Annotated in this window: 101 protein-coding genes, 3 tRNA genes and 1 pseudogene (2 of these 105 cut by a window edge); 62 read left to right on the forward strand and 43 right to left on the reverse strand. The window is 60.2% G+C overall.

Annotated features, from left to right (window positions below):
* Positions 1-392: the 5' portion of an RNA polymerase-binding protein DksA gene (gene dksA, locus KI617_RS08240; protein ID WP_226451520.1), read on the reverse strand. 34 nt of this gene lie to the left of the window's left edge; only the first 392 of its 426 coding nucleotides appear in the window; the start codon lies at positions 390-392; its stop codon lies off the left edge, out of view.
* A gap of 139 nt (positions 393-531) precedes the next feature.
* Here dksA and KI617_RS08245 point away from each other — a divergent pair.
* Together KI617_RS08245 and KI617_RS08250 are read left to right on the forward strand one after the other, a co-directional pair.
* A tRNA-Pro gene (locus KI617_RS08245) sits at positions 532-608 on the forward strand.
* Positions 609-631: 23 nt separating this feature from the next.
* Positions 632-708, forward strand: a tRNA-Arg gene (locus KI617_RS08250).
* A gap of 259 nt (positions 709-967) precedes the next feature.
* Here the strand turns inward: KI617_RS08250 and KI617_RS08255 are convergent.
* From KI617_RS08255 to KI617_RS08270, 4 genes are all read right to left on the reverse strand, one after another.
* Positions 968-2515, reverse strand: a complete 1548-nt coding sequence (locus KI617_RS08255; protein WP_226451521.1) for an efflux transporter outer membrane subunit — start codon at positions 2513-2515, stop codon at positions 968-970.
* Positions 2516-2533: 18 nt separating this feature from the next.
* On the reverse strand, positions 2534-5722 hold the full coding sequence (locus tag KI617_RS08260) for an efflux RND transporter permease subunit (RefSeq protein ID WP_226451522.1): 3189 nt from the start codon (positions 5720-5722) through the stop codon (positions 2534-2536).
* 12 nt (positions 5723-5734) lie between these two features.
* The gene (locus KI617_RS08265) at positions 5735-6898 is read right to left on the reverse strand and encodes an efflux RND transporter periplasmic adaptor subunit (protein WP_226451523.1); all 1164 of its coding nucleotides are present in this window, start codon (positions 6896-6898) and stop codon (positions 5735-5737) included.
* A 110-nt stretch (positions 6899-7008) separates the two neighbouring features.
* The gene (locus tag KI617_RS08270) at positions 7009-7836 is read right to left on the reverse strand and encodes an alpha/beta hydrolase (RefSeq protein WP_404826803.1); all 828 of its coding nucleotides are present in this window, start codon (positions 7834-7836) and stop codon (positions 7009-7011) included.
* A 137-nt stretch (positions 7837-7973) separates the two neighbouring features.
* On the opposite strand from KI617_RS08270, the gene KI617_RS08275 reads away from it, so the two are divergent.
* Positions 7974-8981 (forward strand): LysR family transcriptional regulator, encoded by a 1008-nt coding sequence (locus tag KI617_RS08275; protein WP_226451524.1) that lies wholly within the window; start codon positions 7974-7976, stop codon positions 8979-8981.
* Positions 8982-9067: 86 nt separating this feature from the next.
* Here KI617_RS08275 and KI617_RS08280 read toward each other — a convergent pair.
* The 4 genes and pseudogenes from KI617_RS08280 to KI617_RS08295 form a co-directional block, all read right to left on the reverse strand.
* Positions 9068-9916: pseudogene (locus tag KI617_RS08280) on the reverse strand (IS3 family transposase); the annotation flags it as partial.
* 173 nt (positions 9917-10089) lie between these two features.
* The gene (locus KI617_RS08285) at positions 10090-13662 is read right to left on the reverse strand and encodes an AAA family ATPase (RefSeq protein ID WP_226451525.1); all 3573 of its coding nucleotides are present in this window, start codon (positions 13660-13662) and stop codon (positions 10090-10092) included.
* Positions 13663-13774: 112 nt separating this feature from the next.
* Positions 13775-15019, reverse strand: coding sequence for an exonuclease subunit SbcD (gene sbcD / locus KI617_RS08290; RefSeq protein ID WP_226451526.1), 1245 nt, complete (start codon positions 15017-15019; stop codon positions 13775-13777).
* Between the two features lie 92 nt (positions 15020-15111).
* Complete coding sequence (locus KI617_RS08295) at positions 15112-15975, reverse strand: hypothetical protein (RefSeq protein WP_226451527.1); 864 nt, start codon at positions 15973-15975, stop codon at positions 15112-15114.
* Positions 15976-16527: 552 nt separating this feature from the next.
* Here KI617_RS08295 and KI617_RS08300 point away from each other — a divergent pair.
* Complete coding sequence (locus KI617_RS08300) at positions 16528-17160, forward strand: glutathione S-transferase family protein (RefSeq protein ID WP_226451528.1); 633 nt, start codon at positions 16528-16530, stop codon at positions 17158-17160.
* 78 nt (positions 17161-17238) lie between these two features.
* Positions 17239-17838, forward strand: a complete 600-nt coding sequence (locus KI617_RS08305) for a DUF4202 domain-containing protein (RefSeq protein WP_226451529.1) — start codon at positions 17239-17241, stop codon at positions 17836-17838.
* Positions 17839-17908: 70 nt separating this feature from the next.
* Here KI617_RS08305 and KI617_RS08310 read toward each other — a convergent pair whose 3' ends face one another.
* From KI617_RS08310 to glpK, 4 genes are all read right to left on the reverse strand, one after another.
* Positions 17909-18070 carry a hypothetical protein gene (locus KI617_RS08310; protein WP_226451530.1) on the reverse strand — a complete coding sequence of 54 codons (162 nt, stop codon included), beginning with the start codon at positions 18068-18070 and terminating at the stop codon, positions 17909-17911.
* A gap of 67 nt (positions 18071-18137) precedes the next feature.
* A complete protein-coding gene (locus tag KI617_RS08315) occupies positions 18138-18458 on the reverse strand; it encodes a cupin domain-containing protein (protein ID WP_226451531.1) in 321 nt (106 codons plus the stop codon).
* Between the two features lie 237 nt (positions 18459-18695).
* Positions 18696-20258 carry a glycerol-3-phosphate dehydrogenase/oxidase gene (locus tag KI617_RS08320; RefSeq protein WP_226451532.1) on the reverse strand — a complete coding sequence of 521 codons (1563 nt, stop codon included), beginning with the start codon at positions 20256-20258 and terminating at the stop codon, positions 18696-18698.
* A complete protein-coding gene (gene glpK, locus KI617_RS08325; RefSeq protein ID WP_226451533.1) occupies positions 20255-21763 on the reverse strand; it encodes a glycerol kinase GlpK in 1509 nt (502 codons plus the stop codon). The genes KI617_RS08320 and glpK overlap by 4 nt, the downstream gene beginning before the upstream one ends.
* 158 nt (positions 21764-21921) lie before the next feature.
* Here glpK and KI617_RS08330 point away from each other — a divergent pair, with 158 nt between their 5' ends.
* The 3 genes from KI617_RS08330 (at position 21922) to KI617_RS08340 (ending at position 26994) form a co-directional block, all read left to right on the forward strand.
* On the forward strand, positions 21922-22197 hold the full coding sequence (locus tag KI617_RS08330) for a DUF2164 domain-containing protein (protein WP_226451534.1): 276 nt from the start codon (positions 21922-21924) through the stop codon (positions 22195-22197).
* A gap of 102 nt (positions 22198-22299) precedes the next feature.
* Entirely contained in the window at positions 22300-26229 is a 3930-nt protein-coding gene (gene purL, locus KI617_RS08335; protein ID WP_226451535.1) for a phosphoribosylformylglycinamidine synthase, read from the forward strand.
* A gap of 141 nt (positions 26230-26370) precedes the next feature.
* A complete protein-coding gene (locus KI617_RS08340; protein WP_226451536.1) occupies positions 26371-26994 on the forward strand; it encodes a Clp protease ClpP in 624 nt (207 codons plus the stop codon).
* A 154-nt stretch (positions 26995-27148) separates the two neighbouring features.
* Here KI617_RS08340 and KI617_RS08345 read toward each other — a convergent pair whose 3' ends face one another.
* The gene (locus KI617_RS08345) at positions 27149-27490 is read right to left on the reverse strand and encodes a CZB domain-containing protein (RefSeq protein ID WP_226451537.1); all 342 of its coding nucleotides are present in this window, start codon (positions 27488-27490) and stop codon (positions 27149-27151) included.
* A 105-nt stretch (positions 27491-27595) separates the two neighbouring features.
* Positions 27596-28156, reverse strand: a complete 561-nt coding sequence (locus KI617_RS08350) for an O-acetyl-ADP-ribose deacetylase (RefSeq protein WP_226451538.1) — start codon at positions 28154-28156, stop codon at positions 27596-27598.
* A 107-nt stretch (positions 28157-28263) separates the two neighbouring features.
* Here KI617_RS08350 and KI617_RS08355 point away from each other — a divergent pair, with 107 nt between their 5' ends.
* Positions 28264-28446, forward strand: a complete 183-nt coding sequence (locus KI617_RS08355) for a hypothetical protein (RefSeq protein WP_226451539.1) — start codon at positions 28264-28266, stop codon at positions 28444-28446.
* A gap of 45 nt (positions 28447-28491) precedes the next feature.
* On the opposite strand, the gene KI617_RS08360 is transcribed toward KI617_RS08355, so the two are convergent.
* A complete protein-coding gene (locus KI617_RS08360; RefSeq protein WP_226451540.1) occupies positions 28492-28656 on the reverse strand; it encodes a hypothetical protein in 165 nt (54 codons plus the stop codon).
* A 158-nt stretch (positions 28657-28814) separates the two neighbouring features.
* Between KI617_RS08360 and KI617_RS08365 the strand changes: the two genes are divergently transcribed.
* Positions 28815-29027: a hypothetical protein gene (locus tag KI617_RS08365; protein ID WP_226451541.1), complete on the forward strand. Its 213-nt coding sequence runs from the start codon at positions 28815-28817 to the stop codon at positions 29025-29027.
* A gap of 47 nt (positions 29028-29074) precedes the next feature.
* Here the strand turns inward: KI617_RS08365 and KI617_RS08370 are convergent, their stop codons facing one another.
* Entirely contained in the window at positions 29075-29395 is a 321-nt protein-coding gene (locus KI617_RS08370) for a DUF2917 domain-containing protein (protein WP_226451542.1), read from the reverse strand.
* Between the two features lie 144 nt (positions 29396-29539).
* On the opposite strand from KI617_RS08370, the gene KI617_RS08375 reads away from it, so the two are divergent.
* The 3 genes from KI617_RS08375 to KI617_RS08385 all read left to right on the forward strand — a co-directional run bounded on the left by KI617_RS08375 (position 29540) and on the right by KI617_RS08385 (position 36173).
* Positions 29540-30970, forward strand: coding sequence for an aminotransferase-like domain-containing protein (locus KI617_RS08375; RefSeq protein ID WP_226451543.1), 1431 nt, complete (start codon positions 29540-29542; stop codon positions 30968-30970).
* 84 nt (positions 30971-31054) lie between these two features.
* A complete protein-coding gene (locus tag KI617_RS08380) occupies positions 31055-32941 on the forward strand; it encodes a SurA N-terminal domain-containing protein (RefSeq protein ID WP_226451544.1) in 1887 nt (628 codons plus the stop codon).
* Between the two features lie 193 nt (positions 32942-33134).
* Entirely contained in the window at positions 33135-36173 is a 3039-nt protein-coding gene (locus KI617_RS08385) for a PAS domain S-box protein (RefSeq protein ID WP_226451545.1), read from the forward strand.
* 67 nt (positions 36174-36240) lie between these two features.
* Here the strand turns inward: KI617_RS08385 and fabI are convergent, their stop codons facing one another.
* Both fabI and KI617_RS08395 read right to left on the reverse strand, forming a co-directional pair.
* The gene (gene fabI / locus KI617_RS08390; protein WP_226451546.1) at positions 36241-37038 is read right to left on the reverse strand and encodes an enoyl-ACP reductase FabI; all 798 of its coding nucleotides are present in this window, start codon (positions 37036-37038) and stop codon (positions 36241-36243) included.
* Positions 37039-37126: 88 nt separating this feature from the next.
* The gene (locus KI617_RS08395; RefSeq protein ID WP_226451547.1) at positions 37127-38773 is read right to left on the reverse strand and encodes an electron transfer flavoprotein-ubiquinone oxidoreductase; all 1647 of its coding nucleotides are present in this window, start codon (positions 38771-38773) and stop codon (positions 37127-37129) included.
* An 88-nt stretch (positions 38774-38861) separates the two neighbouring features.
* Between KI617_RS08395 and KI617_RS08400 the strand changes: the two genes are divergently transcribed.
* From KI617_RS08400 to xdp1, 8 genes are all read left to right on the forward strand, one after another.
* Positions 38862-39272: an acyl-CoA thioesterase gene (locus KI617_RS08400; protein ID WP_226451548.1), complete on the forward strand. Its 411-nt coding sequence runs from the start codon at positions 38862-38864 to the stop codon at positions 39270-39272.
* Positions 39273-39307: 35 nt separating this feature from the next.
* On the forward strand, positions 39308-40654 hold the full coding sequence (locus KI617_RS08405; protein ID WP_226451549.1) for a deoxyguanosinetriphosphate triphosphohydrolase: 1347 nt from the start codon (positions 39308-39310) through the stop codon (positions 40652-40654).
* Between the two features lie 67 nt (positions 40655-40721).
* Entirely contained in the window at positions 40722-41327 is a 606-nt protein-coding gene (gene lexA / locus KI617_RS08410) for a transcriptional repressor LexA (protein ID WP_226451550.1), read from the forward strand.
* Positions 41324-42049 (forward strand): translesion DNA synthesis-associated protein ImuA, encoded by a 726-nt coding sequence (gene imuA / locus KI617_RS08415; protein ID WP_226451551.1) that lies wholly within the window; start codon positions 41324-41326, stop codon positions 42047-42049. Before lexA ends, imuA begins: the two co-directional genes overlap by 4 nt.
* Positions 41982-43421: a Y-family DNA polymerase gene (locus KI617_RS08420; RefSeq protein WP_226451552.1), complete on the forward strand. Its 1440-nt coding sequence runs from the start codon at positions 41982-41984 to the stop codon at positions 43419-43421. The genes imuA and KI617_RS08420 overlap by 68 nt, the downstream gene beginning before the upstream one ends.
* Positions 43422-43433: 12 nt before the next feature.
* On the forward strand, positions 43434-46517 hold the full coding sequence (locus tag KI617_RS08425; protein WP_226451553.1) for an error-prone DNA polymerase: 3084 nt from the start codon (positions 43434-43436) through the stop codon (positions 46515-46517).
* Positions 46518-46691: 174 nt separating this feature from the next.
* Positions 46692-49550, forward strand: a complete 2859-nt coding sequence (gene prsT, locus KI617_RS08430) for an XrtA/PEP-CTERM system TPR-repeat protein PrsT (RefSeq protein WP_226451554.1) — start codon at positions 46692-46694, stop codon at positions 49548-49550.
* Positions 49551-49639: 89 nt separating this feature from the next.
* Complete coding sequence (xdp1, locus tag KI617_RS08435; RefSeq protein WP_226451555.1) at positions 49640-50542, forward strand: exosortase-dependent surface protein XDP1; 903 nt, start codon at positions 49640-49642, stop codon at positions 50540-50542.
* A 101-nt stretch (positions 50543-50643) separates the two neighbouring features.
* On the opposite strand, the gene KI617_RS08440 is transcribed toward xdp1, so the two are convergent.
* Together KI617_RS08440 and KI617_RS08445 are read right to left on the reverse strand one after the other, a co-directional pair.
* Positions 50644-50898: a phosphopantetheine-binding protein gene (locus tag KI617_RS08440; protein WP_264180067.1), complete on the reverse strand. Its 255-nt coding sequence runs from the start codon at positions 50896-50898 to the stop codon at positions 50644-50646.
* Positions 50899-50900: 2 nt separating this feature from the next.
* Positions 50901-52667 (reverse strand): serine hydrolase domain-containing protein, encoded by a 1767-nt coding sequence (locus tag KI617_RS08445; RefSeq protein ID WP_226451556.1) that lies wholly within the window; start codon positions 52665-52667, stop codon positions 50901-50903.
* A gap of 130 nt (positions 52668-52797) precedes the next feature.
* Between KI617_RS08445 and cysE the strand changes: the two genes are divergently transcribed.
* The 17 genes from cysE (at position 52798) to KI617_RS08530 (ending at position 64134) form a co-directional block, all read left to right on the forward strand.
* Positions 52798-53547 (forward strand): serine O-acetyltransferase, encoded by a 750-nt coding sequence (gene cysE, locus KI617_RS08450; protein WP_226451557.1) that lies wholly within the window; start codon positions 52798-52800, stop codon positions 53545-53547.
* Positions 53548-53602: 55 nt separating this feature from the next.
* The gene (iscR, locus tag KI617_RS08455; RefSeq protein WP_226451558.1) at positions 53603-54106 is read left to right on the forward strand and encodes a Fe-S cluster assembly transcriptional regulator IscR; all 504 of its coding nucleotides are present in this window, start codon (positions 53603-53605) and stop codon (positions 54104-54106) included.
* Positions 54107-54114: 8 nt separating this feature from the next.
* Positions 54115-55272, forward strand: a complete 1158-nt coding sequence (locus KI617_RS08460) for a cysteine desulfurase family protein (protein WP_226451559.1) — start codon at positions 54115-54117, stop codon at positions 55270-55272.
* A 25-nt stretch (positions 55273-55297) separates the two neighbouring features.
* Entirely contained in the window at positions 55298-56509 is a 1212-nt protein-coding gene (locus KI617_RS08465; protein WP_226451560.1) for an IscS subfamily cysteine desulfurase, read from the forward strand.
* An 87-nt stretch (positions 56510-56596) separates the two neighbouring features.
* Positions 56597-56980, forward strand: coding sequence for a Fe-S cluster assembly scaffold IscU (gene iscU, locus KI617_RS08470; protein ID WP_153149973.1), 384 nt, complete (start codon positions 56597-56599; stop codon positions 56978-56980).
* Positions 56981-56982: 2 nt separating this feature from the next.
* Positions 56983-57306 (forward strand): iron-sulfur cluster assembly protein IscA, encoded by a 324-nt coding sequence (gene iscA / locus KI617_RS08475; protein ID WP_226451561.1) that lies wholly within the window; start codon positions 56983-56985, stop codon positions 57304-57306.
* Entirely contained in the window at positions 57306-57833 is a 528-nt protein-coding gene (hscB, locus tag KI617_RS08480; RefSeq protein ID WP_226451562.1) for a Fe-S protein assembly co-chaperone HscB, read from the forward strand. Before iscA ends, hscB begins: the two co-directional genes overlap by 1 nt.
* A 3-nt stretch (positions 57834-57836) precedes the next feature.
* Entirely contained in the window at positions 57837-59726 is a 1890-nt protein-coding gene (hscA, locus tag KI617_RS08485; RefSeq protein WP_226451563.1) for a Fe-S protein assembly chaperone HscA, read from the forward strand.
* Positions 59723-60067, forward strand: a complete 345-nt coding sequence (gene fdx, locus KI617_RS08490) for an ISC system 2Fe-2S type ferredoxin (RefSeq protein ID WP_226451564.1) — start codon at positions 59723-59725, stop codon at positions 60065-60067. The genes hscA and fdx overlap by 4 nt, the downstream gene beginning before the upstream one ends.
* Positions 60064-60258 (forward strand): Fe-S cluster assembly protein IscX, encoded by a 195-nt coding sequence (gene iscX, locus KI617_RS08495; protein WP_226451565.1) that lies wholly within the window; start codon positions 60064-60066, stop codon positions 60256-60258. Before fdx ends, iscX begins: the two co-directional genes overlap by 4 nt.
* Positions 60259-60265: 7 nt before the next feature.
* Positions 60266-60661 carry a DUF2237 family protein gene (locus KI617_RS08500; RefSeq protein WP_226451566.1) on the forward strand — a complete coding sequence of 132 codons (396 nt, stop codon included), beginning with the start codon at positions 60266-60268 and terminating at the stop codon, positions 60659-60661.
* A 97-nt stretch (positions 60662-60758) separates the two neighbouring features.
* A complete protein-coding gene (locus KI617_RS08505; RefSeq protein WP_404826804.1) occupies positions 60759-60971 on the forward strand; it encodes a YkgJ family cysteine cluster protein in 213 nt (70 codons plus the stop codon).
* A 30-nt stretch (positions 60972-61001) separates the two neighbouring features.
* A complete protein-coding gene (locus KI617_RS08510; protein WP_226451568.1) occupies positions 61002-61229 on the forward strand; it encodes a VF530 family protein in 228 nt (75 codons plus the stop codon).
* Positions 61226-61423 (forward strand): hypothetical protein, encoded by a 198-nt coding sequence (locus KI617_RS08515; protein ID WP_226451569.1) that lies wholly within the window; start codon positions 61226-61228, stop codon positions 61421-61423. Before KI617_RS08510 ends, KI617_RS08515 begins: the two co-directional genes overlap by 4 nt.
* A 4-nt stretch (positions 61424-61427) precedes the next feature.
* Positions 61428-61682, forward strand: coding sequence for a hypothetical protein (locus KI617_RS08520; RefSeq protein ID WP_226451570.1), 255 nt, complete (start codon positions 61428-61430; stop codon positions 61680-61682).
* A gap of 146 nt (positions 61683-61828) precedes the next feature.
* Entirely contained in the window at positions 61829-63127 is a 1299-nt protein-coding gene (locus tag KI617_RS08525; RefSeq protein WP_226451571.1) for a DUF898 family protein, read from the forward strand.
* Complete coding sequence (locus KI617_RS08530; protein WP_226451572.1) at positions 63124-64134, forward strand: M48 family metallopeptidase; 1011 nt, start codon at positions 63124-63126, stop codon at positions 64132-64134. Before KI617_RS08525 ends, KI617_RS08530 begins: the two co-directional genes overlap by 4 nt.
* 6 nt (positions 64135-64140) lie before the next feature.
* Here KI617_RS08530 and serB read toward each other — a convergent pair whose 3' ends face one another.
* The 4 genes from serB to KI617_RS08550 form a co-directional block, all read right to left on the reverse strand.
* Positions 64141-64980: a phosphoserine phosphatase SerB gene (gene serB, locus KI617_RS08535; protein ID WP_226451573.1), complete on the reverse strand. Its 840-nt coding sequence runs from the start codon at positions 64978-64980 to the stop codon at positions 64141-64143.
* Positions 64981-64990: 10 nt separating this feature from the next.
* On the reverse strand, positions 64991-66064 hold the full coding sequence (locus KI617_RS08540; RefSeq protein WP_226451574.1) for a 3-deoxy-7-phosphoheptulonate synthase: 1074 nt from the start codon (positions 66062-66064) through the stop codon (positions 64991-64993).
* A 1-nt stretch (position 66065) separates the two neighbouring features.
* Positions 66066-69509, reverse strand: coding sequence for a transcription-repair coupling factor (gene mfd, locus KI617_RS08545; protein WP_226451575.1), 3444 nt, complete (start codon positions 69507-69509; stop codon positions 66066-66068).
* Positions 69510-69647: 138 nt separating this feature from the next.
* On the reverse strand, positions 69648-70223 hold the full coding sequence (locus KI617_RS08550; protein ID WP_226451576.1) for a hypothetical protein: 576 nt from the start codon (positions 70221-70223) through the stop codon (positions 69648-69650).
* A 291-nt stretch (positions 70224-70514) separates the two neighbouring features.
* Between KI617_RS08550 and KI617_RS08555 the strand changes: the two genes are divergently transcribed.
* Positions 70515-72116, forward strand: coding sequence for a nucleotide sugar dehydrogenase (locus tag KI617_RS08555; protein WP_226451577.1), 1602 nt, complete (start codon positions 70515-70517; stop codon positions 72114-72116).
* 245 nt (positions 72117-72361) lie between these two features.
* Positions 72362-72559: a hypothetical protein gene (locus KI617_RS08560; RefSeq protein WP_226451578.1), complete on the forward strand. Its 198-nt coding sequence runs from the start codon at positions 72362-72364 to the stop codon at positions 72557-72559.
* Positions 72560-72576: 17 nt separating this feature from the next.
* Here the strand turns inward: KI617_RS08560 and KI617_RS08565 are convergent, their stop codons facing one another.
* The 6 genes from KI617_RS08565 to KI617_RS08590 all read right to left on the reverse strand — a co-directional run bounded on the left by KI617_RS08565 (position 72577) and on the right by KI617_RS08590 (position 77137).
* Complete coding sequence (locus tag KI617_RS08565; protein ID WP_226451579.1) at positions 72577-72783, reverse strand: hypothetical protein; 207 nt, start codon at positions 72781-72783, stop codon at positions 72577-72579.
* A gap of 67 nt (positions 72784-72850) precedes the next feature.
* A complete protein-coding gene (locus KI617_RS08570; protein ID WP_226451580.1) occupies positions 72851-73438 on the reverse strand; it encodes a dienelactone hydrolase family protein in 588 nt (195 codons plus the stop codon).
* Positions 73435-74529, reverse strand: a complete 1095-nt coding sequence (amrS, locus tag KI617_RS08575; protein WP_226451581.1) for an AmmeMemoRadiSam system radical SAM enzyme — start codon at positions 74527-74529, stop codon at positions 73435-73437. The genes KI617_RS08570 and amrS overlap by 4 nt, the downstream gene beginning before the upstream one ends.
* Complete coding sequence (amrA, locus tag KI617_RS08580) at positions 74526-75074, reverse strand: AmmeMemoRadiSam system protein A (RefSeq protein ID WP_226451582.1); 549 nt, start codon at positions 75072-75074, stop codon at positions 74526-74528. Before amrA ends, amrS begins: the two co-directional genes overlap by 4 nt.
* Positions 75067-75870: an AmmeMemoRadiSam system protein B gene (amrB, locus tag KI617_RS08585; RefSeq protein ID WP_226451583.1), complete on the reverse strand. Its 804-nt coding sequence runs from the start codon at positions 75868-75870 to the stop codon at positions 75067-75069. The genes amrA and amrB overlap by 8 nt, the downstream gene beginning before the upstream one ends.
* Before the next feature lie 10 nt (positions 75871-75880).
* Positions 75881-77137: an MgtC/SapB family protein gene (locus tag KI617_RS08590; RefSeq protein WP_226451584.1), complete on the reverse strand. Its 1257-nt coding sequence runs from the start codon at positions 77135-77137 to the stop codon at positions 75881-75883.
* A gap of 42 nt (positions 77138-77179) precedes the next feature.
* Between KI617_RS08590 and ispD the strand changes: the two genes are divergently transcribed.
* The 6 genes from ispD (at position 77180) to KI617_RS08620 (ending at position 83170) form a co-directional block, all read left to right on the forward strand.
* Positions 77180-77866, forward strand: coding sequence for a 2-C-methyl-D-erythritol 4-phosphate cytidylyltransferase (ispD, locus tag KI617_RS08595; RefSeq protein WP_226451585.1), 687 nt, complete (start codon positions 77180-77182; stop codon positions 77864-77866).
* The gene (ispF, locus tag KI617_RS08600) at positions 77863-78345 is read left to right on the forward strand and encodes a 2-C-methyl-D-erythritol 2,4-cyclodiphosphate synthase (RefSeq protein WP_226451586.1); all 483 of its coding nucleotides are present in this window, start codon (positions 77863-77865) and stop codon (positions 78343-78345) included. Before ispD ends, ispF begins: the two co-directional genes overlap by 4 nt.
* Positions 78346-78414: 69 nt before the next feature.
* Positions 78415-78915 (forward strand): RNA 2',3'-cyclic phosphodiesterase, encoded by a 501-nt coding sequence (thpR, locus tag KI617_RS08605; RefSeq protein WP_226451587.1) that lies wholly within the window; start codon positions 78415-78417, stop codon positions 78913-78915.
* A 201-nt stretch (positions 78916-79116) separates the two neighbouring features.
* Positions 79117-82014 (forward strand): EAL domain-containing protein, encoded by a 2898-nt coding sequence (locus tag KI617_RS08610; RefSeq protein WP_226451588.1) that lies wholly within the window; start codon positions 79117-79119, stop codon positions 82012-82014.
* On the forward strand, positions 82011-82331 hold the full coding sequence (locus tag KI617_RS08615) for a hypothetical protein (protein ID WP_226451589.1): 321 nt from the start codon (positions 82011-82013) through the stop codon (positions 82329-82331). The genes KI617_RS08610 and KI617_RS08615 overlap by 4 nt, the downstream gene beginning before the upstream one ends.
* Positions 82328-83170: an HDOD domain-containing protein gene (locus KI617_RS08620; RefSeq protein ID WP_226451590.1), complete on the forward strand. Its 843-nt coding sequence runs from the start codon at positions 82328-82330 to the stop codon at positions 83168-83170. Before KI617_RS08615 ends, KI617_RS08620 begins: the two co-directional genes overlap by 4 nt.
* Here KI617_RS08620 and KI617_RS08625 read toward each other — a convergent pair.
* Positions 83160-84467: an ATP-binding protein gene (locus tag KI617_RS08625; protein WP_226451591.1), complete on the reverse strand. Its 1308-nt coding sequence runs from the start codon at positions 84465-84467 to the stop codon at positions 83160-83162. The genes KI617_RS08620 and KI617_RS08625 overlap by 11 nt on opposite strands.
* A complete protein-coding gene (gene ompR, locus KI617_RS08630; RefSeq protein ID WP_226451592.1) occupies positions 84467-85198 on the reverse strand; it encodes an osmolarity response regulator transcription factor OmpR in 732 nt (243 codons plus the stop codon). The genes KI617_RS08625 and ompR overlap by 1 nt, the downstream gene beginning before the upstream one ends.
* A gap of 158 nt (positions 85199-85356) precedes the next feature.
* Between ompR and KI617_RS08635 the strand changes: the two genes are divergently transcribed.
* The 4 genes from KI617_RS08635 to KI617_RS08650 are packed head-to-tail and all read left to right on the forward strand — an operon-like array spanning position 85357 to position 87624.
* Positions 85357-85656: a hypothetical protein gene (locus tag KI617_RS08635; RefSeq protein WP_226451593.1), complete on the forward strand. Its 300-nt coding sequence runs from the start codon at positions 85357-85359 to the stop codon at positions 85654-85656.
* A 38-nt stretch (positions 85657-85694) separates the two neighbouring features.
* On the forward strand, positions 85695-86384 hold the full coding sequence (gene tsaB / locus KI617_RS08640; protein WP_226451594.1) for a tRNA (adenosine(37)-N6)-threonylcarbamoyltransferase complex dimerization subunit type 1 TsaB: 690 nt from the start codon (positions 85695-85697) through the stop codon (positions 86382-86384).
* Complete coding sequence (gene rimI / locus KI617_RS08645) at positions 86381-86842, forward strand: ribosomal protein S18-alanine N-acetyltransferase (protein WP_226451595.1); 462 nt, start codon at positions 86381-86383, stop codon at positions 86840-86842. The genes tsaB and rimI overlap by 4 nt, the downstream gene beginning before the upstream one ends.
* A complete protein-coding gene (locus tag KI617_RS08650) occupies positions 86839-87624 on the forward strand; it encodes a uracil-DNA glycosylase (RefSeq protein WP_226451596.1) in 786 nt (261 codons plus the stop codon). The genes rimI and KI617_RS08650 overlap by 4 nt, the downstream gene beginning before the upstream one ends.
* Here the strand turns inward: KI617_RS08650 and lplT are convergent.
* The gene (gene lplT, locus KI617_RS08655) at positions 87621-88886 is read right to left on the reverse strand and encodes a lysophospholipid transporter LplT (protein WP_226451597.1); all 1266 of its coding nucleotides are present in this window, start codon (positions 88884-88886) and stop codon (positions 87621-87623) included. The genes KI617_RS08650 and lplT overlap by 4 nt on opposite strands.
* A gap of 46 nt (positions 88887-88932) precedes the next feature.
* A complete protein-coding gene (locus KI617_RS08660) occupies positions 88933-89178 on the reverse strand; it encodes a hypothetical protein (RefSeq protein WP_226451598.1) in 246 nt (81 codons plus the stop codon).
* On the opposite strand from KI617_RS08660, the gene KI617_RS08665 reads away from it, so the two are divergent.
* The 5 genes from KI617_RS08665 to KI617_RS08685 are packed head-to-tail and all read left to right on the forward strand — an operon-like array spanning position 89149 to position 97122.
* On the forward strand, positions 89149-90051 hold the full coding sequence (locus KI617_RS08665) for a LysR family transcriptional regulator (protein WP_226451599.1): 903 nt from the start codon (positions 89149-89151) through the stop codon (positions 90049-90051). The genes KI617_RS08660 and KI617_RS08665 overlap by 30 nt on opposite strands.
* Positions 90048-91160 (forward strand): alanine racemase, encoded by a 1113-nt coding sequence (gene alr / locus KI617_RS08670; protein WP_226451600.1) that lies wholly within the window; start codon positions 90048-90050, stop codon positions 91158-91160. Before KI617_RS08665 ends, alr begins: the two co-directional genes overlap by 4 nt.
* Positions 91160-92521 carry a DNA repair protein RadA gene (gene radA, locus KI617_RS08675; protein ID WP_226451601.1) on the forward strand — a complete coding sequence of 454 codons (1362 nt, stop codon included), beginning with the start codon at positions 91160-91162 and terminating at the stop codon, positions 92519-92521. Before alr ends, radA begins: the two co-directional genes overlap by 1 nt.
* A gap of 27 nt (positions 92522-92548) precedes the next feature.
* Positions 92549-94636 (forward strand): putative bifunctional diguanylate cyclase/phosphodiesterase, encoded by a 2088-nt coding sequence (locus KI617_RS08680; protein ID WP_226451602.1) that lies wholly within the window; start codon positions 92549-92551, stop codon positions 94634-94636.
* On the forward strand, positions 94633-97122 hold the full coding sequence (locus KI617_RS08685) for an ABC transporter permease (protein WP_226451603.1): 2490 nt from the start codon (positions 94633-94635) through the stop codon (positions 97120-97122). The genes KI617_RS08680 and KI617_RS08685 overlap by 4 nt, the downstream gene beginning before the upstream one ends.
* Here KI617_RS08685 and KI617_RS08690 read toward each other — a convergent pair.
* Entirely contained in the window at positions 97119-97517 is a 399-nt protein-coding gene (locus KI617_RS08690) for an ATP-binding protein (RefSeq protein WP_226451604.1), read from the reverse strand. The genes KI617_RS08685 and KI617_RS08690 overlap by 4 nt on opposite strands.
* A 21-nt stretch (positions 97518-97538) precedes the next feature.
* On the opposite strand from KI617_RS08690, the gene KI617_RS08695 reads away from it, so the two are divergent.
* Together KI617_RS08695 and KI617_RS08700 are read left to right on the forward strand one after the other, a co-directional pair.
* Positions 97539-98000, forward strand: coding sequence for a FecR family protein (locus KI617_RS08695; RefSeq protein WP_226451605.1), 462 nt, complete (start codon positions 97539-97541; stop codon positions 97998-98000).
* Positions 97993-98580 carry an OmpA family protein gene (locus tag KI617_RS08700; RefSeq protein ID WP_226451606.1) on the forward strand — a complete coding sequence of 196 codons (588 nt, stop codon included), beginning with the start codon at positions 97993-97995 and terminating at the stop codon, positions 98578-98580. Before KI617_RS08695 ends, KI617_RS08700 begins: the two co-directional genes overlap by 8 nt.
* Here the strand turns inward: KI617_RS08700 and KI617_RS08705 are convergent.
* From KI617_RS08705 to KI617_RS08715, 3 genes are read right to left on the reverse strand one after another with little or no spacing between them, the layout of a single operon-like run.
* A complete protein-coding gene (locus KI617_RS08705; RefSeq protein ID WP_226451607.1) occupies positions 98567-100705 on the reverse strand; it encodes a CHASE2 domain-containing protein in 2139 nt (712 codons plus the stop codon). The two genes, KI617_RS08700 and KI617_RS08705, sit on opposite strands and share 14 nt — an antisense overlap.
* Positions 100702-101664, reverse strand: coding sequence for an MBL fold metallo-hydrolase (locus KI617_RS08710; RefSeq protein WP_226451608.1), 963 nt, complete (start codon positions 101662-101664; stop codon positions 100702-100704). Before KI617_RS08710 ends, KI617_RS08705 begins: the two co-directional genes overlap by 4 nt.
* A complete protein-coding gene (locus KI617_RS08715) occupies positions 101661-102008 on the reverse strand; it encodes an STAS domain-containing protein (RefSeq protein WP_226451609.1) in 348 nt (115 codons plus the stop codon). The genes KI617_RS08710 and KI617_RS08715 overlap by 4 nt, the downstream gene beginning before the upstream one ends.
* 163 nt (positions 102009-102171) lie before the next feature.
* On the opposite strand from KI617_RS08715, the gene KI617_RS08720 reads away from it, so the two are divergent.
* From KI617_RS08720 to typA, 4 genes are all read left to right on the forward strand, one after another.
* Positions 102172-104307 (forward strand): YgiQ family radical SAM protein, encoded by a 2136-nt coding sequence (locus KI617_RS08720; protein ID WP_226451862.1) that lies wholly within the window; start codon positions 102172-102174, stop codon positions 104305-104307.
* A gap of 21 nt (positions 104308-104328) precedes the next feature.
* Positions 104329-104718 carry a group II truncated hemoglobin gene (locus KI617_RS08725; RefSeq protein WP_226451610.1) on the forward strand — a complete coding sequence of 130 codons (390 nt, stop codon included), beginning with the start codon at positions 104329-104331 and terminating at the stop codon, positions 104716-104718.
* A 21-nt stretch (positions 104719-104739) separates the two neighbouring features.
* Positions 104740-105804 (forward strand): hypothetical protein, encoded by a 1065-nt coding sequence (locus KI617_RS08730; protein ID WP_226451611.1) that lies wholly within the window; start codon positions 104740-104742, stop codon positions 105802-105804.
* 136 nt (positions 105805-105940) lie between these two features.
* A complete protein-coding gene (typA, locus tag KI617_RS08735) occupies positions 105941-107782 on the forward strand; it encodes a translational GTPase TypA (RefSeq protein ID WP_226451612.1) in 1842 nt (613 codons plus the stop codon).
* Positions 107783-107938: 156 nt separating this feature from the next.
* On the opposite strand, the gene KI617_RS08740 is transcribed toward typA, so the two are convergent.
* The 4 genes from KI617_RS08740 to KI617_RS08755 form a co-directional block, all read right to left on the reverse strand.
* Positions 107939-109843, reverse strand: coding sequence for a putative bifunctional diguanylate cyclase/phosphodiesterase (locus KI617_RS08740; RefSeq protein ID WP_226451613.1), 1905 nt, complete (start codon positions 109841-109843; stop codon positions 107939-107941).
* Between the two features lie 6 nt (positions 109844-109849).
* On the reverse strand, positions 109850-110842 hold the full coding sequence (moaA, locus tag KI617_RS08745) for a GTP 3',8-cyclase MoaA (protein ID WP_226451863.1): 993 nt from the start codon (positions 110840-110842) through the stop codon (positions 109850-109852).
* A gap of 278 nt (positions 110843-111120) precedes the next feature.
* Entirely contained in the window at positions 111121-111435 is a 315-nt protein-coding gene (locus KI617_RS08750) for a hypothetical protein (protein ID WP_226451614.1), read from the reverse strand.
* 248 nt (positions 111436-111683) lie between these two features.
* Positions 111684-111759 (reverse strand) — tRNA-Asn (locus KI617_RS08755).
* Between the two features lie 76 nt (positions 111760-111835).
* Here KI617_RS08755 and KI617_RS08760 point away from each other — a divergent pair.
* Positions 111836-113175: the 5' portion of an AsmA family protein gene (locus KI617_RS08760; protein WP_226451615.1), read on the forward strand. It continues 355 nt past the right edge of the window; the window shows 1340 of its 1695 coding nt (coding positions 1-1340); it begins with the start codon at positions 111836-111838; the stop codon falls past the right edge of the window.

The raw sequence follows: 113175 nt of genomic DNA on the forward strand, positions 1-113175 counted from the left end.
AGCGTCTTGCAATCGATGCACAGGGTCGCAGTCGGCCGGGCTTCCAGTCGCTTGATACCGATCTCGACGCCGCATTTGTCGCAGAACCCGTAGTCGCCGCTTTCGATACGTCCCAGGGTTTCATCGATCTTCTTGATCAGCTTGCGCTCACGGTCACGGTTGCGCAGTTCGATCGCCATGTCGGTTTCCTGGCTGGCTCGATCGTTCGGGTCGGCAAACACCGTTGCTTCGTCCTGCATGGTGTGAACCGTGCGGTCGATATCTTCACTCAACTCCTTCTTGAGTGTTTCAAGAATTTTGCGAAAATGCGTTAGTTGCTTGGAGCTCATGTAGTCCTCACCAGCCTTTGGCTGGTAGGGAGCGAAATGTTTGTGGAGCAGTTCTTCTGCCATTTTTTTGTGCGTCCTGGTGACGAGAAAAGCGATTAAATATCATGAAGACGGCCGGCAGGCAAGGAATCTTTCTTTCGTAAAGATAGTGTCTTGATCTGGTGCGGTTTTTCCGGCGGTGATAGAATGCGGGCTCTCGTGTCGGGGCGTAGCGCAGTCTGGTAGCGCATCTGCTTTGGGAGCAGAGGGTCGTGAGTTCGAATCCCACCGCCCCGACCAATCCCTCCTAGTTTCACCCTCAAGTGCCCGTAGCTCAACTGGATAGAGCAGCTGCCTTCTAAGCAGCAGGTCGGGGGTTCGAGTCCCTCCGGGCACACCAATAAATTTCATTAAATTCATATAGTTAAGTTTGATTTCCGACTGAGTTGGTCGGTTTTTTTACGCCTATTACGCGATTTGGTGTCCCGGAATTGTCCCGGATTGTCCCGAGTGGTCCCGAGTGGTCCCGCTGCGAGTGTCTCTGTTTTGTCCCATTCCGTGCAATGCTGGTTGGCTACTAAGTATCGGCAAACAAGGATTACAGCAGAAGGGCATAAAAAGCGTGGCAAGAACCTCATTCAGACTATGTGCCCTTGGTTTCAGAAAATACCCTCTCCGTGCCTCCCGGGCGACAAATTTACCGCTGGCGAATTCCAGCCTCCGCCGATTGCCCGGATCAGATTTACCGTCGCCCGTGCCCGCTCGGCGTCAAGTTGCACGGCCACCCGTTGGTGCTGCAGCACGCTGCGGTCGGCGTCGATCACGTTGAGGTGACTGACCGATCCCTCGCGATACTGGATCTGCGACAGCTTGGCGGCACGCCGGGCCGAACTGACCGCGTCGTCCTGGGCCTGGGTCTGGTCGCCGAGCAGGCGCAGGTGTGCCAGGTTGTCCTCGACTTCCTTGAAGGCTTTTAGCACGGTCTGCTGGTAGTTGGCGGCCTCTTCGGCGTAGGCAGCATGGGCCTGGTTGACCCCGGCCTGGCGGGCGCCGCCGTCGAACACAGGCAGCGACAGCAGCGTGCCGACCAGCGGCCCCATGACTAAGGCGCGGCTGCTCCACTTGAACAGGTCACCCAGTTCGGCCGACTCGTAACCCAGCGCCCCGGTCAGGCTGAGGCGCGGGAAGAAGGCGGCACGCGCCGTGCCGATCCGTGCATTGGCGGCGGCCATCGCCCGTTCGGCGGCGGCGATGTCGGGGCGCCGTTCGAGCAGGGCCGAGGGCAGGCCGGCCGGCACTCGCAGCCTTACCCGGTCGAGCGGGTAAGGCGCCAGCGCAAATGAGGCCGGCGCCTGGCCGAGCAGGATGGCCAGGCTGTGTTCGGCGACGGCGCGCTGGCGGGCGACGCCGAGTGCTTCGGAGCGGGCCGAGGCAAGTTCGGTGCGCGAGGTGGCCAGTTCCAGTTCGCTGATGTCGCCCTCGTCGAAACGGCGCTGGAACAGTTTTGTGCTTTGCTCGCGCAGGGTCACCGTTTCGGCATACATCGCGGCCAGCGCATCGAATTCGCGCAGCGAGAAATAGGCCTGCGCAACATCGGCCTGGATGGCCAGTTGCAGGGAGCGGAACAGGGCTTCGCGCTGCTCGGTCGTGGCCTTGGCGGCATCGACGCCGCTGCTGACACGGCCGAAGAGGTCGGCCTCGTAGGCGACGGTGCCTTGCGCCCGCCACAGCGTCGATATGCTTGTATCGGCATCGGCGGCGAGGCCTTGTGATGCCGGCGACGGCCGTTGCCGGGTCGGCCCGGCGCCGATGCCGATCTGCGGGAAGAGCGCCGAGCGGGCGTTCTGCTGCAGCGCCCGGGCCTGGGCCAGGCGGGCGGCGCCGGCCTTGAGGTCCTGGTTGGCGGCGGCAGCCCGCGTTTCGAGGTCGTCCAGCGTCGGATCGGCGAAGGCCTTCCACCATTCGCCGCGCGGGATGTTCTCGGCCGGCTCGGCGGTCTTCCACGGGCCGGTGGCGGTTGCCTCCTTGAAGGCGGCCGGGGCGTCGACCACTGGTGGCTGGTAGCTCGGGGCCAGCGAGCAGCCGGCCAGCGTCAGCAGTACCGCGAGCAGCGGGAATAGCTGGACGGCGCCGGCCCGACGAGCAGAGCGTGTGGGGGCTTCCGCAGCGTCGGGATGGCGCGGCGTCTTGAGGAGCAGCTTATTCATGGTCATTTCTCCTGTGCATCAGGCCGCGGTGTGGGCGGGGGCAATGGGTGCCTCGTGCGGGGCGGCGGTGTGCAGCTTGTGGCGTTTGTCGAGCGTGCGCAGCAGCACGTAGAAAACCGGCGTCAGGAACAGCCCGAAGAAGGTCACGCCGAGCATCCCGAAGAAAACGGCGATACCCATCGCGTGGCGCATTTCGGCACCGGCACCGGTCGAGGTGACGAGCGGGATGACCCCCATGATGAAGGCGATCGAGGTCATCAGGATCGGGCGCAGGCGCAGCCGGCTGGCGTCGATTGCAGCCTGGATCGGCGTCGCGCCCTGCAGCTCCAGTTCGCGGGCGAACTCGACGATCAGGATGGCGTTCTTGCAAGCCAGCCCGACCAGCACCATCAGCCCGATCTGGGTGAAGATGTTGTTGTCGCCGCCGGTCAGCCAGACGCCAGTCAGGGCCGCTAGGATGCTCATCGGCACGATCATGATCACCGCCAGCGGCAGGGTCAGGCTTTCGTACTGCGCTGCAAGGACCAGGAAAACGAGCAGCAGGCTGATCGGGAAGACCCAGATGCCGGCATTACCGGCCAGGATCTTCTGGTAGGTCAGGTCGGTCCATTCGAAGCGCACGCCGCGTGGCAGGGTTGCCGCCGCGATGCGTTCGGCTGCCGCCTCGGCCTGGGCCGAGGAATAGCCGGGAGCCGGACCGCCGTTGATGTCGGCGGCGGTGTAGCCGTTGTAGCGGACGACCATTTCCGGGCCGAAGGTGGTGCGTACCTTGACCAGCGAGGAAAGCGGCACCATTTCGCCCTGGTTGTTGCGCGTCTTCAGTTGCAGGATGTCCTCGGGATGGGCGCGGAACGGCGCATCGGCCTGGGCGCGGACCTGGTAGGTGCGGCCGAAGCGGTTGAAGTCATTGACGTAGAGCGAGCCAAGGTAGATCTGCATGGTGTCGAAGACGTCGGTCACCGAAACCCCCTGCTGCTTAGCCTTGACGCGGTCGAGATCAACGTCGAGCTGGGGCACATTGATCTGATAGCTGGAAAACATCGGCCCCAGTTCCGGCGTCCTGGCAGCGGCCTCCATGAAAGCGGCGGCAGCGGCGTTGAGTTCGGCATAGCCGACGGCGCCTCTATCCTCGATCTGCATCTTGAAACCGCCCACCGTACCCAGGCCCATGACCGGCGGCGGCGGGAAGACGGCGATGAAGGCTTCCTGAATGGCCGAATATTTCTGGTTCAGCGCCCCGGCGATGGCACCGGCCGAAAGTTCCGGGCTGCGCCGTTCGTCGAAGGGCTTCAGCGTGGCGAAGACGATACCGGCGCTGGAGCTGTTGGTGAAGCCGTTGATCGACAGGCCGGGGAAAGCGACGGCGCTTTCGACGCCGGGCTGGGCGAGGGCGATCTCGCCCATCTTGCGGATCACTGCCTCGGTACGGTCGAGCGAGGCACCATTCGGCAACTGCGTGAAGCCGATCAGGTACTGCTTGTCCTGAGCCGGCACGAAGCCGCCGGGCACCAAGTAGGAGATGCCGACGGTCAGCCCGAGCAGCACGGCATAGACGCCCATCGCCGACGCCTTGCGGCCGATGACGCCGGTGACACCGCGGCCGTAGTTCTCGGAGGCACGGCCGAAGAAGCGGTTGAAGGCGGCGAAGAAGCGGCCGAAGAAGCGGTTCATCTGCCGGGTCAGCCAGTCCGGCTTTTCGCCGTGGCCCTTGAGCAGCATGGCGGCGAGGGCCGGCGACAGGGTCAGTGAGTTGAAGGCCGAGATCACCGTCGAAATGGCAATGGTCATCGCGAACTGCTTGTAGAACTGGCCAGTCAGGCCGGTCATGAAGGCGAGCGGGACGAAGACGGCGACCAGCGTGAGGGCGATGGCGATGATCGGCCCACTGACTTCGCGCATTGCCCGGTAGGTCGCCTCGCGCGGCGTCAGCCCGGCCTCGATGTTGCGCTCGACGTTTTCGACGACGACGATGGCGTCATCGACCACGATGCCGATCGCCAGCACCATGCCGAACAGCGACAGGGCGTTGATCGAATAGCCGAAACCGAGCATCAGCGAAAAGGTGCCAACGATGGACACCGGCACGGCGAGCAGCGGGATGATCGAGGCGCGCCAGGTCTGCAGGAAGACGATGACGACCAGCACGACCAGCGCGATGGCTTCGAGCAGCGTCAGCACCACTGCCTTGATGCTGGCCCGGACAAACTGGGTCGGGTCATAGACGATGCGGTATTCGACCGAGGCCGGGAAATCCTTGGACAATTCGGCCATCGCCTCGCGGACTTGCGACGAGACGTTGAGCGCGTTGGCGCCCGGTGCCTGGAAGATGGGAATGGCCACTGCTGGCTTGTTGTCGAGCAGCGAGCGCAGGCCGTACTCGGAAGCGGCCAGTTCGATGCGGGCGACATCGGCGAGGCGGGTGACGGCGCCATCCGGCGAGCTCTTGAGTACGATCTCGCCGAACTCGGCCTCGCTTTGCAGGCGGCCCTGGGCATTGACGTTGAGCTGTAGCGGGACGTCCGGGCCGCTCGGCGAGGCGCCGATGACGCCAGCCGCCACCTGCACGTTCTGCTCGCGGATGGCGCGCACCACTTCGGCGGCGGTCAGACCGCGCTGGGCGACCTTCTGCGGATCGAGCCAGACGCGCATGGCGTAGTTGCCGGAACCGAACAAGCCGACCTCGCCGACGCCCTGAATACGGGCCAGCCGGTCCTTGACGTTGAGCACCGCGTAGTTGCGCAGGTAGGTCATGTCGTAGCGGTCGTCCGGCGAGATCAGGTGCACCACCATGGTCAGCGTCGGCGAACTCTTGATGGTCGTCACACCCAGGCGCTGGACATCCTCGGGTAGCCGGGGCAGGGCCTGGGCAACGCGGTTCTGGACCAGTTGCTGCGCCTTGTCGGGATCGACGCCAAGCTTGAAGTTCACCGTCACCGTCAGGTTGCCGTCGCTGTTGGCCTGCGACTGCATGTAGAGCATGTTCTCGACGCCGTTGATCGACTCTTCCAGCGGCGAAGCCACCGTCTCGGCGATTACCTTGGGGTTGGCGCCGGGGTACTGGGCGCGCACCACCACCGAGGGCGGCACGACTTCCGGGTACTCCGAGATCGGCAGCTGGAACAGCGCCAGCACACCAGCGAGCAGCAGCAGGATGGAGAGCACGCCGGCGAAGATCGGCCGGTCGATGAAGAATTTGGAAATGTTCATGGCAGCGCGTCCTTAGCTCTGGGCCGCGGTCGGCGCGGCGCCGCCCATCGGGACCAGGTTGGGTGTGACCGGGTCGCCCGGGCGGACCCGCTGCAGGCCGTTGACCACGATGCGTTCGCCGGCCTTGAGGCCGCTTTCGACGACGCGCAGGCCTTCCTGCACGCTGCCCAACTGGACTTCGCGGTAGGCGGTCTGGTTGCCCTCGCCGACGACCAGCACGAAGCGCTTGGCCTGGTCGGTGCCGACCGCTTTTTCGTCGATCAGCAGGGCCTGGCGCTGGTTGGCGCCGCCGAGCCGGATGCGGGCGTAGAGGCCGGGGACGAGGCGGCCGTCCGGATTGTCGACCAGGGCGCGCAGTCGGATGGTGCCGGAAGTGCTGTCGAGCCGGTTGTCCACCGAACTCAAACGGCCTTCCAGCGAATAGCCCTCGTCGTCGGCCAGTCCGAGATGGATGGGCAGGGATTTGCCCTGGCTGCCGCTGACCACCTTCAGGTAGCTCTGCTCGTCGACATCGAAGGCGGCGTAGATGCGGTCGGCCGAGACCAGCGAGGTAAGAGCCGGGCCATTGCCGGGAGCGACCAGGTTGCCGACGGTAATTTCGGCGCGCGAAACGCGGCCGGCGATCGGCGCCGTGATGCGGGTGTATTCGAGGTTGAGCTGGGCGACCTTGAGCGCTGCCCTGGCCGCCTGCAGGTTGGCCTTGGCTTCACGGGCGGCATTCTGTTTCTCGTCGAAATCGCGGCGGGCGATGGCGTTCTCGGCCAGCAGCCGTTCGCCGCGCGCCAGGTCGCTGGCGGTGTAGGCAACACGGGCGTCCATCGCAGCGAGCTGGGCTTCGGCCCGGGCGACCTCGGCGGCGAAAGGGCGTGGGTCGATGGTGAACAGCAGCTCGCCCTTTTTGACCAGGCTGCCATCCTTGAAATGCACGGCGGTCAGGATGCCGGAGACCTGCGGATGGATCTCTACCCGCTCGACCGCTTCGAGGCGGCCGGAGTATTGCTGCCATTCGGTGACGGCGCGGCTGGCGACTGCTGCGACATCGACCGTGGCGGCGGCCGGTGCGCTAGCAGCCGGGGCGGCGCCGGCATGGCCGTGATAGAAGGCGAAACCGCCGCCCAGGCTGAACAGGCCGGCCAGGGCGGCGGCGAGGACGAGGCGTTTTTGGCGTTGGGGCATGATGGGTTCCTCTGAAGGTTTTGAATGACGGATTCTGTTTTTGTGGGGGATAGCGTAGGCGGAGCGGCGCTTGAGGCGGCAGCCTGTTCGTCGCGAATGCTTGCCTGATCCTACAAATTGAGCGGATGGGCCGGTGCCTCTGCATCCCACAAGCGCCGGCGCAGGAAGTGGGCGATCTCGGCGAGCGCCGGCCGGTGGTGGGCCAGTGTGGCGTGATTGATGCCGGCGAAGCGCACGACCTGGGTCGGCACGCCGGCGGCGATCAGGGCGGCGGCGTATTTCTCGGCCTCGTTGTGCAGGACGTCGCATTCGGCAGTAACGATCAGCGCGGGCGGCAGGCCGGCCTGCCGCACCGAGGCCAGCGGCGAGGCGTAGGGGTGCAGGCGCAGGCGCGACTGTGGCAGGTACTGGCGGTAGCAGTCGGCACAGGTCGCGGCGCTGAGGTCGGAGTTCAGGCGGGCACCGTCGCCGAGCCGGGTCATGCTCGGGTCGAGCATCGGCCCGACCAGGGCCTGGGCAGCAATGGCCGGGCCGTTGCGGTCGCGGGCGATCAGCGTCAGGGCGGCGGCCAGATTGCCGCCGGCATCGTCGCCGGCCACGGCCAGCCGCTCCGGGTCGCAGCCCAGATCGGCGGCGTGTACGGCGGCCCACAGCGCCGCGGCATGGGCATCTTCGGGCGCGGCCGGGAAGGGGCGGGCCGGAGCCAGGGCGTAATCGACGGCGACGACCAGGGCCGGCGTCTGTTCGGCGATGAAAGCGGCCGGCGTATCGGCGTCATCGAGGCTGCCACCGACGAAGCCGCCGCCGTGGAAATAGAGGACGACGGGCAGCACGACCCGCGCCCTGCTGGGCCGGTAGAGGCGCAGGGCGAGCCGGCCGGCCGGGCCGGCAATGCTCAGGTCGTGCTGCAGGTGGGTCGTCGAGGTGCTGGTTTGCATTGCATCCGGGGCAGGTGTCCCTGCCGTTAATTGGGATGGAGCTATTCTCTGTATTGTTTGTGGCTGGATAAATACGTTAATTTAGACAATACTATTCAGCAGAAACAAACAATCGTAGTGCCTCAGGAGGATGAGCGATGGACCGTTTTCAAGCCATGCAAGTGTTCACCCGGGTGGTGGATGCCAACAGCTTTACCCGTGCTGCCGACATGCTCGGCTTGCCGCGTGCAACGGTGACGACCATCATCCAGAACCTTGAAGCCCTCTTGCAGGTGCGCCTGCTCAACCGGACAACGCGGCGCATCAGCCTGACCCCGGACGGTGCTGCCTACTACGAGCATTGCGCCCGCATCCTCGGCGAAGTGGAAGAAACCGAGTCTTCATTTCGCGACGTGGCGGCTGGGCCGAAGGGACGGCTGCGCATCGACGTTCCATCTCCGATTGGTCGTCTGGTGCTGATTCCCCGGCTGTGCGAGTTCCGGGCGCGCTATCCGGAGGTCGAATTGGTCATCGGCATGGGCGACCGCATGGTCGACCTGGTGCGCGAAGCCGTCGATTGCGTCATCCGGGCCGGCGATCTGCAGGATTCGACGCTGGTTGCGCGGCGGATTGGGGCCATCAAGCTGATTACCTGCGCGACGCCGGACTATCTCGAACGTTACGGTGTGCCGCGTAGCATCGACGACCTGCAGCAGCATGTCGCGGTGCACTATTTCTCGCATCGCACTGGGCGTAATTTCGACTGGGATTTCATTGTCGATAGTCAATCGGTGCCCTACAAGATGCAGGGCACCGTTTCGGTCAACGACATGGATGCTTACATTGCCTGCGCCTTGCAGGGCATGGGCATGATTCAGCCGGCGCGCTTCTCGGTACTGCCATATCTCGAATCGGGCGCCCTGGTTGAGGTGCTGCCCGAACTGGCACCGTCACCAATGCCGATTTCAGTGGCCTACATGCAGAACCGCCACCTGTCCCCCAAGGTGCGCGCTTTCGTTGATTGGGTGGCTGAATTATTCGGCGCCTGTCCGCTGCTTGGCGGGGGCGACAACGGCAATGGCGAGTGCGGCTACACCCCGAAAGCTGGCTACAACACACTGCGCGAAGAGATCGCCTTCCAGAACGTTCTGGAGCAGACAGGATAGGGAGAGGGATGCCGGCAGGCCATTTATCTGAGATCGGTCAAAGCCGCCGTCCAGCCACCTTGTGCGATTGAATCGCCCCGGCTTTTCTAGACACTCTGTAGCCGGATGAAATACTGACTTTCAAACTCTACCGGAGAAACGTCGTTTGCATAGCCGTGACGACGTTTCGGGTTGTAGAACATCTCGATGTAATCGAAGATTTCACGTCGGCCCTCTTCCTGGTCAAGATAGGTTTTACGGCGAACTCGTTCCCGCTTGAGTAGCTGGAAGAAGCTCTCGGTCACCGCGTTGTCGTAGCAGTTTCCGCGTCGGCTCATGCTGGGAACCAAGCCATGGGCTTTCAGGAAGGCTTGCCAGTCATGGCTGCTGTATTGACATCCTTGGTCGGAATGGACGATGACGGGAGTCGATGGATTGCGCCGCCACACTGCCATCAGCAAGGCATTGATCGCCAACTCGCTATCGATGCGCGACCGCATTGACCAACCGATCACCTGGCGGGAGAACAGATCCAGCACCACGGCCAGATACAGCCAGCCTTCGTGGGTCCGGATATAGGTGATATCCGTCACCCAAACCTGATTCGGCGCTTCAACGTCGAAATTCTGCGCCAACCGATTCTCGGCCACGACCGCCGGCTTGCCGTAGTGGCCTGCTCGACGACGATAGCCCACCTGGGCTCGTAGTCCTTCCTGTTTCATCAGGCGATAGACCCGATGCTTGCCGCACCGCTCGCCAAGATCACGCAGGTCATGGGCAATCTTGCGATAGCCATAGACCCCTCCGCTTTCCAGCCAGGATTGCTTGATCAGGCCGCGCAACCGCTGATCATCCTTCTGACGAGGCGATGTGGGGTCGGCTTTCCAGGCGTAATAGCCGCTCGGATGAACCATCATCATGTGGCATAGCCGACGAACTGGGTATTGTGCTTCGTGCGCCCATTGGGCTAATTGCAATTAATTAACCCAGCCAACGGCACCTCTTTAGGGAGCGAATTCTTCCAATTGATAAGCGCTTCTTCAATAGCGTTCATTGATAACTGCTCTTTTTGGCATTGCCTAAAAACGTTCGCTGAAACATGGTGGCGGATCGCTGTAGCCCAACTACACTAAATCCTCAGCCGCGAATAGCCAACCCCACCGCCTTTTTCTACCCGAATCTGCGCCGGAATCCGCTCTTTCATGCCTTCGACGTGGCTGATGACACCGATCATCTTGCCGCTGGCGTTGAGTGTCTCGAGGGCGTTGAGGGCGATCTCCAGGGTGTCGGCGTCGAGGGTGCCGAAGCCTTCGTCGAGGAAGAGCGAATCGATGCTGGTCTTGTGGCTGACCAGGTCGGAGAGGGCGAGGGCAAGGGCCAGGCTGACCAGGAAGCTTTCGCCGCCGGAGAGGGTGCGGGTGTCGCGGGCGACTTCGCCTTGCCAGCTGTCGACGATATCGAGTTCGAGTTCGCCGGTGGTTTTGCGGCGCAGCAGGTAGCGTCCGTGCAGGCGGGCGAGGTGGCTGTTGGCGAGGTGGAGCAGGTGGTCGAGGGTCAGGCCCTGGGCGAACTTGCGGAATTTGTCGCCTTTGGCCGAGCCGATCAGGCTGTCGAGGCGTTGCCAGAGGTCGGATTCGGTTGTCTGCGCGGCGATATCCTTGAACAGCGCTTGCTGGCTTTGCCGGGCTTGTTCGTCGCGGGTGAGCAGGGCGCGCTGGGCGCCGAGTTGCTCGCTGAGTTCGCGGCGGCTGGTTTCCAGTTGGGCGAGGAGGTCGTCGAGTTCTGGGAGAGGGGGGATTGACCCATCCCCACCCCGGCCCTCCCCTTGAAGGGGAGGGGGCAAGGCTGGCGATAGAGCGAAGGGGTTTTCTCCTCCCCTTTCAAGGGGGAGGCCGGGTGGGGGATGGGGCGAATCCGGCGGGCTGCTTTGCAGACGGGCCAGCTTTTCGCTGGTGGCTTTAAGTACCGCCTCGGCTTGTTGTTTGGCGAGTTGCCGGGCTTCCTTCAATTGCAGCAGGCGCTGGCGTTCTTCGGGGGGCAGCATTGCCGCAGCGTAGGCGGCAAGATCAGCGAAGGGGCTGGCGGCGAGGGCGGTCTGCCAGGTGGTCGAAGCTTCGGCCACAGCCTTCTTCTGTTGTGCGAGGTTGGTTTCGAGTTGTGTTTGGCGGCCTTGCCGGGTGGCGAGCTGCTGCGTCAGGTCGGCAATGGTTTCGGTGCAGCGGGTGAGGGCAGCTGCCGGGTCGTCGGTGGCCTCGTCCTGTATTGGCTCTTGCCCTGTGGCCGGGCGTTCTGCGGCCAGTGTTTTCCAGCGTTCCAGCCACTGCGCTGCCTGCGTCTGTGCGGCATCAAAGCGATCCTGCTGTTTGATCAGGATTTCGGACAGTTCGTGGCGGCGTTTCTGGGTTTGCTGCCAGTTCAGCCATTCGCTATCGCGCTCCTGCAGCCAGATGGCGGGTTCGGCCGGGATCTCGTAACCAACTTCGGTCAGCGTGGCCGCCAGCCGGCTGTCGAGTTCGGCCTGTTCCTGAACCAGTGTTTGCGCCGCTTTGGCCATTTCTGCCTGGCGAAGCTGGGCGGCTTGCGCCGTCTGTTGCAACAGCTTTTGCTGGTTGCCGGCGTTGAGCAGGGCTTGGGCGGCTTCGGTGGCAGTCTTGCGGGCGGCACTCAACGCCTGCTCGCCCTGGTCGGCGGCTTTCATCCGCTCGGTGAGTTTGGCGAGTGCCTGTTCGGCAGTGTTGCGCGCAGTGGCCAGGGTTTGGGCTTCCTGCCAGGCGTCGACTGCGAGCGGCGCTTCGCCGCTCAGGCTGGCGAGGAGTTCAGTCCATTCGGCCTGGGCGCGGGCGATGTCCTGTGTTGTCCGGGTTTGCTGGGCCAGCCATTCCTTTTGCGTGGCCTGAGTTGCCGCCTGTTCGGCTTTGGCTTGCTGGCCTTTCTGGACCAGCGCTTCGAGCGCGGCCTGTTTTTCCTTGAGCGCCGTTTCAGTGGCGGAAACGTCGAGCACGGCGTAGTCGGCAATCGCCGGGTGTTCGTGCGCGCCGCACAGCGGGCAGGCCTCGCCCGGCTGCAGTTGGCGGCGATGCGTTTCCAGGCTCTGGATGCGGCGTTCCTGCTCGAGCAGCTTCTGCTTGTCGGCGACCTGGGCGGCGAGTTCCTTGTGCTGGTCGCGCAGGGCGCCCAGCGCCTTTTCCTGGGCCTCGATCTTCTGTTCGCCTTGCTGCACTTGCATGGCCTGCGTTGTTTGCTGCACGGCCAGTTCGCGGCGGCGTTGGGCGAGGGATTCGAGTTGCTGCCAGCGGTTGAGGCCGGCCTGCTCGCGCTGCCAGTGCTGGCGCAGCTCGGCCAGCGTCTGTCCGGCCAGGCGTTGGTTCTGCTCGGCCTGGGTTTTTTCCAGTGCGGCGTCGGCAGTTGTTTTGGCCTTTTCGGCGCTGGCAACTGCGCTGGCTTGTGCGGCGCTCTGGCGGGCGGTTTCGGCGATTTCCTGTTCGAGCTTCTGCTGGGCTTGGTGCTGGGCGGCGAGGTCGCGGTTCAGCTTGGCCCGCTGTTCGAACTGCTGGCGCCAGACGCCGAGGCGTTCGCCGAGCTGGGCGCGTTGCGGCTGGGCGGCGCAGAAGTCGTCGAGTTGTTTGGCTTCGCGCTGGCTTTGTTGCTGGGCTTGCCGGGCCTGTGCGGCGACTTGGGCGCTGAGTCGGCTGGTGGAGTGGTGCTGGGCGAGTTGTTCGGTCTGCAGTTTTTCGCGGTCGGCGTGCAGGGCCTTGAGTTCGTTTTCGGTTTGTTGGCAGGCGGTGCTTGCCTGTTGCCATTGCAGGTGCAGCGGTTTCAGGGTTTCGGCCGGTTCACTGTCGGCCAATTTCTTCAATTCCGGTGCCGCCGCAGTCAGTGCCGCATCGGCTTCCTGTTGCTTGCTTTCGGCGGTTTTGACTTCCTGTTCGCCTTGCGCCAGATCGAGACGCCACTGGCGCTGGGTCTGGGTTTGCTGGTGGCGGCGCTGGATGTCGGTGAGTTGGGTGTCGAGACGGCCGGCTTCTAGTTGCATGGCAGTGCGTTGCTCGTCGCTCAGCAGTTCCATGCCGTCGGCGCGGGCTTTCAACTGGTCGAGCTGGCTCTTGGCATCGCGGGCCTGTTCGAAAACCTTGCGCGAAATTTCGCCATAGATTTCGGTGCCGGTCAGTTCTTCGAGCAATTCGGCCCGTTCGTTGGCGCTGGCGTTCAGAAAGGCCGCGAAGCCGCCCTGGGCAAGCAGCATGGACTTGGTGAAGCGTGGGAAGTCGAGGCCGGTGATTTCGGCGATTCGCTTCAGCTTGTCGTTGGTCTGCGTGCTGAGGATGGTGCCGTCGCCATTGGCGGCAACTGAGGCCAGTTCAACCTTGGGCGCCTGCAGCGCACCGTCGATCTTGTCGCGAGCCCGGCGCTGGCTCCAGAAGGCGCGATAGACGGCGCCCTTCACTTCAAATTCGACCTCGGCCAGGCAATCGGCGGTGTGCCGCGTCATGATGTCGTTGTCGGTGGCCGAGATGGTCTTCAGGCGCGGCGTCTGGTGGTAGAGGGCGAGACAGATGCCGTCGAGCAGCGTCGATTTGCCGGCGCCAGTCGGGCCGGTGATGGCGAACAGGCAGTTGTCGGTGAAGGGCGGCTTGGTGAAGTCGATGGTCCATTCGCCCTTCAGCGAATTGAGGTTCTTCAGGCGCAGGGTGAGGATTTTCATACGGCTGCCCCGGCTGTTTTTTTCACCGTCATTCCCGCGTAGTCGGGAATCCAGGTGCTTTCTGGATTCCCGACGGCGCGGGAATGACGCTGTGTGGAGGTCTGGCGGGCTCTCATGCTGCGTCCTCGGTCAAGCTGGCAACGACGGCGCGGTAGCGTTGGTTCAAGGCGTGCTGCAGTTCGTCGCTGAGTGCTTCCTGTTGCAGCCGGCGGGCGAAGACATCGTGCGGGCTGAGTTCGTCCAGCATTTCTCTGGCCTCGGCCGTCAGGCTGGCGACCGCGTTGCCGCGCTGGCGACGGATGCGCAGCACCTCGACCGGCCAGCCTTCAGTCAGCGCTTCGATGCGGGCCGGCAGGTCGGCCAGGTAATCGTCTTCGGCGACGGTGACTTCCAGCCAGGCCGGGCGTTCGCGGGTACCTTCGGCGGCCGCGGCACCGATGGCGCCGGCCAGGGTGTCGAGATTGCCGCTGACGGCGACCAGGCTTTGAAAGCGCGGCACTGGCAGGACGGTGACGGCTTTGAGGCCATCAAAATCGAGATCGACGAGCAGCATTTCCTTGGTTTGCTTGGCTTCGTCGAAACCAAGCGGGATGGGCGAGCCGCAGTAGCGGATGTGTTCCAGGCCGCCGACTTTCTGCGGCCGGTGGATATGGCCGAGGGCAATGTAGGCGGCTGGCGGGAAGGCGGCGGTCGGGAAGGCTTCGAGCGCACCGACGTAGATTTCACGCACCGATTCGCTGGTACTGGCACCGACGGTGGTCAGGTGGCCGGTGGCGATGATGGGTAGTTGGCGGCCGAAATTCGAGCCGAGTTCGGCGGCGAGGGTGGTCTGGCGTTCGACGGCGGCCGCGAAAACGGCGCTGTAATGTTCCTGGATGGCTGTTTGCAGCGACAGCTGTTTGTCTTCGGCGCTTTGGCCGGCCAGGCTTTGCAGGACGTCGCGCGGACGAACGAAGGGAATGGCGCAGACGATGCAGCCGGGGTCGCCCTTGCGTTGCGGCAGGACGATGACTTGCGTCGCAGGGTCGGCGTGCGTTGCGGCGATCACCGTGGTGCCCAGATGGGCGAGGAGTTCACGGCTTTCGCCCAGCGTGGCCGGCGAATCGTGGTTGCCGCCGAGCACCAGTAGCGGCACGCCGGCCTTGTAAAGTTGGCCGACCAGCTGGTTGTACAACTCGCGGGCGTAGCTGGGCGGCGTGCCGGTGTCGAAGATGTCGCCGGCGATCAGCACGGCATCCACCGCCTGCGTTTCCACTTGTTCGAGCAGCCAGACGATCAGCGCCTGATGCTCGGCCTGCCGGCTCTTGCCCATGAAGTGCTGGCCGAGGTGCCAGTCGGAGGTGTGGAGGAGGCGCATGCTGTGAGGCTGAATGGGAAAGGGCGAAGTTTAAACGGCAATGCCCCCGTGCTGCAGCCGGCGTTGTCCGCCTTCTCCCGGCCGGCACCGTCTCAAGTACTCGTTGTTGTGCCCGAACTGGCGACGTAGCGCTCGCTGACGAATTTCTCGATTTCCTGCAGGAAGCTGTCGCCCTTGTAGCTGCCGGCCAGCTCGCGCGCCTTGCCGAGGAATTCGTCTTCGCCGATCCCGGCTGCCTTGGCCAGGCCGAGCCAGATGGATTGCGGGAAGGTCGTGGTGGCGGATTCCGGCATGCTCAGGCCGGCTTCCTGCCAGCGCTGTTTCAATTTGTCGGGGACTTCCCCGGCCAGTTCCTTTTCGAATTGCGCCATGGCGGCCTGGTCCTTTTGCAGTTGTTGGGCTTCGCTGAGCGGTGCTTCGCTCGCGGCCGGCGTCAGCTTGGCCATGGCCTGCGCGATGTCGACTTCGCGCTGCGCGTCTTCCATGCTCATCGGCGTTTTCCAGCCTTCGCTCTGGACAGCCTGGATCAGGCGGACGTAGGGCGTCAGATTGGTCATGCCTTCCTTGTTGGCGGCGCGTGCAGCGTGCATTTCGCTCTTGATCTGCGCGAGGAGCGCCGCGTTTTCCGGCAGTAGGGGCAGGTTGCCGAGGCCGGGCGTGGCGCTGCTGCTGCCGCTGATGCCCTGGTTGGCCTCGAGCCGGGCCTTGGCTTCGTCGAGGATGTCCTGTGGGAAAACCCGGTTCAGCTCGGCTAGGGCGTCCTGGCGGATGGATTCGGGGACGGCGATTCGGTTTTCTCCGGCAGCCGCCAGGCGGGCCTCGTTCGAGATGCTCACCGTCGTGCTTTCGCTGCTCGTCGTGCCGGCCGTACTTGCCGTGCCCTGGCTGCTTGCCGCGCTGCGCACGGCGCTGGTGGCGCCGGCGGCGTAAAAAGATGTGATGGCCGTGATGCTCATTGTTGTCCTCCCGCGAAATGTTCGGTTCCTGGCGGATGGCAGTTGCAATATCGATGCCATGCCGCAAATAAAATCCGGATTTCGGCGCCGGGCCTGCGCCGGCAAGGATTTTCAGGCGCCGTGCCGGGTTGGTCCGGAGGCGGAAAATGCGGCAATTTTTGCGGTCGACCGGAAAAAAGTCCGGGTTTTCGCGGTGAGGGCGCCTGTCGTTCCGTTGCAACGGCCGCCGGAAAAAAGCGCACGCCGAACGGCACGGCCTGGTCATCGTCTCGGTGGCGGCGCTGGCCGATTACACGCGGCGGGTCGAGGTGTAGGAAGCTGCCTACGATTTGTCGCTTGTCATGCAAACCCCTCCCAATCTTCCCTGAGAAGGGGGGGAGGGGTTTCTTCGAAGATTGTCGCGAAGGCGACAAGGTGGCGTTCAGTGGTGCCGGCAATCACGGGTAAATCGGGGTCTTCCGCGATTCCTGCGGGTGGCATCGCTTTTGCGTCCAGGTTGTCATTGTCTTTTCTGCAGTCTGTTGGCCGGCATCTCTATCGAGGAAAAACCGAATGACCATGAAGTTCTACATGACCCCGGGTTCGTGCTCGACCGGAATCCACATCCTGCTCGAAGAATGCGGCCTGGTTTTCGAGGCCTACGTCGTCAATCTGCTGGCTGGCGACCAGTACAAGAAGGAGTACGCCGCGATCAATCCCAAGGGCACCATCCCGGCGCTGGTGCTGGATGACGGCACGGCGCTCACCGAGTTTTCCGCCATCGCCTGGTGGCTGGCCCGCAGCTATCCGAAGCGCAAGCTGCTACCGGAAAGCCTGAAGGACGAGGTGCAGGTGCTGAGCGTCATGAATCACGCCGTGCATACGCTGCACACTCAGGGCTTCGCCCGCATCTTCACCACCGAACGCTTTGCGCCGAGCAGCTCGGACCACGAATCGGTCAAGGCGCAGGGGCGGCAGATCATCGACAAGGCCTTTGCCTTCGTGAATCGTGAGCTGGCCGGGCGGCAATATGTCGTCGATCACTTCACGATCGCCGATGCCGCGCTGTTCTATGTCGAGTTCTGGGCCGACCGCATCGGCATTCCATTGCCGGAAAACTGCGAGGCCCACTACCGCCGCATGCTGACCCGCCCGGCCGTGCGCCAGGTGCTGGCGGAAGAGGGCTACGCTTCGGTGTTGCGCTGAGCGCCGCGCCGGAAATGGAAAGCCCTGTTACATTTGCAGGCCTTTCCGATCTGCACTGACACGCTGCCAAGAGATTCAATGACCGCCACTCCGGAACACTTCATTCAGGCCATCGCCCTGTTCGACGCCGCCAACGCACAGGATCCCAATCAGGACGAAGGCCAGCCAAAAGAGCTGCTGTACGCCCGGCGCATGACCGAGATGATCGGTCGATTTGCGCCGGAGGCCAGCGAAGTCGCCCAGCTTGCCGTGCGTGCCCAGCATATAAAGCGGTGGACTGTGCCGCGCAGCAATTACCCGCTCGGCAAGCCCGGCTACTTTGCGTGGCGTACCGGGCTCTATCGCTTTCATGCCGAAACGGCCGGCGAGTTGATGCGCCAGGCGGGTTACGACGAAGCGATGATCGACCAAGTTAAGCTGGTAGTCAGCAAGCAAGGCATCAAGACCAACGCCGATACCCAGATGCTGGAGGACGTCAGTTGTCTGGTTTTTATCGAGCACTACATGCTTGGCTTTGCCGGCCAGCAGGCTGATTACACCGAAGACAAGTGGCTCGGCATCATCCGCAAGACGTGGTCGAAAATGTCGGGCGCCGCCCAGACCTTCGCCACGACGGGCGGCATCAAGCTGCCTGAGGCGCTGGTGCCGCTGATCCTGAAAGCGGTTGCCGGGGGCTGATTGGTCGGATCAACCCGGGAAAGCGGCCAGAATTGAAATTGCCGGTATCCGCTGCAGTGGCAGCGGGGCCCTAGGCCCGGCGATCTTCGCCCGGTCGTGGCTGGCTGCGGCGTTCCGGCCGAGAAGGGTCGCGCACGCCACGCCCGCGCAAAATCAGCGCCGGGACTGCGAACAGAAAAACCAGGATAAGGGCTGCGAGCAGGAAGTGATTGTCGAAAATTTCTTGTAGCACCGAACGCTCCTGAGCGTGGCTGGCCAAGCCGGCCTCTGTTCATTCTAGGCTATTGCCACCGTCTTTTTTAGCCGGCAGTAGGTCCGAACATCGCCAGGAGCGTCAGGTCTTCCGTGATGTCGAAAAATGAATGTTGCGTCGTCGCCTGGATGAAAAGGAGGGTTCCCGGACCGACATCCTGCTCCTGGGTATCGACGCGCACCCTGGCTTTGCCTTCCAGCACCATATAGAGCTCATCTTCGAGGTGAGGCGCCTGCATGTCCCGGGAGCCAGCGGGAAGTCTGTAAACGGCACACGACATTTGTGAAGCTCTCAAAAATTCGAAGAAGCTGGGCTCGGAACCGGCCACTTTTGCCTTCAGCTCATTGATGTCGAATACCTTCCACATGGCAAAACTCTCCCGGATATTGATGTTGGACCAAGCTATGTTGCCACACGCCAACCCGCGCCAAGCGGGAATTCAGAAAAGTCCAAGCCTTGGGCGAGCTGGATGTGTGAAAAATGAGGGCCAAGCCCCCAATTCTGCTCAGCTAACCGTCATTCCCGCGAAGGCGGGAATCCAGGGCTTACGCATTTACTGGGTTCCCGCTTTCGCGGGAACGACAAATTTTAAAAACTGTCCGCCTTAAGCACTCAGCCTGAAGCGTCTGGCGCTGTCGTGCGCCGCTTCGATCATCGCCGTCAGCCGTTCGGGCGACGGCTGCAGTTCTTCAGCGAATAGCCCGGCAATGCGTTCGATCGTCACTTCGGCAGCGGCAGCATCGTGGAAGAGGGCACGCGTCCGGCGCGCCAGGATGTCTTCGATCGTCCGTGCCGCTTCATGGCGGATGGCAAAGCGGACCATGGCTTCGGTATAGGGCAGCGCCGGGTGCAACGGTTGCTCATGGCCGGGCAGTGTGGCGAGTTGATGTGCGTCGGTGCCGTAGACATCGTTGCCTGGCTGGGCCGGGCTGGCGTGCAGTTTCAGCGATTGGGTTGGGCACGGCACGGCTTTCAACCGGCCGACTTCAATGGCACGGTCGATGACCTGCTCAGCCATCAGCCGGTAGGTCGTCCATTTGCCGCCGGTAATCGTGATCAGGCCGCTGTCGCTGACCAGCACCGCGTGTTCGCGCGACAGGGCAGCGGTGCTCTTGCCATCCTTGTTGTCCGGATGGATCAGCGGGCGCAGGCCGGCGTAGGCACTGCGAATGTCGGCCCGGGCGGGTGACCGGGTGAGCACGCTGGCGGCGGTACGCAGCAGGAAGTCGATCTCATCGGCCAGCGGCTGCGGGTCGTTCAGTTGGGTGAGTTCGGGGCGCGGTGTATCGGTGGTGCCAAGCAGCACCTTGCCCTGCCAGGGAATGGCGAACATGACGCGGCCGTCTTCGGTTTCCGGGACCAGAATCGCCTGCTGGCCGGGCAGGAAATCGGCATCGACGACAAGGTGGATGCCTTGGCTGGGGGTGAGCAGCGGGGCGGCATTGCTGTCATCGAGATGTCGCACGCTGTCGGCATGCACGCCGGTCGCGTTGATCACCACCCGGGCCTGGATTTCAAATTCCTCGCCAGTTTCGGCGTCGCGCAGGATGGCGCCGGTGACCCGGCCACCCGCCTTGATCAGCCGGGTGGCTGGCAGGTAATTGAGGCAGGTGGCCGCGAGGTCGGTGGCCGTGCGCATCAGCGTGATGGCCAGCCGCGCGTCGTCGAACTGGCCATCCCAGTAGCGGATGCCGCCGCACAAACCCGTGCGGCGCAGGCCGGGCAGGGCGTCGATCACTTCCTGACGGTTGAGGCTGCGCGAGCGTGCCATGTTTTGACTGCCGGCCAGCAGGTCGTACATCGTCAGGCCGGCGCCGTAGAGCAGGCGGTCGAAGTGTCGCCAGGCAGGGATAATGAAGGTCAGCGGATGCACCAGATGTGGTGCGTTATGGAGCAGACGGGCGCGTTCGAGCAAGGCGTGGCGCACCATCGCAATGTCGCCCTGGCGCAGGTAGCGCACCCCACCGTGGATCAGTTTGGTGCTGCACGACGAGGTTCCCGACACGAAGTCGCGGGCTTCAACGAGCAGGGTGCGGTAACCGCGTGCTGCCGCGTCGACAGCTGCCCCCAGACCGCTGGCGCCACCGCCGATGATCAGGATGTCCCAGGGGTGAGGCTCGCGCAGCCTGGCCAGGCTGTCTTCGCGGCTGAATGAGGCGTTGCTCATTCGGCTTTCGCCCAATGCAGGCTGCGTTCTACGGCGCGGTGCCAGTCGGCGAACAGTTCGGTACGCCGGCTTTCGGCCATGGCTGGTTCAAAGCAGTGTTCGGCCTGCCACATTGCCGTCAGTTCGGCTTCGTCACGCCAGAAACCAACGGCCAGCCCGGCCAGATATGCCGCCCCGAGTGCCGTGGTCTCGGTGATTTTCGGCCGTACCACCGGTACGCCGAGCAGATCGGCCTGAAACTGCATCAGCAGGTCATTTTTCGCGGCGCCACCATCGACCCGCAGTTCGCTCAGGCGCTGGCCGGCATCGTTTTCCATCGCCTGCAGCACTTCGGCGCTTTGAAACGCGATGGCTTCCAGCGCGGCACGGGCAATGTGGGCCCGAGTGGTGCCGCGCGTCAGGCCGAATAGGGCGCCACGGGCAAACGGATCCCAGTACGGCGCGCCGAGGCCGGTGTGGGCGGGCACCAGATAGACGCCGCCGTTATCCGGCACGCTGGCGGCCAGTGCCTCGATCTGGTCGGCGCTGGAAATCAGCCCCAGGCCGTCGCGCAACCACTGCACGGTGGCGCCGCCCATGAAGACGCTGCCTTCAAGCAGATAGGTGGTGTGGCCCTGGCGTTGCCAGCCAACGGTGGTCAGCAGCCGGTGGCTGGAGGCCATGGGTGCCTGGCCGGTGTTCATCAACAGGAAGCAGCCGGTGCCGTAGGTGCTCTTGGCCATGCCATGTTCGAGACAGGCTTGCCCGAAAGTGGCGGCCTGCTGGTCGCCGGCCATGCCGCTGAGCGGAATCTCGGCGCCCAGCCATTCGGCGGCGATGGTGGCTATCTCGCCGCTGCTGTCGACGATGCGTGGCAGCAGCGCTGGCGGAATGTCGAGCAAGGCCAGCAACTCGTCGTCCCAGCAGCGGCGGTGGATGTCGAAGAGCAGGGTACGCGAGGCATTCGACGGATCGGTCACATGGGCTTGCCCGCCCGAGAGCTTCCAGGCCAGCCAACTGTCGATGGTGCCGAAGGCCAGTTCGCCCCGTTCGGCCCGGGCGCGGGCGTCGGGAATGTGGTCGAGCAGCCACTTCAGTTTGGTGCCGGAAAAATAGGCATCGACCACCAGGCCGGTGCGTTCGCGGAACAGTTCGGCATGGCCGGCCGCTGTCAGTTCGTCGCAAATGCCGGCGGTGCGGCGATCCTGCCAGACGATGGCGCGGTGCAGCGGTTCGCCGGTGCTTCGATCCCAAAGCACCGTGGTTTCGCGCTGGTTGGTGATGCCGGCAGCGACGATCTGCGTTGCCGAAACGCCGTTGTCGCGCAACACGGCGCGCGCCACGGCCAACTGCACCTGCCAGATTTCATCGGTGTCATGCTCGACCCAGCCGGGCTGGGGGTAGTGCTGGGTGATTTCCTGCTGGGCGATGCCGTGAATATTGCCATGCCGCCCAAACAAAATGGCGCGGGCGCTGGTCGTGCCCTGGTCGAGTGCGAGAACAAACTGGTCGGAACGGGCTTCCATGTTGAACTCCGGCGAGCGTTGTCTGGCCAGTATAACCGGCTATGTCCGGGGCGATCGGTGTCTTGAAAGACGCACCCATGTGTTGGCTCGGGATGGATGAGTCTGCCTCCGTTTCTGGCTTTACACTCAAAGCTTTCAGTAACCCCGCGCTCAACACAATGACCATCGAAATCTCCTCTGATGCAAGCAAGGCGGCCATCGCCTCGATTCAGCGTTACTTTTCCGAAAATATGGACGAGGAAATCGGCAACCTCGCTGCCGGCGCGCTGCTTGGGTTTTTCCTGAAAGAGATCGCCCCCATCGCATACAACCAGGGCGTGGCGGATGCCCAGGCGCGGTTGCAGGCAAGGGTGGCGGAGCTCGATGTCGAGGTGTACGAAGACGAGTTTCAGTACTGGTTGAAGCAGGGGCGGCCAGGCAAACGCCGTGGATGAATTGAGCGCCCTGTCCGGCCTTGGCCCACACCCCAAACTCCGGCTCCGTGGCCACCTCAGGTATAATGCCGGCCTCTCCGCCTAACCTGAAATCAACCTCCAATGGCCGACATTCTTTGCATCAAGGGCGACGCCGCCTTCTCCGCCTTCCGTCTGCAACGCCTGCAAGCCCGCTTGGTCGCGGCCGTTTCGGATATCGAATCCGTGGTGGCCGATTACTGGCATGTCGTGGCGCAAAAGCGCGTCCTGAATGTCGATGAGCGCGCCAAGCTGGCGACGCTGCTGGAAGAGAAAGCGGCCGGCGCTGAAGCTGGCGAACTGTTCCTCGTCGCGCCGCGCATCGGCACCATTTCGCCGTGGTCCTCGAAGGCCACCGACATCGCCTGGAACTGTGATCTGGATGCCATCGAGCGCATCGAGCGGGTCATCGCCTTCCACGTTGTCGTTAAAAACAATCGCGCCCTGACTGCCGAAGAAAAGAAGACCGTCGCCGGCCTGCTGCACGACCGGATGACCGATTCCGTGCTGCCCGGTTTTGACGCCGCCGGTGAGCTGTTCCGTCACTTCGAGCCTAAGCCGCTGAATACCATCGATGTGCTGGCCGGTGGCAAGGCCGCCCTGGTCGACGCCAACGGTTCGCTCGGTCTGGCGCTGTCAGACGATGAAATCGATTACCTGCTCGACGTCTTCACCAAGGCCGGCCGCAACCCGACCGACGTCGAACTCATGATGTTCGCCCAGGCCAATTCCGAGCACTGCCGCCACAAGATCTTCAATGCATCGTGGGTCATCGACGGCCAGGCCAAGGACAAGACCCTGTTCGGCATGATCCGCGAAACGCATGCCGCCGCGCCGCAAGGCACGATCATGGCCTACGCCGACAACGCCTCGATCATCGAAGGCGCCACCATCCAGCGTTTCTACCCGGATGCCGACCGCGGCTACAGCTACAAGGAAGAGCTGACCCACATCCTGACCAAGGTCGAGACGCACAATCACCCGACGGCCATTTCGCCGTTCCCCGGTGCGTCGACTGGTTCCGGCGGCGAAATCCGCGACGAAGGCGCCACCGGCAAGGGTTCCAAGCCGAAGGCCGGCCTCTGCGGCTTCTCGGTCTCCAACCTCAACCTGCCGGACGCCCCGCAGCCGTGGGAACACGCCTACGGCCGTCCGTCGCGCATCGCCTCGGCCCTCGACATCATGCTCGAAGGCCCGATTGGCGCGGCAGCATTCAACAACGAATTCGGCCGTCCGAACCTGACCGGCTACTTCCGCACCTACGAGCAGGACGTCGCCGGTACGGTGCGTGGCTACCACAAGCCGATCATGATCGCCGGCGGCCTGGGCAGCATCCAGGCCGAGCAATCGTTCAAGGACGAAACCTTCCCGGTCGGTACCAAGTTCGTGCAACTGGGTGGTCCCGGCATGCTGATCGGCCTCGGTGGCGGTGCCGCCTCGTCGATGACGGCCGGCTCCAATGCCGAAGACCTCGATTTCGCCTCGGTCCAGCGCGGCAACCCGGAAATCCAGCGCCGCGCGCAGGAAGTCATCGACCGCTGCTGGCAGATGGGCGCCAACAACCCGATCCTGTCGGTGCATGACGTTGGTGCCGGCGGCGTTTCCAATGCACTGCCGGAACTGGCCCATTCGGGCGGCGTCGGCGCCGTGTTCGACCTGCGCAAGGTGCCGACCGAAGAGCCGGGCATGTCGCCGGCTGAAATCTGGTCGAACGAATCGCAGGAACGCTACGTGCTGGCCATTCCGCCCAACCGCATCGCCGAGTTCCAGGCCATGTGCGAGCGCGAGCGCTGCCCGTTCGCTGTCGTCGGCGAAGCGACCGGCGACGGCCACCTGACCGTCACCGATGCCCATTTCGGCGTCAATCCGGTCGACATGGAAATGGAAGCGCTGCTCGGCAAGCCGCCGCGCATGACGCGCGACGTCAAGCATGAGCCGGAAACCTTCGTTTCCTTCGACGCCACCGCCATCGAACTCAAGGACGCCGCCTACCGCCTGATGCGTCTGCCGACCATCGCTGACAAGACCTTCCTGATCTCCATCGGCGACCGCTCGGTCGGCGGCATGACCGCCCGCGACCAGATGGTCGGCCCGTGGCAGGTGCCGGTGGCCGACGTCGCCGTCACCACGATGGGTTACCAGGGCTACCTCGGCGAAGCCTTCGCCATGGGCGAGCGCACCCCGCTCGCCGTGTTCGACGCGCCGGCGTCCGGCCGCATGGCCATCGGCGAGGCACTGACCAATCTGGCCGCTGCCGATGTCGGCGAACTCGGCAAGGTCAAACTGTCTGCCAACTGGATGGCGCCGTGCGGCGTCGCCGGTGAGGATGCCCGCCTGTTCGACACCGTTGAAGCCGTCTCTGACCTGTGCAAGGCGATTGGTGTATCAATCCCGGTCGGCAAGGATTCGCTGTCAATGCGCACCGCCTGGGAAGAGGGCGGCGTCAAGAAGCAGGTCGTGTCGCCGCTATCCTTGGTCGTCACCTCGTTTGCTGCGGTCGACGACGTGCGCAAGACGAAAACCCCGCAACTGGCCGTCGATCAGGGCGAAACCGAACTGCTGCTGCTCGATCTCGGCCAGAACCGCCTCGGCGGCTCCTGTCTGGCCCAGGTATACAACGCCACCGGCAGCGATGCGCCGGATGTCGACGACCCGGCCAAGTTGAAGGGCCTGTTCGATGCCGTGCAAAAACTCAACCGCGACGGCCTCCTGCTCGCCTACCATGACCGCTCCGACGGTGGCTTGTTCGTCGCCGCCTGCGAAATGGCCTTTGCCACGCGCCGTGGCGTCTCGCTCGATCTCGACGGCATCTGCTACGACGCCGGGGCCGGTGATGTCGATGGTTCCGAGAAACTGACCAACCTGCTGGCCGGCCGCGATTTCGAAAACATCGTGCGCGCCCTGTTCAACGAAGAACTCGGCGCCCTGATCCAGATTCGCCGCGCTGATCGTGAAAAGGTCACGACGGTATTGCGCGCCCTGCGTGTGCCCTACCACTTCGTCGGCACCATGAACGAGTGGGATGAAATCCGCGTCACCCGTAACGCCAAGCGCGTGCTGCGCGAGAAGCGCGTCGACCTGCAGCGCGCCTGGTCGGAAACCAGCTACCAGATGCAGACGCTGCGTGACAACCCGAGCTGCGCGCAGCAGGAATTCGACCGCATCCTCGACGTCACCGATCCCGGCCTGACGCCGAAGCTGACTTTCGATCCGCAGGAAGATTTCACCAAGGTTTACCAGGATGTCAGCGGCCGTCCGCGCGTCGCCATCCTGCGCGAGCAGGGCGTCAACAGCCATTACGAAATGGCTGCCGCCTTTGACCGCGCCGGCTTCGCCTCGGTCGACGTGCATATGAGTGACATTCTCACCGGCCGCGTCAGCCTCAAGGATTTCAAGGGTCTCGTCGCCTGTGGCGGCTTCTCCTACGGTGACGTGCTCGGCGCCGGCCTCGGCTGGGCGCGGACTATCCTGATGCATGACGGCTGCCGCGACGAATTCGCCGCCTTCTTCAACCGCAAGGACACCTTTGCTCTCGGCGTCTGCAACGGTTGCCAGATGATGAGCGCCCTGAAGTCCATCATCCCGGGTGCCGAACACTGGCCGGCTTTCCGCCGCAACAAGGTCGAGCAGTTCGAAGCGCGTTTCGTGATGACCGAAATCCTCGATTCGCCGTCGATCTTCTTCGCTGGCATGGAAGGCTCGCAGGTGCCTATCGTCGTTTCGCACGGCGAAGGTCGCGCTGTCTTCGACAATGCCGACGACCAGAGCAAGGTGCTGTCGGCCGTGCGCTACGTCGACAACAAGGGCGAATCGACCGAAGTCTATCCGTACAACCCGAATGGCTCGCCGAATGGTTTGACGGCAGTGACCACAGCTGACGGCCGTTTCACGATCATGATGCCGCACCCGGAACGTGTTTTCCGCACCGTGCAGATGTCGTGGCATCCGGAAAACTGGGGCGAGGATTCGCCGTGGATGCGCATGTTCCGCAACGCGCGGCGCTGGGTGGGTTGATCCGGCGGGTGCTGAACAAAAAGGACTCTGCGGAGTCCTTTTTTATTGCCTGTTCAACTCCCGAAAAGGCCAGTGAATTCTCGTGGTGGCGTCGTTGGAGTTGGATCATAATGAACAAAAATACAACGCCAAGGAGAGACCATGCATCGCCAGCCTTCAGCACCCGATGAAGAAACGCTGACCGACGATCTGGTGCCGTTTCGTGGCTTGATTCGCTACGAACAGCAGTTGCCGGTTCGCCAGGTGGCTTATTACCTGTGCGGCGAAATTCGCGAGCCGCAATATTACACAGAGCTGTTTTATACCCTGCGCTCAGCCAGCGAGACCGATCTGGTCTACATCCACATCAATTCATCCGGTGGCGATTTCAATACCGGCCTGCAGATCATCAACAACATCTTTTCCTCGAACGCCCGGGTAGTGACGATTCTCGAGGCGCGAGCCTACTCGATGGCGGCGCTGATTTTCCTGAGCGGCGATGAGTTGATCGTGCATGACAACTGCCAGTTGATGTTCCACATTTATTCAGGGATTTTTGCCGGCAAGGGCAATGAACAGCAGGCCGAAGTGACTGCAGTGGGCAACTGGTTCGAGAAGGTGATGTCCCGGCTGTGTTCGCCTTTCCTGACGGAAACGGAGATCGCCAATATCCTGAAGGGCTCGGATGTCTGGATGGATTCCGACGAAATACGGCGTCGCCTGCTGCGCCTGCAAAGAGCCAAGACGGCTGCGCGAAAGAAGAAAGCCGGGAAACCTGCTGCTTGATCTCTTCGTGGGGCGTCGGCATTCAGTGACACCTCGTTTGCCAATTTAGGCGCACCTGCTCGCTGATCGGTATTCGGTCGCTGAAATAAAAATGGCACAGAAACTCTGTGCCATTTTTTTGGTCGATTGTAGCGACCGGTAACGATCTTCAGCGTTAACGCTGTTCCCGCAATTTATCCAAATGGCCGACGAGTTGGTGTGAGGCCTCGTTGAGTTCCGGTAGCAGCAGGTCGGCGGAGTCACCCAGGCCATTGTTGCTGAGATCGACGATGTCGTTGGCCAGCGCATGAAAACGGTCGTGGATGGCAAGGAGTTCCTGGTAATCGGGTGACTCGACGTAAGTGCCCTCGGCTTCTTTTAATAGCTTGGCAAGGGTGCAGCCACGGTGTTCGGAGAGCGGCATATCCGCGTAGGCACCACCGGCGAAGGCGTTGAGGAACTGGCGGCGCCATTGGGTGTGCAAGCGTATGGCGCTGTCGATGTCGATACGCTTCATGAATGAGTTCTCCGGATGATTGATGGCTGGCGGCTCGGATGCCGCTTCTGGCCGAAAGCTGAATTATGCCGCAGGGCCGTGGATGGGCAAGGGGGCTGGGGGCTTTCAGCGAGGAAATTTCTGGTGAGCGATGAAGGTTTCCATCTGTGATGCGTTGAAAAATACCAGTCGAATTTCATCAATTGCCGTTATTTCGTCGAGAGTTTTATGCAGCGACTGCGAAACGATGAGCGCGGCTTTCTCAGCCGGAAAGCCAAAGGCGCCGGTTGAGATTGAAGGAAAGGCGAGGCTTTTCAATTCAAGACTGGCGGCCAGTTCAATGGCGTTGCGATAGCAGGCCGCAAGCAGTTCGGGTTCTTTACCGCCGTGTTGCCCATAGATGGGTCCGACGGTGTGGATGACATGGCGAGCCGGGAGTTTTCCGCCGCCGGTAATTGCAACCTTCCCGGTGGGTAAACCGCTGGGCCACTGGTTACGGCGAAGTTCGCGGCAGGCGTCGAGGATGGCCGGGCCGCCACGTCGATGAATCGCCCCATCAACTCCGCCGCCGCCGAGTAGCGTGCTGTTGGCCGCATTGACGATAGCGTCGACCGCTTGCTCGGTCAGGTCACCGACACAGAGGCGGACTCGTCCGTTCAGATAGTGGGGCGGGGTGCTTTTGATCATTCGCATGTTTCTTCACGCGCCATGAAAGAGGGCGCTACGAGGCGCTCGGTGTGGAATGGCTATCAGGCAGATGATGCATCACCAGCGCCGTCACTGCGAGTTTCTCAATGAAATGGATCGAATTGGCGAGCAAGAACCCCTTCTGTAATGGCCCTGTCTGCCCGCAAAGCCCGACGGTAATCAGCGCCATGGAGCGTGATGCTTTTCTGGTCGACAAGATTTATTACTACCGCGGCGGCATGCTGGACTGGTATGCGCCCGGCTTTACGATCGTCAAAGCCGAATTCTGATCGCTTGCCCGACCGGCAATGCCAAGGAGGCCGCGGCCGCTCTTTTTATTGCAGGCTGATCCGCTGCTTTCGGCGCCAGCAGGCGGGTATCTGCAGTGCGGCGACATCCGGGCTGGTATCGGCAAAGATAGCCTTGGCCCGGGCCAGGCGTGCGTCTTCTTCTGCGGAAATGCCGGCGAGCAGTTCAAACAGTTTTTGAATGCGTTCCATGATGATGACCTCCGTCAGTGGTGATTGGTTGACTGTATGGATAACCAGTTATTTAACTGTGAGTCGGAGATTAACGCATAACTGTATGGATGTACAGTATTCGATTTTTGCGTATTCGAGGTTAGCCTTGAGGCGTCGAGAGTGCGGGGGGTAGCGCCATGTCCAGAATCAAATCCCACTGGCTACCTAACGCCGGTACGGTCGCCACCTATCGTGGAAGGAGTAGCAACTCCGCCCGCAATGTTCGGGTCATTGCCGAAGCTTCGGGTGGCCGGATGGTGGTCGAGGCCATCGGGCGGCAGGGGGTACCGGTTCGCCTGACAGTCAAGCAGGAAAACCTGCTTCCCATGCAGCCCAGCCTGTTTGATTGATCTGCCCGCGCGTGGGAGTCAGCTTTTTTTGGGCCCCTGCGCTCCACTCAGATACTGGCAGTAAATTGCTTATGCCAGCGCTTGATGCGGGCGCACCTTGGCCATTCGAGCAATTTCGTTAGCGCATGGCATTTGGGCGCTATCTCCATGCGGACCCGGCCTTCGTTGATGCTCTCGACAAGTACTAGTCCTTGAGCATCAATCAGATAGCTTTCGCCAGCGCCCAAAAAAATATCGGCCAGCCTGTCTGGCAGCGTTATCCAGATCGTGCCGCTGATACAACGGATCCGAACACCGCAGGCCTTGGTCAGGCGAATCGGATTACCGTTCGTCAGGCATAGCTCGCTGGAAACGAGATCGATTTTCATAGCGCTCTCTACTTTTGTTGTCGAGAAAGTGTAGGGCGCTAATCGGCGGTGATACAGTCACAATTAAGTTAAATTGTAATCAGTACAATATTTGAAATTTTCAACTGTGCTGCTCGCTGTGCCTGTCATCTGTACTGGTCTCTCATGAGCGAACAACTTCTACGTTATGAACAGCTGGCCAGCGAACTGGCTGGCATGATCGAAAGCAGCGTGCTCAGTCGTGGCGATCGGCTGCCATCCGTCAGGCAACTATCGAAAGAGCGGCGCTTGTCGGTGTCCACCGTGCTCCAGGCGCTCCACCAGCTTGAAGACCGTGGGCTGGTCGAAGCGCGCCCCCAGTCGGGATATTTCGTTCGCCAGGCAAAAACAAGCCATGCCGAACCGCTGCTGCGTTCGACCCCTGAAGCGCCCATGCCGGTTGATATCTCGCAGCGCCTGGTCAGGGTTTTGCAGGCCGGCACCAGGCCGGGGGTGCCCCCGCTGGCCGCCGCGCTACCGGCTCCGGCGTTGTTGCCGGTGGCCGCCTTGAATCGCCTCTATGCGGGCGTCGCCCGGCGCCATCCGGCGTTGCTGTCGGGTGGCAGCCATATCAACATGGATGAACCGGCCCTGGTTCGGCAATTGGTGCGCCGCTCCCTGGCATGGGGTGGCCCCATTCCAGCGGAGGAATTCGTCATTACCAATTCCTGTACCGAGTCGCTGGGGTTATGCCTTCGGGCTGTCACCAAACCCGGTGATACGGTGGCCGTCGAGTCGCCAGCCTATTACCTGATGCTGCAACTGTTGGAAACTTTGGGCTTGAAGGCGCTGGAGATACCGACCGATCCGCGCACCGGGATGTCGCTCGATGCGCTGGAACTTGCGACCCGCCAGGGTGGGATTGCGGCTTGCCTGCTTGTCTCGAATGGCAGCAACCCGCTGGGTTGTGTGATGCCTGACGATAAAAAGCGTCTTTTCGCGGCGCTTACGGCAGCGCGCGGCGTGGCGGTGATCGAAGACGATATCTATGGTGATTTGCACCTCGGCAAAGAGCGACCCTGGCCGATCAAGGCCTACGACAAGGCAGGGAATGTCATGCTCTGTTCGTCGTTTTCGAAAAGCCTGTCACCGTCGTTGCGAATCGGTTTTGTCGCGGCCGGTCGCTACCGTTCGGCGATTGCCTTGCACAAGACCATTACCAGCGGCGGGACCAATCCCATTACCCAGCATGTGCTGGCCGAATATCTTGAGTCGGGGGCCTACGATCGTCACTTGCGAACGCTGCGCCGGGCCTACGAACGACAGGTCGAGGCGATGCGGCTGGCTGTCAGCCGGTATTTTCCGGCGGCGACCCGTATTGCCCAGCCACAGGGGGGCTATGTGCTGTGGGTCGAGTTGCCGGAAGAATTCGATACCACCCGGCTTTACGAGCAGGCGATTACGGAAAATCTGGCTTATGTGCCGGGCGAACTGTTTTCACCCAGCGGCATGTATCGCAACTGTCTGCGCCTCAATTGCGGCAACCCGCACACGCCGGAAATCGAGGACGCCATAAGACGCCTGGGCGCCATCTTTTCCCGCCCCCAAATCAAATGATGGACGCACAAACTACGGTATGATTGCCCCTTTTTGGCAAGCCGCTTTTGCCTTTTTGAACGCATTCGAAGGATTTTTCTGCTCATGTTCGACGCAGTCCGCAACAACAAAAGAATCGTCCAGGTTTTCCTTGCGCTGATCACGCTGCCGTTTGCCTTTTTCGGCGTTGATTCCTATATGAATGGAATTGGGTCAGGTGGCGATGTGGCCACCATCGGCAGTGTGAAAATTACCCAGCAGCAATTCCAGCAAACGCTGCGAGATCAGCAGGAGCGCTTGCGTACCCAGCTGGGCGCCCAGTTCGATGCCAAGATGCTGGATAACCCCGAGGCCCGCAAGGCGATTCTCGATGACCTGATCAACCAGCGCCTGCTGTTGGTGGAAGCCGGCAAGAAGCGGATGTTCGCCAGCGACGACGCGATACGCCAGACGATTGGTGCCATCGAGGCCTTCAAGGTCGATGGCAAGTTTTCCAGCGAGCGCTACGAAGCAGCCTTGCGCGCCCAAGGCATGTCGCCGGCCGGTTTTGAAGCCCAACTGCGTCAGGATCTGACTCTGCAGCAACTGGCTACAGCTGTCGGGCAATCCGGTCTGGTGGCGCGTACCGTCAGCGACCGCCTGCTTGCCTTGCAGACTGAAAAGCGCGAGGTGATGGAGTATCGCTTCAGCCTTGATAGCTACCTCGACAAGGTCAAACTGGCTGAAGATGCCGGCAAGAAGTTCTACGACGAAAACAGCACGCAATTCCAGATGCCGGAGCAGGCCAAGGCCGAATACGTGGTGTTGTCGATGGAGGCGATCAGCTCGCAGTTGTCAGTGACCGATGCCGAAGTCAAGGCCTGGTACGACGGCCACAAGGATCGTTTTCTGCAGGCCGAAGAACGCCGCGCCAGCCATGTCCTGGTGGCTTCCGAAAAGCTGGGCAAGGACAAGGCCAAAGCCAAGGCGGTGGAACTTCTGGCTGAAATCCGCAAAAACCCGGCTGCCTTCGGCGATCTGGCCAAGAAGAATTCCGATGATCCGGGTTCTGCCTCCAAGGGTGGCGATCTTGGCTTCTTCGGTCGCGGCATGATGGTGAAATCTTTTGAAGACACTGCCTTCAGCCTGAAGGATGGTGAAATTTCCGGGGTTGTCGAATCGGATTTCGGCTTCCACATTATCAAGCTGACCGGTATTCATGCTGCCAAGGAAAAGCCGCTGGCTGACGTCAAGGGCGAAATTGAAGCCGAGTTGAAGAAGACGGGTGCTTCCCGCAAGTTTGCCGAAGCCGCCGAAGCATTCAGCAACATGGTTTATGAGCAATCGGACAGCCTGAAGCCGGTGGCCGAGAAGTTCAAGCTGACCGTCAAGCAGTCCGACTGGCTGGGCCGTCAGGCCAACCCGGCGAATGGCGTGCTCGGCAACGAGAAAATCCTCGCCGCCTTGTTCTCCGACGATTCGGTCAAGAACAAGCGCAATACCGAGGCTGTCGAAATCGCACCGAATACGCTGGTTGCCGCACGTATTGTCGATTACAAGCCGACGGCCCTGCAGCCGTTCGATGGCGTCAAGGCCAGCATCGAAACCATGCTGAAGCGCAAGGAAGCGCAGGTCTTGGCGGTCAAGGATGGCGAGGCTCGTCTCGACGCGCTGCAAAAGGGTGAAGACAAACTGACCTGGGGCGCGGCCAAAGCTGTGTCGCGTCTGGATTCCCGCTTGATTCCGCCACCGGCCGCACAGTCGGTGTTTCGGATGGAGGCTGGCAAGTTGCCGGCTTACACCGGCGTCGAACTGCCGGGGGCTGGATACGCCTTGTTCAAGCTGACCAAGGTGATTGCCGGTGAGAACCTGGATGACGCCACCAAAAAAGGCATGTTGCAGCAACTCGGCAATCTGGTTGCCAAGGAGGAAATGCAACTTTATCTGGCGGCACTGCGTAGCCGCTATAAGGTTGAGATCAATCAGGCGGCACTGGAAGCCAAGGAAAAGTAAGCTTCTGTGTGTTCCATGGAAAGCGGGCTGCGGCCCGCTTTTTTATAGCCTGATTTTAGTTTGGCAATCCGGTGGTTTGCCGGATAAGTGGGTGCTATTCTTCTGGGAAAGATGAGCGAGAATGCCCTTGGGAGGGGGCTTTCAGCGAATGAAAATTACCAGAGGCAGACATTGAAACGAATCAGGGGGAAGCATGACCAGTAATCCGGGTTCGGCCGGGAAACGTCACGGCATTCTGCGATTGCTATGGGGTGCTGCGTTTCTGGTTAACTTGTTTGTCGTCGGCATGGTTCTCCTGATGCTTGAAAGAAACCGGCAACAGGAGGTCAATCAGGCGGAGACGCTGACCGAGAATTACTCGAAGATCCTGGAGGAGAGTCTTGCCGGTTTCATCAGCAAGATCGATATCACGCTGCTGACCGTTGCCGAAGAGGTGGAGCGGCAGCTCGCCACTGGCGGGATTGATCAAAAGGCGCTGGAGAAGTACATCGCGCACCAGGATGCCCATATTCCGGAGGCGCTTGGTCTGCGCGTGGTCGATGCACAGGGCATCATCCGGTATGCGATCAATGACATCAAGATTCGCAACGCCAGTATTGCCGACCGTCCGCAGTTCATCCGCCTGCGGGACGATCCGCAGGCTGGTCTGGTTATTTCGAAGCCTATCCTGGGTCGTGCCGCCGACAAATGGATGGTTACCTTGGGGCGCCGTATCAACCATCCCGATGGCTCTTTCGCTGGCGATGTCCATGTCGCCGTTGCGGTGGATCATTTCATTGGCATGTTTGCCAAGCTCAATTTGGGCGAGAACGGTAATGTCGGCTTGTGGGACAAGACCACCCTGATAGCGCGTTATACAAAGACGGATACTCATGGCGCAACGGTGGGGACAAGCAATCCCTCTTCGGACTTGCGGGCGCTGCTCGCTTCGAACCAGACTGCTGCCAGCTACCACACCCGTTCCGGGGTGGACGGGATTACCCGAACCTTCTACTACCGTCAGCTTGGTCAATACCCGCTCTACCTGATTGTCGGGCTGGCCGATGAGGACTACCTGGCCAAGTGGCGAAAGGATTCGCTGAATACCGTGATGTTGGCCGGACTGTTCGTGCTGGCCAGTCTGATTTCGTCATTCTTGATTGGTCGCGCCTGGAAAAGACGAGAGGCAGACCGTGATGCGCTACTGCGTCAGGATGCGGCATATACCGCCAAGCTCGAGCAGTACAACCGGGCTACCGATGCAGCATGGCGCCAAAGCGAACTAATCCTCTCGTCAGCCGCGGAAGGCATCTGCGGCGTCGATCTGGCGGGGCGGGTTATTTTCGTCAATCCGGCAGCACGCAAGATGTTTGGCTGGGATGAGGAAGAGGGCGTCGGGCTCGATCTGCATGCCCTGACGCACCATCACGATATGGATGGAAAACCTTACGACAACAAGGATTGCCAGGTTTTCAAGACGCTGCAAGATGGGGAGCGGCGACATGTCAGCGATGGCCTTTATTGGCGCAAGGACGGCTCATCCTTTCCGGTCGAATTTACAGTCTCGTCCATTGAGCGGGACGGAAGGATCACCGGGGCAGTCAACGTCTTTCGGGATATCTCCGAGCGCAAACAGATTGAAGCCGAACTGGAGCGCCATCATCGCCATCTTGAAGATCTGGTCCAGCAGCGAACGTCCGAACTGATGCAAACAGAGGCTAGGGCCAGCCATATTTTGCACTCCAGTGCCGACGGCCTGTATGGTATTGACTGCAAGGGAATCATCACCTTCATCAATCCGGCGGCCTGCGCGATACTCGGCTACAAGGCCGAGCAGGTCATCGGCCTCCCTGCGCATTCCTTGCTTCACCACAGCCAGCCGGATGGATCTCCTTATCCGGCGGCGGATTGCCCCAGTTACAAGGCCTTGCGACTCGGCCAGAAGGTTCGTGTCAACGATGAGGTTTACTGGCATGCCGACGGCCACGCCGTCCCGGTGATGTACGCCACTCACCCCATGTTGCAGGATGGCGAAATTACCGGTGCCGTCACCAGCTTTGTCGATGTCAGCGTTCAGCGGGCGGCGGCACAGGCGAGGGAACAGGCGCTGATTGCCGCAGAGAATCTGGCCCGGGTAAAGAGTGAATTCCTGGCCAACATGAGCCATGAAATCCGCACACCGCTCAACGGCGTCCTGGGGTTTGCCCAGATTGGCTATCGCAATTACCAGAATAGCGAGAAGGCGAGGGATTCTTTTGCCAAGATCCAGCTTTCCGGCAATCGTCTGCTCGGGATCATCAACGACATTCTCGACTTTTCCAAGATCGAGGCCGGCAAGCTACGCATCGAGCAGACGGAGGTGGTTCTTTCGGAGGTCATCGAACATGCCCTCGATCTGGTTCGGGAGCGTGCCCAGGCCAAGCAGATTGATCTTCGGGTTGAACTTGCCTCCGATCTGCCGAAAACCTGTATCAGCGACCCATTGCGCATGGGGCAGGTGCTTCTCAACATACTTTCCAATGCCGTCAAATTCACCGAGGCCGGCAGCGTTACCCTGTCACTCGACTGCCGGGATGGCATGTTGGTCTTCAAGGTAACAGACACCGGCATTGGCATGAATGCAGAGCAGATTGGCGCCTTGTTCAATCCATTTCATCAGGCAGACGCTTCGGCCAGCCGGAAGTTTGGCGGTACCGGTCTTGGTCTGGCGATCAGCAAACGTATTCTGGAGTTGATGAATGGAAATGTCAGCGTCAACAGTTGCACTGGCGTTGGCAGCAGCATCGAGTTTTGTTTTCCCTACGTAATGCCGGAGGGGGCAGCGGAAACGCAACCCAACTTGCAGGACGAAATGGGCGAGGGGAAAAAGCCATTGGCGGGTATTTCGATACTGGTGGCCGATGACGAGGCCATCAATCGCATGGTGCTCGAAGAGATTTTGGTCGAATACGGTGCCGGTGTGGTTCTGGTTGAAAATGGCCAGGAGGCGGTGGCGCGCGTGATGCACGACGGCCGGGATGCCTACGATGTGGTGCTGATGGATATCCAGATGCCGGAGATGGATGGGTTTGAAGCGACGCGCCGGATACTCGAACAGGCCCCTGATCTGCCGATCATTGCCCAGACGGCTCACGCCTTCAATGAAGAGCGGGAAAAGTGTTTTGCTGCCGGCATGGTCGATCACATCGCCAAGCCGATAGAGCCTGAGGCGCTGGGGGAAATGATCCGCCAGCATGTGCTGGTCAAGCCATAAAACAAAAACGCCGACCGGAATTAACCGAATCGGCGTTTTCTTGCGGTGTGGGCCGCTGTAATTCGCTTTAGGCGGGCAGCGGGTCAGCGTTACCCAGCGCCACGGTGTTCATGCCGCCATCGACGTACATGATTTCACCGGTGATGCCGCTGGCCAGGTCGGACAGCATGAAGGCGGCGGCGTTGCCGACTTCCTCGATGGTCACGTTGCGACGCAGCGGTGCATTGTGCGAGTTGTAGGCCAGCAGCTTGCCAAAATTGCCGATGCCGGAAGCCGCCAGGGTCTTGATCGGGCCGGCCGAGATGGCGTTGGCACGGATGCCTTCAGGGCCGAGACAGAAGGCCAGGTAACGGGTTGCCGCTTCCAGGCTGGCCTTGGCCAGGCCCATGGTGTTGTAGTTCGGCATGGTGCGCTCGGCGCCGAGATAGGAGAGGGCGAGCGCAGCGCTCTTGCGACCCTGCATCATCGGGCGAGCAGCCTTGACCAGCGCCGGGTAGCTGTACGATGAAATTTCGTGGGCGATGCGGAAAGCTTCACGGGTGATGCCGTTCAGGAAATCGCCTTCGATTGCTTCGGTCGGGGCGTAGGCAATGGAATGAACCAAGCCATCCAGTCCATCCCAGTGCTTGGCCAGTTCGACGAACAGATTATCAATCTGCTCATCGCTACCGACATCCAGCGGGAAAACCAGCGTGCTGTCGAATTCAGCGGCAAATTTGTTGATACGGTCCAAAAACCGTTCATTCTGGTACGAAAAGGCGAGTTGGGCACCTTCACGATGGCAGGCCTTGGCGATGCCATAGGCGATGGAATGCTTGGACAGCAGTCCGGTGATCAGAATTTTCTTGTCGGCGAGAAAGCCCATGTGTTGTTCTCCCTTAGGGGTTTAGCCGCAAGATTATAAACCGGGAAACAGTGATTCGCGGCATGCGACCACCGTTTCCGATTGCCACCTACATATTCGGGTAAGTCGGGCCTTCGCCGCCTTGCGGCACAACCCAGTTGATGTTTTGCGTCGGGTCCTTGATGTCGCAGGTCTTGCAGTGGACACAATTCTGGGCATTGATCTGCAGACGAGGACTTCCACCGCTTTCATCGCGCAGGATTTCATAGACGCCAGCCGGGCAGAAACGTTGTTCCGGGGCGTCGTATTTGGCGAGATTGACGCTGATGGGAACGCTGGCATCTTTTAACTGCAGATGGCAGGGCTGGTCTTCCTCATGGTTGGTGCTGGAAAGGAAAACAGAAGACAGGCGGTCAAAGGTGATCACGCCATCCGGCTTGGGATAGGTGATGGGTTCGCATTCGGCCGCCGGTTTCAGCTTGGCGTGGTCGGCCTTGCGGTTGTGCAGGGTCCATGGTGCCTTGCCACGCAACAAGACCTGATCAATGCCGAACATGATGGAGCCGAGCATCAGGCCTTTGTTCATCCACGGTTTGAAATTGCGCGTCTGGTGCAGTTCTTCGAACAACCAGCTCTTCTTGAAGCTTTCAGGATAGGCGCTCAGTTCGTCGCGCTGGCGTTCGGCCGTTAGTGCTTCAAAACAGGCTTCGGCTGCCAATGAGCCGGTTTTGATGGCGCAGTGCGTGCCTTTGATGCGCGCGGCATTCAGGAAGCCGGCATCATCACCGACCAGCACGCCGCCGGGGAAAGTCAGCTTGGGCAGTGACTGCAGGCCGCCGGCAGTCAGGGCACGGGCGCCATAAGCGATGCGTTTGCCACCTTCGAGGAACTTGCGGATTTCCGGATGGGTCTTGAAGCGCTGGAATTCTTCGTAGGGTGACAGGTGCGGGTTGCTGTAGCCGAGGCCGACGACGAAACCGACGGCGATCTGGTTGTTTTCCAGATGATAGAGAAAGCCGCCGCCGTAGGTGTCCGGCTGCATCGGCCAGCCGCCGCTATGAATGACGAGGCCGAGTTGGTGTTTGTCCGGATCGATTTCCCACAATTCCTTAAGGCCAATGCCGTAGGTTTGTGGATCGGTATCCGCGTTGAGGTTGAATTTTTCCATCAACTGCTTGCCGAGATGGCCGCGGCAACCTTCGGCGAAGAAAGTGTATTTGCCGAGCAGTTCCATGCCCATCTGAAAGTTCGGGCCTTCGGAACCATCGTGCAGGCGTCCCATGTCGCCGGTAGCTACGCCCTTGACGGCACCGTTCTCATCAAACAGCACTTCGGCGCCGGCAAAGCCTGGGTAGATTTCGACGCCCAGCGCTTCGGCCTGTTCGCCGAGCCAGCGGCAGACATTACCCAGAGAAATGACGTAATTGCCTTCATTGTGAAAGCAACTGGGCAGCAGGCTGTTCGGTACTTTGGTGGCGCCGGTTTCGGAGAGAATGAAAAAGCGATCCTCGGAAACAGGGGCGTTGAGCGGGGCACCGTCTTCCTGCCAGCTGGGCAATAGTTCGGTCAGGGCACGCGGGTCCATGACGGCGCCGGAAAGAATATGGGCGCCGATTTCGGCGCCTTTCTCGATCAGGCAGACGCCCAGATCAACCCCTTTTTCTGCTGCCAGTTGTTTCAGCCGAATGGCCGAAGCCAAGCCAGCCGGGCCGCCACCAACGATGACGACGTCAAATTCCATGGATTCGCGTTCCATGATGTCTCCTAAGTTTTATTGTTAGCTTATTTTCAATACGGTACAGTATGGAAATGCTTTGATCAACAACACTCTAGTATTCAGGATTATGGAACACAAGAAAAAGCTTATTCACGTCACGAAAATGCCCATTCGCTGGGGCGATATGGATGCCTATGGGCATGTCAACAACACGATCTATTTTCGCTACATGGAGCAGGCGCGGGTCGAATGGATCGAGGACATGAAGGTGCCGGTTCGCCCTGGTGGTGACGGGCCGGTCATCATCAATGCCAGCTGTACCTTCATGATCCCGATGACTTATCCGGGCATGGTTGAGGTGCGGACTTATGTCGGCGCGATTGGCCGCTCCAGCTTCCAGACCTACGTTGAAATGCGCATCGAGGGCGATGACAAACTCTACGCCGAGGGCGCGGCCAAGGTGGTGTGGATGAATACCCAGACCGGAAAATCAGTGCCGGTGCCTGATCACGTGCGGGCCGTACTCGAAGCAGAGTAAACTCACAGCCCATCGCATCATCGAATCCGAAGAGCATGGGCAAACGAAAAATCTGGGAAAAGCTGCTGTCGAGCGAACGCCTGGGGGCCGGCAAGGCACCCGGCACGGCCGAGCGTACGGCCTTCCAGCAGGATTACGACCGCATCGTCTTCACTTCCGCCTTCCGGCGCATGAAGGACAAGACGCAGGTTTTCCCGCTTTCCAAGAGCGATTATGTCCGGACTCGCCTGACGCACAGTCTTGAGGTCAGTTGTGTCGGGCGCTCTCTCGGTGCGGTGGTTGGGCGCGAGATCATCGCCCGGCACGGTTTGCAGCATGTCGAATCCGGTGATTTCGGTGCCATCGTTGCTGCGGCCTGTCTGGCTCATGACATCGGTAATCCACCCTTCGGCCATGCCGGTGAAGACGCCATCCGCGAATGGTTCCGCCATTCCGGGCTGCTCGAACGTCACGACTTTACGCCAGCGCAGAAGGCAGATTTCGAGCGCTACGAAGGCAACGCGCAAGGTTTTCGCATCGTCAGTCGGCTGCAAAGCCCGGCCAATCCCGGCGGCCTGCAACTGAGCAGTGCGGTATTGGCGACCTTTACCAAATATCCGCGTCCCTCCCATCTGGATACAGAGCTGGATGGCAAGAGTGGCAAGAAATTTGGCTTCTTCCAGCAGGATGCCGAGGCTTTCCAGCAAGTGGCGCGGGCGACCGGTTTGGTCGAACGTATCCCGGGTACCGCCTGGCGGCGCCATCCGCTGGCCTTTCTGGTCGAAGTGGCCGATGACACCTGCTACCTGATCGTTGATCTGGAAGATGCCGCGCGGCTCGGTTTCGTCCATTACAAGGACGCCGAATGCCTGCTCGCCGACCTGGCTGGCAACACGGTCAATGGCGGGCGGCTGGATCGGCTGCACGATCCGAAAGAGCGTTTGGAGTACCTGCGTGCAAAGGCCATCGGCTGCCTTCTTGAAAGTGCCGCGGCGGTCTTCCTGGAAAACGAGGATGCCATTCTGAGTGGAACGTTTGACGACGAACTGCTCGAAAACTCGCCGATCGCCCATCCCCTGCAGGCCATTCTCAAACTGGCCAAGGAAACGATCTACACGGCCCGCCCGGCGCTGGAAATTGAAACTGCCGGCTTCGAGGTACTTGGTGCCTTGCTTGGCTTATTCACCAATGCGGTCGAGGCGAAAGCGGGTCATGCTCGTTTCACCACCCGCGAACGCATGTTGCTGAAATTGCTGCCAACGCAGTTTCTTGGCCACGGCGGTGAGCCGGATGCCGATCCTTACATTCGTCTGTTGCAGGTGGCTGATTTTGTCGCCGGAATGACCGATTCTTACGCGGTGGACATGTATCGCAAGCTGAAGGGCTTCGACTTGCCGACCTGATTTTCTGCTTGCCAAAAACTGATTACTGTACAAAAATACAGTCAATGGTTTTTAGCGGAGGCCGGCCATGAAACTCACGCCACGTCAGCAGGAAATTCTCGACTTCATCAGGAGCACGCTGGAAGTGCTCGGTGCGCCGCCAACGCGCATGGAAATTTCCAGCGCCTTCGGTTTTGCTTCGCCCAATGCAGCGGAAGATCATCTCAAGGCGCTGGCCAAGAAGGGCGCCATCGTGCTCGAACCTGGTTCGGCGCGAGGCATTCGCTTGGTTGAGCAGCTTGGTCTGCCGTTGATTGGCAGTGTCGCCGCTGGCTCGCCCATCCTTGCTGTCGAGAACATGCAGGGGCGCTATGCGCTGGATGCCAGTCTGTTTGAACCGAAAGCCGATTTTCTGCTCAAGGTGCGCGGTCTGTCGATGATCGATGTCGGTATCTTCGATGGTGACCTGCTGGCCGTGCACAAGACCAACCAGGCACGCGATGGGCAGATCGTCGTCGCCCGGCTGGATGAAGAGGTGACGGTCAAACGTCTGGAACGCAGTGCTGGCCAGATCAGGCTGATTGCCGAGAACCCCGATTTCGAACCGATTATCGTCGATCCGGAAGCAGTTGATTTTGCCATCGAAGGCATTGCCGTCGGCCTGATTCGCGGGGCTGTTTCCAAGCTGTCATGACGCCCATGCCGTCGCCGGTCGCTTTGGCGGATGTGCTGGCCAGAGGTGATATCTGGCGCGGCGATACCTTGGCTTTCCTGCCGGAAACCGCCATTCCCAGCGGCCATGCCGAACTTGATGCTGAATTGCCGGGTGGTGGTTGGCCACGTGGCAATCTGACCGAGATACTGGTCGATCGCGGCAGTGTGGGTGAAATGAGCCTGCTGTTGCCAGCCTTGGCCAAATTGTCTGCCGAGGGCGGCTGGCTGGCGCTGGTGGCGCCACCCTGGCTGCCACATGCCCCAGCGTGGGCGGCTGCCGGGCTGGCACTGGATCGCTTGGTCATCGTTCAGGCTGGTAAAAGTGTGGCTTGGTGCGTCGAGCAATTGCTCGCCAGTGGCGGCTTCGCTGGTGTACTGGCCTGGCCCGAGGCGGGTATTGATGCGCGCGCCTTGCGCCGCTTGCAAGTGGCAGCCGAGGGGCGGTCTGTTTTTGCCTGTTTATGGCGCTCGACGGCAGCAGCCCGGGTGCCATCGCCTGCACCACTGCGCCTGATGGTGAACACGGTGCAGTCCGATGGCGAACAGGAATTGTCGGTGCGCATCATCAAGCGGCGTGGACGGCCGGTTTCCCGGCCGCTCGCCTTGTCCATACCCCGTCCCGGGAGAAGCTCGCGTGCTGTGGCTGGCCCTGCACTTTCCCTTGTTGCCGCTCGAGGCCTTGCCGCTGCGTCAGTCGCCTAGCGCCGTTGTCACTCGCGGTCGGGTGCTGGTCGGGGATCGTGAAGCGCTGACAGCTGGGGTTGAGGCAGGGCAAAAATTGTCGACGGCGCTTGGCCTGCAGCCTGGGCTGGCCGTTTTCGAACGTGACGAAACCCGAGAAGTAAAAGCCCTGGAAAGTCTGGCCTGCTGGGCCGGGCGCTTTACGCCGACAATCAGTCTGGCGCCGCCGGATGTGTTGCTGCTTGAAATCGGTGGCTGCCTGCGCCTGTTCGGTGGGACGAAGGCGATCGTCGAGGCGGTGCTGGCCGGTTGTGCCGAACAGTCCTATTCGCTGAACTGGGCGGTCGCCCCGACACCTTTGGGCGCCTCCTGGCTGGCCCGGCGGGGCTGTGCTGGTACGCATGTCGACATGTCGGACATGCAGGCAGCCTTGGCTGCCTTGCCTTGTGCCATTGGAGGCTGGCCGGATGAGGTGGTCAATCGTCTCGAATCGTTCGGACTGAAGCGGCTGGGCGATTTGCGGATGCTGCCCGGTGCCGGGTTGCGGCGGCGCATCGGCAATCGGCCGATGGATGATCTGCTGCGGGCCTGGGGGGATTTGCCTGATCCACAGAAGCTCTTTGTTTTCCCGGAAAATTTCGTCATCGACCTTGAGTTGCCTTCTCGTGTCGAATACGCCGAGGCGTTGGCGTTTGCCGGGCAACGCCTGTTCGCATCGCTGGCCGGTTGGCTGCATGGTCGGCAATTGCTGCTGCGTCGCTGCATCTTCCAATTGATGCATGACGATGGCGCGAAAACACCGCTGGTCTTGAGTTTTGCCGAGCCGGCAGCGAATGAGGCTCGCTTCATGCGGCTGTTGCGCGAGCATCTTGCCCGGTTGCAGCTCAAGGCGCCTGTCGAGGCCCTGCGCTTGCAGGCGGATGAACTGCTCGACAAGCCCGGTGCCAGCGCTCATCTGTTCGAGCAAGCGCCCGATGGCGAAGGGGCGTTGGCGTGCCTGGAGCGTCTGCGGGCCCGTTTGGGCGAGGGGGCTGTGCTGGCGCTCGCCCAGACTGCCGACCATCGTCCGGAATGTGCGACTGTTCAGCACGAAGTTGCAACAAACTCGGCTCAAAATTTATCGTCAACGACAGCCATCGGGCAGCACCGCCCTTTATGGCTGCTGCCCAGGCCTCAGGCGCTGGCCGAAACCGCCGGTAGCCCGCAATGGCATGGGCCGTTGAAGTTGCTCTCCCGTGCCGAGCGCCTGGAAAGCGGCTGGTGGGACGAGGGGGAATCTGGAGCCACTGGCGACGTGCGCCGTGACTATTTCGTCGCCCGCAATCCGCTGGGGCAGTGGGCGTGGATCTTCCGCGATGCCCAAGGCTGGTTTCTGCACGGCCTGTTCGCCTGAGCCGGTGAGCTTATGTCGCTGCCTGATTACGCAGAACTGCACTGCCTTTCCAACTTCAGCTTCCTGCGCGGGGCCTCGCATCCGGAAGAGCTGGCCGAACGTGCCGTGGCGCAAGGCTATAGTGCGCTGGCGCTGACCGACGAGTGTTCGCTGGCCGGTGTTGTCAGGGCGCATCTGGCGGCCAGGAAAAATGGGCTGAAATTCATTGTCGGCAGCGAGATCACAATGGTCGATGGCCTGAAGCTGGTCTTTCTGGCCTGCAACCGACACGGCTACGGCAATCTCTCGGCCTTGATCACGCTGGCTCGGCGACGAGCGGGGAAGGGGAGCTATACCCTGCACCGCAATGATCTGGAGGCCGTTTCGCCGAGTGGTGCGCTGCCTGATTGTCTGGTGCTCTGGGTGCCGGGCGGGAATCCATCGCCCGAGGATGGCGAGTGGCTGGCGAGTCGCTTTCCCGGTCGGTGCTGGATTGCCGTCGAATTGCATGCCGGGCCGGATGATTTGGCGAGGCTAGCCAGCTTGCAGGCCTTGGGTGAGGCCTGCGGCCTGCCGCTGGTGGCGACCGGCGATGTTCATATGCACATCAAGGCCCGCCGGCCGGTGCAGGATGTGCTGACGGCCTTGCGCCTGAAAAGTACGGTTTTTGAGGCTGGCTACGCGCTGTTCCCCAACGGCGAACGCCATCTACGCTCCCGGCTGCGGCTATCTCGCCTTTATCCGCCGGAACTGCTGGCCGAAACGCTGAGCATCGCGGCGCGCTGTGAGTTTTCGCTCGATGAGTTGCGTTACGAATACCCGGAGGAAATTGTGCCGGCCGGCGAAACGCCCGCCAGTTGGCTACGCGCCGAGACCGAGCGCGGCCTGCAACGGCGCTACCCGGCCGGTGTTCCCGACAGCGTTCGTGAACGGATTGAACACGAACTTGGGCTGATCACCGAAATGGCCTACGAGGCCTATTTCCTGACGGTTTACGACATCGTCTGTTTTGCCCGTAGTCAGGACATCCTCTGTCAGGGGCGTGGCTCGGCCGCCAATTCAGCAGTCTGCTACGCGCTGGGAGTGACCGAAGTCGATCCAGCCCGTTCGGCCTTGCTCTTCGAGCGCTTTGTCTCGAAAGAACGCGGCGAACCGCCGGATATCGATGTCGATTTCGAGCATGAACGACGCGAGGAGGTGATCCAGTACATCTACGCCAAGTACGGCCGCGAGCGAGCGGCACTGGCTGCGGCATTGATCACCTACCGGACCAAGGGGGCTTTGCGCGATGCGGGTCGGGCGCTTGGTTTCGGCATTGCCCAGATCAATGCCCTGACCGCCTCGCTGGCCTGGTGGGACAAGCGTGAGAAGTTGCCGGAACGCTTTGCCGAACTTGGCCTCGACCCGCAGGTACCGCGCGTTGAGAAGTGGCTGGCCATCGCCGAGGCGCTGCGCGGTTTTCCTCGCCATCTGACGCAGCATGTCGGCGGTTTTGTCATCTCGCGCGGGCCGCTCTCCCGGCTGGTGCCGGTTGAAAATGCGGCGATGCCGGCGCGCAGCGTGATCCAGTGGGACAAGGACGACCTCGATGCGATGGGCCTGATGAAAGTCGACATCCTGGCCCTCGGCATGCTGTCGGCCATTCGCCGGATGCTGCAGCTCGTTGGCGAAACGACCGGCCGAGCCTTGAAAATGCAGGATATTCCGCCCGAAGACCCGGCGACCTACGCGATGCTCTGCAAGGCCGACAGCATGGGCGTCTTCCAGGTCGAATCACGCGCCCAGATGGCCATGCTGCCGCGCCTGAGGCCGCGCAGTTTCTACGATCTGGTCGTCGAAGTGGCTCTGGTTCGGCCGGGGCCGATTCAGGGGGATATGGTGCATCCCTACCTGAAGCGCCGGCAGGGCAGGGAGCGAATCGAGAGGATTTCGCCCGCCGTCGATGCTGTGCTCGAGCGCACCTATGGCGTACCGATCTTTCAGGAGCAGGTCATGCAACTGGCCGTGGTTGCTGCCAACTTTACGCCTGGCGAGGCGGACCAGTTACGCCGAGCAATGGCCGCCTGGAAGCGCAAGGGCGGTTTGGAGCCATTCGAACAGAAATTGCGTGCCGGCATGGCTGACAACAGATTGCCGGCGGCCTTTGCCGAGCGGATCATCCTGCAGATTCAGGGCTTCGGCGAATACGGCTTCCCCGAGTCGCACGCCGCCAGCTTTGCCCTGCTCGTCTACGCCTCGGCCTGGCTCAAACGCCACCATCCGGCTGCATTCCTATGTGGTCTGCTCAATAGCCAGCCGATGGGCTTTTATTCGCCATCGATGCTGATCCAGGATGCACGTCGCCATGGTGTCAGCGTGTTGCCGCCGGATGTCATGGTCAGCAACTGGGATAGTCATCTCGATGAAAATGGCGCCGTGCGTCTCGGCCTGCGTGAAATCAGCGGTTTTTCCAAAGCGGTGGCCGAACGCATTGCTGCGGTCTACCGAAAAGAACAGCCCTTTTCGAATGTCGCTGATCTGGCCGAACGAGCCGGTTTGCAAAGGCGTGATCTTGATCTGCTGGCCGCTGCAGATGCCCTGCAAGGACTGGCTGGTCATCGTCGGCAGGCCGCTTGGGCCGCCTCTGCCGCAGTCGTTCAGGGCGACCTGTTCGATGGCACCCCCGTATTTGAAACAGAAATCGAACTGCCTGCGCCGAACGAAGGGGAAAACCTGGTTGCCGATTACCGCAGCCTCGGCCTGACCCTGCGTTGCCACCCGCTGACTTTACTGCGTCAGCAGCTAGCCGAACGCCGCTTCGTCTCTGCGACAGATCTAAAAAAGGCTGGCCACCACGCCTTGATCCGATCCGCCGGCATCGTCGTCGGCCGCCAGCGACCAGGCACCGCGACAGGCATCGTTTTCGTCACGCTGGAAGACGAGAGCGGGCTGACCAATGTCGTCGTCCATCCTCAACTGGTCGAAAAACAGCGCCGCGAGTTGCTAAACGCAACGCTGCTCGGGGTTTACGGGCAGTTACAGGTTGAAGGCGAGGTGCTCCACCTCGTCGCCAAGCGATTGGTCGATCTTTCAGCTTGGTTGGGGCGCCTGGAAACAGTTAGTCGGGATTTTCATTGAAGGCCAGATCCTCATGTTAGAAGGTGCTCATATTGTTGGGCGCACAGTCATTAACCCGAAATCGTGACAAAACGCACATCAAGCAATCTCCGATCGTCATTAGTATTGCGTTATCCAAACTGCCATCGATCCGCACTGACCGTGCCATCTCATCCAATCGAATTGACGAACGAAATGATGCACCCAAAATTACACAAGCTGCCTGACCAGAATCCGGCCAGGCAAGGTCTGGGTTTTGCCCTTCGTACATCCGTAGCAGTCGTTTTGGCTGTTGGCTTTTCTGTCACCGCAGAGGCAACGCCTGAGAAGGCCGCAAGCTATTACGAAGATGCCCTCCGGAAGTACGAAAAAAACGAGATGCCCGCGGCCGTCATTCAGCTGAAAAACGCCATCCAGCAAGATCAAAAAATGCTGGCGGCGCATCTGTTACTCGGCAAGGTTTTGCTCAAAAATGGCGATTTGAAGGGGGCTGAAGCAGCGTTTGAGGAGGCTCTCAAGCAGGGCGTCAATCGTGGTGAGGTCGCCCTGCCACTCGGGCAGGTTTACCTCGCGCTAGGTCGCCCTGAAGCCGTCATCGAAAAAATATCTGCTTCCGGTTTGGCTCCTGCATTGCAGGTCGAAGTGCTGACCATGCGGGGAAATGCCTACCTTGAATCTGGCAAGAGCAGTCTTGCGGTTCAAAGTTTTGAGAATGCCAAAGCCATTGACCCGAAGTCGCCATTGCCTTTAATTGCTGAAGTGCCGATGTTGTTGGCGGCCGGAAGACTCGACCAGGCAAAGGAAAAGGCCAACAAAGCCATCGAGTTGGCGCCAAATAACGCTTCGGCCTGGAACATGAAAGCCTCAGTGCTGCATGCTTCCTTTGAAGCCAATGGGGCACTGGCAGCCTATGACAAAGCCTTGGCGCTAGCCCCGAAGCATGTCGATGCCCGTATTGCTCGCGCCGCATTGCTCATTGATCTCAAACGTGATGCTGACGTTCAAAAGGATCTGGATTACCTGAAAACAATTGCCGACGATGAGCCACGGGCGGCTTACCTCCGAGCAGTGCTGGCCAGCCAGCGCGGTGACGCGAACGCGACGAACGCGGCGCTAAAAGAAGTGACACGGACCATCGACAGCCTTCCTTCTGCTTGGCTGGCCCGTCGCGAGCAATTGCTGATGGCAGCTGCTTTGGCCCACTACGGCCAGGGTGGTCATGAGAAGGCTCGCGAATACCTGGATATTCTTATCGCGCGGAGCCCAAGCAATCTGGGGGCTAAGAAGCTGCTGGCCTCGATTTTTGTCGACGCGAAGGATTACGGCCGTGCTCAGCCCTTGCTCGAATCCCTGCAACGAGCCACACCGGAAGATCCTCAGGTGATATTCATGCTGGGTACGGTGAATTTGGCCCAAAGGCGCTATGCGCAGGCTACTGACCTTCTCGAAAAGGCTGCTGCTCGTACCGGTTCTCCCGACATGAACCGCTCACTGGGTTTGAGCCAGCTTGGTTTGGGGCAGTCTGAAAAGGGGCTTGCCAGCCTGGAGAAAGCTTTTGCCGCCAATCCGGCAGATCTCCGTGCCGGCATGGCATTGGCTACGCTTTACATGCGCCTTGCCAAGAAAGACAAGGCGATGAAAATTGCCGAGGCAATGGTCAAGCACGATCTCGAGAATCTGACCGCATTGAACTTTCTCGGCACAATCAAGGGAGCGAGCGGCGACAAGGCAGGCGCTCGTGCTGCATATACGCAGGTACTTGCCAAGGATTCAGCGTTTGCCCCTTCTGTGCTGAATCTGGTACGTCTGGATATCGGAGAAAAGCGCTTCGATGAGGCTCGTCGCCGTCTTGATGCTTTATTGAAAAAAGATAGCAATGACTATCAGGTGCTGTTCGAGTACGGCTTGCTTGAGCAGCGGGCTGAACGCCCGGCTGAAGCGATTCGCCATCTGATCAAGGCAGGTGACATCCAGCGTAACGATCCCAATCCCACCTTGGTATTGATCGATCTGTACCTGAATCAGCGCCAAGGTGAAGAGGCGCTCAAAACAGCCAAGGCGCTGGTCAGTAAATTCTCGACAAACCTCAGGGTGCAACAGGCTTTGGCGCGAACCTATCTGGCTACCGGGGATGTAGTAAACGCGCGTAATGTTTTGACTACCACGACTCGCCTGGCCGAATTCGATCCGAAAGCCCAGGTCTCCATCGCGCGTATGCAATTGGCGGCAGCCAATCCTGATGGAGCAGCCTACAGCGTCTCCAAGGCGCTTCAAGGTAACCCCGATGATGTTGCAGCACTCGCTCTGGCAGTTCAGGTTGAAGCTAGACGCGGTGATGCAGCCAAGGCCGATACAGCCCTCAGGGTCTTGACTTTAAAACACCCGACGGCTGTAGAGACGATTCGTGCCGGTGCTGAACTGGCCATGATGCGTGGCCAGTATCAGGCCGCGATTACCGCTTTCCGCAAACTCCTTGCGCGCGAAGAAACCAGCGGCAATGCCTTGGCCTTGGTCGATGCGCAGACGAGGGCAGGCGAGTCGGGCAAGGCATCTGCCTTCCTCGAAAACTGGGTTAAGAGTCACCCCGGCGATCAGAGGGCACTGAAGGCACTGGCCGACATCCTGTTCCGTGCAGGTCAATTGCCTGCGGCAAAACAGGCATATCAAAAATTGCTTGCTGCCAACCCTGACGATGCAGTCTCGCTGAACAACTATGCCAACTTGCTCCAGAAAATGAACGATCCTTCAGCTCAGGAGATCGCGGAAAAGGCGCTCAAATTGTCACCCAACCATCCGGCCTATGCCGATACACTGGGCTGGATTCTGGTTAGCAAGGGGCAGTTTGAGGTTGGGCTAAGGTATTTGCGCGAAGCGCGCCTGCGCAGCCCGGAAAATGGTGATATCCGTTTCCATCTTGCCTATGCCTTGGCCAAAGCTGGAAGGCGCGATGAGGCTCGGGATGAGTTGCGTGAGGCCATTGGCGCTTCCGGTGAGTTCAAGGGGAGTCCTTTGTTTGGGCAGCTTCGGCGGGATCTTGGCGTGATGAATGACTAGTATCATGTGTCGAAATTCTTTACAGCATTTGTTTTTTGATTAATAAAAAATTTTCATGTCGTTGAAAAACAACAGCTATTTATTCAGGTATGTTTTTTGCTAAATCAAGATCAGCAAAGTACTTTTGGGGCAAAAAAATGAAAAACCAATTAAAGGCAGTCGTTCTGGCAGTAGGCATGCTTGCCGCAGGTCAGGCTTCGGCTACGACATGGAACTTGGCGGGCTCTACTCCATCTGCAGATGTGACGACTACTGCTTACTCCAACACTGGGGGCGCTAATAACTCTACCAGTACAGCCAGCAACGCTGCGACACAAACCATTGAAACCGCGAATTGGTTGGGTCAGTCACAGGGCTATGGTGGGATTGCCAACAACGATGGTTATTACACCAATCCGAATACCGGTGTTACGACTAGGGGTAGCGGGTGTCCTAGTGGTAGCAATCTGACTTATTGTGACAATCTCGATGCTATCGGTGGCACTCCTGAGCACGCAATCGATAATGCTCAGCGCTACGATATGGCGCTGCTCAATTTCGGAGCCTCGGTAGTCAAGCTGAGTAGTGTAAATCTGAGTTGGATTCAGTCTGATTCCGACCTGACCGTACTGGCTTTCACCGGAGCTGGTGCTTTCAACGAAAACACCATGTTGAAAGGACTGACGTACGACAAGCTGACGTCAAATGGCTGGACAGTAGTTGGAAATACGGTTGGTAGTTCTTCTACCTATACCCAAGCCATTAACGGGGCTGGAGTTGCTTCTTCCTACTGGTTGATAGGTGCGTTCAATCCGCTTGTTAGTTCAGCAGGTGCATCTATGTCGGGAGGTTTCGACTATGTGAAACTTTCCTCGGTAGTCGGGACTACTTGTCCTCCGGGTTCGACTGGAGGTACGGGAGGGTGTGGCTCTAATAAGGCCCCGGAACCAGGTTCGCTAGCATTGATGGGCGTTGGCCTGCTTGGATTGCTCCGCTTGCGCAAGCGTCGGTAATTCAAGTTCTATACGATAAAACGGCACCTCAGGGTGCCGTTTTGCTTGGTGGGGAAGCTGCGCAATCCGGTGCGTTTGATTGGCGAGCGGGTGATCGCGATTTAATTTGACTGAATCAATGCTGCTAGCGTAGCCACCGAACGTAGATGTTCGCGTGCTTTTTCATCACTGGCTTCAAGCACCACCCCATACTTTTTCTTCAGTCCGAGCACAAGTTCGAGCGCATCGATCGAATCGAGGCCTAGGCCGCCATCAGCAAAAAGCAGGGTGTCGTCTTTGATGTCGGCTGGTGTGATGTCTTCGAGATTCATCGTTTCGATGATGAAGACCTTTAGTTCCTCGTGTAGTTCGCTCATTTTCAGTTCAGTTTCTTGCGTAGTTGAATGCCGGAAAAGCCCAACGTGGCGTCGTCGCCTGCGCCGATAAGGCGTAGTGTATCGCCACGGCTGGTGCCTAGGCCAGCGGTAACCACTTCGTTGTCGGATACCGGCTGGAAGGCGATGCGTAGCAGCAGGTCGGGTACCTCGGGAAAATGTGCCTCGCCAATCAGGATTCCGTGGTCTTCCTTGAGCAGAAGCCTGTCTGGCGATGGTCCGTCAATCTTGCCGACAATTTCGTAGTGACCGAGATTTTGCAGGAAAGGCTCAGGAATGAGCGATGGTTTTAGTTTTTCACCGAAGATCAGTGATTCGTCGCCGATTCTTCCGACGATTATCTGACGCCCATCAGCTTCAGCCATTGATAGATGAATGTCCTCGAAAGCGCCGACGCGCACCGGCAACATGCCGAACACTTTGTATTTGATGGTCAGCAGGCCGTCTTCGTGCGGTACCAGGCGGAATTGGTGGCCGGCCGCATCGACGTCGATCTGGCCGGATTTTGTGCTGATTCTGGCCAGTCCGACCATGGTGTCGAAATGACCATCGAACTGGCGTAATTCTTCGGGGGTTGGTGAGCGTTCAGCGGCGCGAACTGGGAGGGCAGGATTCTGGCGAATGCCGGTTTTTGCTTCCAGCATCAGGCGCAGGGCTTCGGCGGCAATTTTCGAGACGGCGACATGCGAGGTGGCCGAATTGGAAAGGACAACTACGCCCAGTTTGTGCTCCGGCAAAATCGCCATCATGCTGTGCGAATCGGGTAGCGAGCCGCCATGACTAGCGACCGGGCCGCCGCCGGGAATGTCGATGCCGCTCATCATCCAGCCAAGACCGACGTATTGCTTGAAGGTTAGTGGGAAATCCTTGTTCTGGATGCGGACCATCTCGTGCAAGGAGGCTGCCGACAGCAGTTGCTGATTGCCCACTCTGCCCTCGGCAAACTGCATTTTCAGGAACTGGCTGAGGTCGACGACATTGCTCAGTAGGTTGGCGGCGGGCATGTCGCGTAACGAGAAAACCTCGCTTTCCTTGTTGCGGTCATAGGCTTTGGCGATCGGGCGTTGAGCGAAACTGCTCTGGGGCATGTCCAGTGGCAGGAAGAAATGCTCACGCATGTAAGTGTCGAAGGCTTGGCCGCTGACTTTCTGTATAGCGGCGCCAAGTAGCGCCATGCCAAGATTGGAATAGGAAAAAACGTAGTTGGGCGGAAAGGCGAGATGTTCGTCGTGAATGGCCTCAACCACAGAGTCAAAACGGTCAGGTTCGCGTACAAAGAGACCGCGCAGGAAGTTCGATGGCAGTCCGGAGTGATGGCACATAATGTTGCGCGGCGTAACCGGGGCGGCATTCGGAAAGCGGCTCTTGATCGAGAATTCGGGCAGCGCGGCCGCCAAGGGGCGGTCGATGTCGAGTTTGCCCTGTTCGGCGAGTTGCATGGCGGCAGCTGCGGTAAATACCTTGGCGATGGAGCCGGCCCGATAGACCGTTTCTGGCGTAGCCGGGGTCTTGTTTTCCAGGTCGGCATAACCGAAGCCTTGCTGCCAGATCACCTGTTGGTTATCGACCAAAGCGATACTGATTCCAGTGATCTCGTTTTGGACCATTTCGCGGTCGACCAGCCAGGTGAGGTATTTCTGCGTGTGGTCATAGTTGCCGCGAACATCGCTCGGCGGAACGGGGGGAGGCGTGGCGCAGCCGCAGAGCAAAAAAACGGCACCGGCGATGAGCGGGGCAAGGCGGTTGATCATGGGGAAATGCTTTCGCGGCTATGGCAATGGATTATAAACAGATAGCACTGTTGGCCTTTCGGGAAAATAGCTGACAAATTCAGTCGAGTATTCTAAAATTGCCCTCCTTTGAATAGGGAGATCAGGCTTCATGTTCCGGCATTTGCGTGAGGACATCCGTGCGGTTTTCGACCGCGATCCGGCGGCCCGCTCGTTCTGGGAGGTGCTGACCTGCTACCCCGGTATCCACGCCCTGATCATGCATCGTCTGGCTCACTGGCTGTGGGGGCATCGCCTGCGCTGGTTGGCGCGTTTTACGGCCCACCTGGCGCGTATGCTGACCGGCATCGAAATCCACCCGGGAGCTACGATCGGTCGCCGTTTTTTTATCGATCACGGCATGGGGGTTGTTATCGGTGAAACGGCCATCATTGGTGACGACGTTACGCTTTACCATGGGGTCACGTTGGGCGGCACCTCTTGGAACAAGGGCAAACGCCATCCGACATTGGAAGATGGGGTGGTTATCGGCGCTGGTGCCAAGGTGCTCGGCCCGATCACGATCAGTGCTGGCGCCAAGGTCGGCTCGAATGCCGTGGTAACCAAGCCCGTCCCGGCAGGGGCTACTGCCGTTGGCAACCCGGCGCGAATTATTGATCAGCAAACACGCGAACGCGAGGCTCAAGCTGAAAAACTGGGCTTCTCCGCCTATGCCGTTGCCCGCGATCAGGATGATCCGCTGGCCAAGGCTATCCACGCGCTGCTTGATCACGCAGCCGAGACGGATCGTCGTCTTGCTTCTCTGGTCAAGGAGCTTGAGGCGCAAGGCGTCAAGTGTGACGAAGAAGTGCAGCAGGCCGATTCCTTTGATCCGAAATACCTGAGCAAAATAGTTGACTAATTTTCTCTGGTATATATAGTTGACCATAATACTAGGTTATTAGCAGGAGTTCGGAATGCGTTTAACGACCAAAGGACGTTTTGCCGTAACGGCCATGATGGATCTCGCCTTGCGTGGTGAGGACGGGCCGGTTGCGCTGGCCAGCATCAGCGAGCGGCAGAAGATATCGCTGTCTTACTTGGAGCAGTTGTTCGGCAAGCTGCGCCGCCACAAGTTGGTTGATAGTGTGCGTGGTCCTGGCGGCGGCTACTGCATTGCCCGGCCGCTCGAGCTGGTGCAGGTGGCCGATATCATCCGCGCTGTCGATGAGCAACTCGACGCCACGCAGTGCGGGGGGCGCGAGAATTGCCACGACGAACATCGTTGCATGACGCATGACCTGTGGACGACGTTGAATATAAAGATGTTCGAGTACCTTTCTTCGGTGACGCTGGCTGATTTGGTTGCCTGCGAGAAGCAAAAGCGCACTCCCGCTACCATTGCGCTCGAAGACAAGCGCCGCCTCGGTCCGCAGCCGCGTGGTCGTGCTGGGAGTGAAAAGATCCCTGCTGCTATCTGACCTCCATCATGTTTCGCCCTGTCTATCTCGACCACAACGCCACGACGCCGCTCGATCCTGCGGTGTTGGCAGCGATGTTGCCCTGGCTGGAAAGTCAGTACGGTAATGCGTCGAGTCGCCACGAGTATGGCCGGCGGGCCAGGCAGGCGATTGATGAGGCACGGCAAAGAGTTGCCGCGTCAGTTAACGCCCACCCGACGGAAGTGGTTTTTACCAGCGGTGGCAGCGAGGCCAATAACCTGTTCCTGAAGGGGGCTGCGGCCAGCCTCAAGCCCGGCATACTCGCCGTCAGTGCCATTGAGCATCCCTGTGTGCTCAAGCCGGCGGCCCAACTGGCAAAGCAGGGCTGGCAGGTCAAACATATTGCGGTCGATGGTGCCGGAAGAGTCAACGCCGAGGATTACGCAGAAGCCATGCTGGCTAGGCCAAAGTTGGTATCGGTGATGCTCGCCAACAACGAAACCGGTGTTGTGCAGGATGTCGCCGCGCTGGCAAGCTCGGCAAAGAGCGCTGGCTGCTGGTTTCATACCGATGCTGTACAGGCGCTGGGTAAGCTGGATATCGACTTTCGCGCCCTGAGCGTGGCTGGCGTGCATGCCATGACATTGTCAGCCCACAAGGCCTGTGGCCCGAAAGGGGCGGCGGCGCTGGTTCTCGACAAGCGTGTCGAATTGCAGCCGCTGATTGCCGGTGGTGGCCATGAGCGAGGCTTGCGTTCCGGCACTGAAAATGTGCCGGCAATCGTCGGATTTGGCTTTGCAGCGGAACTTGCAGCGAATCGTGTTGCCGAATTGTCGGCTCGCTTGCGGGTCATGCAGGCGAAGCTGGAAGCAGGGCTGGTTGGTTTGGGTGCCCGGGTCTTTGCGACAGATGCGATGCGTTTGCCGAATACCAGCTATTTCGCCTTTCCGGACATCGATGGCGAAACGCTGGTCGGCAAGCTGGACCGCGAAGGATTTGCCGTGGCCAGCGGCGCGGCGTGTTCCAGTGCCAATCCGGAGCCATCGCATGTCTTGCGGGCAATGGGTGTGGCGCCGGAAATCTCCCGCGGGGCAATACGTGTCAGCCTCGGGGCAAGTAACACTGAAGCTGAAATTGAACAATTCATCAACGCCTTGCAGGCTACAGTCGGACGCCTGCAGGGACTGACGGCGATGGCTGTCTGAACAACCCGACTTAGCGAGAATGACGATGAAACTCCCCATCTACCTTGATTACTCGGCAACCACCCCGGTCGACCCCCGTGTCGCCGAAAAAATGATTCCCTACCTCTGTGAGCATTTCGGCAATCCGGCCTCTCGTTCGCACAGCTTCGGCTGGGTGGCCGATGCCGCGGTCGAAGAAGCTCGCGAGCAGGTCGCTGCGCTGGTCAATGCGGACCCCAAGGAAATCGTCTGGACCTCCGGTGCTACCGAATCCAATAACCTCGCTATCAAGGGTGCCGCCAATTTTTACGCTGGCACCAAGGGTAAGCACATCATTACGGTGAAGACCGAGCACAAGGCTGTGCTCGATACCGTGCGCGAAATGGAACGCCAGGGTTTCGAGGCGACCTACCTCGACGTCAAGGACGACGGCCTGCTCGACCTGGAAGTCTTCAAGGCAGCGATTCGCCCCGATACCGTGCTGGTCTCGGTGATGTACGTCAATAATGAAGTCGGCGTCATCCAGCCGATCGCCGAACTCGGTGAAATCTGTCGTGAGAAGGGCATCATCTTCCACGTCGATGCCGCCCAGGCGACCGGCAAGGTTGATATTGACCTGAGCAAGCTCAAGGTTGATCTGATGAGCTTCTGCGCTCACAAGACCTATGGCCCGAAGGGTATCGGCGCGTTGTACGTCCGCCGCAAGCCGCGTATTCGTCTCGAGGCACAGATGCACGGTGGCGGTCATGAACGCGGTTTTCGCTCGGGCACGCTGCCGACGCATCAGATTGTCGGTATGGGCGAATGCTTCCGTTTGGCCAAGGAAGAAATGGTTGAAGAGAACAAGCGCGTTGGCGCACTGCGCGACAAGTTGCTGAAGGGCTTGCAGGATATCGAGGCCACTTTCGTCAATGGCGACTTGACGCAGCGCGTGGCGCACAATCTCAACATCAGCTTTGCCTATGTTGAAGGTGAGTCGATGATCATGGCCATCAAGGATCTGGCTGTTTCCTCTGGCTCGGCCTGCACCTCAGCCAGCCTGGAACCTTCCTACGTATTGCGTGCCTTGGGACGCGATGACGAGTTGGCGCACAGCTCCATCCGTTTTAGCATCGGTCGCTTTACGACTGAAGAAGAAATTGACTATGCAATCAAATTGTTGCATCAGAAAGTTGGCAAGCTACGCGAACTTTCACCGCTATGGGAAATGTACAAGGACGGTATCGATCTGAGTACCGTTCAGTGGGCTGCGCATTAAGTTGCCAGCTGCTGGTTACTGGTTGTTAGCAGGCTTTTGCTAGCGACTAATAACGAACAACTAATAACTGAATTTTGGAGAAACAACATGAGCTATAGCGTAAAAGTCATTGATCACTATGAGAATCCGCGTAACGTCGGTTCGTTTGGCAAGGAAGACGATGGCGTTGGTACCGGCATGGTGGGCGCTCCGGCCTGCGGCGACGTGATGAAGCTGCAGATCAAGGTCAACAAGTCTGGCGTGATCGAAGATGCCAAGTTCAAGACCTACGGTTGCGGCTCGGCGATCGCTTCGTCGTCGCTGGTCACCGAGTGGGTCAAGGGCAAGACCGTTGATCAGGCCCTGGCGATCAAAAACACTGAAATTGCCGAAGAGCTGGCGCTGCCGCCGGTTAAAATTCACTGTTCGATTCTGGCCGAGGATGCCATCAAGGCAGCTGTGGCGGATTACAAGAAAAAGCACGGAGAATAAGCATGGGCGTCACCTTGAGCGACACGGCGGCAAAGCACGTCGCCAACTTCCTGACCAAGCGGGGCAAGGGTATCGGCTTGCGCCTCGGCGTGCGGACCAGCGGCTGTTCCGGCATGGCGTACAAGCTGGAATTTGTCGATGAGGTGAATGAAGACGATCTCGTTTTCGAAACTGCCGGCGTCAAGGTCATTGTTGATGCGAAGAGCCTGCCGTATCTGGACGGAATGGAACTGGATTTCGCCCGCGAAGGTTTGAACGAAGGTTTCAAGTTCAACAATCCGAACGTCAAGGATCAGTGCGGCTGCGGCGAATCGTTTAACGTCTGATGGACCTGCGAGCCGATCACTTCTCCTTGTTTGGATTGAACCGTGGTTTCCGGATCGATCTCTCTGACTTGGACTCCCGTTACCGGGATGTCCAGGCGCAGGTTCATCCGGACCGCTTTGCCAACGCAAGCGATGCAGAGCGCCGGATGTCGATGCAGTGGGCAACACACGCCAACGAGGCTTACCAGACGCTGAAAAAGCCGCTGGAGAGGGCCAAATATTTGTTGCATCTGGCTGATCACGACATTCAGGCGGAAAACAATACCGCCATGCCAGCCGATTTTCTGATGGAACAGATGGAGTGGCGCGAAGCAGTGATGGAAGCGCGCAATGGCGGTGATCATCACGAACTCGAACATCTGCACAACCGCCTGCGTGGCGACATCAAGAGTCGCTACGAAGAACTCGCCCAGTTGCTGGATGATGAGAATGACTACGCCGTGGCGACTGATCGGGTGCGTCGCCTGATGTTTTTGGAAAAACTCCTGTACGAAATCGACGACGCGCTGGCGTCGCTGGAAGATTAAATAATGGCACTGTTTCAAATCGCCGAACCGGGCGAATCGGCGGCACCGCACGAGCACAAGCTCGCTATCGGTATTGATCTCGGTACGACCAATTCGCTGGTCGCCACCGTGCGCAGCGGCATCGCCGTTTGCCTGAATGACGACCAGGGCCGCCCGCTGCTGCCTTCCGTTGTGCGCTACCACGCTGACGGCACGACCGAGGTCGGTTACGACGCGCAGAAAAATCAGGCGGTCGACCCCAAGAACACCATTGTTTCGGTCAAGCGCTTCATGGGGCGGGGCACCAAGGACATCGCTCATGTCGAATCGATGCCTTATGACTTCGTTGAGTCACCGGGCATGGTCAAGCTGAAGACCCATACCGGTATCAAGAGCCCGGTTGAAATCTCGGCTGAAATCCTGAAAACCCTGAAGGCAAGAGCTGAAGCGGGTCTTGGCGGCGATCTGGTCGGCGCCGTGATTACCGTGCCGGCCTATTTCGACGATGCCCAGCGCCAAGCCACCAAGGATGCTGCCCGCCTGGCTGGCCTCAATGTTCTGCGCCTGCTTAACGAACCGACCGCGGCCGCTATCGCCTACGGACTGGATAACGGTGCCGAGGGCGTCTATGCGGTCTACGACTTGGGTGGCGGTACTTTTGATATTTCCATTCTCAAGCTGACCAAGGGCGTTTTCGAGGTCATGGCCACCGGCGGCGATTCGGCGCTGGGTGGCGACGATTTCGACCACCGCATCTACTGCTGGGTCATCGAGCAGGCGAAATTGCAACTGCTCTCACCGGAAGACGCACGTCGCCTGATGATGCGTTGCCGCGAAGCCAAGGAGTTCCTGACCAACAACCCGGAAGCCCCGATCTCGCTGCGTCTGGCCTCGGGCGAGAACGTCGAGGTCAAGCTCGACGTCGCCACCTTCGCCCAGATCACCCAGACGCTGATTTCCAAGACCCTGCAGCCGGTCAAGAAAGCCTTGCGCGATGCCGGCCTGCGCGCTGAGGACATCAAGGGAGTGGTCATGGTTGGCGGCGCGACGCGCATGCCGCAGGTGCAGAAGGCGGTTGGCGATTTCTTCCGCCAGGAACCTTTGACCAATCTCGACCCTGACAAGGTTGTCGCGCTTGGTGCAGCGACCCAGGCCAATTTGCTGGCCGGCAACAAGACCGGCCGCGACGACTGGCTGTTGCTTGATGTCATCCCACTGTCGCTCGGCCTCGAAACCATGGGTGGCCTGACCGAGAAGGTCATTCCCCGCAATTCGACCATTCCGACGGCGCGCGCCCAGGAATTCACCACCTTCAAGGACGGCCAGACGGCGATGGCTATTCATGTCGTGCAGGGCGAGCGCGAAATGATCTCCGACTGCCGTTCATTGGCCCGCTTCGAGCTGCGCGGCATTCCGCCGATGGTGGCCGGCGCGGCGCGCATTCGGGTCACTTTCCAGGTCGATGCCGATGGTTTGCTGTCGGTCACGGCCCGCGAACAGACGACTGGTGTCGAATCCAGCATTACCGTCAAGCCGTCTTATGGCCTGTCGGACGACGAGATCGCCGGCATGCTCAAGGATTCTATGGAGCACGCCAAGGATGACGCCATGACCCGTGCGCTGAAGGAAGCGCAGGTCGAGGCGCAGCGCATGATCGAGGCGACCGAGGCGGCGCTGGCTGAAGACCCGCATCTGCTCAACGAACCCGAAACGGCCAAGATCAAGGCGACGATCGCCAAGCTGGCTGAAACGATGGCTGGTGACAATCGCCGCCTGATCAATATCGCCATGGACGACCTTGGGTTCGAAACCCAGGCCTTTGCCCATCGCCGCATGGATCAGAGTATCAAGAAGGTGTTGTCGGGCCGCAAGGTTGACGACATCAAGGTTGGAGAAGAGGGAGAAAAGGCATGACGCAAATTATCGTGCTGCCGCACGTCGAGCTATGCCCGGATGGTGCCGTGATCGAGGCCGAAGAAGGCAAGTCGATCTGTGAAAATCTGCTGGCCAATGAGATCGAACTCGACCATGCCTGTGAGATGTCCTGCGCCTGTACGACCTGCCACGTCATCGTGCGTGAAGGTTTCAATTCGCTGGAAGCCGCCGAGGACATTGAGGAAGACTTGCTGGACAAGGCCTGGGGGCTGGAGCCTAATTCCCGCTTGGGTTGCCAGGCAATTGTCGGCACCACGCCGCTGACTGTCGAGATCCCGAAATACAGCATCAACATGGCGAAGGAGGGGCACCGCAAATGAAATGGACTGACATCAACGATATCGCCATCGAACTGAGCGACGCCCATCCGGACAAGGATCCGCTGAAGATCAATTTTGTCGATCTACGTGACTGGGTGATGGCCTTGCCCGGGTTCAACGATGATCCCAAGCATTGCGGCGAAAAGATTCTCGAAGCCATCCAGCAGGCCTGGATCGACGAAGTCGCCTGACGCCGCCATGAAATCGCGTGATCTCCCGGGGCGTGGCAGTCAACTCAATGTCCTGGGCGGTCCGCTGCTGACTTGCAGCGATCAGCCAGTCACCGGCTTTTTTCGCGATGGTTGCTGCAATACCTCGGAAGACGATTTCGGCAGTCACACCGTCTGTGTCGTACTCACCGAAGAATTCCTCGCCTATTCCAAGGGGGCAGGTAACGACCTGTCGACACCGCGCCCCGAGTTCGATTTTCCCGGATTGAAGGCAGGCCAGCGCTGGTGTCTTTGTGCGGCACGCTGGGTTGAGGCCTGGCGTCTAGGCAAGGCGCCGAAAGTCTCCCTGAATTCGACCAATCAGGCCGCCCTCGAAATCGTTCCGCTCGATCTGCTCAAGCAGCACGCAATCGACTTGCACTGAGATGGTGTGTTCAATCCCGGCCGTTTTTCCGGAAGCGTCGGAAGACATCTCCTGCGAAAACTGTTCGGCTTGCTGCTGCCAATTGGAAGTGATGCTGATGGAAGGCGACGATGTTCCTCGCCGTTTCTCCACCCAGGACGACTGGGGCGGTTGGGTCATGCGGCGCTTGGACGATGGTTGGTGTGCTGCGCTGGATCGTGACACCATGCGCTGTACAATCTACGAACGCCGGCCGGATAACTGCCGGGTGTTCGAAATGGGGGATAGCGATTGCCAGCGCGAGCGTGTGTTGTTCTATGCGCCGATCTGAGCCTGCGCCACCGATACCATACTGATATTCATGTCCGAAAAACAAGCCAACAACCCGCTACATGGCCTGACCCTGGAAGCCATCCTGATCCGATTGGTCGACTATTACGGCTGGTCCGAGCTGGGACAGATCATCGAGATTCGCTGTTTCAATCTCGACCCGAGCATTGCTTCCAGCCTCAAGTTTCTGCGTCGAACCCCTTGGGCGCGGGAAAAGGTCGAAGCACTCTACATTTCCACCGAATTTGACTCAAAATGACCTACGAAGAACACCTTGACGAAGTAAGCACGCTGATCTTCGAAAAGTACGATGTGACCGAGCAGAAGGCGATCAAGATGGTGATGCGCGCCCAAGCCGACGATTTTTTCAGCGGCCATGACGACGATCCGTCGATCTGCACGCTGGACCGGGCGCACCTCGACGCCAAGGCCGTCTTTAAGAAATACAAGTAAGCAGATGCGCTCGACCCGTGCCACCGCTGCCGTCGCCCGGCTAAATCAACGTAGCGAAGGTCGCCACTACCTGATGGTGATGACTGGCGATGGCAAGTTTGTTCTACGCGAACGACTGCCAAGTGGCGACAAGGATGTTGCCGAAGCGCTGCCGCTTGATGATTTCGTGCGTCTGGTCAATGCCACTGGACCGCAAGTTGTACCTCGCATGACCAAGAACGACGCGGCCTTCGCCAAACAGCTGGTCCGAAAGACCTGACTTCCTGTATGCGGTCGAACGGGCTGCCCAGAATTTCAGTCCGCCCTTGTTTCCCCTTCAGCAAAAATCATTTGTCATCAATTTTTGTGTCAAATGGATAAAATGTCGCGATAGACATCATTGTCGACAATCCATTTGGGGGAAGCATGCAAGCGGTCGCGGTAAATCACTATCAGATACTCGGGGTCGGGCAGCAAGCGACTCTGGATGAAATAAAGGCAGCCTACGCGAAGAGGTTCTCAGTCTTTCGCGAAATGCTGGTGCAGCGCGAACCTGCCGCCGCAGAAGAGCTTGGCGCATTGCGAGAAGCCTTCAAGATTCTCAGCCACCCTGAGGCTCGCATTGCCTACGATGCCACGCTGGACGAAGCGCCGCCAGCATCGATCCCGCCAACCACCGTGACAGAGGCTGAAGCCCGGCCGGCGGGAGCGCGCGAGGAGAAATTCAAGTTTGTCGGCGACGGCAGCGAATACTTCCGCATCTGGATCGTCAATGTGTTCCTGAGCATCATCACCCTCGGCGTCTATTCAGCCTGGGCCAAGGTGCGTCGGGAACAGTATTTCCATCGCAACCTGATGCTCGATGGTTCGGGTTTTGACTATCACGGCAAGCCAATGGCCATTCTCAAGGGCCGTATCGTCGCTGTCCTGCTGCTCGGCGGTCTTTCTGCGGCCCAGCATTTCAGTCCGCTGGCCTACGGGATCGCCATCCTCTGCCTGTTGCCGGTGGCGCCTTGGCTGGCCGTCAAGGCCTTGCGTTTTCGGGCCTACAACACCAGTTACCGGGGCCTGCGTTTCTCCTTCCACGGTACTTACGGCCAGGCATTCAAGGTCTTCATCGGCTACGGGCTGCTGGCTACGGTGACGCTCTGGTTGGCATTTCCGGTTTTCTACCGCCAATTGCGAAAATTCATTCTCGATAACACGCGTTTTGGCACGACGGCATTCGATTGCTCGGTTACGACGGGGGCCATTTACAAGATTTTCCTGCTCCCCGGTGCGATCATCGTCGTGCTCTTTCTCGCTCTCGGGGCACTTGCCGCGATAGCAGCCGGTGCTGGCGGCGGTGCGTTTGCTGCCCTGGGCTTCGCTTTTCTGCTCATTCCGCTATTGCTGCTCCTGTCGCAGGCTGTGGTTATGCCCTATGTCGCCGCGCGCACCAACAATGCGATCTGGAGCACGACTCGCCTTGGTTCCCACCAGTTTGTCAGCCGCTTGCCGGTCGGTGGCTATATCGGCCTCACCGTGGTGAACTGGTTGGCCATCATCTTTACGCTGGGCTTGTTCATTCCCTGGGCGCGGGTCCGGGTTGCCCGTTTCCGGGCCGAACATCTTGCCCTGGAAGTCGATGGCAGCCTCGATGCGTTCGTGGCCGGCGAAGCCGGTGCTGCAACGGCGCTTGGCGACGAAGCCGCCGAGATGTTCGATCTGGATATCGGCCTGTGAAAGGAATAGCGGCCTCTTATTACGATGGACGCACGCCGCTCAGGCAATCTGCGGAGTTGCTTGCCATTGGTGATGAAATCGTTGCTCGGGGAGCGTTCGGCGAGCGGCGTGCCCGGTGTGCCGAGGTCGAAATCTCCGAGCCGATGGGCCGCTCTCCACGCTTTGTCCGTTTTGCTGACGGCGGTACGTTCGAAGTGGCCGATCTCGAAGGGTTCTCGCGCTGGCTAATGGCTGCCGGGTTCAATGATGACTCCCTGGTTGTGCGCATGCAAAAGCATTGGTCATGGGCGCTGGGTTCACTGCTCGGGGCAGTATTGCTGATAGCGGCGATCTATGTCTGGGGGCTGCCAGCCTTCGGCAAGATGCTGGCACCGAGAATCCCCGAACCCGTTCTCCAGGCGCTGTCGGCGCAGACCCTGGGTGTTCTCGATGGCAAACTGCTGGCGCCATCACGTCTAAGCGAGGCGAGACGTGCTGAATTGACCCGATACGCCGACCAGCTATTGCAGGCGGGAGCAAATCTACCAGCCCATCGCCTGCATTTTCGTTCATCCGCACTGGGACCCAATGCCTTCGCACTGCCGAGTGGCGATGTCGTGGTTTTTGATCAATTGGTCGAACTGGCGGAGAACGACGATGAAGTGGCCGGCGTCATCGCACACGAATTGGGGCATGTTGCCTACCGGCACGGGGTGCGCCAGTTGATTCAGTCATCGCTGGTTTCCTTCGTGGTCGGCATCTACTTCGGCGATGTTTCATCGATGGCGGCCAGCCTTGGCGCGGTGGCGCTCGAGTCACGCTACTCGCGCGAATTCGAACACGAAGCCGATGCCTACGCCGCCCGGACCATGCTGGCTGCAGGGCGGGGAACCGAGCCGCTGGCGGCGATGCTGGATCGCATGGAAAAAACCCATGCGGCGAAGAGAGGGGCTGCTTCCCGGTGGGATGTTCTGTCGTCGCATCCCGATACCGCCGAGCGCATTGCCCGCCTGCGGGCCATGCGCTAGATCGGGTCAGTCAAACAGGTTGAGCAGCGAATCCAGGCCGCCGTAATTGATCGCCACGTCGGCTTTGGCGCGGGTGGCCGGCTTGGCGCGGAAGGCCACCGACAGGCCGGCCTGGGCCATCATCATCAGGTCGTTGGCACCGTCGCCACAGGCGATGACCTGTTCCTTTTTCAGCCCCAGTTCATCGGTCAGGCGGGCTAGGTGATGCGCCTTGGCGGCGGCATCGACGATATCGCCGACGACGCGGCCGGTCAGCTTGCCACCGGAGATTTCCAGTTCGTTCGAGGTGGCGAAGTCAAAACCCAGTTCGATGCGCAGGCGCTCGGTGAAATAAGTGAAGCCACCAGACAGGATAGCGGTGCGCAGGCCAGCGTTCTGGCAGGCCTCGAGCAGTTCTCGGGCGCCGGGCGAAAGCAGCAGGCGCTCGCCGAAAACCCGGGCCAGCACGCGGGCATCGAGCCCTGCCAACAGCGAAAGGCGACGGCGCAGGCTTTCGCGATAGTCGATCTCGCCACGCATGGCTGCTTCGGTGACGGCCGAGACTTCTTCTTTCTTGCCGGCAAAATCAGCCAGCTCATCGATGCATTCGATAGTGATCAGCGTCGAATCCATGTCGAAGCAGATCAGGCCGAAATCGGACAGTTTCTTGCCAGTCTCGGCAAAGGCCCAGTCGAGCTTCTCGGCTTCGATCAGCGGAATCAGCGCGTCGAAATCCGGGGTTCGGGCTGCGCCCTTCAGGCGAACGACCTGCGGCGGCCGTGGTTCGACGGCTGTGGCGCCGGTAGCGTTCACGATGCGTTCGAGCAGGAAGGTAGGCAGGGCACCGCCCTGGATAATCAGATTCATCGACACAGGCTCAGGAAAGGCGTTCCGGCAGCACGTCGCGCAGCAGCACGGCGGCGTCGCGGATCATCTTTTCGGTGGCGTCCCAGCCCACACAGCCGTCAGTGACCGAGCAGCCGTACTTGAGCTGGCTGAGATCAGCCGGGATGGACTGGTTGCCGGCTTCGATGTTCGACTCGATCATCACGCCAAGCAGCGACTTGTTGCCGCCGCGGATCTGGTTGACCACATCGGCCATGACCAGCGGCTGCAGTTCAGGTTTCTTGGAACTGTTGGCGTGCGAGCAATCGACGACGATATTGGCCGGCAGCTTGGCCTTGACCATGGCCTGCTCGGCGATGGAGACGGAGACGGTGTCGTAGTTCGGACGACCGTCACCGCCGCGCAGCACGACGTGGCCATAGGCATTGCCCTTGGTGCGGACGATGGCGACACGGCCTTCGCTGTTCAGACCGAGGAAGGAGTGCGGACGCGAGGCGGAGAGGATGGCATTGACGGCCACCGACAGGTCGCCATTGGTGGCGTTCTTGAAGCCGACCGGGGTCGACAGGCCGGAAGACATTTCGCGGTGGGTCTGCGATTCGGTGGTGCGGGCGCCGATGGCGGTCCAGGTGATCAGGTCACCGTAGTACTGCGGGCCGTAGGGGTCGAGCGCCTCGGTGCCGGCGGGCAGACCGAGTTCATTGACCTGGAGCAGGAATTCACGCGCCTTTTCCATGCCGATGTTGACCTGGAAGGAATCGTCCATGAACGGGTCGTTGATGTAACCCTTCCAGCCGACCGTGGTACGCGGCTTTTCAAAATAGACGCGCATGATGATCTGCAGCACGTCACCGACTTCATCGGACAGCTTTTTCAGGCGGCGGGCGTAATCCATGCCGGCGACCGGGTCGTGGATGGAGCAGGGACCGACGACGACGAACAGGCGGTGATCCTTGCGGTCGAGAATCTTGCGCAGCAGGTTGCGGCCGTGGGTGACCGTTTTGGCAGCCTTGGTGCTGAGCGGCTGGCGGGCGTTGATTTCTTCCGGCGTCGGCATGGCGTCGAAGGCGGTTACGTTTACGTTGTCGATGTTCTGTGTCGTCATGTCAGTGGCTCAGCTGGCGAATCATGTCTTTGACTGCAGCAACCTTGTCGTTCAAGGTCGGGCAGTGGCGTAAAAGGGAAATTTTATCCTGTCCGGCTAATTTATAGCTGCGGTTGTTCTGAATCAAATGAATAATCTTGATCGGCTCGATAGGCGGGTTCTTGGCGAACTCCGGCCCGAACTGCAGGGTGATCTGGTCGGTCGAGGCATCCAGCTTCTGTATGCAAAGTGGTTTGACCAGGATGCGCAGCCGGTGCGTGGCGAGCAGCGACTGGCCCTGCAGCGGCAGTTCGCCGAAGCGGTCGATCAGTTCTTCCTGCAGCGTATCGATTTCCTCGGCGCTCTCGCAGTTGGCCAGGCGCTTGTACAGCGTCAGGCGCTCGTGCACGTCGGGGCAGTAGGCGTCGGGCAGCAGGGCCGGGGTACGCAGGTTGATTTCGGTGGAAATGCCCAGCGGCTGGGTCAGATCGACGGTGTCGATGGCCTTGCCCTGCTTGAGGTGCGCGACGGCGCGGTTGAGCATTTCGGTAAACAGGTTGAAACCGACTTCCTGCATCTCGCCCGACTGGTTGTCGCCGAGCACTTCGCCGGCGCCGCGGATTTCCAGATCATGCATGGCCAGGAAGAAGCCGGAGCCAAGTTCCTCGGACATCTGAATCGCCTCCAGCCGTTGCTTGGCCTGCTTGGTCATCGCCTTCTCGTCCTGGACCAGCAGGTAGGCGTAGGCCTGGTGGTGCGACCGGCCGACCCGGCCGCGCAACTGGTGCAGTTGGGCGAGGCCGAACTTTTCGGAGCGGTTGATCAGGATGGTGTTGGCGTGCGGGTTGTCGATGCCGGTCTCGATGATGGTCGTGCATAGCAGGACGTTGGCACGCTGGCCGGTAAAGTCGCGCATGACGCGTTCCAGTTCGCGTTCGTTCATCTGACCGTGGCCGATCACGATGCGCGCCTCGGGGACCAGCTTTTCGAGCTTTTCCCGCATGTTCTCGATGGTGTCGACCTCGTTGTGCAGGAAATACACCTGGCCGCCGCGCTTCAGCTCGCGCAGCACGGCTTCGCGGATGATGCCGTCGGAGAATTTGGAGACGAAGGTCTTGATGGCGAGGCGCTTCTGCGGCGCGGTGGCGATCACCGAGAAGTCGCGCAGGCCTTCCATGCTCATCGCCAGCGTGCGCGGGATCGGCGTTGCGGTCAGCGTCAGCACGTCGACCTCGGCGCGCATGGCCTTCAGCGTTTCCTTCTGGCGGACGCCGAAACGGTGTTCCTCGTCGATGACGACCAGCCCAAGGCGCTGGAACTTGACGTCCTTGCCGATCAGCTTGTGCGTGCCGATGATCACGTCGATCTTGCCTTCGGCCAGTTCCTGCAGCGCCTGCGCCGATTCCTTGGCGGTCTTGAAGCGGGAAATTTCGGCGATCTTGACCGGCCAGTCGGCGAAGCGATCGACGAAGGTCTGGTAATGCTGTTCGCAGAGCAGGGTGGTCGGGCACAGCACGGCCACCTGCTTGCCGCCGGCCACGGCACAGAAGGCGGCGCGCAAGGCGACCTCGGTCTTGCCGAAGCCGACGTCGCCGCAGACCAGCCGGTCCATCGGCTTGCCGGAGCGCATGTCCTCGATCACCGCGGCGATGGCCTGGGCCTGATCGTTGGTTTCCTCGAAACCGAAACCGTCAGCGAAGGCCTCGTAGTCGTTTTCCTGGAATTCAAAAGCGTGGCCCTGGCGGGCGGCGCGGGCGGCGTACAGGGTCAGCAGTTCGGCGGCGGTGTCGCGCGCCTGCTCGGCGGCCTTGCGCTTGGCCTTTTCCCACTGGCCGGAACCGAGCGTGTGCAGCGGCGCGGCATCCGGCTCGGCGCCCGAGTAGCGCGAAATCACGTGCAACTGGGCGACCGGCACGAAGAGCTTGGCCTCGTTGGCGTAGTGCAGTTCGAGGAATTCCTGCTCGCCGGTGCCGAGGTCCATGCGGATCAGGCCGCGGTAACGGCCGATGCCATGGCTTTCATGGACGACCGGGTCGCCGACCTTGAGTTCGGTCAGGTCCTTCAGCCAGTTGTCGAAACTGGCCTTGCGCGCGGCCTCGCGGCGGGTGCGGCGCGGGGCGCCGGCGTAGAGCTCGGTTTCGGTAATGAAAGCCAGCCCCGGTAGCGCGAAACCGCCGTGCAGCGGGCCGACGCCCAGCGTCAGTGGCGCATCGGCTGCGGCGAAGCCGGCAAAGTCGGCGCTGGCGGCGGGCTTCAGGCCGTGTTCGGTCAGCATGGTGGTCAGCGTTTCACGGCGGCCGGCTGATTCCGCCAGCAGCAGCACGCGGCCGGGTTGGCTGGCGAGGTAGTTTTTCAGCTTGCCGAGCGGATCTTCAGCCCGGCGGTCGACGGCAATGTCGGGCAGGGCGGTTGTCGCCGGCTTTTCATCCTTGGCCAGAAAAGCTAGTCGACCATAGGACTTGGCTGCCGTGAAGAAGGCCTCGTCGGACAGGAACAACTGCTCCGGCGGCAGTAGTGGCCGGGCCTTGTCGCCCTGCAGCATGTTGTAACGCGAGCGGGTTTCGCTCCAGAAGGCAGAAATCGCAGCCGGCGCATCACCGTGGGTCACGAACACCGCATCCGGCGGCAGATAATCAAAAACAGTGGCCGTCTCGTCAAAAAACAGCGGCAGGTAATACTCGATGCCAGCGCTGGCGATGCCCTGGGAAATATCCTTGTAGATGCCCGACTTGGCCGGGTCGCCCTCGAAAGTCTCGCGGAAGGCCTGGCGGAAATGTGTGCGTCCCTTGTCATCCATCGGGAATTCACGGGCCGGCAGCAGGCGGACGTCCGGCACCGGGTAGACGGTGCGCTGGGTATCGACGTCGAAGGTCTTGATGCTCTCGATCTCGTCGTCGAACAGGTCGAGCCGGTAAGGCAGTTGCGAACCCATCGGGAAGAGGTCGATCAGCCCGCCGCGGATCGAATACTCGCCGGGCGACACCACCTGTGTCACATGCGCATAGCCGGCCAGCGTCACCTGGCTACGGAATTTCTCGGCGTCGAGCGTCTCGCCCTTCTTGAAGGCGAAAGTGTAGGCAGCCAGAAAGGCCGGCGGTGCCAGCCGGTAAACGGCCGTCGAGGCTGGCACCAGCAGGATGTCCAGTTCGCCCTGCGTCGCTGCCCACAAGGTCGCCAGCCGCTCGGAAACCAGATCCTGGTGCGGCGAAAAGGTGTCGTAGGGCAGGGTTTCCCAGTCCGGCAGCAGGCGCACGCGCAGGTTCGGTGCAAACCAGGGAATTTCGTCGAGCAGGCGCTGCGCATCGGCCGCATTGGCGGTGACGACGGCAAGCAGCTTGCCGGCGTTGCCGACGGCGATTTCAGCCAGGGCCAGGGCATCGGATGATCCGACCAGCGGCGGCAAATCGATGCGGGCGCCAGCCTTGGGCAGGGCGGAAAGGGACAGCAAGGGGGAGGAAGCGGACACTGCGAAGCGGATGGCGTTGCGGACCTTGGATTATAGCCGCTTCGACAATTGGGGCCGGAGATGTTTCCGGCCCCGAATTGCTTGAAACTCATGCCGCGCCAGAGGCGTTTTTTCCTCAGGAACGGGCGGTTTTTCTGATCAAGGTGCCGGTCTGCTCCTGACTTCCTTGCAGATGGCGATTTCCTCGTCAGTCATGACGGGTTTGATATCGCAGCGCGCTTCCCAGGCCGCCTGCCGTTTCTTGCGGTCAAGCATGGCGAGTTCGCGATTCTTGACCACCGCCTCGGCCTCACGGCGCTTTTTATCTTCGGTAGCAGCGATGGCGGCTTGTTCGGCCTGCTCTTTGCGCTTTTCTTCATCCGCCGCCTGTTGAAGTTTCCGGGCTTCCAGGGTTGCGGCATCCCGCTTGGCGCGCGCCGCTTCTTTTTCCTGGCGTATGCGGCGAAGGTTCTCGTCTTCTTCGCCCGCCGCCTGGTTGCCAGTCGAAGAATTGCTGCTGCCGGCCGACTCGTCGTTGGAACGGCCCGAACGATTGACGGTGTGTCGGACGATTCCACTGCCGCTGCCGGTTTCGCTGGCATGCGTTTCGGTGGCGTGGTTCGAATGTGAGTCGCTTGAGCTGTGCGATGAGCGACCGCGTCCTTTGGCGTCCGAGTCGGTCGAAATGCCGAGGGCCAACGCAACGAGAATGCTGGCCAAGCCGATACGGTTCATGTGTTCCCCCTGAAATTTGTTGTTTAGCAAGACGGCATGAATTTTAGCCAAATATGTTGTGGCCCATCATGGGGGATTTCACGGACTGCATTGCGCGCACAAAATTTCCTGCCCACGCTCCGGCAGCCCCGCGTGACAAGGATCATCCGTGATGAATTCGATATATTCCTTCTCTGCCAAGTGGAATAATCTGTGAGAAGTTGTGTCTGAGAATTACTGAAAACAGGAGCATTCATCGTGTCTGCATCGCAAAACAAAGTGTCAGTCTCGCCAGCGGGTGAGTCATTTCCTTTGCCTGATCAAGCCGACTACGCGGCGGAATATCAGCGCGTCAAAATCCTCGCCGAAGCAGCACGTGCAAGCGGCAAGGAGGTGGTGGTGGTCATGGGCGTCGGCTTCGTCGGTGCGGTGATGGCGGCCATCGTGGCCGATTGCGAAGGCCAGGATGGCCAGCCGAGCAAGTTCGTGATCGGCTGCCAGCGCCCGTCGACGCGTTCGTTCTGGAAAATTCCGCTGCTCAATCGTGGCATTTCGCCGGTCAAGGCCGAAGACCCGCAGGTCGACGTGCTGATCGGCCGCTGCGTGCTGGAAAAGAAAACGCTGATCGCGACCTACAACAGCCAGGTGCTCGATCTGGCCGATTGCGTGGTGATTGATGTGCAGTGCGATTTCCTGAAGCAGGAACTGGGCAACATGAAGTCCGGCGAATGCGACATGGCGGCACTGGAAGCGACGCTGAAAACGGTCGGCCAGCATATCCGGCCGGAGTGCCTGGTGCTGATCGAAACGACGGTGGCGCCGGGAACGACGGAGTTTGTCGCCTGGCCGATCCTGAAGAAGGCCTTCGCCAATCGCAACATCGCATCGGTTCCGCTGCTGGCCCATTCCTACGAGCGGGTCATGCCGGGGCGCGAATACGTGGCCAGCATCCGGGATTTCTGGCGTGTCTGTGCCGGTTGCGATGCGGCGGCGCGGGCGCGGGTCGAAAAATTCCTGCACGAGGTGCTCAATACCGACAAATTCCCGCTGACGGTGATGGACCGGCCAATCGAATCGGAAACGGCCAAGATTGTCGAAAACAGTTACCGGGCCACGATCCTGGCCTATCTGCATGAGTGGTCGCTATTCGCCGAGCGCAATGGGGTCGATCTGGTCAAGGTGGTCGATGCGATCAAGATGCGGCCTACCCACAGCAACATGATCTTCCCCGGTCCCGGTATTGGCGGTTATTGCCTGCCCAAGGATGGCGGCCTCGGCTACTGGGCCTACAAGCACATCCTCGGTTTCGAGGACGGCGACAAGGTATTCAGGATCACGCCGGTGGCGGTCGACATCAACGACACACGTGCCCTGCATGTCGCCGAGCTGACCCGTGATGCCCTGCGCAACATGGATCGCTACATCGCCGCCTCGCAGGTGCTGATCGCCGGTGCCTCTTACCGGCAGGATGTCGGCGATACGCGTTACAGCGGCTCCGAGCTGGTCGTCCGCAAGTTGGCCGAAATGGGGGCCGAAATGCGCGCCCACGATCCGTATGTCGAGCAATGGTGGGAATTTGCCGAGCAGGACAAATACCCGACCTCCGGTCTGTCGTGGAAGCGCTTTTTCCGCAATCAGGACGAACTGTCGGAACTCAAGGTCGAGGACAATCTTCAGGCGGCCTTAAAGGGTGTCGATGCTTTTATCCTGGCCGTTCCGCACGATGCCTACCGCAATCTGACGCCGGAGCAGGTGGTCGAATGGGCGGGGCGGCCGATTGCCGTCATCGACTGTTTCGGCATGCTCAAGGACGCCACCATTGCCCGCTATTTCGAACTGGGTTGCGAAGTGAAGGGCTTGGGTCGCGGCCATATCCAGCGCATCAAGAAGGCGGTGAGCAATAAAGAGGCATAGGAAGCTTGCCCAACAAAAAGTCCCCGAATTTTGGGGACTTTTTTGTGAATTTTTGTCGGCTAAAAATTGGCTACCATATTGCCTCGGCGTCTGGAAGACGGCTTGTCTCCGCGCTATTGGCCAGATGGGACAGGAAGGCCGGTTGACCATGAGCGTGCATTTGAACGGAGTCCTCGGTCGATAGGGGATTTCCGATCCGGGCTGAAATGTTATTATTTTTGCCATTTTAAAGATGGACAAAGAAAATGAATTCAAACTTGAACAACGAGCGCCGCAAGGACGCGCAACGGCGTCACATCAATGGTGGACCGCCAAAGGGATCGTCTGACCGGCGAGTCAATATCGAGCGGCGCTTGTTCAATCTCGATGCAGGCTGTGTCGAGGAATGGCTGAGCAAGCCGCCATCAAAAGCCGGGGCTGACAGCAAGCTGTCCGCCAAGTAAGTAGTCGGCCGCAAATCTTAATGTGCTGCCGGGTGTGTGGCATTCAGCGTTTCGCGACTGCCTTCTTCGCTGACCCCGCTGCTTTCAGTGAAGTAACCGCATAACGGGCATTTGAAGCCAGGCGGACAGTTGTGTTCGCGGGCACACTCTGACTGGGTTTCGTCGGTCAGAACCATTTCACGAACAGCTTCACAGCGGGCGAGCGGGGAATCGAAGAATGACATCGGAGTCTCCAGGCGAGTAGGCTGAACTTTCAGTCTAGTCTGGATGCTGGAAATTGCCAGTGGCATGCTAAAAATGCCGAGAAAACCACGTGGCGACTGGTATTGCCGTGGCTTCGCCGATTTCCAGCACCTGTTTTTCATGAACGCAGTTCAGGTGCGATGTTGCCCGTTGGTAAGCCGTTTCGCCAATGCTGTCGTCGGCATCGAAGAGCATCAGGAGCGGCGCCACCAGCAAGTCCAGGGCCTGCGCGCCGGCGCGGTCGATCAGGCCGCCATGGCACACCACCGCCTTGACCTGAGCATCGCGTTGGGCGGCGGCGCGAATGGCGGCCGGGGCGATTTCACCGCTGGCAAAGATGCCGAGGGGCAGATCCTGCATGTCGCCGTCGTTGCGAATCATGTCTAGGATGTCGATCAGGCGAAGGGCAAGCCGCGGCACGTTTTGCGTTGCGTCGGCAAACTGCAGTTCATGTGCCGACAGCAATTCCATGACGAAAACGGCGTAGCCCTGTGTGACCAGGTTGGCGGTGCTGACCGTATCGATGGGCAAGTGATGCGAGCGGGCGAGCAGGATCAGCCCCCGCGGGAAATCCGGTCTTTCCAGTTGCCCAAGGAGGGACCCGTGCGGGGTTTGCAGGGTGATGTGGCGATTCATGCGGACAGGCGTACCGGAATGCGGTTTGGACCGAAGGCGTGACCGTCGCGGCCAAGCGTTCTGCCGAAGCGCCCGGCAATGGCGGTCTGGCAGTGCGGGCAATGGCCTTCCGGCGTCAGGTCGTAGCGGCGAATGTCGTACCAGTCGCGAACGATCAGCGCGGCATGGCAGTTGGGGCAGAAGGTGGTGCCGCCCTCGCTGTCATGAACGTTGCCGGTAAACACATAGTTCAAGCCGGCATCGAGTGCGATGCGGCGGGCTTGCGTCAGGGTCGCGGGCGGGGTTGGCGGGATGTCTTCCATTTTCCAGTCGGGATGGAAGGCCGAGAAATGGAGCGGGACGTCCGGTCCGAGTTCCCGCGCAACCCAAGTGGCGAGTTCGTTGATTTCGGCGGGGCTGTCGTTCTGGCCGGGAATGAGTAGCGTGGTGATCTCCAGCCAGCAATCCGTTTCATGGTGGATGTAGACCAGGGTGTCGAGAATGGGCTGCAGGTGGGCAACGCAGAGCTTGCGGTAGAAGTCCTCGGTGAAGGCCTTGAGGTCAACGTTGGCGGCATCCATGACGGCAAAGAACTCGCGGGCCGGTTCAGGATGGATGTAGCCGGCAGTGACTGCGACGTTGCGGATGCCCTGCTCGCGACAGGCGAGCGCGGTGTCGATGGCGTATTCGGCAAAGATCACCGGGTCGTTATAGGTGTAGGCGACCGCATCGGCACCGTAGCGCCGGGCGGCCTGGGCGATTGCCTGCGGGCTGGCGCTGTCCATCAGGCGGTCCATGTCCTTCGACTTGGAGATATCCCAGTTCTGGCAGAACTTGCAGGCCAGGTTGCAGCCGGCGGTGCCGAAGGACAGGATGCTGCTGCCCGGGTAGAAGTGGTTGAGCGGCTTCTTCTCGATTGGATCGATGCAGAAGCCCGAGGAGCGGCCATAGGTCGTCAGTTGCATGGCGCCATTGACCATCTGGCGGACGAAACAGGCGCCGCGCTGGCTTTCGTGCAGCTGGCAGTCGCGCGGACAGAGGTCGCACTGGACGCGGCCGTCGGGCAGAGCGTGCCACCAGCGGGCCGGGTAAAGCGAATCGGGCTGGCTCATGGTGAAGCCTCCTTCCATTTTTTGACCTGGTAGCGCTCAAGTTGAACATTGGGGCCCCAGTAGTCGGCGGGCAATCCGGCCTTTTGCTTGAGGTGGGCCATGAACATGGCCGGGTCGGGCAACTGTTCCCAGACCTGGGGCAGAAAGGTTGAGCGGCGATTGCCTGCCGTGAAGATCACGCCGTCGATGTCCGGACGCAACTGGGCGAGGGCATCGGCTTCGCTGCTGAAGCTCATCGGCTCGGCCGGCGTCAGTAGCGAGACTTCGACGCGGGTGACCGGCAGTTCGTCGGCACTCAGTGGTTCGAAACGCGGATCGCGGAAGGCGGCGGCGAGGGCGTTTTCCTGAACATCCTTGAGCAATGGCCGCCAGGCTTCAAGGCTGCCGATGCAGCCACGCAGATTGTCGTGCTGGGTCAGGGTGACGAAGACGGCGCCTGGCTGGTGCAATTCCGGCAAATCCGCGACCGGGTTGCCGGAGACGCCAAAGCGCGAGGCTATTGCGTTGCGTGCCAGCGTCAGCAGGGTGGTGCCGAGATCAGCCATGATCATCTCCTTCAGCAAAGGAGAATGCCGCGTAACCGACAACGCGGTTCTTGTCACCGGCAGTGTCGCCTGAATTGCACAGGCCGAGCAGCTTGGGAGTCAATCCGCGCCCACGGGCGGCAAGCAGCAGGCCGTTGATCGGGAAGGCACCGCAGGCCTGCTCGGGGTGGATGTGGGTGTCGAATTGCAGGATGTGGCGGCAGGTGTTGGCATCCACCTGCTGTGCCGTGCCGTAGGGCAGGAAGTGCGAGAGGTCCGAGCTGACGACAATCAGCGTTTCAGGGCCGCCCCACAGCAGATCAAGCACTTCGGCCACCGCTTCCGGGGGCGCATCGCCAACGGCGAGCGGAACCAGCGTAAATGGCTCAAGTACTCGCTGTAAAAAAGGCAGGTGCACCTCCAGCGAGTGCTCGAAGGCGTGGACATGGTTGCTGAAGACGATCTGCGGCAACCCGGCAATGCTGGCGATGGCCCGGGCGTCGAGCTGGATGCTGCCCAGTGGCGTGGAAAAAGCCTCGACCTCCGGAAGCGCGATACCTTCCACCGCGACGCGATGCGTCGGGCCGAGCAGGATCACGCGGCGGATGGTCTGGGCCCATGGCTTCAGCGTGGCGTAGGCCGTCGCGGCAGTCGAGCCGGAGTAAATGTAACCGGCGTGGGGAACGATCAGGGCTTTGGGCTGGAGCCCGGACTGGGGGCTGGCTTCAGCCAGAAAATGATCGACGGTAGCGGACAGCGCGTCGGGATCGCCGGGGTAGAAGGTGCCGGCGACGGCAGGGGGGCGGGTATTGATCATGGTCGGCTCCTCAAACGAGCATCAATCCAATGGCCATGCCGCCGCCAATGGCGAGCAGGCCGGGCAGGGCGTGGCGCGCCAGTTTTCCGCCACCGATGCTGAGGACCAGCCCGATCTTGAAGATCAGGTTGGCCATCAGCGCCAGCGTGACCGCGATCACGGCGTCGCCACTGATGACTTTTTCCAGGTTGAACATGCGCAGGGTGGATAGCACGCTGGCGTCGGCATCGGTCAGGCCGGAAACCAGCGCCACGATGTACAGGCCGCTGTTGCCGGCGACATCCTGCAGCCAGGCGGAGGCAAGCAGAACCACTGCATAGAGCAGGCCGAAGGAGATGGCCGTTTTCAGCTCGGTCGGATTCTTGACCTCGGGCATGGGCAGTTCGCCAGCGCTGGCCAGCGTTCGCCAGCTATATAGCGTCAGCGCGATGCCGGGAATGATGCCGCAGGCAAAAACAAGGGTGATCGGCCCGATCAGCTTGGGTGCCACGAGGCTGGAGACGATGCCGATCCGGATCATCACCATGATGTTGGCGATCAGGATGACGATGGCAGCCATGCGGGTCAGGTCGCTGTGGTCGCGGGCATGGCGGGAGAACATCATGGTCGTCGCGGTTGACGAGGCCAGGCCGCCGAAAATGCCGAGCATCGCCGCCCCATGGCGGGCGCCGACGATGCGCAATGCCAGGTAGCCGGCCAGCGCCAACCCGGAAATCAGCACGACCATCCACCAGATCTGTCGCGGATTGATCGCGTTGTATGGCCCGAAGTCATCGCTCGGCAAAATTGGCAGGATGACGAAGGACAGCACCGCAAACTGCAGGATGGAGTTGATGTCCTTCGGCGTCGTTCGCTCGCTGAACTGCTTCAGTTCGGCCTTGAAGTAAAGCAGCACGGTCGTGGTGATGGCAAGCATGACAGCCAGCGTGGCATAGCCAAACCAGACGGCAGCCCCGAGACCGTAGGTGACGACGACTGCCGCCTCGGAGGTGAAGCCGCGATACTGCTCCTCCTGCTGCGAGGAGAAATTGGAGGCGATCATTGCGCCGGCGATGACCAGCAGGCCGGCAGCGAGCAGCCAGGTGCTGCCGGAACGTTCCTCCAGCAGCGCAAACAGGCAACCGAGCATGGCGACCAGCGAGAAAGTGCGCAAGCCGGCGGCAGAGTCCGGGCGCCGTTCGCGTTCCATGCCGATCAGCAGACCGATGCCCAAGGCCGTTGCAAACGCCTTGACCGGTTCAACCAGTTCAGGGACCACGAAGCTCATGCGGATTCCTCTTTTCTCGTTGTTCTTCAGTAAAATTAAGCCATGCCACGACATTACGCAATCGTTCCTGCTGCCGGCAGCGGTTCCCGCTTCGGCGCCGAGAAGCCCAAGCAGTATCTTGACCTCCTTGGCCGCCCCCTGATTTTCCACACCTTGGCCGCCCTGACTGCTTGTCCGGAGATCGAACGGGTCTGGGTGGTACTGGCGCCGGATGATCCCTGGTGGCCGCGTTACGACTGGAGCGAACTCGGTTCCAAGCTCGAAACCGTGCGCTGCGGCGGAGCGACGCGGGCGGAGAGTGTGACCAACGGCTTGCGGGCGGCGGCGATGGTCGCTGCCGACGATGACTGGGTGCTGGTGCACGATGCGGCACGGCCCTGTCTTTCAGCCGCCATGCTCGATGCGCTGTTTGCCGAACTGGCCAGTGACCCGGTCGGCGGCATCCTGGCCGTGCCGGTCGCCGATACCTTGAAACGGGCCGATGCCGAGCAGCGCGTTGGCGCCACGGAACCCCGGGATGGCCTGTGGCAGGCGCAAACGCCGCAGATGTTCCGCTACGGCTTGCTCGGCGAGGCGCTGGAAAAGTGTCGTGATGTCACCGACGAAGCCGGTGCCATCGAGGCCATGGGCCTCAAACCCAGGCTGGTGCGCGGTGATTCGACCAATCTGAAAGTCACCTATCCGGCCGATCTTGCGCTGGCTGCGATGATACTGAGGGCACGCAAATGAATTTCCGCGTCGGGCAGGGCTACGATGTGCACAAGCTGGTCGAGGGCCGCAAGTTGATCCTTGGCGGTGTCGAGATTCCGCATCCGACCGGGCTGCTCGGCCATTCCGACGCCGATGCGCTGCTCCATGCGATCACCGATGCGCTGCTTGGTGCGGTTGCACTGGGCGACATCGGCCGCCATTTCCCGGACACCGATCCACGCTACAAGGGCGCCGACAGCCGTGTCCTGCTGCGTGCTGCCGTTGCCCTGCTTGCCGAACGAAATTGGCGGCCGGTCAATGTCGATGCGACGTTGATCGCCCAGCAGCCGAAGCTGGCTCCGCATGCCGCCGCGATGGTCGCCAATGTGGCCGCCGATCTCGGCATCGCGACCGATTGCGTCAATATCAAGGGCAAGACCAACGAACGCCTGGGCTATCTAGGGCGCGAGGAAGCGATCGAGGCGCAGGCGGTAGTGCTGGTGGAACGTGTCGGCTGAAGGCAGGCCAGAACAAACGCAACGGCCGGCAACGGCCAGAGTTTTTTCGCTCTTTGGCCGCCGGCCGATGTGGCCGACCGACTCGCCGAAATAGCCGCCAACGCGGCGGCCAACTTTGGCGGACGAGCGACACGCTGCAATACCATCCATCTGACGCTGGCTTTCCTTGGCGAAGTGCCGGAGTCTCGCCTGGCGGAACTTTGTGCCTTGGCCGATAGCGTTCAGGGGCCATCCTTCACCATGGTCCTCGACCGGCTGGGCTACTGGCGGCATAACCATCTGTTGTGGGCAGGTTCTCAGGCTCCGGTAGCGCCGCTTGGTGAACTGGTCAGTTGCTTGCGAAGTGTCCTGGCCAATGCCGGTTTCAAGGTCGATGCCGAGCGGCAGGGTTTCGTGCCCCATGTCACGCTGGTCCGCAAAGTTCCGGCCAATGCCGGATTGTTGGAAAACCATCAGTTTCCGTCGTTCGAATCATTGGCTTGGCGTGCCGATCGCTTTGTTCTGGTCCGCTCCCGATTATCGTCTTCAGGGTCGGAGTATCTGATTCTCCGGGAGTTTTCTTTGTCATAAATGACAAAGAGTTATTTTTGTCATAAAAATAATTCGACAGAGGCCACGCTCAGGGTCTAAAGTTTCCCGGACAGATGTCGGTAACAAGCTGGATGACAGACGACACAATCAATTCCACGTATCCAGAAAACTGGGTATGGAAATAAAGGGGGAGTTCTTTTGGGGGCGATCGGCCGGTCGGAAATTACGGCAAGCTTGAAGGTGCTGCTGATTGAAGCAAGTGGTCGCGATGGCCAGCGATTGCTCGATGCCCTGCAGGGTTGCGGGCAGTCGGTAAAGACGCGTCAGCTTGCCCAACGTGCAGAACTGGTAGAGGCTTTGCGCGATGAAGCGTGGGATGTGGCGCTTCTTAGTTGCTCGCTCGCGGAACTGCCAGCCACGGAGGCCGTTGCCTTGTTTGGCGAACTGGCTCCACGTGTCCCGGTAATCCTGACCGTTGAACGGGGGGCTCAGGAATTTCCCTTCGAATTGCTCGAAAAAGGGGCTTGCGATTTTGTCTTCAAAAGCAACCCGGCCCGCTTGCTTGCTGTCATCGAGCGCGAATGCGCCAATGTCAGTCTGTCGCGTGAAGAGCGGAAAGCCCTGGTCAGCCCGGAACGCATCGAGCAGATCGATGAAGGAGTCGCCCGTTTTTTCCAGTTGGCCAGCAATATTCCCGAATGCTACTGGCTGACCGATGCGGCAACCCAGCGTGTGACCTATGTCAGTACGGGCTACGAGCAGATCTGGGGCCGCCATGTCGAAGCGCTTTATGCGGATTCGCTCGACTGGCTGAAGTACGTTCATCCGGATGACTGCGACCGGGTTCTGGCAGCGGCTCGCAGGCATCGGCTGGGCGGGCTGGACATCAAGTTTCGCGTTCAGCGCCCCGGCGATGTCCAGTGCTGGCTGCATGCCCGAAATTTTCCGGTACGTGACGAGGAGGGCAGTATCGTCAGCGTTGGCGGGGTTGCCACCGATATCACCAACCTGCTCGCCGACAAATGGAAGTCTCCCCAATTCACGCATTTTGATACGCTGACGGCACTTCCCAACCAGTTGATGTTCTACGACCAGGTGCAGCGGATGATTGCGCTGTCCAGGCGCAAGAACCTGCCACTGGGCCTGATGGTGGTCGATATCGATCGCTTTCGTCAGCTCAACCAGACGCTGGGCCATACCTCGGGTGACGAGTTGCTGCGTCAGGTCGCTGGCCGGCTTTCCGGCTCCTTGCGTGAATCGGACATTCTGGGGCGCCTGGGGGCGGACGTCTTTGGCATTCTCCTGCCGGATGTGGCCGATACCCAGCAGGCGAGCATCGTCGCTCGCCGGATCATCGATACCTTGATCATGCCGGTCCGTGTCGCTGGTCAGGATGTTTTTGCGACGGCCGGGGTTGGCATCGTCTTCTACCCGCAGGACGGCGAGGATGTGCACGAACTGGTGAGCAACGCCGAGATTGCCGGTCGTCACGCCAAGAGTCTGGGGCGCAACAGCTACCAATACTATTTTTCCGGCATGCACGAAGACATCCGGGAGCGGATGTTCCTGGAGATCGACTTGCGCAACGCCACTTTGCGCAACGAGTTCGTGCTCTATTACCAGCCCAAGGCCAGTTGCGCCGATGGCCGGATTACCGGTACCGAGGCCTTGCTGCGCTGGCAGCATCCGAAACGCGGAATCGTGCCGCCGGACCAGTTCATTCCCTTGCTTGAGGAAACCGGGCTGATTGTTCAGGTGGGGCGCTGGGTGCTTGAGGAAGCCTGCCGGCAGGCCGTCGAATGGCAGGCCGCCGGGTTGAATATCCCCAGTGTTTCGGTGAACCTGTCGGCCCGGCAATTGCAAGCTGAAACCTTGTTGATGGACGTTGCGGCAACCCTGGACAAAACGGGACTCAAGGCCGCCTGCCTCGATCTGGAAATTACCGAGAGCATGCTGATGGACAACGCCGACATGGCGATCCATACGCTATCGGCCCTGAAGAAAATGGGCGTCACGATTTCGCTCGATGATTTCGGTACCGGCTATTCGAGCCTGGCCTACCTGAAACGCTTCCCACTCGATGCCGTCAAGGTCGATCGCTCTTTCGTGCAGGACATCGCCGCCGATTCGGATGACGCCTCGATCACCCGGGCCGTGATCACCATGGCTCATCACCTGAAGCTCAAGGTAGTGGCTGAAGGTGTCGAAACACCGGAGCAACTGGCGCTGCTCATTTCGCATCAGTGCGATGTCATCCAGGGCTATTTCTTCTCGCGGCCGCTGCCGGCGCCGGGCATGACCGATCTGTTGACCACGGACCAGCGACTGCCGGCCAACCTGCTATGTTCCGGGACGCGCAAGCCAATGGCCCTGTTTGTGGCCGTCGATGGCTTTGGAGAGGTCATTTCGACCCTGATCAGGGCAGGACACCGGGTTTGTACCGCCCCCGACATTCAGGGGGCGCTGCAGTGGTTTTCCGGGAATCTGGTCGATGTGCTGGTTTGTGGCGCGCCGCGCAAGGGTTTCAATGCCGAGGAGCTGATCCGGCAGGCGGCTGAGCTGCAGCCGCGCTGCGAGCGCATCCTGCTGGCCGACAGCAAACAATGGAATCGCAAGCCAGTCGCCGAATTGAGCAGTTCCGGGCTGGTTCATCGGGTCATCCATCTGCCGGTCGAGGCCGATGCCTTCCAGTTGGTCGTCGAGGAAACCTTGAGCCGGCGACATATTTCGGATGAATACAGCCGTCTGTCGCATGAAGTCGAGGTCGTTGAGCGGCAACTGGTGCGCATCGAGGAAGATCGCCGTCGTCTACTCGATGAAAATCAGGCGCTGCAGGTTCAGGAGCGGCAGGGTTATCGCATTTTGCAGGGAGTCCTTGCCGAATTGCCCTTGGCGGTCATCGGGGTCGATGAGAACGGCCTGATTGCCCTGGCCAATGACGCCGCACTTGAGCAGTTTGTCCGGCGTAGTCTGCTTCCCGGTGCGGTGCTGCATCAGGTGTTGCCCGAGGTGGCAAGTCTTGCTGAAAATGGCACGCTGAGTATCGATGGCATTTCCTATTCATGCCGCTCGCGTCAGCTCAGTCTCGACGAAACCAGGATCGGACGCCTTCTGCTGCTCGAAGAGATCACACAATGAAAATCAAGGAAACCCTGCCCATCAGCGAAGCTTTGCCGGGAATGCATCTGGCCGATGCGCTCACGGATGATGCCGGACGTGTCTTGGTGCCCGGTGGTACGGCATTGACTGAAAGCTTGCTGCAGAGCCTTGTCCGCCGAAATATTGCTGAACTGCGCATCGAACGGGACGTCGAGGACGATCCGGTGGCTGCCCTGGCGCGTCGGGAGAAAGTCGAAGAGATGCTGGACCATCGCTTTCGCCAGGCCGGTGATAGCCCGGGGGCGAAATTGCTATACCAGGCAATATTCGATTTTTCGCTGGAGCACCGGGTATGAGCACGCTTCAGTCCGAACAGATCGTTGCCCGGCTGAAGGCACTGCCGGCACTGCCAACGGTGGTTGCCGAGTTGCTGGCGTCGTTTGGCAATGAAGAGGTCGATATCGGCAGGCTGGCCCAGCAGATATCCCATGATCAGGCGCTGACCGCGCGCCTGCTCCGGGTCGCCAATTCTTCGTTCTACGGGCTGCAAAGCCGCATATCGACAATCAACGAAGCGGTGGTTGTCCTGGGCTTTCGGGCCGTGCGCAGCATGGTGCTGGCCGTTGGTGTGAGCGGCGTTTTTCGAGCCGACCAATGCCCGGGTTTCGATCCGCAGTTGTATATCCGGCATTGTGTCGGTGTTGGCTTGACGGCCCGGGCACTGGCCCGGGTGACTGGCCGAAATCCTGAACTGGCCTTCACCGGGGGCATCCTGCACGACATCGGCGAGCTGGTGCTGGCCACCTGCTTCCCCGAGCAGTACGCCAAGGCACTGGCCTATCGGGAGTTGCACGATTGCACGCCGGTCGCTGCCGAGCGCGACATTCTCGGTCTGGATCATGCCGTCGTCGGCGGCCTGCTGGCTGACACCTGGCGTTTTCCCCCTTCGCTGTATTCAGCCGTGGCTGAACATCATTCACCCTCAGCGGCCACCGCCGATTCGTTGGCCGACCTGATTCACCTCGCCGATAGCATCGCCCATGGCCTGGGCCTGGCGCAGGCCGCCAGCGAAATGGTGATGCCGGTGGATCAGACTGCCTGGCAGCGGCTGGGGCTGGATGGCGAAAAAATCGCCGGAATCCTGCCGCAGATCGTCAAGGAAATGGACGAAACCTGTCAGGCGTTCAGTGCCTGATCGGTAACGACAGGCGGGCCAGCAAACCACCCCCGGGATTCGCTGACAGATCGAGATGCCCGTCGTGCAGGCGAGCGATCCGCTCGACGATGGCCAGTCCCAGCCCGGTTCCCGTCGCATTGGTGCGCGCGCTTTCCAGGCGTGTGAAGGGGCGCTTCAGGCGTTCGATTTCTGCAGGCGGTACGCCCGGCCCGCGATCGCCAATTTCTATTTGAATTTGACCAGCGACCGCCGTCGCTTTCAGGGTGATTTCTCCGCCGCCGTATTTGGCGGCGTTGTCGATCAGATTGGTGATGGCGCGGGTGATGGCTTTGGGGCGCATCATCGCTTCCGGCAGAGGCTGGATGTCGGTGACGATCTGCCGGCCGACATAGGCCTGGCGCTCGGCCAGACCCGAGAGCAGGGCGGAGAGATCAGTCGGGGCAGGCGCTTCCCCGGACTCGGTGCGGGCGTAATCCATGAACTGGGAAATCACGGCCTCCATCTGCTCGATGTCGGAAACCACGGCCTGGCGGGCGCCATCGTCGGCAATGCTCATTTCTGCCTCGAGGCGCAAGCGGGTCAACGGTGTGCGCAAGTCATGAGAAATACCGGCCAGCACTTCGGAGCGGTCCTTTTCGTGCCGTTGCAAATCGGCGGCCATCGTATTGAAAGCGGTGGCCAGCCGGCTCAGTTCCTCGGCCCCATCTTCCGGCAAGGGGGCGGGTATCTGGCCCCGGCCGACTGTTTCGGCTGACTCGGCCATCGCTTTCAACGGCCGGCTGATGCGTGAGGCAATCAGCCAGGCAACCGCCATGGCCAGGACGATGGCGAGCAGTCCCCAGGCCAGCCAGTGGCTGGCAATACTCCGGGCAGCCCGGTCACGCGAGAGCACCAGCCAGTACTCTTCATCGTCGGCATCGTCGAGCCGGAAGCTGACCCAGAATCCGGATACGCCATCGACGCTGGCGGCGACACGGGTGTGATCGCCCAGCCGGGAAATCAGTTCGCGCTGCAGCAACCGGAAAAAGCGGGAATCGGGCATCGCCTCGATCTGGTCTTCCGGTTCGGCCGGCAGCAGGCGAATGCCCTCGCGGGTTGAAAACTCGGTGAACAGACCCAGGCGTTTTTCCGGCGCGGCGGCAAACAGCGAAGCACGGATCAGGTTGACCGCCGAAGCCGCCAACTGGGCGGTTTCCCGGGCGCGCGGTTCGGCGTCGATATAACGAAACAGGCTCAGCCAGGCGGCCGTGGTCAGCAGCACCAGCAAGGCCAAGAGCAGGAAGGTGCGCGCCAGCAGCGTGCGCGGCATTGGCATCAGTCGCGCGCAGCGCCGTCCGGCACGAAAACGTAGCCGAAGCCCCAGACCGTCTGCAGATAGCGCGGCTGGGCCGGGTCGGTTTCGATCAGTTTGCGCAGGCGGGAGACCTGGACGTCAATGGCGCGGTCGAACGGCCCTTGCTCACGGCCGCGGGCCAGCGACATCAGCTTGTCACGGGAAAGCGGCTGGCGCGGGTGCTGAAGCAACACTTTCAGCACGGCAAATTCGCCGGTCGTCAGTGCCTGTAGTTCATCGCCACGCTTCAGCGTACGAGCCGCAAGATCGACTTCGATGTTGCTGAAGGTGATCGTTTCCGGCTCGTCTTCCGGCGCACCAGGCGGTTTGCTGCCCTGGCGACGCAGCACGGCGTGGATGCGGGCGAGCAGTTCGCGCGGGTTGAAAGGTTTGGGCAGGTAGTCGTCGGCACCCATTTCGAGGCCGACAATGCGATCCACCTCATCGCCCTTGGCGGTCAGCATGATGATCGGCGTCTGGTCGCCCTGACCGCGCAGGCGGCGGCAGATGGTCAGGCCGTCTTCACCCGGCATCATCAGGTCGAGCACGATCAGGTGGTAATGCTCGCGGCTGCGCAGCTTGTCCATCTGCTGGCCATCAGCCGCGGCCTTGACCTCGAAGCCCTGTTCGCCCAGATAGCGGACCAGCAGGTCGCGCAGGCGGGCGTCGTCATCGACGACAAGAATATGGTGGTGTTGGTGTTGTTCGCTCATGCTGGCAAGGATAAGGGCACACAGTGAATGAATCGCGGCAAATGGTAACAAGGATTGTCGGAGGCCGGCCGGGAAACATATTCTTACACTTCCAGCCGCTTGCCTGTCGCTGAGCGATGGACAATGATCACATCCGAATCCCGTGTGTATTTACCGCCATGAAACGTCGTCTTGCCCTTTCCCTGTTGCTGCTGAGCCTGCTTGGCTCGGTGGGCAACGTATGGGCTCAGGGGCATTGGCGTGATCTGCCGCCGGACGAGCGCCGCCAGCTACGCCAGCAGATGCGCGAGCATTGGCAGCAGGACAGGGAAAACCGCCGTGAAGAAGGGCCTCCGCCACGCTGGCGCGATCTGCCGCCGGAAGACCGGCGCCGCCTGCGCGATGAAATGCGCGAACAACGCGGCTGGCCGGATCAACGCGAAGGGCGTGGCGGTGGCCGTGGCTGGCGTCGAGATTGAATCCCGGTCGGGCCAGCGCTCCGGTAAAATGTAGGCCCATGTTGATCCTTGCTCTCGAAACCTCCACCGATCTTGGCTCCTGCTCGCTTTGGCGTGATGGCGCGGTCTCCGAGCGCATTTGTCCTTCGGGCAAACCGCATTCCGAAACATTGCTGCCGCTGGTTCGTGAGCTGTTGCTCGAAGCCGGCGTAAAAATTGGGCAACTCGATGCCATCGCCTTCGGTGTCGGCCCCGGCGCCTTTACCGGCTTGCGTATCGCCTGCGGGGCGGCACAGGGTTTGGCGGTCGCCGCCAATGTGCCGTTGATCCCGGTAACCAGTCTGGAAACGATGGCTGCCATGGCTGGCGCGGAACGCGTACTGGCTTTGCTCGATGCGCGCATGGGCGAGGTCTATTCGGGCTCCTACCGGCTGACCGAGGCTGGCTACATGTTGAAAGGGGAGATTCGTGTTTCGGCGCCGGCCGACGTGAGCCTGCCGGCCGAATCCGGCTGGGTCGCCTGTGGCAATGCGATCACTGCCTATCCTGTCCTGGCGGAACGCTTGAGCGCAGCCGGCATCGCCGTGCAATCTGCCGTCGTGCCCACTGCCGCTGTCGTGGCGCAACTGGCTGTAGCGCGGGCAACCCGGGGTGAGGGGCTCGATGCGGCGCTGGCTGCGCCGCTCTACGTGCGCGACAAGGTGGCCAAGACGGTGGCGGAACGGCTCAGTGAGGGCGGTCGGGCGTGAGCGGATTGAAGATTGCCGCCGAATTTTTCCCGATGAACGAGCGTGACCTCGACGCGGTCGCCGCGCTTGAGGCGAGCCTGCAGATTTTCCCCTGGTCGCGTGGTAATTTCGAGGATTCGCTGACCGCCGGTTACAGTGTCTGGGTCTTGCGCCTGGGCGGTGACCTGATTGGGTTTTCGGTGGTGATGTCGGTCATTGATGAGGCGCATCTGCTCAATATCGGCGTTTGCAAGCGTTACCAAGGGCAGGGCTACGGCGCCAGAATGCTGCGCCACGCGATGGAATGCGCCCGGCTGGGCGGTGCCGCCAAGCTGTTTCTCGAGGTTCGGCCATCCAATGAGCGAGCGGTCGAGCTCTATCGACATTTCGGCTTTCGCCAGATCGGCACCCGCAAGGGCTATTATCCGGCGGTGGTCGGGCGTGAGGACGGCCTGATTTTTGACAAGGAACTGGCATGAGTTTGAGCCGCGAGCAGATGCTGGTCGAGATGGGCATTTCCCCGATCTGGGTGTTGCGCGATTCCACGCCGCCAGCTTCGGTGCCTGAATCAGCTCCGGAGATCGAAGTCAATATCGAAGCAGTGGCGGCTCCGCTCGTTGAAGAGCCTGCTGCTCCCGTGCCGCCTCTGGCTCATCAGCCCCGTTCGCCGGCAACAGCCGTTGATACGCTGGATTGGCCGGCTTTGGCGCGGCAGGTCGCCGAGTGCCGGGCCTGTCCCTTGTGCGAACAGCGCAAGCAGGCCGTGCTGGGCGTTGGCGATACCCATCCGGAGTGGTTGTTCATTGGTGAGGGCCCGGGCGCCGAAGAGGATGTCAAGGGCGAACCCTTCGTTGGTCAGGCTGGTAAGTTGCTCGACAACATGCTGGCTTCGCTCGACATCGCCCGCGGTAACCGGGTTTATATCGCTAACGCGGTCAAGTGCCGGCCGCCCGGCAACCGCACGCCAGAGGCTGCCGAAATGGCCGCCTGCTGGCCTTATCTCGAACGCCAGATTGCCCTGCTCAAGCCCAAGGTCATCGTGTTGCTCGGCAAGGCAGCGGTCCATGCATTGCTGCATGACGATAAATCGCTGGCTTCCTTGCGGGGCAAACGTTTTGAGTTCGCGGGCATTCCGGTCGTCGTGACCTATCACCCGGCCTATCTGCTGCGCAATCTGCCGGACAAGGCCAAGGCCTGGGAAGACCTGTTGTTTGCGCGCCGCACCCTGCGCGAGCAGATGACGCCAGAACTGCCGTTCTAGTGGTGCGCTGAGTCGTCCAGGTGCTGGACGTCGTCCTGCGCCGCCTGGTTGGCGAAGTGGCGCTGGCGGATGATGTACATCAGGCCACTGACGAATATCCCGAACATGGTGACGACCCAGTAGATCGACAGGTCCATCTTGATCATCAGGTAATACAGCCCGGTCATGATCAGGATGGAGATGTTTTCGTTGAAGTTCTGGACGGCGATCGAGTGGCCGGCACCCATCAGGATGTGGCCGCGATGCTGGAGCAGGGCGTTCATCGGCACGACAAAAAAGCCCGACAGGCCGCCGATGATGATCAATAGCGGAACAGCCAGCCACAACGAATTGACGAAGTTCATGACCAGCACGATCAGACCCATGGCGATGCCGAGCGGGATGACGCGAACCGACTTGCGCAGCGTGATGTACTTGGCGGCGATGATCGCGCCAGCGGCAACGCCAACGGCGACAACCCCCTGCAGCATCGAGGATTTGGACAGGTCAAGACCGAGCGCGACCTCTGACCACTTGATTACGATAAACTGCAGCGTCGCTCCGGCTCCCCAGAACAGCGTGGTGACCGCCAGCGAGATTTGACCGAGTTTGTCGCGCCAGAGCAGGGCCAGGCAGTGATTGAATTCGTGGATCAGGAAGATCGGGTTTTTCTTCAACTGCTTGTGGTCCACCCCGGTGTCCGGGACGTACAGGTTGAAGATGGCGGCCAGGACGTAAAGCACGGCAACGACGGAGAGTGCCATTTCGCCGATCGTATCGACGCCGGTATCGATCAGCGGAAAATCAAAGGACAGCAGGTGCTGGGCCACTTCCGGGCGGATCAGCGTGCCGCCGATCACCACGCCGAGAATGATGGCGCCGACGGTCAGGCCTTCGATCCAGCCATTGGCGACGACGAGCAGGCGATGTGGCAGGTATTCGGTCAGGATGCCGTACTTGGCCGGCGAGTAGGCAGCGGCGCCGAGACCGACCACGGCATAGGCCACCAGCGGGTGGGCACCGAAGAACATCATGCTGCAGCCGACGATCTTGATGCTGTTGCTGATGAACATCACCCGCCACTTGGGCATCGAGTCGGCAAAGGCGCCGACGAAGGCGGCCAGCACGACATAGGAAACGGTGAAGAATGTCTTGAGGAGCGGTTCGTATTCCGACGGCGCGTGCATCTCGCGCAGGGCGGCGATAGCGGCAATCAGCAGGGCGTTGTCGGCCAGCGCGGAAAAAAACTGCGCGGCCATGATGATGTAGAAGCCGAACGGCACGAAATATTTGTCTCTTATATGACTTTGGGCGAGGTTTATACCACGCTCAGAATTGGGCGCAAGGCTTGCGCGGTTGTCGTTGTTGTGCATGATCCGGCCTTGCTGACTGAAAGGCTGGAGTTTGTGTCGAGACGGTTAAGGGGTGATGACAGCAGGCGGACGCGCCGGTCGATGTGAAATTCTGGGCAAAATTGATGTTGCCGCCCGGAAACGGCGCGGAATGTGATTGAATATCGGCCGCACACCATCGGGGAGAAAGATCATGGCTGACCGGCGTTTGCAGGTCTTTCATGCCGTCGCCAAACATCTGAGTTTTACGCGGGCTGCCGACGCGCTGTTCATGACGCAGCCGGCAGTGACCTTTCAGATCAAGCAACTGGAAGAGCAGTACAGCACGCGCCTGTTCGAACGGCGGCACGGCAGCATTTCGCTGACCCCGGCCGGTGAGCTGGTGCTCTCCTACGCCGAGCGGATTCTGGCGCTGTCCGATGAAATGGATATCCGCCTCGGCGAGATGACCGGCGAGATGCGCGGCCCGTTGCTGGTCGGCGCCAGCACGACGATCGCCGAGTTCATGCTGCCGCGCGTGCTCGGTGAGTTCAATGCGCTTTATCCGCAGGTCAGGGCTCGCCTGATCGTCGCCAACTCCGAAAGCATCGAGAGCCGGGTGGCTGAGCATACGCTCGACATTGGCTTGATCGAAGTGCCGGCCAAATTGAGTGGCCTGACCAGCCAGATCTGCTGCGAGGACGAGTTGCGGGTGATCTGTGCGCCGGACTACCCGCTGGCCGGCATGAAATCGGTCAGCCCGAAGGTGTTGGCCGAGTACGAATTCATCTCGCGCGAACCGGGCTCCGGGACACGGGAAATCACCGATGCCTATTTCAGGAATCACAAGATCCAGCCGGAAGATCTGAAGATGCAGATGGAGCTGGGCAGTCCGGAAGCGCTGAAAGGGGTCGTCTCGACCGGCCTGGGATTCGCCATCGTGTCGCGGGCTGTGGTTGAAAAGGAAACGCAGCTTGGTGAGCTCGTTGCCATTCCGCTCAATCCGGTACTGAAGCGCAGCCTGTACCTTGTTTTCCCCCAGGACCGCTTCCAGTCCCGGTTGAGTGCAACCTTCATCGATTTTGCCAAACGCAAGCTGAAAGAACTGGCTTTATGAAAACTTCGCGTCCCATCCGCGCGCGCATCGCGCCGGCGGCGATTCTTCACAACTATCGACTGGCCAAGCGCCATGCTCCCGGCTCGAAAGCCTGGGCTGTCATCAAGGCCAATGCCTATGGTCATGGTCAATGGCGGGCGGTCGAAGCCCTGCGTGGCGAGGCTGATGGGTTCGCCATGCTGGAATGCGAAAACGCAGTCGCCCTGCGCGAGGCGGGGGTGACCCAGCCCATTCTGCTGTTGGAGGGGGTTTTCAGTGCGCGCGACGTGCGTGCTGTCATCGAGCACCGGCTGACCAGCGTCATTCACTGCCTCGACCAGTTGGAGTTGCTGGTCCGCAACGGCAAGTTCGATACCCCGATCTCTTTGTGTCTGAAACTCAACACCGGCATGAACCGGCTTGGCTTCACGGCGGCGACGCTGCCCAAGGCCTGGGAAATCCTGCAGCAATTGCCGCAGATCGATATCACCCTGATGACCCACTTTGCAGAAGCCGATGGCGAGCGAGGCGTGAGCTGGCAACTCGACCGGTTTCGCCAGCTGGCCGGAGATTGGTCCGGCCCCGTCAGCCTTGGCAACTCGGCTGCCATCCTGCGTCACGCCGAGGCGCACGGCGACTGGGTTCGGCCGGGCATCATGCTTTATGGGGCCAGCCCGTTCGCCGATCAAAGCGCGACTGAGCTGGGTTTGCAGCCGGTGATGACGCTGGAGAGTGCCATCATCGGCGTGCAGCAACTGGCGGCTGGCGATCAGGTCGGTTATGGCGGAACCTTCACGGCAGACCAACCGATGCGCATCGGCGTCGTCGCCTGCGGTTATGCCGACGGTTATCCGCGTCATGCCCCGAGCGGTACGCCGATCGCCGTCATGGGCCGGCCGACGCGGACGATCGGCCGCGTGTCGATGGATATGATGGCCTGTGACCTGACCGATATCCCGGAAGCGGGCATCGGTTCTCCGGTAACGCTGTGGGGCCAGGGGCTTGCCGGCAACGTGCCGGCGGATGAAGTGGCCACCGCAGCCGGGACCATTGCCTACGAACTCTTCTGTGCCGTGGCGCCGCGCGTGCCGGTGGTGGTGGATGGGGCCAATGTGGCTGAGCGAACATAATGGCCAAAGTCAAAACCATTTACTCCTGTACCGAATGCGGAGCGACCAGTCCGAAGTGGCAGGGGCAGTGTCCCGGTTGCAATGACTGGAACACGCTGGTTGAAACGGTGGCCGAAAAGGCGCCCACCAACAGCCGTTTCGAATCACTGGCCCCGACGGCCAGGTTGCAGAATCTGTCGGAGATCGAAGCGCGGGAAGTCGAGCGGATTGCTACCGGCATTAGCGAGTTCGACCGGGCGCTGGGCGGTGGACTGGTTCATGGCGGTGTCGTGCTGATCGGTGGCGACCCGGGGATCGGTAAAAGTACGCTGCTCTTGCAGGCACTGGCGCATCTTTCGCTCGAAAACAAGGTGCTCTATGTCAGCGGTGAGGAATCGGGCGAGCAGGTCGCGCTGAGAGCTCGCCGCCTGGGGCTGGATAGCCGTCGCCTGCAATTGATGGCCGAGATCAATCTCGAACGCATCCTTGCCACCCTGCAGGCGGAAAAGCCCGTTGTTGCCGTGATCGACTCGATTCAGACCCTGTGGTCCGATCAGCTGTCCAGTGCGCCGGGTTCGGTGGCGCAAGTCCGCGAATGCGCGGCGCAACTGACGCGTCTGGCCAAGCAGGCTGGCATCACGGTGATTCTGGTCGGTCATGTGACGAAGGAGGGCGCCCTGGCCGGGCCGCGTGTGCTTGAACATATCGTCGACACCGTGCTCTATTTCGAAGGCGACACGCATTCCAGCTTCCGACTGGTGCGGGCCTTCAAGAACCGTTTCGGCGCTGTCAATGAGTTGGGTGTCTTTGCCATGACCGAAACCGGGCTGAAGGGGGTCAGCAACCCGTCGGCCCTGTTCCTGTCGCAGCATGGACAGGATGTGGCCGGTTCCTGCGTGATGGTGACGCAGGAGGGGACGCGCCCTCTGCTGGTTGAAATCCAGGCCCTGGTCGATACCTCGCATGGCAACCCGCGGCGTCTGACTGTCGGACTCGACCCGCAGCGCCTGGCCATGCTGCTGGCCGTCTTGCATCGGCATGCCGGTATTGTCTGTTTCGATCAGGATGTATTCGTGAACGCGGTCGGTGGGGTCAAGATTACTGAGCCGGCTGCCGATCTGGCTGTGCTGCTATCGATCACATCTTCATTAAAAAACAAGCCACTGCCATCGAAACTTATTGTGTTTGGTGAAGTTGGGCTGGCCGGAGAAATCCGTCCGGCCCCGCGTGGTCAGGAACGACTGAAGGAAGCCGCCAAACTCGGATTTACCCGTGCCCTGATCCCGGAGGCGAATCGTCCCAAGCAGGCGATTCCCGGCATGGAGGTCATTGCAGTCAAGCGCGTCGAGGAGGCGGTGGCGCGGATACGCGAGATGGAATAAGCTGGCGGGGTATCCCTTTCGGCATATATGTTCAATCTTTCGCGCTATTTCTCGACGGTCAGTTTTATCCTCATCGTGTTGGCAGCGGGGGTACTTGGCCCGTTGTACCAGCGGCTCTCCTTGCTCCAGTTGCAGAATCTGGCCGAGAGCCGGAATGTCGCGATGGCGCAGGTTTTCCAGAATTCATTGCAGGCGCCGTTGGCGTCGCTGATCGGTGATGCGGTCGGGCGGGATATCCACTCTCTCCAGCTCTCGGATGAGACCCGCCACCTTCAAGCCAGTGTGCTTGACCTGATGCGCAACACGGCGGTGATCAAGATCAAGGTGTACAACCGCCTGGGCAACACGATTTTCTCGACCGATTCTGGGCAGATCGGCGAGAGCAAGCTTGAGAATGCCGGCTTCCGGACGGCAATCAACGGCGCAATCACCAGCGAACTGACCCATAGAAACACGATCGATACCTTCGAAGGGCGTTTGGTCGAGGTCGATGTGCTGTCGAGCTACATTCCCATTGTTGGCAAAGACCGTTCGGTCGAGGGCGTTTTCGAGCTTTACCAGAACGTCACGCCTTTCGTCGCCCAATTGAATCGCAACCTGTGGTGGGTGACGGCTGGCGTGGTGCTGGTATTTGCCGCGCTCTACCTGATGCAGTTCCTCGTTGTCCGGCGGGCTCAGGGCATTCTTGAAGATCAGGAAGGGCGGATCAAGGCAGCACGAGATACCCTGGAAATCCAGGTGGCGGCCCGTACCGAGGAGTTGAAGCGGACCAACAGCCAGCTTGAGGGTGAAATCTCCGAGCGGCGGCAGGCACAAAGCAAGCTCAATTATCTGGCCTACCACGACCCGCTGACCGGACTGGCCAATCGTCGCTGTTTCATCGAACGACTGGAAGAAAGCCTCAGGGAAACCGCCCGCCACGGTGAGCGGCTGGCGGTCCTGTTTATCGATCTCGACCAGTTCAAGCAGGTCAATGACTCGCTCGGGCATGGCGTCGGTGACGAACTGCTGGTTTCGGTGGCGGCACGGCTTTCCGAGCACGTTCGCCTGATTGACATGCTGGCTCGCCTGGGTGGCGACGAATTCATCTGCCTGATGGAAGCGGTGCGCGATGAGGACGAGGTCGAGCTTCTGGCCCGCGAAATCCTCGGCGCCTTCGAATACCCGTTCAAGCTGGGTGATCACGAGTTGTACCTGACGGCCTCGGTCGGCATCAGCCTTTGCCCTGCTGATGCGCATAGTGTCCTCGACCTGATGCGCAATGCCGATACGGCCATGTATCGGGCCAAGATGCTTGGTCGCGGCAATTTCCATTTTTATACGGCCGAAATGACCCGTGAGGCGCAGGAACGCATCCAGATGGAGAACCTGCTGCGGCGTGCCCTCGACAACGGTGAACTGTCGGTGCACCTCCAGCCGCAGGTTGAGGCCAGGAGCGGCCAGCTGGTCGGCGCCGAGGCCCTGGTTCGCTGGAACAGCCCTGAGCTTGGCCTGGTCATGCCGATGCGCTTCATTCCACTGGCTGAGGATTCGGGTCTGATTGTCGGCCTGGGTAACTGGGTCTTGCGCGAAACCTGCCGCCAGTTCATGCAATGGCGGATGAGCGGATTCGAGTTGCCGCAGGTGTCGGTCAATCTTTCGGTCAAGCAATTGGAACGCCCCGAGTTCATCGATGTGCTTGGCGAAATACTCGATGAAACCGGCATGGACCCGACTTGCCTGAAGCTGGAGCTGACCGAGTCCGTGGTCATGGCGGTCGGTGACGCTTTCACGCCGCTTGAGCGCCTGCGCGATCTGGGCATCAGTCTGGCGCTGGACGATTTTGGCACCGGCTATTCGTCGCTCAGTTACCTGAAGATGCTGCCGGTCCAGCAATTGAAGATTGACCGCTCTTTTGTCGAGGGCATCGGCCGGAATACCGGCGACGAGGCGATCATCCGGACCATCATGGAACTGGCCAGGAGTCTCGGCTTCGAGGTCGTGGCCGAAGGGGTTGAAACCGTTGAACAAGCGGACTTTCTGGCCGCGCTCGGCTGTGAGCAGCTACAAGGCTATCTCCATGGCAAGGCGGTCGCACCGGCCGAGTTTCGCGCCCGCTGGTCGGTTGGCCCATGATTTCGGCACTTGCCTGGCGTCTGCTTGGTCGGGAATTGCGTTCGGGTGAATTACGGCTGCTCTTCGCTGCGCTGGCCGTTGCCGTCGCCGCCGTAACCGCTGTCGGTTTCTTTGCCGACCGCGTTCGTCAGGGCTTGCAGCGTGAGGCACGGCAAATGATGGGCGGCGATCTTGTCCTGATCTCCGACCATCCGTTACCCGAGAGCTACCTTGCCGAGGTTCGCCAGCGCGGGCTGCAACTGGCTGAAACGCTGGTCTTTCCCAGTATGGTCATTGCTCAGGGGCAGGCGCAGCTGGCCGATATCAAGGCGGTCAGCACCAGCTATCCGCTGCGCGGCAAGCTGGCCGGCAGTCAGCGGGCCGGCGAGGGCGGCTTGCTGCTTGAAGAAGGACCGGTGCCGGGCACAGTCTGGCTCGATGAACGCCTGTCATCTGTCCTGAATGCCATCCCCGGCGATACCGTCACGGTGGGTAGCCAGCAGTTGCGGGTCGGGGCCATCCTGACGCGTGAACCGGATCGCGGCATCAATTTCTTCAGTCTGGCACCGCGCCTGATGATGCATATCGATGACATTCCGGCGACCGGGCTGGTCCAGTTTGGGGCGCGGGTTCGCTACAACCTGCTGGTGGCCGGCGAGGAGCGGGCGATCAAAGGCTATCAGGGCTGGCTTATGCCGCAGCTTTCGCGCGGCGAGCGGCTGGAGGATGCACGAAATTCCCGCCCGGAAATCCGCAATGCCCTCGACCGGGCCGAACGTTTCCTTGGCCTTGCCACCTTGCTAACGGTCGTGCTGTCAGCGGTTGCCGCTGCGATGGCCGCCCGCCGCTACATGCAACGCCACCTTGATGCCTGCGCCGTGATGCGCTGCCTGGGCATGACGCACGGACGCCTGCTCCGTTTCCATGCCACGCTCTTCCTCTGGCTGGCCTTGCTGGCCGGCGTGCTGGGCAGCCTGCTCGGTTATGCGGCGCATTTCGTGCTGATGCGCTGGCTGGCTGAATTGTTGGTCATTGAATTGCCTGAGCCGGGCTGGTTGCCGGTGGGGATGGGCTTTGGCGTTGCCGGTGTGCTGCTTTTCGGTTTCGCCTTTCCTCCGCTGCTCCAGTTGGCCCGGGTGCCGACCCTGCGCGTGCTGCGCCGGGAACTCGGGCCGCCACAACCCTTCCTGCTCGGCGGTTACGCACTTGGCCTCGTCTTGCTCGCCGGGCTGATCGTCTGGGTGGCAGGAAATGCCCGGCTGGGCATGCTGGCGGTCGGCGGTTTTGCCGGAGCGCTGGGCGGTTTCTGGATTCTGGCCAGACTGTTCATTGCTGCCATTTCCCGTTTGCGCGGCGGCGCCGGATTCGGTTGGCGCCAAGGCTTGGCCAGCCTGACACGGCATGCCTCATCCGGCGCCATTCAGGTCGTTGCCCTGGCCATCGGCCTGATGGCCATGCTGTTGCTGACAGTAATCCGGGGCGAGTTGCTCGACGCCTGGCAGAAATCGCTCCCGCTCGACGCTCCGAACCGTTTCATCATCAATATTCAACCTGAGCAGCGTGAAGCCATTGCGGCGACGCTGAAGGCGGGCGGCATAGACGCCGAGCTATTGCCCATGATACGGGGCAGGCTGGTGCAGATTGGCGGCAAGGTAGTCAGTCCGGAAAGTTTCCCGGACGACGAGCGGGCCCAGCGCCTGATCGAGCGTGAATTCAACCTGTCTTGGCGCCAGGATCTGCCCGAGGGCAATCAGGTCGTCGCCGGCCTGTGGTTCAAGGCCGATCAGGCAGGGCAGGGCGTTGCCTCGGTCGAGGAGGGCTTGGCCAAGACGCTGGGGATTCGACTGGGCGATGAGCTCGTTTTCATGATCGCCGGTACCGAAAAGCGTCTGCAGGTCAGCAGTCTGCGCAAGCTGGCCTGGGACTCGATGCGGGTCAATTTCTTCGTGATGACGCCGCCGGGCGTGATCGAAGATGCCCCCGCCAGCTACATCACCAGTTTCTACCTGCCGCCTGGCCAGGCCGAGGCGGCCTCCGAACTGGTCAAGCGCTTCCCCAACCTGACGCTGATCGATGTTGCGGCGATTGTCCAGCAGTTGCAATCGGTAATCGGACAGGTTGCTGGCGCGGTGCAGTTTGTCTTCATTTTCACGCTGCTGGCCGGTGCCATTGTGCTGTACTCGGCCTTGCTGACTGCTTTTGATGAACGCCGTTACGAACTGGCGGTGATGCGCGCCCTCGGCGCCCAGCGTCAGCAACTGGCGCGGGCCATGGTGCTCGAACTGGCCATCATTGGCGGCATGGCCGGCCTGTTTGCGGCCACGGGCGCCATGGTGCTCGGGCGTCTCGTCAGCGCGCAGGTATTCGAGCTGGAGCTGGGATTCGGCTTTGTCTTGTTGCCGATGACGGTGGCCGGCGGCGCGCTGGTTTCAACGGCGATCGGCTGGCTGGCAGTCCGTCGCCTGGTGCGTACGCCACCCTTGCTGGCACTGCGCAACGCCGCCTAAAGATCGATTTCGGTCAGGTTGCTGTCGTTCCGCCGCTGGTAGCGGAATTCCCTGCACATCCCGCGGATCAAGGTGATACCAAGGCCGCCAATTTCTGTCTCGGATGCCGATCTTTGTGGCAATTGCGTGGGGTCAAAGGCCGGGGCCTTGTCCTCGTAGCGCAGATGTAGTGCATCGCCATTCCGACTCAGGCGCAAGTGGATCGGGGCATCACTGTCGCCGCGGTAGCCATGGGTGATCGTGTTGGTGAACAGTTCTTCGGCCAGCAATTGCAGGCGCAAGCCATCTTCGGCTGGAATGCCGAGCCGGTCGGCGTGTTCAGCGAGCTCACCCAGCAATCTGGGTAATTCGGAAAAGCGCGCGCTGACAGAAATGTCCGTAAAATATTCAGCCATTGAATCTACTAGGTGTTGCACATGATTAAAGCACATTGGGCGGCTGTCTGTTTGACGGCGGCCGGATTGATTTCCAGCCTTCCCGCTCTGGCCGCCGAGCAGGCTGGCATGGTCAAGGTCAGCAAGGGCCAGGTCAGCATCGAGCGCGATGGGAAAAAAATCGCGGCAGCGGTCGGCACGCCGGTTCTGGTGGCTGATCGCGTGCGTACCGCGGCCGATGGTTCGGTCGGGGTCACGCTGCGTGACAATACCTTGCTGTCGGCTGGCCCGAATTCGCTGATCGTCATCGACAAGTTTGCTTTCGATAACACCACCCAGGACGGCAGCATGGCGGTCAGCATTCGCAAGGGAACGCTGTCCGTGGCTTCGGGAAAGATCGCCAAACGGACGCCGGAGTCAGTTGATTTCCATACACCAACCTCGGTGCTGGGTGTTCGTGGCACGGAATTCGTCATCGAAGTCGCGGGGGATAATGATGAATAAATCGCTTTTGTCCCTTGCGCTGGCCGGGTGTCTGACTCTTGCGGGCTGCACGACCGAGCGGGTGGTCCTGCTGCCATCGGCCGACGGTAGCCAGAGCGCCGTGGTGGTGCGTGATGCAAGCGGTGAAGTCCTGTTGAATCAGCCCTATGCGGCCCTCAGGCGGCGTCTGGATGGGAATGCCAGCTATCAATCGTCGCCGGAAGAAGTCAAGGAACGCTTTGGCGATGCGCTGGCCGCCCAGCCGGCTCGTCCGCACAGTTACGTGCTGTATTTCGAAGCGGGTGGCAACGTCCTGACCCAGGAGTCGCAGGCCGCGCTGGCCAATATCCGCAAGGAAATCGCCGAACGCGCCGCTTCCGAAGTCATGGTTATCGGTCATACCGACCGCGTCGGCAATGTCGAGGGCAACGACAAGCTGTCGCTGATACGGGCCGAAGGGCTGCGCGATCTGCTGATCGAATCAGGTATATCGGCGGAAAAGATGGAGGCGGTTGGCCGTGGCGAGCGCGATCCGCTGGTGCCGACGGCTGACGAAGTCGACGAGCCGAAGAATCGGCGCGTTGAAATCAATGTGCGCTAGTGCTCCGGCCTGGCCCATTCCAGCGCATTAGAAGCAAAGTCAGGTCATCCGCCGGCGGATGGCCTGCCTCGAAATTCCGAACCGTATCGCGCATTGTCTTGATGGCCACTTGAAGTTCGGTGGTCTGGAATTTGCCGATGCTGGCCAGCAGGCGGTCAACGCCGAACATTTCCTTGTCGTTCATGGCTTCGGTCACGCCGTCGGTAAACAGGCAGAGCAGATCGCCGGCTTGCAGTTGCGTTTTGGCGGTGAGGTAGGGGTAATCACCGGTAGCGCACAGCGGTGGCCCTGAAATCTCCGCGGTATCGATGCGCGACAGGCCGCCAGCGCGCAGCAGGATGGGGGCATCGTGGCCGGCGCAGGCGTATTCCATGCTGCCGGTCTCGACATCGAGAATGCCGATGAAGGCCGTGACGAACAGGTATTCCGAATTGTCCCGGTTCAGTTCGCTTTCGATTTCGCGCAAGGCGAGCCCAAGGTCGTTCTGGCGGCGAGTCAGCGTGCCGGTCAGCGTTTTAGAAATCGCCATGAACAGGCTGGCGGGCACGCCCTTGCCGGAAACGTCGCCGATGGCCAGGCAGAGGCGGTGCTCGTCGAGCATGAAGCAATCGTAATAGTCGCCGCCGACCGCCCGGGCGGGTTCGAGCAGCGCGGCGACTGAAAACCGGGTTTCTCCGGCAAAGATCGTCGTGGGGTCAGGTAATAGCCCCATCTGGATGCGCCTTGCCGCATCGAGTTCGCCATTGACCCGGGCCGCCTCTTCCCGGCTTTTCTGCAGCAGCCGTTCGGCCTCGCGACGCTGGGTTTCAGTCGTGATCAAGGTGTTGCCAAGCAAGGACATGAAAACCGGACTGAGTAGAAGCAACTGTGTCGCCCCATCGAACAGCCAGCGCCCGGCATAAAAGCCAAAATACCCACCGCCTACGACGACGATCGCCAGCGCAGCGAAACTGAGCACGGCATAGCGCCGCGCTCGGAGCGTCGGAATGGTCATGATCAGCAGGGCCCCGCCAAGCAGCAGTGTCACCATTTCGAGCTGCGGCATCCCGTCAGGGCGCTGCAATGCCTGGCCGCTCAACAGGCTTTCGATGACCTGGGCGTGAATGTCGATGCCGGGCAGGCTTTCGCCGAGCGGGGTGATGATTCTGTCCTGCAGGCCGGTGCTGTTGAAACCGATGATGACGAAGCGATTGTTGAAGATCTCCGCAGGATGTACGCCGGCCAGGACATCCGATGCCGAGAGGTAGTAGTTGGAGCTGGCTCGGCCAAAATGCAGCAGAAGTTCGCCGTTGGGGCGGGTCGGCAGGCGGTAGTCGCCAATGCGGATGGCTGTCATGCCACGTGTTCCGCTTTCTGCGGCCACTTCGCCGCCGTCGCCCAATGCCAGACGAACCATTTCCAGGGGGAGTGACAGGAAGGGCAGGTCGTTGATGAAAGTCAGCGTTGGCACCCGGCGCAGCACGCCGCGTTCGCTGTTCGATTGCAGGAGGCCAGGTCCGGCATTGATCAAACCCTCGCCGGCAGCAGCTTTCTCGATAGTCGGGCGGCTGGCCAGGGCGCCGACATAGTGCGGCAAGTATTGGTCGCGACTGGCTTCCTGAGTGAATACCGGCAGTGGCTTCGCCGGTTGTCTCGTGCCTGGCAGCATCTTGCTGAAACCGACCACGGCCAATGCCGTCGGGTGGCCGGCAAGCGCGCTGGCCAGTTGCTGGTCAGGGTCGGGAAGTCGGGCCAGGATCTCGGTCGGCAGCCCGGGAAATTGGGTGGCAAGGATGTCCGGGCTGTAACGATCACGCTCGGCAAACACGATATCGATGCCTAGCGCCAACGGATTGCCGGTCTGTATTTTTTCAACCAGTCGTGCCATCACATCGCGTGGCCACGGCCACTGTCCATGCTTGACCAGGCTCTGGCTATCGATGCCGACCACGACCACAGGTTCGCTGTCACGAGAACGCGGCATCAGCCGCTGGTAGTGGTCGAATTGCGCTTCGCGAACGCTGAGCAGCGGCGTGTTGTCGATGCCGTTCAGCGCCAGCGCAGCGAGGGCCAGCAGCAGTAGCGGGAATGCCCGGCCGCGTCCGGCCCGGATCACGGCAAGGAGCAGTCCGGAAAGCTGCTTCACAGGTCTATGGTCAGCCCGTCGTAGGCGGAAATGATTTCGAGCGGTGCCCGGCTGCCCCGGGTGATCTGCTCCAGCCGCCGGGTTTCGGCCACCAAGCGAGACAACTGCTTGTCGTCATGCACCGGCTCATGGTGGAACAGCACCAGCCGCTTGGCGGTGGCCGCCTGACAGAGTTCGACGCCAACGATATTGCTCGAATGGCCCCAGTCCGCCTTGACTGAAACCGCTTCGGCCAGCGAGTACATGGCGTCGAAAATAACCAGATCGGCCTTGGCGAAGAATGCAACGAAGGCTTCATGCTCGCCTGGATTATCGAGCCGGTGCTCGGAATCGGTCGAGTAGACCACCGTGTTGGTCAAGCTCTCGAAACGGTAGCCGTAGGAGTCGCCGGCGTGTAACTGTTTTTTTGGCGTGACATTGAGGCCGGCAATATATTGCGGCTTGTCCGGCGTCATTACGTCGAACTCGATTTGGGCGCCAGCCTGGGCGTAGTCGACGGGGAAGCTGGGTGCCTGCATCTGGAGGCGGATCGATGCTTCCAGTTGGGGGTGGCAGCCGTGAACAACGATACGGTTACCGGGGATGTACATGGGCGCGAAGTACGGAAAGCCCATCAGGTGATCCCAGTGTAGGTGGGAAATGAAGATATGGTAGGTCTGCGGGTTGGGGACGCCATACTTGGCGATTTTTGCCTGACCCAGTGGACGAGCGCCGCTACCCATGTCACAGATGAAATGTTCGGCACCATCGCCGATGATCTCGACACAGGAGGAGTTGCCGCCAAAAGTGCCACTGGTGGCGAAGGGCAGGGTATCGACGAATTGATCAAGCGCTTGCCGCGTCTTGAAGGATTTGCCGTTGGCTGCGGTCAGGGCGGCGACAATTTTTTCGCGGATATCACGGTGCGTCAGGGCAACCGGTAGCGATCCGCGTGTGCCCCAAAAAACGACCTGATTCATGCGCCGATAACCTTGCAGGCCGCATCCACGGAAACGTAGCAGGGGACGATCAGGTTGAAGCGGCTGATCGCGAAAACCTCCTGAACCATCGGCTGCAAGGCGGCAATGGCAAAAATGCCTTTTTGTGCCTTGGAACGGCGGGAGGCCATCATTAACACGCGTAGCCCGGCGCTGCTGATGTAGTCGACACCGGAGAAGTCAAGCAGGAGAGCTGGGTTGCCTTGGGTGCAACGATCGAGCAGGGGTTCAAGCGCTTTTGTGAACTCTTCGCTCGCATTGTGGTCTATGCGGCCGCTGACGGAAACAATCAGGACACCAGCCTGTTCGCGTGTGGGGAGATTCATTATCGCGTAAGGGTTTAGGGTGCTTTGAAAGTGGCGAGTATGCCATGCCGGCCAGTTCACTCGGGTAAAATATTGCATGGATTCAAATCAGCAAGTCGCGCGTCCGCTCTTCAGCCACCGCAAATTCTGGGCACACCGCTTCGGTCCGGCCCCTTTCCTCCCGATGTCCCGTGCCGAGATGGATGCACTGGGCTGGGATTCCTGCGATGTCATCCTGGTCACCGGGGATGCCTATATCGACCATCCGAGCTTCGGCATGGCGCTGATCGGCCGGCTGCTCGAAGCACAAGGCTTCCGGGTTGGCATTCTGGTTCAGCCGGACTGGAACTCGGCAGCCGATTTCAAGAAGCTGGGCAAGCCCAATCTGTATTTTGGCGTCACGGCCGGCAACATGGACTCGATGGTCAACCGCTATACGGCCGACCGCAAGATCCGTACGGATGATGCCTACACGCCCAACGCCGAACCAAACAAGCGGCCTGACCGCGCCGTCACGGTCTATGCGCAGCGTTGTCGCGAGGCCTTTCCCGGTACGCCGGTGATTATCGGTTCGATCGAAGCCAGCCTGCGCCGCATTGCCCACTTCGATTACTGGTCGGACAAGGTTCGTCGCTCGGTGCTGCCCGACTCCAAGGCCGATCTGCTGATTTTTGGCAATGCCGAGCGCGCTATCGTTGAAGTGACGCATCGCTTGGCCAAGGGCGAGAAGATTTCCGAAATCCGCGACCTGCGTGGTACGGCCTTCATGGTGCCGCCGAGCTGGTTGCCTTCGGAGGATTGGGATGCCATGGACTCGACTGAAGTCGACACTCCGGGGCCGTTGGTCAAGCACGCCGATCCTTACGCCATGGATATGGGCGGCAGTTCAGCGCCGGCTCCGGCGACACCCGGCGAACATCCTATCCGCATCGTCTCGCTGGCCGAGCGGGTCGCAGCCCGCAAGGAGCGTCGCGCCCATACCGTGATTCGCCTGCCATCCTATGAGCAGGTCAAGGCTGATCCGGTGCTCTACGCGCATGCTTCGCGCACCTTTCACCTTGAGTCCAACCCCGGCAATGCCCGAGCGTTGCGGCAGGGGCATGGCGAGCGTGATGTCTGGCTCAATCCGCCGCCCTTCCCGTTGAGTACCGAAGAACTCGATCAGGTCTACGAACTGCCCTACGCCCGTCGCCCGCACCCGAGTTACGGTGAGGCCAAGATCCCCGCCTGGGAGATGATCCGCTTCTCGGTGAATATCATGCGCGGCTGTTTCGGCGGCTGCACCTTCTGTTCGATCACCGAGCACGAAGGACGCATCATCCAGAGCCGCTCGGAAGACTCGGTGATCCGCGAGATCGAGGAAATGCGCGACAAGACGCCGGGTTTCACCGGGGTCGTCTCCGACCTCGGCGGCCCGACGGCTAACATGTTCCACCTGAAGTGCAAGGATGAAAAAATCGAGTCGGCCTGTCGCCGGCTGTCCTGTGTCTATCCCGACATTTGCGAGAACATGAACACCGATCACTCGCAACTGATCTCCCTGTATCGTCGGGCGCGCAGCATCAAGGGCGTCAAGAAGATCCAGATCGGCTCCGGTCTGCGCTACGACCTCGCCGTACGTTCTCCGGAGTACATCAAGGAGCTGGTTACCCACCACGTTGGCGGCTATCTGAAGATCGCGCCGGAACATACCGAGGAGGGCGTGCTCTCCAAGATGATGAAGCCGGGCATCGGTTCCTATGACCGCTTCAAGCAACTGTTCGACCGTTTTTCACGCGAAGCCGGCAAGGAGCAGTACCTGATCCCGTACTTCATCGCCGCCCACCCGGGAACGACCGACGAGGACATGCTCAACCTGGCGCTGTGGCTGAAGAAGAACAATTTCCGCCTCGATCAGGTACAGACCTTCATCCCGACGCCAATGGCGCTGGCGACGACGATGTATCACACCGAGCGCAACCCGCTGCGCAAGGTCAATCGCAGCAGCGAACATGTCGGGGCCGTGCGCAACGGTCGTCAGCGCAAGCTGCAGAAGGCTTTCCTGCGTTATCACGATCCAGCCAACTGGCCGATGCTGCGCGAAGCGCTCAAGGAAATGGGTCGGGCCGACCTGATCGGCAATGGCAAGAAACAGCTGATTCCAGCCTGGCAGCCAGCCGGTGTTCCCGGCAAATCTTGCGGCCAAGCGGAAAAAACAGGCCAGATAAAAAAGACAGCGCCGACACGTCGGGTTGAGCAGGCCCGTCCGGGGCGCCCCGGCGTCAAACCCACTGCCTTCAATAAGGGAGGAGCCGGGACGCGCAAGAACCGGTCATCCTGATCAACCAGGGAGAATATAAAGATGGAAAATACCGCGACAACCTACGAGAAGATCGGCGGTGAACCGGTTGTTGGCAAATTGTGCGATCGTTTCTACGAGTTGATGGCCACGATTCCGCAATTCACCGAGCTCCGTGCCATGCATCCCGAAAGTCTGCAGGGTTCACGTGACAAGCTCTACATGTTCCTGTCCGGCTGGTTTGGCGGACCGGATCTGTTTGTCGAAAAATTTGGCCATCCGCGGCTGCGGGGTCGTCACATGCCTTTTGCCATTGGGGTCAAGGAGCGTGATCAGTGGGTTGCCTGCATGGCACTTGCCATGGAAGATGTCGGCCTCAGCGAAGACATTCGCAAGGTGCTGTTGAACAATTTCTTCAACACGGCCGATTTCATGCGCAACAAGAGCGAATAAGCCGGTTTCAGGGCGGGGCGCGTGGTCCATCCACTATTGGTTCCCTTGCTCGGGCTGGCCTTCCGGTCTCTTGAGCCGCTTGGTCATCGCCCGAAAATCCGGCTTCGCCAGCCTTTCCGGCCGCCGGTGGCGGCCCGCCTGGCTACCATGTTGCGCCAAGGCCAGCATGACACCCTGCGTTTCACCTTGAGTCGCTTGCAAGGCGACAGCCAACGCAGCAGCATTGAAGCCATGCTCGAAGCGCTGGATGAAGCCGAGCGCTGCGACCAGTGGATGGAGCGGCTGTGGCAGTGGTACCGCCAGAACCGGGAATTCCATGCGATGACGGTGCTGATCTACGGTCTGGTCAAATATGCATGGATGAAACGCAGTAGCGATGCGGCCGGTGCTGTCGGTGAAAAGCAGGCGCAGGCCTTCCGCGAGGCATTGGAGGAGGCTGAACGCTTGCTCGACAAGGTGCTGGCAACTCATCCGGAGAATGTCGATCTGCTGTGTGTCCGCCTGGTAACGGGGCGGGGCCTGGGGCTGGAACTAGCTCAACAGTGGTCGCGCTTCCGGGCATTGATTGGCGTTGATCCCGGCCATTACCGCGGACACTTGGCAATGCTGGAAAGTTTGAAAGCGCAGTGGGGCGGCAGTGACGAAGCAATGTTCAAATTCGCTCGCGCTCGGGCTGGTCAGGTGCCCGATGGTCATCCGGTGAAGGCTTTGATCGTACATGCGCATTTCGAAATGCGTAACCAGCGCCACTGGTCCGGGGATGCCACCGTAGATGACTACTTCCGGCAACCGGAGGTCGCTGACGAAGTTGAAGAGGCGTGGGCAAAATCCATCGCTTCCCCGCAATTCCGCGATGAGTCTCGGCGCGACGAGCTATCCAATCTTTTTGCCGCTGCACTGTATCTCGCAGGTCGCCATGACTCGGCGCGCCTGGCTTTGGCGATGATGGATGGCCATTGTCTGCCAATGCCATGGCGCACGATGGGCGGCAATATCAAGGAAAAGGGCAATCCCGGCTGGGTGGTTGAACGGGTTTCGGCGGAATTGCTGCGTGCGGATGTTGCTGCTGAATTGCCTCGGCGCTAGGGATCCAACGCCGTATTTCCAGCAGATTTTCCAGCAAATTTTTCTGCCTGATCAATCGCATAAGCAGCAACAAAGCATGCTGCAGCGCAACACGGGATGATAGAATATCGCCTTTGTCTTTCAGGCCCTATTGTCCATGTCCGCTCGTCCGATCCGTAACATCGCCATCATCGCCCACGTTGACCACGGTAAAACCACCCTGGTCGACCAGCTGCTCCGCCAGTCCGGTACTTTTGCTGCTCACCAACAGTTGGTTGAGTGCGTCATGGACTCCAACGACCTGGAAAAAGAGCGTGGCATCACGATTCTTTCCAAGAACACCGCAGTCGAATACCAGGGCGTGCACATCAACATCGTTGACACCCCGGGCCACGCTGACTTCGGTGGTGAAGTCGAGCGCGTATTGGGTATGGTCGATGGCGTGGTGTTGCTGGTCGATGCCGCCGAAGGCCCGATGCCGCAAACCCGTTTCGTCACCAAGAAGGCGCTGGCCCTCGGTCTGCGTCCGATCGTTCTGGTCAACAAGGTTGACCGCGATGGTGCCGATCCTGACCAGGCCGTCAATCTGACTTTCGACCTGTTCGACAAGCTTGGTGCTACCGACGAGCAACTCGACTTCCCGATCGTTTACGCTTCCGGCCTGAATGGCTGGGCGGCCATGGAACTGGACCAGCCGCGTGAAAACATGATTCCGCTGTTCGACACGATTCTGCGTCACGTGCCAGCACCGGATACCGATATCGAAGCCCCGCTGCAGCTGCAGATTACCGCCCTCGATTACTCGTCCTACGTCGGTCGTATCGGCGTCGGCAAGATCAACCGCGGCAAGGTAAAGACCGGTCAGAACGTGCTGGTCATGTTCGGTACCGAAGAAGAAGCGGCCGAACACGAGCGCACCCCGATCAAGGCCAAGATTGGCCAGGTTTTCGGCTACAAGGGCCTGAACAAGATCGAACTGGAAGAAGGCCACGCTGGCGACATCGTGCAGATCACCGGTATCGAAGACCTCGTGCTGGGCTGCACCGTGACCGATCCGGAACAGCCGGAATCCCTGCCGCTGCTGAAGATCGACGAGCCGACGCTGTCCATGCAATTCATGGTCAACACCAGCCCGCTGGCCGGTACTGAAGGCAAATTCGTCACCAGCCGCCAGATTCGCGATCGTCTGCACAAAGAACTGCTGACCAACATGGCCCTGCGCGTGCATGACACCGGTAACGGTGACGTGTTCGACGTGGCAGGTCGTGGCGAACTGCACCTCGGCATCCTGCTCGAAAACATGCGTCGCGAAGGCTATGAACTGGCCGTCGGTCGTCCGCGCGTCGTCAAGAAAACCATCAACGGCGTCGAGTGCGAACCATATGAACTGCTGACGGTTGACGTCGAAGAAGACACCCAGGGCGGCGTCATGGAAAGCCTCGGCATGCGCCGCGGCGACCTGCAGGACATGGTGCCGGACGGTCGCGGTCGCGTCCGTATCGAATACCGCATCCCGGCCCGTGGCCTGATCGGCTTCCAGGGCGAGTTCATGAACCTGACCCGCGGCAACGGCCTGATGAGCCACGTCTTCGACGAATACGCCCCGGTCAAGGACGGTACGGTTGCCGAACGTCGCAACGGCGTGCTGATTTCTCAGGACAACGGCGAGGCCGTTGCCTACGCGCTGTGGAAGCTGCAGGACCGCGGCCGCATGTTCGTCGTGCCGGGCGACAAGCTGTACGAAGGCATGATCATCGGTATCCACAGCCGTGAAAACGACCTCGTGGTTAACCCGATCAAGGGCAAGCAACTGACCAACGTCCGCGCCTCCGGTACTGACGAAGCCGTTCGCCTGGTGCCGGCTGTCCAGCTCAGCCTGGAAGCCGCCGTCGAGTTCATCGAAGAAGACGAACTGGTCGAACTGACGCCGAAGTCGATTCGTCTACGCAAGCGTTACCTGACCGAAATCGAGCGCAAGCGCGCGGTTCGTGGTTTGTAATCAGCTAACGATGAGTTTCTGCCAGCCCTGTCGGGATCTGGTTCGAGAACATAAAAAGGCAGCCCGATGGGTTGCCTTTTTCATTGGTCTTTCTGCTTTCTTTACTCTCTTGGGGCTGGTCAGCGATCCGGCGACCAGTATCGGGATGTGCAAGGTTTATCCCTGATTGTCCGGACTGATAAGAAACTTTTCGGTAAATTCCGGGGCGGGAAGGGCGCGGCTGATCAGGTAGCCCTGGATCACGTCGCAGCCCAGTTTTTCGAGTTGGCGGCGCTGGGTCTGTGTTTCCACCCCTTCGGCCACCACATCGAGTGACAGGCTCTTGGCCATGGCGATGATGGCCTTGACCATCGGCTCGCTGCCTACCGATCCATCGTCAAGGATCAGGTTGTTGATGAAGGATTTGTCAATTTTCAGGGTGGTGATCGGAAGGCGTTGCAGATAGGAAAGGGATGAATAGCCTGTCCCGAAATCGTCGAGAGCGATCATCACGCCGGCGGCATGTAGATGCAGCAACTCCTCGATGCTGAAATTTTCCCCATCAAGCAATACTGATTCGGTAACCTCGACTTTCAGTGCACAGGCGGGCAGCCCGGCCAATTGCAGTTTCTCGAGAATCAGCTCGGCAACTGAAGATCGCCAGAACTGACGTGGCGACAGGTTAATGGCAATCGGTGGGGCGTTTAGATTCATCGAACGCCATTCGAGAATTTGGGCAATAGTGTTCTCGATAACCCACTCACCGATCTGGATGATCAGGCCACTATCTTCAGCGACGGGAATGAAATGGTCCGGCGGGATATATTTTGTTCCGTCATGCCAGCGTAGTAGCGCTTCAGCCCCCGTCAGCCGGCCATCCGATGTCGCGACCTGCGGCTGAAAATGCAGTTCCAGCTGGTTTTCAGCCAGTGCATGGCGCAATTGCGTTTCCAGCGACATCCGGAAGGTAATGCGTTCGTTCATTAACGGCGTGTGTGAACGTATCGTGTTGCCGCCAGCTGCCTTGGCCTCGTACATGGCCGTATCGGCATGTCGGAGAAGGGTTTCGCCATCGGCAGCATCTGCAGGAAACAGGCTGATACCGATGCTGGCCGTTGTGAAGAAATCGCTCTCGCTACCGCTGATGGGGGTGGTCAGCAGTTCCTTGAGCAACATGGCTGCCAGAAATGCCGTATTGACATCGTCGACTGGATTGGCCAGCACGATAAACTCATCACCGCCCTGGCGATAAAGACTGCAGCCGGGGGGCAGTCCTGAGAGCAGGCGCTGCGTCACCAGTTGCAATAGCTGGTCCCCGGCTCGATGCCCCAGCGTGTCATTGATGTTCTTGAAACGATCCAGATCGATGAACATGACAGCCAAGCGGGAATTATTTTCACGCGCCGCTTCGATGGCTGCCTGGAGTTTTTCGGCGAACATCAGGCGATTCGGTAAACCGGTCAGGCTGTCGTGCTGGGCAAGAAATTCAAGTTCCTCCTGATGCGCCCGCATTTCGGTAATGTCGGTTACCGATCCGACCATCTGGTAGGCCTGCCCGGTGCTGTCACGAACCGCCAGGCCACGCGACGCAATCCAGCGGTAATTGCCATCGTTCGCCAGAACACGGTATTCGCAGTAAAAAAAATCGCTATTACCCTTGAGGTGGTCGGCGACTGCACGGTTGTAATTGCCAACATCGTCCGGGTGAACCAATTTTAGCCAGGCATGGGTATCGGGTAGAAAGTCTTCGCGGTAACCCAGTATCTCCAGCAATCGGGGGCCGACATGCAAGGCTTTGGTGATTGGATCCCATTCCCAGAAACCATCGTGGGCAGCTAGCATCGCCATGTCGTAAGCCCGGCGAACAGCCTGAAAAACATGCCAGTCACGGTAGGCTTGGAAGGCTATGCCGCTCAATGCGGCGATGAGCAGGATCGCTGTGATCGGGCTGGGGAAATACAGGAAAGTGGCAATGCCGGCAAATGAGGCCACTACGACGATAAGCGTCAGTAGCGATGAGTTTAGGCGGCGATGTTGCAGCGACGACGATCGGGAAAGCTTGGAAAGTCCGAGTCGCTGCATATTGGGCTATCCCCCGGTCATCGACATGAAACGTATGACTTGCGGGGAATCCATTTGCTGGGTGAAATCGTGGCCAAAGGGTTTTATCCCCATGCTATCAACGATGGCCTGACGTACGGCAGCATCGTCATTTCCGGCGCGGAGTGCTGGCAACAGGTTGGTGGCATCATTTTGACCAAGGCAGGGATAGAGTTCGCCCTTGGCGGTAATCCGCACCCTGTTGCAGGTATCGCAAAAATTGTGGCTGTGCGGGGAAATGAAGCCAATGCGCGATTCACTACCCGGAACGCGCCAGTAACGAGCTGGCCCTCCTGAATTTTCTGCAGAGGGGATTAGCTCGAAATGTGGCTTCAGCATTTCCCGGGTTTCCTCGGATGAAATGAAGGTGTTGTTTCGCCCAAGGATTTCCCCAAGCGGCATTTCCTCAATGAAGGAAATATCCAGCTCCCGGTCGATGGCAAAACGAACCAGATCGACGAACTCGTCATCGTTGGTGCCACGCATCATCACCGTGTTCAGCTTCGTTCTGCGGAAGCCGGCCGCGCCCGCAGCCTCGATGCCGCGCAGCACTTTGGCCAGATCGCCGATGCGGGTAATTGCCCGGAAGCGATCAGCTTTCAGGGTGTCCAGGCTGATGTTGATGCGCTTGACGCCTGCTGCATACAAAGGCGCTGCAAACTTCTCCAGTTGAGAGCCATTGGTCGTCAGTACCAAATTTTCGAGGCCGGGCAGGGCGCCGAGTCGTTCGATCAACCACATGGCCCCTTTGCGAACCAGCGGCTCGCCGCCAGTAATCCGCAGCTTGCTCACGCCCAGCCCGACGAAGACTGTAGCGATACGCAGGCACTCTTCGAGGCTCATGACTTCCTTTCGGGGAAGGAAGGTCATCTCTTCGGCCATACAGTAAGTACAACGAAAATCGCAACGATCGGTTATCGACAGGCGAACGTAGGAAATCCGCCGCCCATATTTATCGAGCAGTGTCCCTTCACTATGCATGCCAGTTGTTGTGGCAATAGCAGGGGTGAAATTGGCAAGTCCGGCCGGTGTGAGTTCCGGCCTGAGGGTTTCGTTTTGCATGGCGGACGATATCGTTGGCGAGTCGCAAGCGCGGACTGGCATCTGGGCAGCGATTATCAGCGCCAGACAGCGACCTAACAAGTAGAGAGATCAAAAAACGAAAAGTTCGCAAGCCGTCGAAATTGGTCGAATCAACATGCCTCTAGCACACAGTTGGTCTGGATGTGGCGAATCAAGGTTTAGCAGGAGCCGGGTATTCAGGCCGCCACTCGGTTCATCAGCAAGGTAAGTTCGGGGTAAAAGCCCAGTCTGCTGAGTTCGATTCGGCGTCCGATTTGAACCGATTCAGCCACCTCGCGTGCGGCGGTTGATTGTTCGATAAGTAATGGGAAGGTTTTTCTTGCATCGACCAGGGAAAAAATCCCGATCAATACGGCGCCGCATGACTTGTAATAGGCAGCGTCCACTCGAACGAATCGTGCTCCGTTGTCGCAGGCATCCAAATACGTCGATGCAGTGGTTGCAGTAGCTTCAAGCGCATTGAGCGCAGACTGGCTGAAATAAGATGTCATGGCGGCACTCCTTTCGGGGCCTATGAACTCTAATGAGTCGTACGTTAGAGAAGCGACATCTTTCTGTCGTGGAACTATTTCACGAACAGGGTGGGGAAATGCTTGAGACGCTGTTTGAAGGTAGGCTTATTTGAGACATCAGGTGAGCGAGGGGCAACGAAGAGTCACAAATATGGTTCTTGAGCGGGATTTTTTATCTGAAAAAGGAAAAGCCCAACCAATTGGCTGGGCCTTTTTCTGTTGTATTCTGGCTCCCCGACCTGGGCTCGAACCAGGGACCTACGGATTAACAGTCCGGCGCTCTACCGACTGAGCTATCGAGGAACAGAGGAGCGCATTATAGGAGTAGAATGCCCTAGTGTCAAGCGTTTTGTGACTTTTGAAGAAGAAAAATACTGCCATGGATCCCAATTTAGTCTACGCAAAAACCCCCACCGGTGATGAGGCGGTGCGTCAGAGTACTCGTGTCGTTCAGCGCAATTTGCGCATGGTTCTGGTGCAGGTCGATGGGAAAACAAGCGTCGGGGAACTGGCGGGCAAGATTGGTAATCCGCGTCTGGTCGAGTCCGCGTTGCGCGAATTGGAAGAGGGTGGGTATATCGCGCCCACCATTGAAGCGGTATCGGTTTGGGAGGAGAGCAAGAAGGCCGCCAAGGCGGAGTCTAAGCAGCAGGCGGCTCTCGCCATGTCGCAGTTTTCCGTATTCGGACCAAAGTCTTTAGGGGCGCCCGACTCAAAATCCGATTCAGCCTTTGGGAGCAATTTTTCCTCTTTCGGAAAACCTATTCTTCCTGCTGCAGGCAAGGTAAGTGCAGAAACGGTCAAGCGACCGTCCGGAGCCGATGAAAAGCTGGAACCCAAGGACCGCACAGCCGGGCGCCCACTATTGTCCTGGCGCTTCGCTGTGCTTGGATTCGCGGGTTTGTTGGTTACGCTGCTTGGCGCACTGCTGGTCTTTCCCTATGAAAGATTCAAACCAGCCCTTGAGGCCTCTCTTGCGCAATACCTTCAGACCCAGGTCAGGATCGAAGGGGTTGGTGTCGCTTTTTTTCCGACGCCTCAACTTAAGCTGACTGACGTTCGGATTGGAAATCCGGCCGATGGAAGTGTCGCAGAAGTTCGTATTTCCTCCCCTCTTTCCCTGCTTGGAAACCCTCCATTTCAGATTTCACGCGTCGACGTTATCGGCGCCGCACTGGCAGCCAATCGATTTGTTGCCATGCCATTGCTTAATGGCGAAGCAGTGGGAAGCGGCATCGCTATTGTCAGAAAAATACATATCGATCATTCACAACTGATCCTGAGCGATGGTCTAGCCTTCTCTGATATCTACGGGGAGATTCGCTTCGGCGCAGACGGAGTGGTTGAAAAGGCGACTTTTGAGACGAATGATCGCAGCCTTCTCGTTGACGCACGCCCCGGCCCTTTGGGGATTGCCTTGAATATTGAAGGGCGCGCCTGGAAGCCCTCCGGAACTGCCATTTCGTTCGCGTCGCTACAGGCCAAAGGGGTGCTGCAGAAGGACAGGCTGCTTATTCAGAATATCGACACCACCTTCCTTGGCGGCATTCTCAAGGGCGACTGGTTGCTTGATTGGAGCAACGGGCTTGCCATGGCTGGAGACGGTACGCTGAGCCGAATTGATACTCGCAAACTTTCGGCCGCACTTGTTCCTTCCTTGAAAATAGAAGGTGACATGAGTGGTTCTGTTCGATTGCGCTCGACGGGGCGTGACTGGGA

The sequence above is a fragment of the Ferribacterium limneticum genome, from assembly GCF_020510625.1.
GTDB lineage: Bacteria > Pseudomonadota > Gammaproteobacteria > Burkholderiales > Rhodocyclaceae > Azonexus > Azonexus limneticus_A.

What these genes read in the sequence shown, in the direction of transcription:
- moaA (WP_226451863.1), bottom strand. Translation starts at nt 110,842, where the DNA reads ATGCATAGTGAAGGGACACTGCTCGATAAATATGGGCGGCGGATTTCC.
- KI617_RS08590 (WP_226451584.1), bottom strand. Translation starts at nt 77,137, where the DNA reads ATGAGCTTCGTGGTCCCTGAACTGGTTGAACCGGTCAAGGCGTTTGCA.
- KI617_RS08690 (WP_226451604.1), bottom strand. Translation starts at nt 97,517, where the DNA reads ATGGCTGAATATTTTACGGACATTTCTGTCAGCGCGCGCTTTTCCGAA.
- KI617_RS08560 (WP_226451578.1), top strand. Translation starts at nt 72,362, where the DNA reads ATGAATTCAAACTTGAACAACGAGCGCCGCAAGGACGCGCAACGGCGT.
- KI617_RS08320 (WP_226451532.1), bottom strand. Translation starts at nt 20,258, where the DNA reads ATGAGCAACGCCTCATTCAGCCGCGAAGACAGCCTGGCCAGGCTGCGC.
- KI617_RS08370 (WP_226451542.1), bottom strand. Translation starts at nt 29,395, where the DNA reads ATGAAAATCGATCTCGTTTCCAGCGAGCTATGCCTGACGAACGGTAAT.
- KI617_RS08695 (WP_226451605.1), top strand. Translation starts at nt 97,539, where the DNA reads ATGATTAAAGCACATTGGGCGGCTGTCTGTTTGACGGCGGCCGGATTG.
- alr (WP_226451600.1), top strand. Translation starts at nt 90,048, where the DNA reads ATGAAAACTTCGCGTCCCATCCGCGCGCGCATCGCGCCGGCGGCGATT.
- KI617_RS08685 (WP_226451603.1), top strand. Translation starts at nt 94,633, where the DNA reads ATGATTTCGGCACTTGCCTGGCGTCTGCTTGGTCGGGAATTGCGTTCG.
- fabI (WP_226451546.1), bottom strand. Translation starts at nt 37,038, where the DNA reads ATGGGCTTTCTCGCCGACAAGAAAATTCTGATCACCGGACTGCTGTCC.
- KI617_RS08300 (WP_226451528.1), top strand. Translation starts at nt 16,528, where the DNA reads ATGACCATGAAGTTCTACATGACCCCGGGTTCGTGCTCGACCGGAATC.
- lexA (WP_226451550.1), top strand. Translation starts at nt 40,722, where the DNA reads ATGAAACTCACGCCACGTCAGCAGGAAATTCTCGACTTCATCAGGAGC.
- KI617_RS08725 (WP_226451610.1), top strand. Translation starts at nt 104,329, where the DNA reads ATGGAAAATACCGCGACAACCTACGAGAAGATCGGCGGTGAACCGGTT.
- purL (WP_226451535.1), top strand. Translation starts at nt 22,300, where the DNA reads ATGGCCGACATTCTTTGCATCAAGGGCGACGCCGCCTTCTCCGCCTTC.
- amrA (WP_226451582.1), bottom strand. Translation starts at nt 75,074, where the DNA reads ATGGCTGATCTCGGCACCACCCTGCTGACGCTGGCACGCAACGCAATA.
- KI617_RS08565 (WP_226451579.1), bottom strand. Translation starts at nt 72,783, where the DNA reads ATGTCATTCTTCGATTCCCCGCTCGCCCGCTGTGAAGCTGTTCGTGAA.
- KI617_RS08650 (WP_226451596.1), top strand. Translation starts at nt 86,839, where the DNA reads ATGAGTTTGAGCCGCGAGCAGATGCTGGTCGAGATGGGCATTTCCCCG.
- cysE (WP_226451557.1), top strand. Translation starts at nt 52,798, where the DNA reads ATGTTCCGGCATTTGCGTGAGGACATCCGTGCGGTTTTCGACCGCGAT.
- ispD (WP_226451585.1), top strand. Translation starts at nt 77,180, where the DNA reads ATGCCACGACATTACGCAATCGTTCCTGCTGCCGGCAGCGGTTCCCGC.
- KI617_RS08510 (WP_226451568.1), top strand. Translation starts at nt 61,002, where the DNA reads ATGTCCGAAAAACAAGCCAACAACCCGCTACATGGCCTGACCCTGGAA.
- KI617_RS08345 (WP_226451537.1), bottom strand. Translation starts at nt 27,490, where the DNA reads ATGAAGCGTATCGACATCGACAGCGCCATACGCTTGCACACCCAATGG.
- KI617_RS08270 (WP_404826803.1), bottom strand. Translation starts at nt 7,836, where the DNA reads ATGCAAACCAGCACCTCGACGACCCACCTGCAGCACGACCTGAGCATT.
- KI617_RS08740 (WP_226451613.1), bottom strand. Translation starts at nt 109,843, where the DNA reads ATGCAGCGACTCGGACTTTCCAAGCTTTCCCGATCGTCGTCGCTGCAA.
- glpK (WP_226451533.1), bottom strand. Translation starts at nt 21,763, where the DNA reads ATGGAAGCCCGTTCCGACCAGTTTGTTCTCGCACTCGACCAGGGCACG.
- KI617_RS08465 (WP_226451560.1), top strand. Translation starts at nt 55,298, where the DNA reads ATGAAACTCCCCATCTACCTTGATTACTCGGCAACCACCCCGGTCGAC.
- KI617_RS08445 (WP_226451556.1), bottom strand. Translation starts at nt 52,667, where the DNA reads ATGATCAACCGCCTTGCCCCGCTCATCGCCGGTGCCGTTTTTTTGCTC.
- KI617_RS08570 (WP_226451580.1), bottom strand. Translation starts at nt 73,438, where the DNA reads ATGAATCGCCACATCACCCTGCAAACCCCGCACGGGTCCCTCCTTGGG.
- KI617_RS08625 (WP_226451591.1), bottom strand. Translation starts at nt 84,467, where the DNA reads ATGCCAATGCCGCGCACGCTGCTGGCGCGCACCTTCCTGCTCTTGGCC.
- KI617_RS08295 (WP_226451527.1), bottom strand. Translation starts at nt 15,975, where the DNA reads ATGAGCATCACGGCCATCACATCTTTTTACGCCGCCGGCGCCACCAGC.
- KI617_RS08265 (WP_226451523.1), bottom strand. Translation starts at nt 6,898, where the DNA reads ATGCCCCAACGCCAAAAACGCCTCGTCCTCGCCGCCGCCCTGGCCGGC.
- KI617_RS08330 (WP_226451534.1), top strand. Translation starts at nt 21,922, where the DNA reads ATGACCATCGAAATCTCCTCTGATGCAAGCAAGGCGGCCATCGCCTCG.
- KI617_RS08385 (WP_226451545.1), top strand. Translation starts at nt 33,135, where the DNA reads ATGACCAGTAATCCGGGTTCGGCCGGGAAACGTCACGGCATTCTGCGA.
- KI617_RS08275 (WP_226451524.1), top strand. Translation starts at nt 7,974, where the DNA reads ATGGACCGTTTTCAAGCCATGCAAGTGTTCACCCGGGTGGTGGATGCC.
- KI617_RS08340 (WP_226451536.1), top strand. Translation starts at nt 26,371, where the DNA reads ATGCATCGCCAGCCTTCAGCACCCGATGAAGAAACGCTGACCGACGAT.
- KI617_RS08400 (WP_226451548.1), top strand. Translation starts at nt 38,862, where the DNA reads ATGGAACACAAGAAAAAGCTTATTCACGTCACGAAAATGCCCATTCGC.
- KI617_RS08710 (WP_226451608.1), bottom strand. Translation starts at nt 101,664, where the DNA reads ATGAATCAGGTCGTTTTTTGGGGCACACGCGGATCGCTACCGGTTGCC.
- KI617_RS08505 (WP_404826804.1), top strand. Translation starts at nt 60,759, where the DNA reads ATGGAAGGCGACGATGTTCCTCGCCGTTTCTCCACCCAGGACGACTGG.
- sbcD (WP_226451526.1), bottom strand. Translation starts at nt 15,019, where the DNA reads ATGCGCCTCCTCCACACCTCCGACTGGCACCTCGGCCAGCACTTCATG.
- iscU (WP_153149973.1), top strand. Translation starts at nt 56,597, where the DNA reads ATGAGCTATAGCGTAAAAGTCATTGATCACTATGAGAATCCGCGTAAC.
- tsaB (WP_226451594.1), top strand. Translation starts at nt 85,695, where the DNA reads ATGTTGATCCTTGCTCTCGAAACCTCCACCGATCTTGGCTCCTGCTCG.
- KI617_RS08355 (WP_226451539.1), top strand. Translation starts at nt 28,264, where the DNA reads ATGAAATGGATCGAATTGGCGAGCAAGAACCCCTTCTGTAATGGCCCT.
- KI617_RS08285 (WP_226451525.1), bottom strand. Translation starts at nt 13,662, where the DNA reads ATGAAAATCCTCACCCTGCGCCTGAAGAACCTCAATTCGCTGAAGGGC.
- KI617_RS08380 (WP_226451544.1), top strand. Translation starts at nt 31,055, where the DNA reads ATGTTCGACGCAGTCCGCAACAACAAAAGAATCGTCCAGGTTTTCCTT.
- KI617_RS08620 (WP_226451590.1), top strand. Translation starts at nt 82,328, where the DNA reads ATGAGCACGCTTCAGTCCGAACAGATCGTTGCCCGGCTGAAGGCACTG.
- amrS (WP_226451581.1), bottom strand. Translation starts at nt 74,529, where the DNA reads ATGAGCCAGCCCGATTCGCTTTACCCGGCCCGCTGGTGGCACGCTCTG.
- KI617_RS08750 (WP_226451614.1), bottom strand. Translation starts at nt 111,435, where the DNA reads ATGACATCTTATTTCAGCCAGTCTGCGCTCAATGCGCTTGAAGCTACT.
- KI617_RS08255 (WP_226451521.1), bottom strand. Translation starts at nt 2,515, where the DNA reads ATGAATAAGCTGCTCCTCAAGACGCCGCGCCATCCCGACGCTGCGGAA.
- radA (WP_226451601.1), top strand. Translation starts at nt 91,160, where the DNA reads ATGGCCAAAGTCAAAACCATTTACTCCTGTACCGAATGCGGAGCGACC.
- KI617_RS08520 (WP_226451570.1), top strand. Translation starts at nt 61,428, where the DNA reads ATGCGCTCGACCCGTGCCACCGCTGCCGTCGCCCGGCTAAATCAACGT.
- hscA (WP_226451563.1), top strand. Translation starts at nt 57,837, where the DNA reads ATGGCACTGTTTCAAATCGCCGAACCGGGCGAATCGGCGGCACCGCAC.
- amrB (WP_226451583.1), bottom strand. Translation starts at nt 75,870, where the DNA reads ATGATCAATACCCGCCCCCCTGCCGTCGCCGGCACCTTCTACCCCGGC.
- iscX (WP_226451565.1), top strand. Translation starts at nt 60,064, where the DNA reads ATGAAATGGACTGACATCAACGATATCGCCATCGAACTGAGCGACGCC.
- KI617_RS08360 (WP_226451540.1), bottom strand. Translation starts at nt 28,656, where the DNA reads ATGGAACGCATTCAAAAACTGTTTGAACTGCTCGCCGGCATTTCCGCA.
- KI617_RS08700 (WP_226451606.1), top strand. Translation starts at nt 97,993, where the DNA reads ATGAATAAATCGCTTTTGTCCCTTGCGCTGGCCGGGTGTCTGACTCTT.
- KI617_RS08515 (WP_226451569.1), top strand. Translation starts at nt 61,226, where the DNA reads ATGACCTACGAAGAACACCTTGACGAAGTAAGCACGCTGATCTTCGAA.
- imuA (WP_226451551.1), top strand. Translation starts at nt 41,324, where the DNA reads ATGACGCCCATGCCGTCGCCGGTCGCTTTGGCGGATGTGCTGGCCAGA.
- KI617_RS08440 (WP_264180067.1), bottom strand. Translation starts at nt 50,898, where the DNA reads ATGAGCGAACTACACGAGGAACTAAAGGTCTTCATCATCGAAACGATG.
- ispF (WP_226451586.1), top strand. Translation starts at nt 77,863, where the DNA reads ATGAATTTCCGCGTCGGGCAGGGCTACGATGTGCACAAGCTGGTCGAG.
- iscR (WP_226451558.1), top strand. Translation starts at nt 53,603, where the DNA reads ATGCGTTTAACGACCAAAGGACGTTTTGCCGTAACGGCCATGATGGAT.
- hscB (WP_226451562.1), top strand. Translation starts at nt 57,306, where the DNA reads ATGGACCTGCGAGCCGATCACTTCTCCTTGTTTGGATTGAACCGTGGT.
- serB (WP_226451573.1), bottom strand. Translation starts at nt 64,980, where the DNA reads ATGAATCTGATTATCCAGGGCGGTGCCCTGCCTACCTTCCTGCTCGAA.
- KI617_RS08665 (WP_226451599.1), top strand. Translation starts at nt 89,149, where the DNA reads ATGGCTGACCGGCGTTTGCAGGTCTTTCATGCCGTCGCCAAACATCTG.
- iscA (WP_226451561.1), top strand. Translation starts at nt 56,983, where the DNA reads ATGGGCGTCACCTTGAGCGACACGGCGGCAAAGCACGTCGCCAACTTC.
- typA (WP_226451612.1), top strand. Translation starts at nt 105,941, where the DNA reads ATGTCCGCTCGTCCGATCCGTAACATCGCCATCATCGCCCACGTTGAC.
- KI617_RS08260 (WP_226451522.1), bottom strand. Translation starts at nt 5,722, where the DNA reads ATGAACATTTCCAAATTCTTCATCGACCGGCCGATCTTCGCCGGCGTG.
- fdx (WP_226451564.1), top strand. Translation starts at nt 59,723, where the DNA reads ATGACGCAAATTATCGTGCTGCCGCACGTCGAGCTATGCCCGGATGGT.
- KI617_RS08425 (WP_226451553.1), top strand. Translation starts at nt 43,434, where the DNA reads ATGTCGCTGCCTGATTACGCAGAACTGCACTGCCTTTCCAACTTCAGC.
- KI617_RS08525 (WP_226451571.1), top strand. Translation starts at nt 61,829, where the DNA reads ATGCAAGCGGTCGCGGTAAATCACTATCAGATACTCGGGGTCGGGCAG.
- KI617_RS08315 (WP_226451531.1), bottom strand. Translation starts at nt 18,458, where the DNA reads ATGTGGAAGGTATTCGACATCAATGAGCTGAAGGCAAAAGTGGCCGGT.
- KI617_RS08365 (WP_226451541.1), top strand. Translation starts at nt 28,815, where the DNA reads ATGTCCAGAATCAAATCCCACTGGCTACCTAACGCCGGTACGGTCGCC.
- KI617_RS08550 (WP_226451576.1), bottom strand. Translation starts at nt 70,223, where the DNA reads ATGAACCGTATCGGCTTGGCCAGCATTCTCGTTGCGTTGGCCCTCGGC.
- KI617_RS08720 (WP_226451862.1), top strand. Translation starts at nt 102,172, where the DNA reads ATGTCCCGTGCCGAGATGGATGCACTGGGCTGGGATTCCTGCGATGTC.
- KI617_RS08405 (WP_226451549.1), top strand. Translation starts at nt 39,308, where the DNA reads ATGGGCAAACGAAAAATCTGGGAAAAGCTGCTGTCGAGCGAACGCCTG.
- ompR (WP_226451592.1), bottom strand. Translation starts at nt 85,198, where the DNA reads ATGAGCGAACAACACCAACACCACCATATTCTTGTCGTCGATGACGAC.
- KI617_RS08460 (WP_226451559.1), top strand. Translation starts at nt 54,115, where the DNA reads ATGTTTCGCCCTGTCTATCTCGACCACAACGCCACGACGCCGCTCGAT.
- xdp1 (WP_226451555.1), top strand. Translation starts at nt 49,640, where the DNA reads ATGTTTTTTGCTAAATCAAGATCAGCAAAGTACTTTTGGGGCAAAAAA.
- KI617_RS08715 (WP_226451609.1), bottom strand. Translation starts at nt 102,008, where the DNA reads ATGAATCTCCCCACACGCGAACAGGCTGGTGTCCTGATTGTTTCCGTC.
- prsT (WP_226451554.1), top strand. Translation starts at nt 46,692, where the DNA reads ATGATGCACCCAAAATTACACAAGCTGCCTGACCAGAATCCGGCCAGG.
- KI617_RS08350 (WP_226451538.1), bottom strand. Translation starts at nt 28,156, where the DNA reads ATGATCAAAAGCACCCCGCCCCACTATCTGAACGGACGAGTCCGCCTC.
- KI617_RS08500 (WP_226451566.1), top strand. Translation starts at nt 60,266, where the DNA reads ATGAAATCGCGTGATCTCCCGGGGCGTGGCAGTCAACTCAATGTCCTG.
- KI617_RS08540 (WP_226451574.1), bottom strand. Translation starts at nt 66,064, where the DNA reads ATGACGACACAGAACATCGACAACGTAAACGTAACCGCCTTCGACGCC.
- KI617_RS08395 (WP_226451547.1), bottom strand. Translation starts at nt 38,773, where the DNA reads ATGGAACGCGAATCCATGGAATTTGACGTCGTCATCGTTGGTGGCGGC.
- KI617_RS08660 (WP_226451598.1), bottom strand. Translation starts at nt 89,178, where the DNA reads ATGAAAGACCTGCAAACGCCGGTCAGCCATGATCTTTCTCCCCGATGG.
- KI617_RS08615 (WP_226451589.1), top strand. Translation starts at nt 82,011, where the DNA reads ATGAAAATCAAGGAAACCCTGCCCATCAGCGAAGCTTTGCCGGGAATG.
- KI617_RS08635 (WP_226451593.1), top strand. Translation starts at nt 85,357, where the DNA reads ATGAAACGTCGTCTTGCCCTTTCCCTGTTGCTGCTGAGCCTGCTTGGC.
- KI617_RS08680 (WP_226451602.1), top strand. Translation starts at nt 92,549, where the DNA reads ATGTTCAATCTTTCGCGCTATTTCTCGACGGTCAGTTTTATCCTCATC.
- KI617_RS08375 (WP_226451543.1), top strand. Translation starts at nt 29,540, where the DNA reads ATGAGCGAACAACTTCTACGTTATGAACAGCTGGCCAGCGAACTGGCT.
- KI617_RS08305 (WP_226451529.1), top strand. Translation starts at nt 17,239, where the DNA reads ATGACCGCCACTCCGGAACACTTCATTCAGGCCATCGCCCTGTTCGAC.